At 59.0% G+C, this 115343-nt stretch carries 107 protein-coding genes, 1 tRNA gene and 1 riboswitch (2 of these 109 only partly in view); of the genes, 31 read left to right on the top strand and 77 right to left on the bottom strand.

Annotated features, from left to right (window positions below):
- From HMPREF3153_RS05895 to HMPREF3153_RS05885, 3 genes are all read left to right on the top strand, one after another.
- A protein-coding gene (locus HMPREF3153_RS05895; RefSeq protein ID WP_049063604.1) for a transcriptional regulator FtsR crosses the window boundary here: on the top strand, positions 1-328 show its 3' portion. 419 nt of this gene lie to the left of the window's left edge; the window shows 328 of its 747 coding nt (coding positions 420-747); its start codon lies off the left edge, out of view; it ends in the stop codon at positions 326-328.
- 96 nt (positions 329-424) lie between these two features.
- Positions 425-1063: a bifunctional nuclease family protein gene (locus tag HMPREF3153_RS05890; RefSeq protein WP_049145758.1), complete on the top strand. Its 639-nt coding sequence runs from the start codon at positions 425-427 to the stop codon at positions 1061-1063.
- A gap of 109 nt (positions 1064-1172) precedes the next feature.
- Positions 1173-1751 (top strand): MerR family transcriptional regulator, encoded by a 579-nt coding sequence (locus HMPREF3153_RS05885; protein WP_100619455.1) that lies wholly within the window; start codon positions 1173-1175, stop codon positions 1749-1751.
- Positions 1752-1888: 137 nt separating this feature from the next.
- Here the strand turns inward: HMPREF3153_RS05885 and HMPREF3153_RS05880 are convergent, their stop codons facing one another.
- The 4 genes from HMPREF3153_RS05880 to gndA form a co-directional block, all read right to left on the bottom strand.
- Positions 1889-2719, bottom strand: a complete 831-nt coding sequence (locus HMPREF3153_RS05880; protein ID WP_070420303.1) for a vWA domain-containing protein — start codon at positions 2717-2719, stop codon at positions 1889-1891.
- 65 nt (positions 2720-2784) lie between these two features.
- Entirely contained in the window at positions 2785-3648 is an 864-nt protein-coding gene (locus HMPREF3153_RS05875; RefSeq protein ID WP_070420302.1) for a 3-methyladenine DNA glycosylase, read from the bottom strand.
- Positions 3648-5039, bottom strand: coding sequence for a DEAD/DEAH box helicase (locus tag HMPREF3153_RS05870; protein ID WP_046646000.1), 1392 nt, complete (start codon positions 5037-5039; stop codon positions 3648-3650). Before HMPREF3153_RS05870 ends, HMPREF3153_RS05875 begins: the two co-directional genes overlap by 1 nt.
- 166 nt (positions 5040-5205) lie before the next feature.
- Positions 5206-6651, bottom strand: coding sequence for an NADP-dependent phosphogluconate dehydrogenase (gene gndA / locus HMPREF3153_RS05865; protein WP_005531471.1), 1446 nt, complete (start codon positions 6649-6651; stop codon positions 5206-5208).
- A 43-nt stretch (positions 6652-6694) separates the two neighbouring features.
- Here gndA and HMPREF3153_RS05860 point away from each other — a divergent pair, with 43 nt between their 5' ends.
- Positions 6695-7156 carry a PaaI family thioesterase gene (locus tag HMPREF3153_RS05860; protein WP_210385555.1) on the top strand — a complete coding sequence of 154 codons (462 nt, stop codon included), beginning with the start codon at positions 6695-6697 and terminating at the stop codon, positions 7154-7156.
- 51 nt (positions 7157-7207) lie between these two features.
- Here HMPREF3153_RS05860 and corA read toward each other — a convergent pair whose 3' ends face one another.
- Positions 7208-8281 (bottom strand): magnesium/cobalt transporter CorA, encoded by a 1074-nt coding sequence (gene corA / locus HMPREF3153_RS05855; RefSeq protein WP_070420300.1) that lies wholly within the window; start codon positions 8279-8281, stop codon positions 7208-7210.
- Between the two features lie 111 nt (positions 8282-8392).
- Between corA and HMPREF3153_RS05850 the strand changes: the two genes are divergently transcribed.
- A complete protein-coding gene (locus HMPREF3153_RS05850) occupies positions 8393-8992 on the top strand; it encodes a class I SAM-dependent DNA methyltransferase (protein ID WP_070420299.1) in 600 nt (199 codons plus the stop codon).
- An 82-nt stretch (positions 8993-9074) separates the two neighbouring features.
- Here the strand turns inward: HMPREF3153_RS05850 and thiD are convergent, their stop codons facing one another.
- Both thiD and HMPREF3153_RS05840 read right to left on the bottom strand, forming a co-directional pair.
- Positions 9075-9917, bottom strand: coding sequence for a bifunctional hydroxymethylpyrimidine kinase/phosphomethylpyrimidine kinase (thiD, locus tag HMPREF3153_RS05845; RefSeq protein WP_083280959.1), 843 nt, complete (start codon positions 9915-9917; stop codon positions 9075-9077).
- A riboswitch (TPP riboswitch) is annotated at positions 9905-10001 on the bottom strand. It overlaps the preceding gene by 13 nt.
- A 194-nt stretch (positions 10002-10195) precedes the next feature.
- A complete protein-coding gene (locus tag HMPREF3153_RS05840; RefSeq protein WP_005531479.1) occupies positions 10196-11536 on the bottom strand; it encodes an NAD(P)/FAD-dependent oxidoreductase in 1341 nt (446 codons plus the stop codon).
- Between the two features lie 191 nt (positions 11537-11727).
- Between HMPREF3153_RS05840 and HMPREF3153_RS05835 the strand changes: the two genes are divergently transcribed.
- Positions 11728-13041 carry a class I SAM-dependent methyltransferase gene (locus tag HMPREF3153_RS05835; protein ID WP_070420298.1) on the top strand — a complete coding sequence of 438 codons (1314 nt, stop codon included), beginning with the start codon at positions 11728-11730 and terminating at the stop codon, positions 13039-13041.
- A 66-nt stretch (positions 13042-13107) separates the two neighbouring features.
- On the opposite strand, the gene HMPREF3153_RS05830 is transcribed toward HMPREF3153_RS05835, so the two are convergent.
- The gene (locus HMPREF3153_RS05830; protein ID WP_070420297.1) at positions 13108-16029 is read right to left on the bottom strand and encodes an FAD-binding and (Fe-S)-binding domain-containing protein; all 2922 of its coding nucleotides are present in this window, start codon (positions 16027-16029) and stop codon (positions 13108-13110) included.
- Between the two features lie 366 nt (positions 16030-16395).
- Here HMPREF3153_RS05830 and HMPREF3153_RS05825 point away from each other — a divergent pair, with 366 nt between their 5' ends.
- Positions 16396-17424 carry a bile acid:sodium symporter family protein gene (locus HMPREF3153_RS05825; protein ID WP_210385554.1) on the top strand — a complete coding sequence of 343 codons (1029 nt, stop codon included), beginning with the start codon at positions 16396-16398 and terminating at the stop codon, positions 17422-17424.
- Between the two features lie 453 nt (positions 17425-17877).
- On the opposite strand, the gene HMPREF3153_RS12720 is transcribed toward HMPREF3153_RS05825, so the two are convergent.
- From HMPREF3153_RS12720 to HMPREF3153_RS12420, 3 genes are read right to left on the bottom strand one after another with little or no spacing between them, the layout of a single operon-like run.
- Positions 17878-18042, bottom strand: a complete 165-nt coding sequence (locus tag HMPREF3153_RS12720; protein WP_005531483.1) for a hypothetical protein — start codon at positions 18040-18042, stop codon at positions 17878-17880.
- 34 nt (positions 18043-18076) lie between these two features.
- Complete coding sequence (locus HMPREF3153_RS05820; protein WP_070420295.1) at positions 18077-18775, bottom strand: YceI family protein; 699 nt, start codon at positions 18773-18775, stop codon at positions 18077-18079.
- Between the two features lie 6 nt (positions 18776-18781).
- Positions 18782-19120, bottom strand: coding sequence for a hypothetical protein (locus HMPREF3153_RS12420; RefSeq protein ID WP_083280961.1), 339 nt, complete (start codon positions 19118-19120; stop codon positions 18782-18784).
- Positions 19121-19250: 130 nt separating this feature from the next.
- Here HMPREF3153_RS12420 and HMPREF3153_RS05815 point away from each other — a divergent pair, with 130 nt between their 5' ends.
- On the top strand, positions 19251-19625 hold the full coding sequence (locus HMPREF3153_RS05815) for an RNA polymerase-binding protein RbpA (RefSeq protein ID WP_046645993.1): 375 nt from the start codon (positions 19251-19253) through the stop codon (positions 19623-19625).
- 146 nt (positions 19626-19771) lie between these two features.
- Here the strand turns inward: HMPREF3153_RS05815 and HMPREF3153_RS05810 are convergent, their stop codons facing one another.
- Genes HMPREF3153_RS05810 through HMPREF3153_RS05800 form a run of 3 tightly spaced genes read right to left on the bottom strand, consistent with a single transcriptional unit; the run spans position 19772 to position 22875 of the window.
- Complete coding sequence (locus tag HMPREF3153_RS05810; protein WP_070420294.1) at positions 19772-20665, bottom strand: polyprenol monophosphomannose synthase; 894 nt, start codon at positions 20663-20665, stop codon at positions 19772-19774.
- A 3-nt stretch (positions 20666-20668) separates the two neighbouring features.
- Positions 20669-22255 (bottom strand): apolipoprotein N-acyltransferase, encoded by a 1587-nt coding sequence (gene lnt / locus HMPREF3153_RS05805; protein WP_070420293.1) that lies wholly within the window; start codon positions 22253-22255, stop codon positions 20669-20671.
- A complete protein-coding gene (locus tag HMPREF3153_RS05800; protein ID WP_070420292.1) occupies positions 22255-22875 on the bottom strand; it encodes an FxsA family protein in 621 nt (206 codons plus the stop codon). Before HMPREF3153_RS05800 ends, lnt begins: the two co-directional genes overlap by 1 nt.
- 109 nt (positions 22876-22984) lie before the next feature.
- On the opposite strand from HMPREF3153_RS05800, the gene HMPREF3153_RS05795 reads away from it, so the two are divergent.
- Positions 22985-23863: a hypothetical protein gene (locus tag HMPREF3153_RS05795; protein ID WP_070420291.1), complete on the top strand. Its 879-nt coding sequence runs from the start codon at positions 22985-22987 to the stop codon at positions 23861-23863.
- A gap of 14 nt (positions 23864-23877) precedes the next feature.
- On the opposite strand, the gene HMPREF3153_RS05790 is transcribed toward HMPREF3153_RS05795, so the two are convergent.
- The 13 genes from HMPREF3153_RS05790 to HMPREF3153_RS05730 all read right to left on the bottom strand — a co-directional run bounded on the left by HMPREF3153_RS05790 (position 23878) and on the right by HMPREF3153_RS05730 (position 39182).
- Positions 23878-24639, bottom strand: a complete 762-nt coding sequence (locus tag HMPREF3153_RS05790; RefSeq protein WP_070420290.1) for an SDR family oxidoreductase — start codon at positions 24637-24639, stop codon at positions 23878-23880.
- On the bottom strand, positions 24640-25803 hold the full coding sequence (locus tag HMPREF3153_RS05785) for a M24 family metallopeptidase (protein WP_070420289.1): 1164 nt from the start codon (positions 25801-25803) through the stop codon (positions 24640-24642).
- A 56-nt stretch (positions 25804-25859) separates the two neighbouring features.
- Positions 25860-28688: a DEAD/DEAH box helicase gene (locus HMPREF3153_RS05780; RefSeq protein WP_070420288.1), complete on the bottom strand. Its 2829-nt coding sequence runs from the start codon at positions 28686-28688 to the stop codon at positions 25860-25862.
- 21 nt (positions 28689-28709) lie between these two features.
- Positions 28710-29786, bottom strand: coding sequence for a twin-arginine translocase subunit TatC (tatC, locus tag HMPREF3153_RS05775; protein ID WP_371440901.1), 1077 nt, complete (start codon positions 29784-29786; stop codon positions 28710-28712).
- 87 nt (positions 29787-29873) lie between these two features.
- Entirely contained in the window at positions 29874-30137 is a 264-nt protein-coding gene (gene tatA, locus HMPREF3153_RS05770; protein WP_046645989.1) for a Sec-independent protein translocase subunit TatA, read from the bottom strand.
- A 59-nt stretch (positions 30138-30196) separates the two neighbouring features.
- On the bottom strand, positions 30197-31153 hold the full coding sequence (locus HMPREF3153_RS05765; protein ID WP_070420286.1) for a helix-turn-helix transcriptional regulator: 957 nt from the start codon (positions 31151-31153) through the stop codon (positions 30197-30199).
- Between the two features lie 2 nt (positions 31154-31155).
- Positions 31156-32136 carry a helix-turn-helix transcriptional regulator gene (locus HMPREF3153_RS05760; protein WP_070420285.1) on the bottom strand — a complete coding sequence of 327 codons (981 nt, stop codon included), beginning with the start codon at positions 32134-32136 and terminating at the stop codon, positions 31156-31158.
- Between the two features lie 110 nt (positions 32137-32246).
- On the bottom strand, positions 32247-33623 hold the full coding sequence (gene pafA / locus HMPREF3153_RS05755; RefSeq protein WP_070420315.1) for a Pup--protein ligase: 1377 nt from the start codon (positions 33621-33623) through the stop codon (positions 32247-32249).
- A 44-nt stretch (positions 33624-33667) separates the two neighbouring features.
- Entirely contained in the window at positions 33668-33859 is a 192-nt protein-coding gene (locus tag HMPREF3153_RS05750; RefSeq protein WP_046645986.1) for a ubiquitin-like protein Pup, read from the bottom strand.
- Between the two features lie 17 nt (positions 33860-33876).
- Complete coding sequence (gene dop, locus HMPREF3153_RS05745; protein ID WP_070420284.1) at positions 33877-35403, bottom strand: depupylase/deamidase Dop; 1527 nt, start codon at positions 35401-35403, stop codon at positions 33877-33879.
- Positions 35388-36947: a proteasome ATPase gene (gene arc, locus HMPREF3153_RS05740; RefSeq protein ID WP_046645984.1), complete on the bottom strand. Its 1560-nt coding sequence runs from the start codon at positions 36945-36947 to the stop codon at positions 35388-35390. Before arc ends, dop begins: the two co-directional genes overlap by 16 nt.
- 101 nt (positions 36948-37048) lie before the next feature.
- On the bottom strand, positions 37049-37885 hold the full coding sequence (locus HMPREF3153_RS05735) for a tRNA (adenine-N1)-methyltransferase (RefSeq protein ID WP_005531513.1): 837 nt from the start codon (positions 37883-37885) through the stop codon (positions 37049-37051).
- Between the two features lie 37 nt (positions 37886-37922).
- The gene (locus HMPREF3153_RS05730; RefSeq protein WP_070420283.1) at positions 37923-39182 is read right to left on the bottom strand and encodes a M18 family aminopeptidase; all 1260 of its coding nucleotides are present in this window, start codon (positions 39180-39182) and stop codon (positions 37923-37925) included.
- Positions 39183-39228: 46 nt separating this feature from the next.
- On the opposite strand from HMPREF3153_RS05730, the gene HMPREF3153_RS05725 reads away from it, so the two are divergent.
- Positions 39229-40056, top strand: a complete 828-nt coding sequence (locus tag HMPREF3153_RS05725; protein WP_070420282.1) for a RecB family exonuclease — start codon at positions 39229-39231, stop codon at positions 40054-40056.
- A gap of 87 nt (positions 40057-40143) precedes the next feature.
- On the opposite strand, the gene HMPREF3153_RS05720 is transcribed toward HMPREF3153_RS05725, so the two are convergent.
- From HMPREF3153_RS05720 to HMPREF3153_RS05680, 9 genes are all read right to left on the bottom strand, one after another.
- Positions 40144-41811: a formate--tetrahydrofolate ligase gene (locus HMPREF3153_RS05720; RefSeq protein ID WP_070420281.1), complete on the bottom strand. Its 1668-nt coding sequence runs from the start codon at positions 41809-41811 to the stop codon at positions 40144-40146.
- A 115-nt stretch (positions 41812-41926) separates the two neighbouring features.
- Complete coding sequence (locus HMPREF3153_RS05715) at positions 41927-43234, bottom strand: anaerobic C4-dicarboxylate transporter (RefSeq protein WP_070420280.1); 1308 nt, start codon at positions 43232-43234, stop codon at positions 41927-41929.
- A gap of 342 nt (positions 43235-43576) precedes the next feature.
- The gene (gene aspA, locus HMPREF3153_RS05710) at positions 43577-45106 is read right to left on the bottom strand and encodes an aspartate ammonia-lyase (RefSeq protein ID WP_070420279.1); all 1530 of its coding nucleotides are present in this window, start codon (positions 45104-45106) and stop codon (positions 43577-43579) included.
- 143 nt (positions 45107-45249) lie between these two features.
- Positions 45250-46095: an ATP phosphoribosyltransferase gene (gene hisG / locus HMPREF3153_RS05705; protein WP_070420278.1), complete on the bottom strand. Its 846-nt coding sequence runs from the start codon at positions 46093-46095 to the stop codon at positions 45250-45252.
- A gap of 99 nt (positions 46096-46194) precedes the next feature.
- Positions 46195-46458 carry a phosphoribosyl-ATP diphosphatase gene (locus tag HMPREF3153_RS05700; protein WP_070420277.1) on the bottom strand — a complete coding sequence of 88 codons (264 nt, stop codon included), beginning with the start codon at positions 46456-46458 and terminating at the stop codon, positions 46195-46197.
- A gap of 129 nt (positions 46459-46587) precedes the next feature.
- Positions 46588-47295 (bottom strand): HAD family hydrolase, encoded by a 708-nt coding sequence (locus HMPREF3153_RS05695; protein WP_070420276.1) that lies wholly within the window; start codon positions 47293-47295, stop codon positions 46588-46590.
- A gap of 16 nt (positions 47296-47311) precedes the next feature.
- Positions 47312-47695, bottom strand: a complete 384-nt coding sequence (locus HMPREF3153_RS05690; protein ID WP_046645976.1) for a hypothetical protein — start codon at positions 47693-47695, stop codon at positions 47312-47314.
- 24 nt (positions 47696-47719) lie between these two features.
- Positions 47720-48958, bottom strand: coding sequence for a cysteine--1-D-myo-inosityl 2-amino-2-deoxy-alpha-D-glucopyranoside ligase (mshC, locus tag HMPREF3153_RS05685; protein WP_070420275.1), 1239 nt, complete (start codon positions 48956-48958; stop codon positions 47720-47722).
- A 69-nt stretch (positions 48959-49027) separates the two neighbouring features.
- On the bottom strand, positions 49028-49852 hold the full coding sequence (locus HMPREF3153_RS05680) for an undecaprenyl-diphosphate phosphatase (protein WP_210385557.1): 825 nt from the start codon (positions 49850-49852) through the stop codon (positions 49028-49030).
- A gap of 94 nt (positions 49853-49946) precedes the next feature.
- Between HMPREF3153_RS05680 and HMPREF3153_RS05675 the strand changes: the two genes are divergently transcribed.
- Both HMPREF3153_RS05675 and HMPREF3153_RS05670 read left to right on the top strand, forming a co-directional pair.
- Entirely contained in the window at positions 49947-50987 is a 1041-nt protein-coding gene (locus tag HMPREF3153_RS05675) for a hypothetical protein (RefSeq protein WP_070420273.1), read from the top strand.
- A 9-nt stretch (positions 50988-50996) separates the two neighbouring features.
- Complete coding sequence (locus HMPREF3153_RS05670; RefSeq protein WP_070420272.1) at positions 50997-52109, top strand: quinone-dependent dihydroorotate dehydrogenase; 1113 nt, start codon at positions 50997-50999, stop codon at positions 52107-52109.
- A 65-nt stretch (positions 52110-52174) separates the two neighbouring features.
- On the opposite strand, the gene HMPREF3153_RS05665 is transcribed toward HMPREF3153_RS05670, so the two are convergent.
- A complete protein-coding gene (locus HMPREF3153_RS05665) occupies positions 52175-52636 on the bottom strand; it encodes a hypothetical protein (RefSeq protein ID WP_246817172.1) in 462 nt (153 codons plus the stop codon).
- An 11-nt stretch (positions 52637-52647) separates the two neighbouring features.
- Positions 52648-53187: a YbhB/YbcL family Raf kinase inhibitor-like protein gene (locus HMPREF3153_RS05660; RefSeq protein ID WP_005531543.1), complete on the bottom strand. Its 540-nt coding sequence runs from the start codon at positions 53185-53187 to the stop codon at positions 52648-52650.
- A gap of 226 nt (positions 53188-53413) precedes the next feature.
- On the opposite strand from HMPREF3153_RS05660, the gene HMPREF3153_RS05655 reads away from it, so the two are divergent.
- A tRNA-Leu gene (locus HMPREF3153_RS05655) sits at positions 53414-53499 on the top strand.
- 427 nt (positions 53500-53926) lie between these two features.
- Here the strand turns inward: HMPREF3153_RS05655 and HMPREF3153_RS05645 are convergent.
- Positions 53927-54601, bottom strand: coding sequence for a DedA family protein (locus tag HMPREF3153_RS05645; RefSeq protein ID WP_246817171.1), 675 nt, complete (start codon positions 54599-54601; stop codon positions 53927-53929).
- 184 nt (positions 54602-54785) lie between these two features.
- Between HMPREF3153_RS05645 and HMPREF3153_RS05640 the strand changes: the two genes are divergently transcribed.
- Together HMPREF3153_RS05640 and HMPREF3153_RS05635 are read left to right on the top strand one after the other, a co-directional pair.
- Positions 54786-55502 carry a TVP38/TMEM64 family protein gene (locus tag HMPREF3153_RS05640; protein ID WP_070420270.1) on the top strand — a complete coding sequence of 239 codons (717 nt, stop codon included), beginning with the start codon at positions 54786-54788 and terminating at the stop codon, positions 55500-55502.
- Positions 55503-55600: 98 nt separating this feature from the next.
- Positions 55601-56176: a hypothetical protein gene (locus HMPREF3153_RS05635; RefSeq protein ID WP_005531549.1), complete on the top strand. Its 576-nt coding sequence runs from the start codon at positions 55601-55603 to the stop codon at positions 56174-56176.
- Here the strand turns inward: HMPREF3153_RS05635 and HMPREF3153_RS05630 are convergent.
- On the bottom strand, positions 56173-57015 hold the full coding sequence (locus HMPREF3153_RS05630; protein WP_046645968.1) for a DUF3097 domain-containing protein: 843 nt from the start codon (positions 57013-57015) through the stop codon (positions 56173-56175). The two genes, HMPREF3153_RS05635 and HMPREF3153_RS05630, sit on opposite strands and share 4 nt — an antisense overlap.
- Positions 57016-57048: 33 nt before the next feature.
- Between HMPREF3153_RS05630 and HMPREF3153_RS05625 the strand changes: the two genes are divergently transcribed.
- On the top strand, positions 57049-57816 hold the full coding sequence (locus tag HMPREF3153_RS05625) for a hypothetical protein (protein WP_070420269.1): 768 nt from the start codon (positions 57049-57051) through the stop codon (positions 57814-57816).
- A 41-nt stretch (positions 57817-57857) separates the two neighbouring features.
- Here the strand turns inward: HMPREF3153_RS05625 and HMPREF3153_RS05620 are convergent, their stop codons facing one another.
- Entirely contained in the window at positions 57858-58949 is a 1092-nt protein-coding gene (locus HMPREF3153_RS05620; protein ID WP_070420268.1) for a ferrochelatase, read from the bottom strand.
- Positions 58950-58979: 30 nt separating this feature from the next.
- On the bottom strand, positions 58980-60869 hold the full coding sequence (locus HMPREF3153_RS05615) for a DIP1281 family NlpC/P60 protein (RefSeq protein WP_070420267.1): 1890 nt from the start codon (positions 60867-60869) through the stop codon (positions 58980-58982).
- 168 nt (positions 60870-61037) lie between these two features.
- On the opposite strand from HMPREF3153_RS05615, the gene HMPREF3153_RS12715 reads away from it, so the two are divergent.
- Complete coding sequence (locus tag HMPREF3153_RS12715) at positions 61038-61193, top strand: hypothetical protein (RefSeq protein ID WP_161799762.1); 156 nt, start codon at positions 61038-61040, stop codon at positions 61191-61193.
- Positions 61194-62472: 1279 nt separating this feature from the next.
- Here the strand turns inward: HMPREF3153_RS12715 and HMPREF3153_RS05610 are convergent.
- Complete coding sequence (locus tag HMPREF3153_RS05610) at positions 62473-62946, bottom strand: Rv1476 family membrane protein (RefSeq protein WP_070420266.1); 474 nt, start codon at positions 62944-62946, stop codon at positions 62473-62475.
- Positions 62947-63327: 381 nt separating this feature from the next.
- On the opposite strand from HMPREF3153_RS05610, the gene can reads away from it, so the two are divergent.
- Both can and HMPREF3153_RS05600 read left to right on the top strand, forming a co-directional pair.
- On the top strand, positions 63328-66144 hold the full coding sequence (gene can / locus HMPREF3153_RS05605; RefSeq protein ID WP_210385553.1) for an aconitate hydratase: 2817 nt from the start codon (positions 63328-63330) through the stop codon (positions 66142-66144).
- Between the two features lie 145 nt (positions 66145-66289).
- Positions 66290-66880 (top strand): TetR/AcrR family transcriptional regulator, encoded by a 591-nt coding sequence (locus tag HMPREF3153_RS05600; protein WP_049062392.1) that lies wholly within the window; start codon positions 66290-66292, stop codon positions 66878-66880.
- 2 nt (positions 66881-66882) lie between these two features.
- On the opposite strand, the gene HMPREF3153_RS05595 is transcribed toward HMPREF3153_RS05600, so the two are convergent.
- Positions 66883-67548 (bottom strand): NAD(P)H-binding protein, encoded by a 666-nt coding sequence (locus HMPREF3153_RS05595; protein ID WP_049158931.1) that lies wholly within the window; start codon positions 67546-67548, stop codon positions 66883-66885.
- 87 nt (positions 67549-67635) lie between these two features.
- Between HMPREF3153_RS05595 and HMPREF3153_RS05590 the strand changes: the two genes are divergently transcribed.
- Both HMPREF3153_RS05590 and HMPREF3153_RS05585 read left to right on the top strand, forming a co-directional pair.
- Positions 67636-67905 carry an ACT domain-containing protein gene (locus HMPREF3153_RS05590; protein ID WP_049158929.1) on the top strand — a complete coding sequence of 90 codons (270 nt, stop codon included), beginning with the start codon at positions 67636-67638 and terminating at the stop codon, positions 67903-67905.
- A gap of 2 nt (positions 67906-67907) precedes the next feature.
- On the top strand, positions 67908-69272 hold the full coding sequence (locus HMPREF3153_RS05585; protein ID WP_046645964.1) for a PFL family protein: 1365 nt from the start codon (positions 67908-67910) through the stop codon (positions 69270-69272).
- An 85-nt stretch (positions 69273-69357) separates the two neighbouring features.
- Here the strand turns inward: HMPREF3153_RS05585 and HMPREF3153_RS05580 are convergent, their stop codons facing one another.
- The 12 genes from HMPREF3153_RS05580 to HMPREF3153_RS05525 form a co-directional block, all read right to left on the bottom strand.
- On the bottom strand, positions 69358-70422 hold the full coding sequence (locus HMPREF3153_RS05580; protein ID WP_049158925.1) for an ATP-binding cassette domain-containing protein: 1065 nt from the start codon (positions 70420-70422) through the stop codon (positions 69358-69360).
- Entirely contained in the window at positions 70413-71096 is a 684-nt protein-coding gene (locus HMPREF3153_RS05575) for an energy-coupling factor transporter transmembrane component T family protein (protein ID WP_049158923.1), read from the bottom strand. The genes HMPREF3153_RS05580 and HMPREF3153_RS05575 overlap by 10 nt, the downstream gene beginning before the upstream one ends.
- Entirely contained in the window at positions 71096-71842 is a 747-nt protein-coding gene (locus HMPREF3153_RS05570) for a glycosyl transferase family 9 (protein WP_049158922.1), read from the bottom strand. The genes HMPREF3153_RS05575 and HMPREF3153_RS05570 overlap by 1 nt, the downstream gene beginning before the upstream one ends.
- Positions 71843-71933: 91 nt before the next feature.
- Positions 71934-72872, bottom strand: a complete 939-nt coding sequence (locus tag HMPREF3153_RS05565; RefSeq protein WP_070420264.1) for a nucleoside hydrolase — start codon at positions 72870-72872, stop codon at positions 71934-71936.
- 144 nt (positions 72873-73016) lie between these two features.
- The gene (locus HMPREF3153_RS05560) at positions 73017-74648 is read right to left on the bottom strand and encodes an ABC-F family ATP-binding cassette domain-containing protein (protein ID WP_049158920.1); all 1632 of its coding nucleotides are present in this window, start codon (positions 74646-74648) and stop codon (positions 73017-73019) included.
- Between the two features lie 122 nt (positions 74649-74770).
- Positions 74771-75178 carry a metal-sulfur cluster assembly factor gene (locus HMPREF3153_RS05555; RefSeq protein WP_049158917.1) on the bottom strand — a complete coding sequence of 136 codons (408 nt, stop codon included), beginning with the start codon at positions 75176-75178 and terminating at the stop codon, positions 74771-74773.
- Positions 75179-75628, bottom strand: a complete 450-nt coding sequence (sufU, locus tag HMPREF3153_RS05550; protein ID WP_005531585.1) for a Fe-S cluster assembly sulfur transfer protein SufU — start codon at positions 75626-75628, stop codon at positions 75179-75181.
- Positions 75629-76873, bottom strand: coding sequence for a cysteine desulfurase (locus HMPREF3153_RS05545; RefSeq protein ID WP_049158915.1), 1245 nt, complete (start codon positions 76871-76873; stop codon positions 75629-75631). It abuts the gene before it with no gap.
- A gap of 8 nt (positions 76874-76881) precedes the next feature.
- Positions 76882-77640 carry a Fe-S cluster assembly ATPase SufC gene (gene sufC / locus HMPREF3153_RS05540; RefSeq protein ID WP_046645957.1) on the bottom strand — a complete coding sequence of 253 codons (759 nt, stop codon included), beginning with the start codon at positions 77638-77640 and terminating at the stop codon, positions 76882-76884.
- A gap of 26 nt (positions 77641-77666) precedes the next feature.
- The gene (gene sufD / locus HMPREF3153_RS05535) at positions 77667-78848 is read right to left on the bottom strand and encodes a Fe-S cluster assembly protein SufD (RefSeq protein ID WP_070420263.1); all 1182 of its coding nucleotides are present in this window, start codon (positions 78846-78848) and stop codon (positions 77667-77669) included.
- Positions 78849-80294, bottom strand: coding sequence for a Fe-S cluster assembly protein SufB (gene sufB, locus HMPREF3153_RS05530; RefSeq protein WP_005531592.1), 1446 nt, complete (start codon positions 80292-80294; stop codon positions 78849-78851).
- A 16-nt stretch (positions 80295-80310) separates the two neighbouring features.
- Complete coding sequence (locus HMPREF3153_RS05525; RefSeq protein ID WP_046645955.1) at positions 80311-80994, bottom strand: helix-turn-helix transcriptional regulator; 684 nt, start codon at positions 80992-80994, stop codon at positions 80311-80313.
- Between the two features lie 146 nt (positions 80995-81140).
- Between HMPREF3153_RS05525 and mptB the strand changes: the two genes are divergently transcribed.
- From mptB to HMPREF3153_RS05500, 5 genes are all read left to right on the top strand, one after another.
- Entirely contained in the window at positions 81141-82853 is a 1713-nt protein-coding gene (mptB, locus tag HMPREF3153_RS05520; RefSeq protein WP_049158911.1) for a polyprenol phosphomannose-dependent alpha 1,6 mannosyltransferase MptB, read from the top strand.
- Positions 82854-82859: 6 nt separating this feature from the next.
- Positions 82860-83789: an ABC transporter ATP-binding protein gene (locus HMPREF3153_RS05515; protein ID WP_046645954.1), complete on the top strand. Its 930-nt coding sequence runs from the start codon at positions 82860-82862 to the stop codon at positions 83787-83789.
- A gap of 5 nt (positions 83790-83794) precedes the next feature.
- Positions 83795-84556 (top strand): ABC transporter permease, encoded by a 762-nt coding sequence (locus HMPREF3153_RS05510; protein ID WP_070420262.1) that lies wholly within the window; start codon positions 83795-83797, stop codon positions 84554-84556.
- Between the two features lie 78 nt (positions 84557-84634).
- A complete protein-coding gene (locus HMPREF3153_RS05505) occupies positions 84635-85642 on the top strand; it encodes a COX15/CtaA family protein (RefSeq protein WP_046645952.1) in 1008 nt (335 codons plus the stop codon).
- A 102-nt stretch (positions 85643-85744) separates the two neighbouring features.
- Entirely contained in the window at positions 85745-86716 is a 972-nt protein-coding gene (locus HMPREF3153_RS05500; RefSeq protein WP_046645951.1) for a quinone oxidoreductase family protein, read from the top strand.
- Between the two features lie 106 nt (positions 86717-86822).
- Here the strand turns inward: HMPREF3153_RS05500 and HMPREF3153_RS05495 are convergent, their stop codons facing one another.
- Entirely contained in the window at positions 86823-87767 is a 945-nt protein-coding gene (locus HMPREF3153_RS05495; RefSeq protein WP_070420261.1) for a heme o synthase, read from the bottom strand.
- Between the two features lie 287 nt (positions 87768-88054).
- On the opposite strand from HMPREF3153_RS05495, the gene tkt reads away from it, so the two are divergent.
- The 5 genes from tkt to pgl all read left to right on the top strand — a co-directional run bounded on the left by tkt (position 88055) and on the right by pgl (position 94590).
- Positions 88055-90124, top strand: a complete 2070-nt coding sequence (gene tkt, locus HMPREF3153_RS05490) for a transketolase (protein ID WP_210385556.1) — start codon at positions 88055-88057, stop codon at positions 90122-90124.
- A 7-nt stretch (positions 90125-90131) separates the two neighbouring features.
- Positions 90132-91214, top strand: coding sequence for a transaldolase (gene tal, locus HMPREF3153_RS05485; RefSeq protein WP_070420259.1), 1083 nt, complete (start codon positions 90132-90134; stop codon positions 91212-91214).
- Positions 91215-91311: 97 nt separating this feature from the next.
- Positions 91312-92844, top strand: a complete 1533-nt coding sequence (zwf, locus tag HMPREF3153_RS05480; protein WP_070420258.1) for a glucose-6-phosphate dehydrogenase — start codon at positions 91312-91314, stop codon at positions 92842-92844.
- 12 nt (positions 92845-92856) lie between these two features.
- Complete coding sequence (locus HMPREF3153_RS05475; protein ID WP_070420257.1) at positions 92857-93789, top strand: glucose-6-phosphate dehydrogenase assembly protein OpcA; 933 nt, start codon at positions 92857-92859, stop codon at positions 93787-93789.
- Positions 93790-93828: 39 nt separating this feature from the next.
- Positions 93829-94590, top strand: a complete 762-nt coding sequence (pgl, locus tag HMPREF3153_RS05470; RefSeq protein WP_070420256.1) for a 6-phosphogluconolactonase — start codon at positions 93829-93831, stop codon at positions 94588-94590.
- 190 nt (positions 94591-94780) lie between these two features.
- Here pgl and secG read toward each other — a convergent pair whose 3' ends face one another.
- From secG to coaBC, 20 genes are all read right to left on the bottom strand, one after another.
- Positions 94781-95017 carry a preprotein translocase subunit SecG gene (gene secG, locus HMPREF3153_RS05465; protein ID WP_005531608.1) on the bottom strand — a complete coding sequence of 79 codons (237 nt, stop codon included), beginning with the start codon at positions 95015-95017 and terminating at the stop codon, positions 94781-94783.
- A 96-nt stretch (positions 95018-95113) separates the two neighbouring features.
- Positions 95114-95893 carry a triose-phosphate isomerase gene (gene tpiA / locus HMPREF3153_RS05460; protein WP_046645945.1) on the bottom strand — a complete coding sequence of 260 codons (780 nt, stop codon included), beginning with the start codon at positions 95891-95893 and terminating at the stop codon, positions 95114-95116.
- A 38-nt stretch (positions 95894-95931) separates the two neighbouring features.
- The gene (gene pgk, locus HMPREF3153_RS05455; RefSeq protein WP_070420255.1) at positions 95932-97149 is read right to left on the bottom strand and encodes a phosphoglycerate kinase; all 1218 of its coding nucleotides are present in this window, start codon (positions 97147-97149) and stop codon (positions 95932-95934) included.
- Between the two features lie 124 nt (positions 97150-97273).
- Positions 97274-98281 carry a type I glyceraldehyde-3-phosphate dehydrogenase gene (gene gap, locus HMPREF3153_RS05450; protein WP_070420254.1) on the bottom strand — a complete coding sequence of 336 codons (1008 nt, stop codon included), beginning with the start codon at positions 98279-98281 and terminating at the stop codon, positions 97274-97276.
- Between the two features lie 450 nt (positions 98282-98731).
- Positions 98732-99739, bottom strand: a complete 1008-nt coding sequence (gene whiA / locus HMPREF3153_RS05445) for a DNA-binding protein WhiA (RefSeq protein ID WP_070420253.1) — start codon at positions 99737-99739, stop codon at positions 98732-98734.
- Positions 99740-99823: 84 nt separating this feature from the next.
- A complete protein-coding gene (yvcK, locus tag HMPREF3153_RS05440) occupies positions 99824-100789 on the bottom strand; it encodes a gluconeogenesis factor YvcK family protein (protein ID WP_070420252.1) in 966 nt (321 codons plus the stop codon).
- A gap of 42 nt (positions 100790-100831) precedes the next feature.
- Entirely contained in the window at positions 100832-101713 is an 882-nt protein-coding gene (rapZ, locus tag HMPREF3153_RS05435) for an RNase adapter RapZ (RefSeq protein ID WP_005531621.1), read from the bottom strand.
- A gap of 36 nt (positions 101714-101749) precedes the next feature.
- Positions 101750-103801, bottom strand: coding sequence for an excinuclease ABC subunit UvrC (gene uvrC / locus HMPREF3153_RS05430; protein ID WP_070420251.1), 2052 nt, complete (start codon positions 103799-103801; stop codon positions 101750-101752).
- 1 nt (position 103802) lies between these two features.
- Entirely contained in the window at positions 103803-104357 is a 555-nt protein-coding gene (locus tag HMPREF3153_RS05425; RefSeq protein WP_005531625.1) for a PH domain-containing protein, read from the bottom strand.
- 52 nt (positions 104358-104409) lie between these two features.
- Positions 104410-104889, bottom strand: coding sequence for a 6,7-dimethyl-8-ribityllumazine synthase (ribH, locus tag HMPREF3153_RS05420; RefSeq protein WP_070420250.1), 480 nt, complete (start codon positions 104887-104889; stop codon positions 104410-104412).
- A gap of 28 nt (positions 104890-104917) precedes the next feature.
- Positions 104918-106180, bottom strand: coding sequence for a bifunctional 3,4-dihydroxy-2-butanone-4-phosphate synthase/GTP cyclohydrolase II (locus HMPREF3153_RS05415; protein ID WP_046645941.1), 1263 nt, complete (start codon positions 106178-106180; stop codon positions 104918-104920).
- Between the two features lie 11 nt (positions 106181-106191).
- Complete coding sequence (locus HMPREF3153_RS05410; protein ID WP_049062367.1) at positions 106192-106806, bottom strand: riboflavin synthase; 615 nt, start codon at positions 106804-106806, stop codon at positions 106192-106194.
- Positions 106807-106843: 37 nt separating this feature from the next.
- Positions 106844-107878: a bifunctional diaminohydroxyphosphoribosylaminopyrimidine deaminase/5-amino-6-(5-phosphoribosylamino)uracil reductase RibD gene (ribD, locus tag HMPREF3153_RS05405; protein ID WP_070420249.1), complete on the bottom strand. Its 1035-nt coding sequence runs from the start codon at positions 107876-107878 to the stop codon at positions 106844-106846.
- 77 nt (positions 107879-107955) lie between these two features.
- Positions 107956-108621: a ribulose-phosphate 3-epimerase gene (rpe, locus tag HMPREF3153_RS05400; RefSeq protein ID WP_005531635.1), complete on the bottom strand. Its 666-nt coding sequence runs from the start codon at positions 108619-108621 to the stop codon at positions 107956-107958.
- A 64-nt stretch (positions 108622-108685) separates the two neighbouring features.
- Positions 108686-110206, bottom strand: coding sequence for an RsmB/NOP family class I SAM-dependent RNA methyltransferase (locus HMPREF3153_RS05395; RefSeq protein ID WP_049145856.1), 1521 nt, complete (start codon positions 110204-110206; stop codon positions 108686-108688).
- Positions 110203-111156: a methionyl-tRNA formyltransferase gene (gene fmt / locus HMPREF3153_RS05390; RefSeq protein WP_046645937.1), complete on the bottom strand. Its 954-nt coding sequence runs from the start codon at positions 111154-111156 to the stop codon at positions 110203-110205. The genes HMPREF3153_RS05395 and fmt overlap by 4 nt, the downstream gene beginning before the upstream one ends.
- Positions 111157-111214: 58 nt before the next feature.
- Complete coding sequence (def, locus tag HMPREF3153_RS05385; protein ID WP_070420248.1) at positions 111215-111724, bottom strand: peptide deformylase; 510 nt, start codon at positions 111722-111724, stop codon at positions 111215-111217.
- Positions 111725-111857: 133 nt separating this feature from the next.
- Entirely contained in the window at positions 111858-113894 is a 2037-nt protein-coding gene (locus HMPREF3153_RS05380; RefSeq protein ID WP_070420247.1) for a primosomal protein N', read from the bottom strand.
- Positions 113895-113905: 11 nt separating this feature from the next.
- On the bottom strand, positions 113906-115138 hold the full coding sequence (gene metK, locus HMPREF3153_RS05375; protein WP_070420246.1) for a methionine adenosyltransferase: 1233 nt from the start codon (positions 115136-115138) through the stop codon (positions 113906-113908).
- 120 nt (positions 115139-115258) lie between these two features.
- On the bottom strand, positions 115259-115343 hold the final stretch of the coding sequence (coaBC, locus tag HMPREF3153_RS05370) for a bifunctional phosphopantothenoylcysteine decarboxylase/phosphopantothenate--cysteine ligase CoaBC (RefSeq protein ID WP_070420312.1). Its footprint extends 1190 nt past the window's final position; only the last 85 of its 1275 coding nucleotides appear in the window; its start codon lies beyond the right edge, outside the window — the gene reads right to left on this strand; it ends in the stop codon at positions 115259-115261.

Here is a 115343-nt window from a genome sequence, read left to right as displayed (position 1 = left end):
CACTGAAGCAGAGGTGGCAAGCCTGGTCAAGGTTGGCCTCATCTCTCCGGATGCGTCTGGATTCTTTGACGCTGACGACGTAGCCGCGGTTTCTGCAGCTGTGGCGCTCAAGGCCTTCGGCTTTGAGGAGCGTCAGCTTAAGTCCTTGCGCAACAATGCCCGCCGGCAGGCTGACCTCATTGCACGGGTTGCCTCCCCAGTGGCCAACTCCAAGTCTGACACCGCTGCTCACCAGGCGGAGGAACTCTCCCAGCAGATGACCGCGTTGGTCGTCTCCCTGCATGCCACTTTGGTCAAGACTGACCTGCGCAACGAGTACAACTCTTAAACAGACTCGGGGACTCAAGACCTTCCGGCCCACGGAGCTCACTTCTTGCGCTGGGCCTGCCACCACGATCGGCCCAAATGTGGGAGAGTGGAGAGTATGGAAAAAACTAGTCTTGAGTTCCACGGCATCCATGTAATGGAGCCGGAAAATGAACTATGCGCGTTGCTGCGTTGGGTAGAAGGAAACAAGATCCTCCCCGTGTGGCTTTCCCCGCTTGAGGGGTCGCGCGTCATGCAGCGCCTCGACGGATATAGCGAGACTCGCCCTAACACGCATGATCTACTCCTGGAGTTCATCGAAATGGCCGGCGGCGTTGGCTCGATCGAGATAGTCAATTACTACGAAGGCACCTTCATGATTGACATCGTCGATGAAACCGGGGAAGTTCATGACGCTAAGCTCACCGATGCGCTTGTAGTCTCCGAACACTTTGGAGTTCCAATCACCGTCGATCAAGAGCTGCTCAATAAAGTGTCGGTGTTTGTGACGGCAGATGACATGGAAGCCTACTTCGGTTTTCACTTTGATCCCCCCGTTCCCCCCGCTGCGGAAGAAGCAGGGAAAACCCTCGGCTCAGACAGCTCTGCTTCAGGAAATCCCCAGGCAGATGCCGATTTTGAGGCGATGATGCGCTCTCTAGGTGTGTCTGAAGAGGACTTTCTTGAAGAAAACGATGGAAAAGAAACTAATGACACGCGTGTGACTAATGATGACAATGGGGATAAAGAAGTCTAAAGTTGCACTAGAGAGTTTGGTCATGCCTTGCCCTTGACGGGGTCAGGGTGGTGGCCTTTAATAAAGCTTTAGAGCTTCCAACAAACACCATTGGAGTAATTACGTGAGCATCAACGGCGAACGCGACGAGTACACCGCCACCTTCGGCACGGACGAAGGCTACGTTCAAGAGTCCCTTTTCGATGTGGGTCCTGACGAGGAACTGGGTTACCGTGTTCCAATCGCTTGCCAGGTTGCCGGCATTACTTACCGCCAGCTTGATTACTGGGCACGTACCAACCTGGTTAACCCTTCCATTCGTACCGCCCGCGGTTCCGGTTCGCAGCGTCTGTACTCCTTCAAGGACGTGCTTGTCTTGAAGATCGTTAAGCGTTTGCTTGACACTGGGATCTCGCTGCAGAACATTCGCGTGGCTGTTGATTCATTGCGCGACCGCGGTGTCAATGACCTTGCTGAGCTGACCCTCGTTTCCGACGGCACCACCGTCTACGAGTGCCGCTCCAACGATGAGGTCATCGACCTTCTGGCCGGCGGCCAGGGTGTATTCGGTATTGCTGTGCCTGGCATCCTCAAGGAGCTCTCCGGCACCATTTCCTCTTTCCCGGCCGAGCGCGTCGACGAGTTCGAAGAAGAAACTGTTGTAGGAATCGACGAGCTCGCTGCTCGCCGCAAGCGCAAGACCTCTTAGGAGTTCTTTGACCAAAGCTATAGGCCCCGACTCAAGCTCACGTGAGTCGGGGCCTGTTGTTGTTTTGTTTGTCTAGCAGAATCTAGCCGCACTATCTACTTTTCAATTGGTGCGCGGCACGCGGCTGGTGCAAAGCGCTACGCGCCAGCGGCTGCCTTGAGTGCCTTGGCTACTGCTGCCTCATCGCTTGGGTCTGCAACGGCGGTGAAGGAATCTGCGGCGTCGTCAAGCACTGTGTCTTTGTCGCCTTCGCCAACGTGGACGACGGACAAGGTTACGTCCTTGGATTTGGCTTCGTTGAGTACTTGTTTGAATGTGGAATCATCCATGTCCTGCGCGGTGCCCGTGGTGACGAGGAGGACCTTAGCGTTCTTGCCAGTACCAGCAGCCTGCTCAGAGGCATTCGTCAGCGCGGCAGTGACTGCACTACGGGTTTGGGGAACACCACCGGTACCGAACTGCTGAACCGCAAACGCCACTGGGCCGGCCTCGCCGAAGCCAATGTTTTGGCGGTATCCCACTGTGGCGGTCTCGGAAATAGGTGAGGAATAGTTCCACAGGCTCACTAGGCCATCTTTCTCACCGAGAGCAGTGGCTGTTTCCGCTAGGGCCTGCGTTACAGGGTTGAAGTAGGGAGCGAGTCCCTCTGAAGTATCAAGCAGGACAAGGGTGTTGTCCGCGAAGGCGGCCCCAGCTTCGTTATCCGGCGCAGCGCTCGTGGAGCTGGCGCTCGAATCCGCAGCCGTGGACGTGGAACTGGGTGCTTCCTTGCTCGTGGAAGCTGCGGCACTGGCTTCTGCCGTGGTTTCGGCGACTTCTGAGTCAGCTGCCGTCGTGGCTTTAGGGGAGTCCCCGCCCCGCAGAAGGAAGAACAAGCCCACCGCAATAGCGAGAATAAGTGCGGCCAGGAGGGCCAACACCCAACCCGCCATCGCGAACGTGTTTTTGCCATTGGAATGTCGTGCCATGAGTATTCCTTCCGCACTGGACGGCTCGTGCCGTTTCCATAGCCCCACCCGGGCTTATGCTCACTTTATCGGTTTGTCATTGTAGCCGCCGACGCCTCATCCACGAGGGTGACAAGCCGTTGACGCAGCGGTTTAGCCTTGGCTGCCAGCGCACGTTGGCGCCCAACGTATTCAGCTTTGCCCTCTGGGGTTTCAATAGGCACCACGCCGAAGCCCCAATCACGGCAGTCATACGGCGAAGCCTCCATATCAAGAGTGCGGGCTTCAATGGCTAACTCCAAGGTTTGAATGAATAGCTCACCGGGCACCAAGGGGCCTAACTTCCATGCCCACTTGTACAGGTCCATCGTCGCATGGACGCAACCGCTCTGATCGCTGTCCGGCTGTCCTTCGCGCGTCAATACAGTGAGGTTGAGCGGACGTGCTGGCTCAGTGAAGAAGCGAAAAGCATCGTAGTGGGTGCACCGGACTCGATGGTTTTCGACGACCTCATTGGTGCCCGCCGCGCCCAAGCGCAGCGGTAAGTCATGGCGCGGAGTGTCCGTTTTATAAACCATCGCCCATTCGTGCAACCCGAAGCAGTCAAACTGTGCAGGATTGGCCGCAGTCTTTGCCATCAGGTTACGGATATAGGTGATAGATTCCCCGCGTCTTTGCCAGAAAGAGTCCAGATCGAGGTGTACACCCTGACCCGTGCGGCGGTAGTCGCGCCACTCCTCGTGCGGAACCTGTCCCGGCTCGCCCAAGAGCGTAACCCCAAAGCCTGGGTGCCAACGTCGAAGATGAGAAGGCCGCACCGGGTAGTACTCGAAGAGGAAATCATAGACCGGGTGATAGCCACCGGGGTGGCGAAACTCGGCTAGGAGCTCCTCAGCACGTGCAACATGCGCATCGTAGCGGGGACGCCACTCGTTGGGCTGCAGCAGCATTAGCGCTGACCACCACCTCGGCGGCCCGAGCCCCCTGGCTTTCCATTGCGGGAACGGTTTCGACTGCCGCGGCCACCCGCGCCACCACGGCCACCACGGCCACCGTGTCTGCCGCGTCCAGGTTGTCCAGACTGGTCGCCAGCGTTCTGGCGCTTGGAACTACCGCCCCGCGAAGCCGGATTGTTCTGGTGCGGCGGCGGGAGGGGTTCACCAGAAGGCTTGCGTGCGCCGGTAATCTTGGCGAGCTCCGGAGCGCCAGCAGGATTAGGTCGATCACTTAGATCAAGCTCGAAGGCTTTGACTCCGGCCTTCTTGATGAGCTTGGCAACCTCATCGCGTTGCTGATCCATGACCAAAGTGACCACCGCGCCAGAGGCACCACCACGCGCGGTACGCCCGGCGCGGTGCAGGTAGGCCTTGTGCTCAGCAGGTGGGTCCACGTGCACGACCAGCGAGACGTCCGCAATATCGATGCCGCGGGCCGCAATGTCGGTGGCCACAAGCACGGGAACCGAGCCATCAGCGAAACCCTCAATGGCCTTCGTGCGCGCGCCCTGGCCTTTATCACCATGCAGCGGCAGGGCATTGATTCCTACGCGGCGCAGCTTCTTGGCTTGACGGTCTACACCGTGCTTGGTGCGCATGAACAAGATGGTCTTGCCTTCGCGTGCGGCGATGCGCACAACCACGTCGTTGCGGCTATCGCGGTCCCCAACGAAAACCAAGTGGTGGGTCATGGTGTCTACTGCTGCTTCAACCGGTGCGGTTGAGTGTGTAACAGGGGAGTGCATGAACTGCTTGACCAGCTTGTCCACATCGCCATCCAGCGTGGCAGAGAAGAGTAAACGCTGTCCCTTCTTGGGCGTGAGCGCCATGAGCTTGCGGACCTGCGGGAGGAAGCCCATGTCAGCCATGTGGTCAGCTTCGTCGAGCGCAGTAATCGCGACGTCGTCAAGCGAAAGCTTGCCCTGATTGATGAGGTCCTGTGCGCGTCCAGGGGTTGCCACCAACAGATCTACGGGGCGGGCGAGCGAGCGGATGTGGTGGTTGATGTTCACGCCGCCGACCACAGAAAGGACGCGCAAGCCTAAAGCATTCGCGGGCTCATCGAGGCGATCGTGGATCTGCGTCGCGAGCTCACGCGTCGGTGCAAGCACCAAAGCGCGCGGGCGAGCCGGCTTCGAGGCACCAGTGTGAGTCAATCGGGTGAGGATGGGAAGGCCAAAGGTGAAGGTCTTGCCAGAACCCGTCGGACCGCGGCCGAGGACGTCTTTGCCAGCGAGGGCGTCGGGGATTGCCGCCTGCTGGATAGGGAAAGGTTCCGTGATGCCCTGCTTGTTGAGGACACGTACGATTTCTTGAGGTAAGCCGAGGTCGGCGAAAGTAGTCATTGCCCTTTAGCTTAGTGGCCAAGCCTCATGATTCCGTAATCCCGAAAGCACACAAAGTCCGGATTGACCGGCGCGGAGGAACTAAGACTAAAACGAGTACAGCGCTAGGGCCTCAAGAAGAGGACCTTGCGCTGCGCAAGATTCGGTGGCGTCAAGCCAGCTGAATCTAAAGCTCGCTCAGGCTGCGATCGGCTGACCACTCGATGTGGAAGGTTCCTTCCTTATCCACGCGCTTGAAGGTGTGAGCGCCGAAGAAATCGCGCTGGCCCTGGATGAGGGCAGCGGGCAGGCGCTCAGCGCGCAGGCTGTCGTAGTAGGACAGGGAAGAGGCAAAGACCGGTACCGGTAGGCCTAGTTGGGTCGCGGTGACAACCACGCGGCGCCAAGGCGCGATGAGCTCGGAGAGCTCGCCCTTGAAGTAAGGATCGAGAATCAGGGCCGGCAGCTGCGGGTTGGTGTCATAAGCCTCGCGGATGCGGTCCAGGAACTTAGCGCGGATGATGCAACCGCCGCGCCAGATGGTGGCAAGGTCGCGTGGGTCAACGTCCCAGCCGAACTGCTCAGAGCCCGCCTTGATCTCATCGAAGCCCTGGGAGTAAGCAATGAGCTTGGAAGCATAGAGCGCCTGGCGCACGTCCTCGATGAACGCCTGCTTGTCGACGTCGGTCTCGATGACGCCGGCTGGAAGCTCACCCTCTTGGGCCGCTGCGCGCTGCTCGGTAGCCGAAGAAAGAGCGCGAGCGAAGACAGCTTCAGCGATGGCGGTAACCGGAACACCCAGCTCTAGGCCATTGATGGCGGTCCAGCGGCCGGTGCCCTTCTGGCCGGCGGCGTCAACGATGACGTCGACTAGCGGCTTGCCCGTTTCCGGATCGGTCTGTGCGAGAACCTCAGCGGTGATCTCGATGAGGTAGGAGTCGAGATCACCGGAGTTCCATTCCTTGAACACAGCAGCGATCTCGGCAGGCTCGAGGCCAGCGCCGTAACGCAGCAGCTGGTAGGCCTCGCCAATAACCTGCATGTCGGCGTACTCGATACCGTTGTGGACCATCTTGACGAAGTGGCCGGCGCCATCCGGGCCGATGTGGGTCACGCACGGGGTGCCGTCAACCTTGGCAGCGATCGATTCCAGGATGGGGCCGAGGGTCTTCCAGGACTCAGCAGGGCCACCGGGCATGATGGACGGGCCGTTGAGCGCGCCTTCCTCGCCACCGGAGATGCCGGCGCCAACGAAGTGCTTGCCCTTGGCAGCTACTTCCTTCTCACGACGGATGGTGTCGGTGTAGAGGGCGTTTCCGCCATCGATGATGATGTCGCCTTCATCCATGGCTGCAGCCAGCTGGTCGATTACTGCATCGGTAGCCTTACCTGCCTGAACCATGATGATGGCCTTGCGCGGGCGCGCAAGCGATGCGACGAAGTCCTCGACGGTCTCGGAAGGGATGAAGTTGCCCTCGGAGCCGTGTTCTTCGATGAGCTTGTGGGTCTTCTCCGGGCTGCGGTTGTAGACGGCTACGGTGTTGCCGTTGTGGGCGAAGTTGCGGGCCAAGTTAGAGCCCATAACAGCCAAGCCGACAACGCCAATGTGGGCGAGTTCAGTCTTTTCAGTCATGTGCTCTATCCTACGTCAGACTTTCCCGCTATTCTGTCATGGCATGAGCCAAGAAAACCCAGACAAGTTTGAACTCATGGCGAAGATGGTCGCCACCGTCCAAGAACGCCCGCTTTCCGCCGAGGAAATCGCGATTTTCAACGCCCACAACCACGGCCTTGGCGGGCTGCTCGGCCTGGACTTTACTTTTGTGTCGAAGGACGAAGTACGTGCCCAGCTTGAGGTCAAGCCTGAGCACCACCAGCCGTGGGGCGCGGCCAACGGCGGCCTTTATTGCTCCATCGCGGAATCCGTGGGCTCCATTGCATCCTTCGTTGCAGCGGCTGCACCGGTAGTTGGTATCAACAACAACACCGACTTCATCCGCTCAGTGTCTGACGGAATTTTGGAAGCCGTTGCAATACCAGTACAGCTGGGTCGGCGCACCCACATCTGGTGCGTTGAGATGCGCCAAGCCGGCAAACTCATTGCGCGCACGAACCTGCGCACAATGGTCAACCCATAGTGCTGCGGACCCTAGGGAGTGCTGTGTACTCTCTAGGGCTTTGTTTTCGCCCTAGAGCCAGTGGTTGCGGCGGAACCACCACCACATGACCGCGACCACGAGCACCATGAGGCCTAGCGCCATGAAGTAGCCGCCGGGCCAGTGCAGTTCCGGCATGACATCGAAGTTCATGCCGTAAATGCCGGCGACCAGGGTAGGAGCAGCCCACATGCCGACCACTGCAGAGATGGTGCGCATGTCGCTGTTTTGCTGCATGGTCACCTTGGCCACAGAGGCGTCGATAAGCGAGGTGAGGCGCTCGTCGAAGCCTGCCACCTGGTCCTTGACCACGAGCTCGTGGTCGTTGACGTCGCGCAGGTAAGAACGAATCTGCTTCGAGATCAAGTCCTTGTGGTCATTGATCATGGCTTTCAGCGCGACCGAAAGCGGGTCAATGGCGTGCTTCATCTCCAAGATCTCACGCTTGAACATGTAGATCCTGTCAATGTTGAACTTGGTCTGCGGCGTAAAGACCTCTTCCTCGATCTCATCGACCTCGATGGCGAGCAGGCGCACGATCTCGGAGTAGCGATCCACCATCATGTCAAGAATTTTCCATGCCATGGCTACTGGTCCGAGTTCGACCAAGTCCTGCTCGTCCTGGACCGTGTAGGCCAGGTTTGGCAGCTTGGCAGAGTGGCGGACCGTAATGATGAAGTTGCTCCCCAGAATCATCTGGATTTCACCTGTGGAGATGATCTGGCGCTTATCAGCAACCTCATCGTGGTCGCGGTAGTTGACCGAACGGGCGACCATAAACAGTTGATCGTCGTAGCGCTCGAGTTTGGGGCGCTGGTGTGCTTGGACGGCGTCTTCCACGATCAGTTCGTGGATACCAAACTCGGACGCAACCTTGGTCATCTGGGACTCATAAGGCTCATGCAGGCCTACCCACACGAATCCGCGTCCGTATTCCTCCACAGTCTGCAAAGCCGTGTGCGGGGTGAACTCGCCCGGAAGCGACTCGCCATCGACGAAGACCCGGCAATGTTCGATTGCTCGTTCTGCCGGAACAGAGAAAGTGCGGGAGGTACTGGGTGGATCGTTCTTCTTGCGTGGCCTAAAGGGCGACGGTACAGACGGCATCGTTTCAGCCTCCTTCACTTTATGAGCAGACGTGAGCCGAAATTGGTTTCGGCAGGCAATTTTTAACTAGCGGGTAAAGCCTACACTGCCACGGGGCATATACTAGTTTTCATGCCTACTTGGAAAGAAGTCACCGCTGCCAACCCTGCACACTCAGAGAACTTTGCCCGCAAGTGGAAAATGCTTGCTGCGCAGGGCAAGGATATCCACGGTGAGGCGCGTCTAGTGGACGCAATGGTGGAGCGAGGCTCCCTAATTTTGGATGCAGGCTGTGGCACAGGCCGGCTTGGTGGCGAGTTGGTCAATCGTGGCCACAAGGTCGTCGGTGTCGACGTCGATCCCATCCTCATTAGCCACGCGGAGCACGATTTCCCGGACGGCCAGTGGGTGGTAGGTGACCTCTCAGAGGACGAGATTCCGGAGGGTAACTTTGACTTGGCCGTGGCAGCAGGCAACGTTATGACCTTCCTCGCAGTAGATGGCCGTGAGGCCGCCCTGCGCAATATCTACAACTCGCTGCATTCTGACGGCCGATTTGTCGTCGGCTTTGGTGAAGGCCGCGGCTGGGCCTTTGATGACTTCCTGACCCTGGCCAAGGAGGTGGGCTTCCGCGTTGACTTCCTTTTCTCCTCGTGGGATATGAAGGTATTCAAGGAGAGCTCGACATTCTTGGTAGCGGTGCTGACCCGCCCAGGCGCAGACCTGCTTTAGCGTCCAGATACAGTCCTAGAGAATGACCGTCCTAAAGAATCTCGAGAAGGGTTCGAAAACAGTTAACAGTTCGCGAACTGTTCTAAAGCAGCCCGGCCTGTCGCCGCAGCTGGTGTCCGTGATCCACAGGTCCGTGCCCGTGTCCGACGCGCAGACCGTCGGCGTTTTCAATGGCTTCATGCAACCATGTGGTGGACCACTCAAGAGCGTCCGGCAGGGTTTCCCCCGCGCCAAGGCGTGCGGCTAGTGCCGACGAGAGCGAGCAGCCGGTGCCGTGCGTATTTTTCGTGTCTACCCGCGGGCTTGAAACCCGGCAGAGCACTCCTTCTGGCCCCACAGCGGCGTTGTCTGCGTGGCCTGCCTGCAAGTGACCGCCTTTGGCGATGACATAGGTGCCCGTTTCGCTGGCCCAGTCCTGGGCTATCGAAATCGCCTCTTCGAGACTGCTCGCGTGCGGCGTGGACGTTAGCACCGCAAGTTCTTTGAGGTTAGGCGTGATGACGGTGACCTGGCGGCAGAGTTCCCGTACTGCGGCTTCTGCCTTCTCGTCGAGGAGCCTATCCCCGCTAGTGGCCACCATGACAGGGTCCAAGACAATTGGGGTATTTGGGGCGAGTGCGTCCAAGAAGCGAGAAACACTGGCCACAATGTCCGCGGTGCCGAGCATGCCGATCTTCACTGCGTCAACCGTGACGTCGTCAAGCACTGCGTCAAACTGCTCCTGCAGGAACGAAAGAGGGGGAGTGTGCACCGCACGCACTCCCTGCGTATTTTGCGCCACCAAAGCCGTGACCACCGACATGCCATAGGCTCCTGCGGCCATAAAAGACTTTAGGTCGGCTTGGACGCCGGCACCGCCCGTGGGGTCCGTTCCGGCAATGGTCAAAACGCGTGGCAAAGTGCCACGTGGATCCGTGGATTCCACAACTATCCCTTCGCTAGTACTAACTGAGTGCAGGTTCTTAGGGTTTAATCTCAGCCGTTTTCAACGGCACCCCTTGTCGTAAGTTTTGAGGTTAACAAAAAGCACTATCTGGCGGAGATAAATTGTGGCAGATTCGGCAGAATCAGTAGCTTGAGAACAAAACAGAAACCGCCCCCGCGTGAGCAAGCTTAAAAGCTTGGCCAGGCGGGGGCGGGATGCAGGATGGCTGGGAGGCGGCGCTGAAGTGCGCGCCTGGCCCGTCATCGGCGTGACTTCATTTACTTATTCTTGTTGATGAAGTTGCGAGCGATGCGCTGCTGATCGGTGATCTCCAGGTTGCCGCGGTCGCGAGAAATCATGTTTTGGATCCAGTTGACAGCAACAGTGGTGCGGTTGCGGAAGCCAAGGACGTACATGATGTGCAAGCCCATCCAGGAAACCCATGCCGGGAAACCGTCGAACTCGGTCTTGCCCATCTTCACAACAGCGTTGAAGCGGGAGATGACGGCCATGGAGCCCTTGTCGAAGTACTCGAATGCCTCGTGCTCGTTGGCGGTGGACTCCTCGTCGACCTTTGCCTTGATGAGCTTGGCAACGTGTGCGCCACCCTGGATAGCAACCTGGGCCACGCCTGGCAGGCGGTTCAGGGAGATCATGTCGCCGACCATGTAGACGTTGTCGTGCTGGCCCACGGTCAGGTCGTCGTTGACGGAGACGCGGCCGGCACGGTCTGCTTCGACGCCAGCCTGGTCAGCAACCATCTTGCCCAGCGGGGAAGCGGACACACCAGCGGACCAAATCTTGGTTGCGCCCTCGAGAGTGACAACGTCCTCGTTCTTCATGTTCTTGTAGGTGACAGCGTCCTCGGTGACGTCGGTAACCATAGCGTTCAGACGTACGTCGACGCCGAGACGCTCGAGGGAGCGCTGAGCCTTGCGGCCAAGGCGCTTGCCGAACGGCGGCAGTACCTGTGGCGCACCATCCAAGAGGTAAATCTTGGCGCTGGTGGTGCCGTAGTTGGAGTACTGGTCGCGCAGCGTGCGGTTTGCAAGCTCGGCGATCTGGCCGGTCAGCTCCACACCGGTTGGGCCAGCACCAACGATGATGAAGGTAAGGAGGCGCTCGCGCTCGACAGGATCGTCAACAAACTCAGCCTTTTCGAAGGCAGACACGATGCGGGAGCGCAGCTCAAGTGCGTCATCCAGGGTCTTCATGCCCGGCGCGAACTCAGCGAAGTGGTCGTTGCCGAAGTAAGACTGGCCGGCACCAGCAGCTACGACGAGGGAGTCGTATGCGAAAGTACGGCTAAAACCGTCGAGCTCAGCGGTAACGGTCTGATCCTCGATGTTGATATCGGTTACTTCGCCGTTGACGAAGTGGGCATTATCCTGGCCGCGCAGCAGCTGACGGGTAGAAGGAGCAATCTCACCGGCGGAGATCATGCCGGTTGCTACCTGGTACAGCATCGGCTGGAACAGGTGGTGATTCTTCTTGTCAATCAGGGTGATCTCGACGTCAGCATTCTTTAGCTGCTGTACTGCGTTGAGACCGCCAAAGCCTGCGCCGATAACGACTACGTGGTGGCGGCCGCCGGCTGGGCGGTAAGGGGTTTCAGCCATGGTGGGGTGATACCTTCCTAAGAAAGCGAAAGTTTTTGTACCGAATCAGTCTAAACCCTAAATACCGTACATGCATACTTTATGTACCTTTAACTGGCTCTTCCTCGGCATGGCGAGGCATTTAGGTGGCTTTTTCAGATTAAAGTGAGTACAAAACCTTTAGTGCAGCTGGTCAAGGAGACCCCAAGAAAATGGCCAATTTTCCACACCTAGACACAATTGACGCTGCGCAATGGCCAAGCGTGGCGAATGTTCCATCAGTGAGCTTTGGGCAGTTTAAAGCCCGACGCGCAGAGGCGGAATTTGCCAAGACATGCGACCTGGCGGAGATCGACCTTGATCCGGAAACGGATTCAGAAGACGGTCCAGACATGGAGGTCCTACACGATGCGCTGTTTACTCGCATTGCGGCTACGGGATGGCTTGGTTTTGCGGAGTCTTATCTAGCAGGCGAGTGGACTACGGAAAACTCGGAGAAGCTGGTGAAGGTTTTACGCTGCCTGCTGCAGACTGGGTATCGGCCCAAGGCTAAGGACCTTGCACCGGAACTTTCTGCTCCGGGGGAGCTTCCTGTGGAGCTGGTCCGGTTATATGCAGGTGACGGGTATACACACAGCGGTGGCATTTTTGCCAGTGGGGTTCCCACGACGGTCCGCGAGGCGGTTCCTAGCTTTATCCAACAGGCGGGCAGGAAAGAGCCTAAAGAACACCTTGTTGACGTAACTAAAGTCAGTGAGCCAACGAGCGTGGATCGTAGTGATCTGCGGGACGGCCAGCGGCGCAGCGCACAGTGGCTCCTCGACGCCACGCATTCCGGTGCGGGTACGCATCTTTTGGTTTATCCCGCGACGGGGTTGAATGTGGCGGTGGAGGCTGTGAGTCGACGCGCAACGGTGGATGTGTTGACGGCCGATTCTGAGCAGCTTAACGAGTTCAACGAGATCTTGTTGCTCGAAGGCGCTGCGGATTCGGTACACGTGCAGCTTAGCGACGCCGTGATTCCTCACCCCAAGCAGTGGCGTGGGCGTTATGACGCGATTGTGAGCGTGGAGAAACTAGAGCTGCTCACTCCGGCTGAGCGCAAGCGCTTTGTGAGCGTCCTGGACCGTTCCTTGGTGCCAGGCGGGCGAGTTGCATTGGCCTCTACTTTTGCGACGGATGCGATGACGCCTGCTGGGCGGGCAGCACTGCAGGTGCTGCGGGCTTATATCTGGCCGGGTTTGGATTACCCGACCATCGAGGAAACACACAAGCTCTTTGACAAGCAGTCCAATCTTCGCATCGTGGCACAGACTCACGTGGGTAGCCATTACGCGGAGTCGCTGCGTGAGCAGCGTAGCTACTTTGACGGGCACCTGCGCGAAGCAGCAGCAGCGGGATTCGATCCGGTATTCCGCAGGCTGTGGACCTTCCAGTTCGCGTTGCGTGAAGCGCTCTTCGAGCTGGGCATGATCGACGCCGTACAAGTAACGGCGACCCATCGCAATCGCGGCGGCCGCCGTTAGGCTGCAATCGGCCACGCAGTAGCCCCAGGCAGGGTTAAGGGGCTAACTGGCTAAGAGGATAAGCGGTTAAGGAGTAACCACAGGGCGCGAGGCGCGCTCGAGCAAGACAGCGATGGAGTCGTAGCTCTTGCCGGAGATCATCTCCAGGCCCATCTCACAGGTGCGGTTATCGGAGACATAAGCATCGAAGTGCTCAGCCTCGAGGGAAGCGCGCTCCTCACGGGTAGCCGATTCCACCAGCTCTGGGTGGAGCATGATGCGGTCACCGGCGGAGCCACAGCACATAGCGCCTTCTGGAACCTTGGCGTGGCCACAGAGGTTGGCCAGCTGCACCAAGTCATCGCTGATGCCCATGTGCGCAGTGGAGCAGGTTGGGTGAACGGCGATGGTGCCCAAGTTCTGGACGATCGGTAGGTGAGGGGCAACCTCATCGCGTAGCCACTCGACGACGTCCATGATGCGCAGCTGGGACCATAATTCCTTGTCCGCTTCGGAGAGCACCTCTGGGACACTGTCGAGCAAGCCGTGGGTACAGCTGGCGGCATCCACGATGATGGGGAGCTTGCCGTGCTCAGACCAGTGCCACAGGTCGCGGACGATCTTGGTGGCCTGGTATTCGAAGCCCTCGGTGTAGCCCTTAGAAGACCAAGGAGTACCGCAGCAGTCGCCTGCTACATCATCCGGAATCCACACCGGTTGTCCGGAACGGCGGCCAAGTTCGACGACGGCGCGCGGCAGATCCACCGAATCCGGGGCGGCGCCAGCAGGGCGGCCAAAGATGCGGTTGATGCAAGCCGGGAAGTACAAGGCCTGTGCGCCTTCACGCGGTGTCTCCGGTAGACGGGACGCACCCTTAGGGAGTGGACCTGGCACGGCGGGCAGCAAGTCAGGGGAGATGACGTTGCGGGCCATGTTGGCGCCGAGCTCAAGTGGCTTGTGCGGAATCTTATTGGCGGAAATGACGCCAGCACGCGCGAGCTTCTCGACGAGCGCCCAACGCTGCGCGGTCGACAGGGCTACCTTCTCGGCCTTGGGGCCAGCTTCCTGCTTGCGCAGCTGCTTCATCACTGCGCCGGTGTCGATGCTGATGGGACACGGAATGGAACAGGTGCCGTCCGCCGCACACATGTCGACGGCATCGTACTGATATTCTTCTTGCAGCTGGCGCAGGACCGCAGAGCCTTCTGGTTGGCGGGCCATCTCGCGGCGCAAGACGATGCGCTGACGAGGGGTGACCGTGGCGTGGCGGGACGGGCAAACGGGTTCGCAGAAGCCGCACTCCACGCAAGGATTAATCATGTCCTCGACCTTGGGGAAGGACTTGAAATTCTTCAGGTGCACGGACTTGTCGCGGGTGAGCTTCACATTTGGCGCGAGGATGCCTTGCGGGTCAATCATGTTCTTGACTTCCCAGAAGAGCTCGAAGGCTTCGGAGCCCCACTCGTGCTCGAGGAATGGAGCCATGTTTACGCCGGTACCGTGCTCGGCCTTCATCGAACCTTGGTACTTGTCGATGACCAACTCAGCCAGCTCGTCCAGGAAGCTGGCATAAGATTCGCGTTCTTCGTCTAGATCGAAGCGCGGGGTAAGGAAGAAGTGCAGGTTGCCGAAGGCGGCGTGTCCCATCACCGACTCGGGGTAGCCATACTTGTGCTGCAGATCCAGCAAATCGGCGGCTGCGTTGCCTACCTCTGCGGGCGGGAAGCAGACGTCCTCGGTGATGTAGGTGGTGCCGTTCGGGCGGTCGGCTCCGAGCAGGCCGTACAAACCGTTGCGGAGCTCCCATGCGCCGCGCATGCCCTCTGGTGTGGTCTCGAATTCGAGTGGGCGTAAAAGCGGTGCGTCCTTGAGGACCTCCTTGAGGCGCTCCATCGCGGATTCGAGATCGGCGAGGTCGGTGCCGCCTACCTCGACGAGCAGTGCTGCTGCATCGTCATCAAGGTCGATCCAGGACTTTGGCGCGTGGGCGTAGTGTTCTGCCGAACGGCGCATCACCGGTGCGACGAGGAGTTCGCAGGCTTCAGCGCCTGCCTCCATGATTGGGTGCACGAAGTTGGCTGCATCGCGCAGGTTCGGTAACTCGACCCAGGTCGTGGCCTTGACCTTGGGAAGTTTTACCGTCTTGATGACGGACTCGACGATGGCGCCGAAAATGCCTTCGGAGCCGACGAGGAGGCGCTTTAGGATCTTGACCGGCTCGTCCTCGTCGAGGAAAGCGTCAATGCGTAGGCCGTTGGTATTGCGGATGGAGAACTTCTTGCGCAAGAACTCCACCATCTCGGTGTTCGCTCGCAGGCGGTCGCGGAAGGCGAGGAGGTTGGTGTGAAGTTCAGGCTCCTGTGCACGGAAGGCATCGTCGCCGCGAGCGGTATCGACAATGGTTCCGGAGGGCAAGACGAAGACGAGCTCATCGACGCAGTGGTAGCTATCGCGCTCCAGCGAACAGCGCATGCCGCCGGAGTTGTCGGCGAGGACGCCGCCGATGGTGCATACAGAGGTTGATCCTGGGTCCGGGCCGAGCATGAATCCGTGCCGGCCGAGGACTGCCTGGGCGTCGCCAAGCACAACGCCTGGGCGGGACCACAGCTTGCTGCCGCCATCCCTGACCTCCATGCCGGTGAAGTTGGTCTTTACATCAACCAAGATGTCATCTGACATTGCTTGGCCGTTGAGCGAGGTGCCCGCGGCGCGGAACGTCATGTGGCGGCCGTTCTCGCGGCAGTAGGTCATGAGCCTAGACAAGTCGCTGGCACTACGCGCTGACACTACGATTTGAGGAATAGATCGGTAGGGGCCGGCGTCGGAAGAGAATCGGACAAGGTCTGATAGGCGTCCGTGCACGTTTTCCGGACCGACGATGGCCTCCATGTCTTTGATGAGTGACATGGGGGAGCCGTTGGTGTACTTCGCCGGTACAGCATCTGCCTGGCTCGTTGATCCCTGTGGGCGAGAGATCTTTGTTGAATCGGGACTCAGAAGCTTTTGCATACATTCAACTTAGTCCCAGATATCTGTTGACCGATAGTAAGTGTGGCCTAACGTCACCTTCGTTTAACCACGGTTGGGGGCGGCAATTTTAAGCCCCTTCATTAGCGGTATCCCAACATGCGGAACTGATAGTTCATTTAACGGGATGTTGTGCTATGGTTTGGAAATCAATCAATTCATAGAAAGATATTCACCATGTCGGTGGGGATCGGGAAAGGGAAGTTGGCCTCAGGGGTATCTTTGCCTGGGGTAAGGTCCCTAACCTTTACCCCCACAGATTCCGCTCACAATGAAGGTGCCTGATGGCAAGCCGGGCATGCGAGTGGGGAAGAGGTGGGTAACTTCCAAGTAGTAAGGGCGAGTCACATGTCGAGTATGACTTCTCACCAGTATGAAGTAGCCGATCCGTCGGCGGCGCAGGAAGCGCAAAGCAGCTCTGAGAAGGTAGCGGTTTACGCATTTCCCATCGTGATTGTGCTGTGTGCAATTGCCGCCTTCATGAGTCCGTCGACCTTTGTCCCGGTTAGCTCTTATACGAGCCAGCTGCTTATGGTCATTATGTTCTCGATGGGCCTTACCCTGACGATCCCGGATCTTGCGCTCGTTGCCAAGCGTCCATTGCCCATCCTTATTGGCGTTGTATGCCAGTTTGTGGTTATGCCGACCAGTGCGGTGCTTGTTGCTAAGCTGCTGGGGCTTAACGACGCCGTTACCGTCGGCCTAATCCTGCTTGGTTCGGTTCCTGGTGGTACGGCATCCAATGTCATGGCGTACTTGGCAAAGGGTGACGTGGCGCTGTCTGTCGCCATGACGTCCGTTTCTACCTTGGTTTCCCCAATTATGACGCCACTGTTGATGCTGTGGCTGGCGGGGCAGAGCGCTGAGGTTGATGGAATGGGCATGATGTGGTCGCTGGTTCAGACGGTCTTAATCCCGGTTGCACTTGGCCTGTTGCTGCGCGTTGTGGCAAGCAAGGCGGTTGATTATGTCATCCCGGTGCTGCCGTGGGTGGCTATCGTCGGTATTGGTGCAGTGGTTACTGCGGTTGTGTCAAAGTCGCAGGATAAGCTGCTGACGGTTGGTCTTGTTGTATTCTTCGGTGTGGCCATTCAGAATGTCATCGGATTCCTCTTTGGTTACTACACGGCAAAGGTAACTCGTCAGCGCGAAGCAGCAGCGCGTACGACGGCTATCGAAGTTGCCACTCAGAACTCCGGTTTGGCCTCCGCGCTGGCGCTGCAGTTCTTTACGCCTGAGGCTGCATTGCCAGGCGTTGTGGCAGCCGTGTGGGCGAACATCACGGGCGCAGTATTCGCAGCACTCGTTCGCCGTAAGCCTTTGCCCGCTGAGGAGACCTCAGAGGAACTACTGAATGAGCCGGCGCACGTGAGCTAGTTGTGAGGTCAGGTGGGCACCTTATATAAGGGGCCCGGGGGATAACGACACAAATCCTAAATGACATAATGTACATTATCGGACAATTATTGAATAGTGGCGTTACGTCTATACGTCCCCGTGCATCTATATCGATTTTTCGGCACTCACGTATCAATTAGTTCTTGTGACGCGCATTTCCCCGGCTGGGTGCAGACGTCGCCGAGCGGCTTGGCTTTGTCCTGGGCTACTCGCGCGGCTCAACTCGTTGGATTTATATTGACCCGGTTGTTGGTCTGGCTTGTTGGTCCGACTGCTTGCCCCCGGTTTGGGTCCGGTTTTGGTCTGGCTCGGACGCGGTGGCTGAATTTGGGTTTTTCGGCTTTTGGGGTTGCTTCTCCCTAACTGAGTACACCACCGTTTAATGTCACTGTGACGTTAAACGGTGGTGTGAGTGGGAATTGCGGGTGTGCTCTAACGGCGGTTGTATGCAGTGATAAGTTGCCAGCCCGTAAGAATGCCGAGCAATACTGCGATGCCAAGGAGTAGCCACATTTTCTGGAAGCCGACAAATACTGCGAAGCTAATGAGCACCACGAGTCGGAACCAGATGACTGGGATTAGATGTTGAGAGTTCATGCCTGCGTATTGCTAGTTACTTCCGTATTGCTAGTTACTTCTGAAGCGTGACGCGAATGTTTACTTCGCCTTCTTTTTCAATCTTGGCCGCGATCATCTCTGGAGTCTCAATTCCGTAATCTAGACGGTTGACCGGAATGTTGCCGCCCATAACGATGGTCTCACCGTCGCGAACAACGTCGAATTCCTGGGTGACCTTCTTGGTCTTGCCCTTGATCGTTAGGTCGCCGGTCAGCTTAACCTTGGCCACCGAGCCGTCGTCTGGCACTGCAGAAATATCAGCAGGCTCAGTCAGAGTGAACGTGGCTTCAGGGAATTGGCGCGTGATAAACAGCTTGTCCTTCATGTTTTGGTCACGAACCTTTTTATCCGTGGTCAAGGTGGTCATGTCCACGGTGATCGTGCCTTCTTCGACCTTGCCGTCTTTAATGACAGCCTGGCCGGTCACGTCCTTGGTGGAGCCGGAGGTCGTGGTCTTCTCAGCAGGCAGAACCTCGTTGATGGTGAAACCAACCGAGGTGAAATTATGTGGCGTACCAGCAACAACGTTCCAGGTGCCATCGACATCGGTGCTAGCTGGCTTGGTGTGCGCTGCATCAACAGGCTTTGTCTGGACACCACGGCCCATGTAAATCGAATAGAACAACGGGCCAAGTGCAACCACCGTGGCGACGAGAATTAGCACCACGAAAATGGAAATGACCAGCTTGCGGTTACCTAGAAGCTTCTGCATTTTTCCTTATCTCAATTCCTCGAGCCGACGTGCCAAGGCGACGAGTTCAGTACACAGTTCCTGGAGCTCATCCCCGTCTGCACCTTCCTTCGCTGCCATCGCGACGTCCTCGGCTGAGCAGCGTAGTTCAAATAATCCATCCCGCAATTCATCAGCACGCTCCGGAGTCATGATCACAGCGTTCTTCGGAATTGATATACCCGAAACGTTATTACGCTGCTCATATGCGCGTTGCTTGCATGATGCGCTACAGAATTTGCGAGGGCGTCCGCGCCCTCCTTGTGGGATCTCCTTGCCGCACCATTGACACGATGCGACAGCACGGTCGCGGCTAGCTTGACGGATCACCTGTTACACCTTAGTCCATTTAACCCGGAGTGGGAACAAACGCACGCTGTACTTCGTTATACTGTTAGTTTCTTGGGTGATTTATATCAACCCTTCCGAGCACTCTTTATGAAAAGGATGATGTTGTATGGCAGATCGCGTACTCCGTGGTAGCCGTATGGGCGCCGTCAGCTACGAGACGGACCGTGACCACGACCTAGCACCACGCCAGATGGTCAAGTACCGCACCGAAGACGGTGACATCTACGAAGTTCCTTTCGCAGATGATGCGGAAATTCCTGAGGAGTGGATGTGTAAGAACGGTAAGCTGGGCACCCTTATGGAGGGCGAAGGCGTAGAGTCCAAGCCAGCCAAGCCGCCACGTACCCACTGGGACATGCTGCGTGAGCGCCGTTCCATCGAGGAACTCGACGAACTGCTTACCGAGCGCATCGATCAGCTGCGCTCCCGCCGCCGATCCGCTGCTCGTCTGCTTAAGGAGCAGCAGGAGAATCAGGGCTAGAACTCGGTTTCTGCAGCGCCGCACATGCAGCAGATAGCGCACAAAAGGGGCGCGCTACTTCCCCACTGCTGGGAATGTAGCGCGCCCCTTTCGTCTTAGTAGGCGGCTCATGGTGAGCCGCTCGGGGCCTACTCGGCTTGTGTTGCCTACTTGGACTTGCTGCCGAACTGGTGCTTCAGCAGGGACTGTACCTCGTCAGCGAAGTCGCCGGTCCAGGCAAAGCCTTCTTTGAGCTTGCCGGCTAGTCCCGGAAGCGAGCTGTGGCGGTAAGTGTAGGACGCGATGTTGCTGACCTCGCCAGCCAAGTCCTGGGCTTGCTCGGAACGGTGTGCAATGCCCCACTTGGTGACCTCGAAGAGGGAGTCCTTGACGAAGGAGCCGTCCAGTTTCGACTCACCGTACTCGCGCTCGGTGAAGGTGATTGGTACCTCGCGTACGTCCCAGCCATCCTTGACAGCACGGAAAGCCAAGTCAACCTGGAAGATGTAGCCAGCCTTCGACAGGTCGTCGAAGTCAATGGACTCCAGCAGCTCACGCGTAAATGCGCGGTAGCCTGCGGTCATGTCGGACAGGCCGGCGCCCAGCGCCACAGAGATGTACAAGTTGCCCAAGCGGGACAGGTACTCGCGGGAAGCAGGCCAGTTGATGGTCTCGCCGCCCGGTATGTAGCGGGAACCGATGACGAGGTCCGCGCCCTTGTCGATCTCAGCGAGGAGCAAGTGCAGCTGCTCAGGTGCGTGGGAACCGTCAGCGTCCATCTCACAGAGGACCTGGTAGTCGCGCTCCAAGCCCCACTTGAAGCCAGCAATGTAAGCACCTAGGAGGCCGCCCTTGCCCTCACGGTGGAGGACGTGCAGCTTGTCATCCTCAGCGGCCAGCTTGTCTGCAGCCTCACCAGTGCCGTCAGGCGAGTTATCGTCCACGATCAGAATGCTGACCTCTGGGGTTGCCTTGCGGACACGGCCGGTGATCAGCGGAAGGTTCTCAATCTCGTTGTAGGTCGGGATGATAACCAAGGTGGAAGCGTGGGTAGTGCTCACGTTTTAAAGCTCCTCGTTGTTTGCTGCCGGTGTAGCAGAGTTTTGTTTAGGCGCACGTTGCTTGCCACGGGCTCCTGGCTTTTCAAGATTGCCTGTCCTGCGTGCAGAACGGAGAGCAAGTAGTGCGCTGACTGTTCCAATGATAACCATGAGCCATTGCAGGAGCGAACCATACCTCACGGCAAAGGTCACTCCCTCGCGCAGCGGCAGCGTCTCAATGAGATACTTCGGTTCAAAGATTTCGCTGTGTTGGCTCACCCGGCCATCCGGATGGACAATGGCCGAGACTCCCGATGTTGCGGCGATAACCACGGCGCGGTCAGTCTCCAAGGCGCGCAGGCGGCTCATGGCTAGTTGCTGATAGGTCATGTCGGAGTAACCGAATGTGGCGTTGTTCGTTGGCGTCGAAAGAATCTGAGCACCGTTGTTCACCGAACTGCGGAATGCCTGGTCGAAAGCGACCTCGTAGCATGTGGCCACACCGACGAGAACGTCGTTCATCGTGACCACACCGGGGCCGTCGCCCGGCTTGAAATCGCTGGCTAGGTCGACCATGTCCGTGAACTTGCGGAAGAAATCCCGCATAGGCATCGTCTCGCCGAAGGGCTGCAAATACTTCTTGTAGTGGTGCTCTCCTACTTCCCCACCTGGCTCGAAGACCTGCATGGTGTTGCGGTAGCCCACCGCGTCCTTCGTTAGCGTGCCCACCAGAACGGGCGCGTCGATGGTGTCGACGGCGGCGTCGATAAGCATGCGTGCCTGCGCATCCTTAAAAGGATTGACGTCGGAGGAATTCTCCGGCCAGATCACCAGATCGATGGGGTCTTCCTTGTTTTCCTGGGCCGCATTGGCGGCTTCCTGTGTGACTCGGACGTGGTTTTCCAATACGGCTCTGCGCTGGGCGGCAAAATCCAGGCCCATCCGCGGGACGTTGCCCTGAATCGCGGCTACCTTGACTTCGCCCACAGTATGGTCCGGGCGGTTGATACCGAGCCCCGCCGCGAGCCCTGCCACCAAGGGAAGCACCACTGCCGCCGGCGCAGCCGCACGGAATTTTCCGCGGGCTTGTACCAAACCCACCAATCCGCACGCGCACATGACGGTGGCGAAAGTGATGAGCGCTGGCCCGCCCCACGGCGCCAGATTAGCCAACGGCCCTTCAATCTGTCCCCACGCAAGGCGGACCCAGGAAAAGCCGCCGAATGGAACGCTCGAGCGCAACATCTCGACCGCTACGTAAAAGAACGGGAACAAGAGGAAACCCGACCTCATGCGGGCAAGTGCAGCCCCGCCGATACCTAGCAAGATGGCATAGAGGGAGAGCCAGAATGCCAAAGCAATGTAGGGGAAATTACCCACCAACTCCCCGATCCACGGCAAGGTGAGCAGATAGAGAAAAAACGCGTGAAGGCTGGCGATTGCGGCTCCAGCTTTCAGGCTCACGTTTGAGCCTCTCCACGGCACCAAGGAGGCAAAGAGCAACGCGGTACCGAGGATCCCCATGGGCCACCAACCCAGTGGCTCAACAGCGCAAAAAGTAACGCCGCCTGAAACGCCGGCAAGCGCTAGGCGGCACAGAAACTGTTTCATTACTTCTTGGAGTCTCCCGCATCGTTTCCGGAGTCGTCGGACGAGCCCCTAGTGAAGTCATCGGGATCGAGGTTCTCGGTCCACTGACGGATCTCTTCCTCGTCGAGGACCTCCGGCTCTTGGCGGCTACCCTGGGCACCGCCTGGGTACCCCGTTGTTGAACCGTAGTCCGCAGCGTTTCCGAAGCTTCCATAGGAATCATGGTGCTGAGCCATGGGCGAAGCTTCAAAGATGCGGGTGCCCATGTGCTCAATCTTGCGCACCATAGAAGCCGCGAGAATCGTGCGCGCCAGAGAGCGTGTCGGCGCAAAGATGAGTAGCGCGCCGATGAGCGTTGAGACAAACCCCGGCATCGATAGCAACAGGCCGCCTGCCAGCGTCAGGCCCACGTTGCCGGCGGTCTTGCCAGCTTGGTTTCCGTCCATGTAGTAGATCCCGTCTTGCCCGCGCACAATCTGGCGGCTCATGATGCGGCGGATTTCAATACCTGCGATGGACATGCCGAAGAACATCGTCACGAACAAGGCCACGAGTGCCCACAGGATTCCAATCCACTTGGCCACGGCCCAAAAGGCGAGTGTCTCAAGCAAGGTATAGGCGATAAACAGAACGAATGGCATGGCCTCTACCCTACCCATCCGCGGCATACATGCCGTGGCCAACACCCGCTGACGTGTTTTCTACAACCGGAATCTAGGGGCGGTGAACGCAACGGTTAGACTCGCAGCCATGACTGATACCCCTGAAGCGCCCCACGTTATCACTGAAACGCCTCACGTAGGTTCGCCGCTGCTGCTTGACGACGCCGTCCATGGAACCGTCGCGCGTTTCCAACCGGTAGCCGGTGCGACGACGGCGGAAGACTGGATTGAAATCGCAGGACTGGCTCAGGATTTCGGCGATGGCAATGTCTACCTCGCCCAGAATGCAGCATTGGAGCTGCGCGGTGTTCACGACGTAACGCAGCTTGTTGCTCGCGTTAGCGCTCCTGCATTGAGCACGCTAAGCCAACCTGTCTTGGCTTCCCCTCTCTCGGCAGTCGCGCGTGAACTGGCCCGCGATATTGCGGCGGTTTGTGAGGGGCTGGAGGCAGCTTCCGAGCTTCTCCTAGGCGTCGATGACGGAAGTGGCGACATTGTTGCGGAGGGCGTCGACTATGGCGCGCTCTTACGCGGCACTGACAGTGCTCAGCTGATTACGCAGGGCGTGCTTTCCGACGCCGTGCTGGCCATTGAGGACCTCGTGCCCGCCTTGGTTAATGCGATTGAAGAAGCGGCGGCGAAGGCGCCGGAGGAAGCGTCTGCGGATACAGGCCGAACGGAAGAGCTGAGGCTGCCTGCAACGGAGACATCGGACAAGCCGGCCCAGCCCATCGGCTGGCTGGCTGAGCATACCCCTGAAGGGCGCGTTGACCTAGGAGCAGGACTGCACAAGGGAGTAATCCCAGCGAAGTTCGCGGACCTGATCGGACGCCTCGACGTCGATATCACGGTCACCCCGTGGCAGGGGCTCGTGTTCCATGACATCGCGGAGGGCGACGCCGAAGTGGTCCTGCGAGTGCTGGCACCACGCGGGTTTATCTTCGACGTGAATTCGCCTTTGCTGTAACAAGCAAGAACAAGCTAGCGCGGCATATGGCGCCACACGGGGCGCGGAACCACGCGCATGACCCATGCCAACGCCTGGAGGGGACGCGGAATCCAGAGGGTGCGGCTGCGCGGCGCGTCAGCAGTGCCCGCGCCCTTGCCAGACATGGCATCAACCACGGCGTCGGCAACCGCGTCTGGGGTCACCGAAAGCGGTGCTGGCTTCATTCCGGTGGTCATGGAACCGATGACAAAGCCCGGGCGCGCGGTAATGAGTGCGAGCGGGCTGCCGTGCAGGCGATCGGCAAGTCCTTGGCAGAAAGCATCGAGACCAGCCTTGGTGGAGCCATATACGTAGTTGGCGCGCCGGGCACGCCACCCAGCGATGGATGAGAAGGCGACGATGTGGCCGCGGGTCATCTCATCAGCAAGTACCGTCAGCATCGATACCTGGGCGCCATAGTCCACCAAGGCGATATCGAAAGCATGGGCTTCATCGCGCTCAGCACGGTCTTGGTCACCAAGGATGCCGAAAGCCACTACGGCGGTGGTGATTCCGTCGCTTTGCTCGCACAGCTCACGTGCCGCCCGAAATACGGCACGGTGCTGCTCGACGGCGGTGGCGTCGAAGTCGAGAGTATGGACTGCAGTTGCGCCCGCGGCACGAAGCTTCTTAATGTGCTCGTCCATGCCGTGGGTGCCGCGTGCTGCAAGGACAATCTCGTTTCCCGGAGCAAGACGCTGCGCAATCTCGCCACCGATGTCACTGCGCCCGCCGAGGATCAACACACCTGCCATCTAGCGGACCTCGCGGGGTGCCTGGTTGACGGATTCGTATCCATCCGCGGTGGTGTACACGATGTCCTCAAGACGCATGCCCCACTTGCCTGGCACGTAGATGCCCGGCTCGATGGAAAAGGCCATGCCCTCCTCAAGGACCAACTCGTTGCCAGCCATAATGAAGGGCTCCTCGTGGGTAGACAGGCCAATGCCGTGTCCGGTGCGATGCGTGAAGTACTCGCCGAAGCCGGCTTCCTCGATGACCTCACGAGTGGCGCGGTCGACTTCCTGTGCAGTCGCGCCGGGCTTGGCTGCTGCGCGGCCAGCTGCCTGGGCGCGCTCCAGTACTGCGTAAGCGTCCTGGAAGTCCTGAGGCGCTGCGCTCAGATCTCCGCCCACAACGTAAGTACGGGTGGTGTCGGAGTGATAACCCGAAGGCAGGGTGCCTCCGATATCAACGACCACTGGATCGCCTTCGCTCAGCACGCGGTCACCGTAGTCGTAGTGCGGGTTGGCACCGTTGGGGCCAGAACCGACGATGATGAAGTCGACCTCCACGTGCTGGCGGAGGATCAGCTCGCGCAGGTCCGCTGCGACGTCAGCCTCGGTGCGTCCTGCCCGGAGCAGACCAGGAACAGCAGCGTGGACGGCGTCGATAGCCGCGCCCGCCTTGGTCAGCTCCTCTAGCTCGGCGGAGTCCTTGCGGGTAAACAGCTCGGCCAAGGAGTAGGTGGCCAGCACGTACTGAGGCTGTGCACCAGACTGGGCGGACTCAGCAAGCAGGTCCTGGATTCGCAAGACGTGGTCAGCGGTCAACGATGCACCAAGCGCCACCGTGGGGGTACTGGAAGATGCCGTGGCACGCAGAGGCTCGCAGGCGAGCTCATAAGGGTTCTCGCCATCGCTCCAGCCGCGCAACTCCAAACCGAGCTGCGCCACAGGCGAGGAGTTGAGCGTTTCGATGTCCGTAGACGGGGCAACGATGAAAGGCTTGCCCGTGGGGCCAAGCACCAAAGCGGTCAGGCGCTCGTGGGAGGAGACCCAGGAACCGGTAAGATAAGCAAAGTCGGCGCCGGTACCCAAAATAAGCAGGTCAATCCCCTTTTCAGCGGATACCTCTTGAGCCCGCTGCAAGCGGTCGGCGTATACAGACACTGGAAAAGTACTGTTCGAATCAGACATGTGCATGAGCCTACCCGCGCACCCCGCGCCCTTTCATTTCAGGGGACGCGGTGTGCTTAAGCGCCGATGGCCACGACGCCGCGCTGAATTGCATCGATGGCGCGCCGGGCATTGCGGCGGATGTCTTCCTCGTAGCCGGTCTTGGCGATCTGCTGCAGCATGTCCACCACCTGGCGGCACCAGCGCACGAAGTCGCCGGGGGTAAGTTCCGCACCGGCTTCGTTCGCGGCAGCCATGCAGTATCCCAGCGGGGCTCCGGCGGCCCACTGATGGATGGCGAGTGCGAAGCCGGCTTCCGGTTCACGGGTGCGTGGGAGGTTATGGCGGGCCTCGTCGGCAATGAGCTCGGTGTAGATGCGATACGTAGCTTCCATGGCATCGGCCATGGCATCCGTGGCCGCTTCCGGCTCGCCACGGGTTTCCTTGCGGTTTTCAAAGAGGCACAGGGATGCCACACCGGCTAGCTCCGCTGGGTCTAGCTCATTCCAGATGCCACGCTTCAAGCACTGCGCTACGAGCAAGTCTGACTCGCTGTGGATCTGGGAAAGGCGCTCGCCTTCATCGGTGATGACTGGGCGGCGGTCTTCGCCAAAGCCTTGGAACTCGACGTAGTCCATTTCAGACAGCAAGTCGACGATACGTCCGAAGGTCTTGCCCAAGGTATCGGTAGCCCGCTCGACCTTCTTGCTGACCTTCTCGAGGTCCCTTTCGCGCCGCGCCAATTTTTGCGCGATACCCGCCAGTTGCTCGCGGTCGGTTGCTGGCCACGAGTGGGCCGGATGGTTGCGGATGGCGTCGCGTAGCTCGCCCACCTTCTTGTTGGTGCGGTTGCGCGGCGCCATGCGCATCTTCTTTGGGCGGTCGTAGCGGTTGTGCTTGAAGGAATCTTGTATGAACTTGGTGTTGCGACGCGGGTTTTTCTGCACCGGACGCGGGAGCTTCATGCGGCCCACGACGATTGGCGGATTGTTGATGCCGGAGACATCGATGCGGCCAGACCATCCAGTTTCGGTAGTCACCCATGGGCGTGGGTCCGCGGTTTGATTCGCGGGAGTGACCACGACGGCAAGAATGGGATGCTTCTTGCCGGCGATGGCGATGACGTCGCCCAACTGGAGACGGCTGAGCACCACGGCGACCTCTTGGTTGCGCTGCGCATTGTTGTTGGCGCGCACCGACTTCTCCTCGTCGGTGAGCTTGCGACGCAGGCGGATGTAGTCCATGAGAACCTCTGCTGGGTCTTCACCATCGCGTGATGGAGGTGCGAGTGCATCGATGGCGTCGTCAAGCTGATTGCGCAGCTCCCGCACGCGGTGCTCCGCCTTTTCGATCTCACGGGTCTCCTCGACGACCGAGCCATCAGCTTGGAACTGCGCGAAGGACTTCTCGAGCAGGCGTAGTGACTCCTCGAAGCCCAGCATGCCCAGCAGGTTGATAGCCATGTTGTAGCCGGGCGCAAACGTGGAAATCAGCGGGTAGGTACGCGTGGAGGCCAGACCTGCGACCGCATGCGGATCCATAGCTGGGGCCCACTGCACCACGGCATTGCCGATGGTGTCGATGCCGCGACGACCCGCGCGGCCGGTTAACTGTGTGTACTGGCCCGGGGTGAGATCGACGTGCGCCTCGCCGTTGAACTTCACCAGCTTTTCCAGGATGACCGTGCGAGCAGGCATGTTGATGCCCAAGGCAAGAGTCTCGGTGGCGAATACGGCGCGGACTAAGCCTTGCACGAAGAGGTCTTCGACGATGTGCCGGAATGCAGGAAGCATTCCCGCGTGGTGGGCCGCAAAGCCGCGGGACAATGCTTCGCGCCATCGCTTGAAGTCAAGGACCTGAAGATCTTCTTCTGGAATGCCCTCGACACCTGCGTCGATGATGGCCTTGATGCGCTCGGATTCTTCTTGCGTGGTGAGCACCATGCGGCTGCGCAGACACTGGTGGAGCGCGCCATCGCAACCCGCGCGGGAGAAGATGAACGTGATGGCAGGGAGCATGTCCATGCCCTGCAGAACCTGGAGAGTCTCAGGGCGGCCCAGCGGACGGTAGCGGTCCTGCGGGCGGGAGGCGCCGGAACGGCCGCGGCCACCCCGCCCACCGCGGGAGTTACGTGCATCGCGGTCAACGCCCTTGTGGCGGGCACGGGCGCGGAAGCCCTGGCCCGAATGGGCGTCGTTGCGCCCGTCGTCGCTATCGCCCGCCTCAAGACGACGGATGCGCCGTGCCAACTCGGCATTGACTTGGCCGCCGGACTCGGGCTCAAACAGTGGGTAGATCTTGCGGCCAATCATCATCCACTGGTCCAAAGGCACCGGGCGATGATCAGAGACAATAACCGTGGTGTCGCCGCGCACGGCGGAAAGCCACTCGCCGAACTCCTCCGAGTTGGACACTGTGGCGGACAGGCCGATGATGGAGACACTCTCGTCGAGATTCAGGATGACCTCTTCCCACACTGCGCCGCGAGAGGCATCGGCGAGGAAGTGGACTTCATCCATGACCACGTGGCTTAGGCGGTCCAACGCCCCGGACTCTGCGTAAATCATGTTGCGCAGAACCTCAGTGGTCATGACGAGGATTTCTGCCTGGGAGTTGATGGAGACATCGCCCGTGAGCAGGCCGACGGCGTCCGCGCCGTGTGCGGCGACAAGATCGTGGTACTTCTGGTTGCTCAGCGCCTTGATGGGCGTGGTGTAGAAGCAACGGGTTCCGCGGCTTAGCGCCAGGGACACAGCGAACTCGCCCACAATGGTCTTGCCCGCGCCGGTGGGCGCGCAGACGAGAACACCGTGTCCTTCTTCAACGGCTCGGCATCCCTCAACCTGGAAATCATCCAGCGGGTGGGACAGTCTATCGCGGAAGGTATCCAGGTGTGTGGAAGTCATAAGTCCACAGGTTACCCGCTGCTACAGGACGTCGTCGAAGAAGCCCGCGTTTAGCGGCGTACTTGGCGCCGAGTTAGGCGCTGCGGAAGGGGCGGTTGGCGGCGCGCCATGAGTGCGGGGTGCCAGGTGCGAGGAAGAAACAGGTTGTGCGGCTTCAACCGGCGTAGGCAGCCCGATACCCGTGGTGTCGTCATCCAACGCCGAAGCAGACTCGTCGTCCACATCCAGCCAATTCGGACGGTTGCGGTTGCGCCGTTTGTCATTGATGCGGCAGAACTGGAACGCGGATTCGATGAGGACCTCGAGCGCTACGCCCAAGACGATCATCGAGAAGACTTCCTGGCCCGGAGTAACCACCGCCGCGAAGATGAGGATGACCACAAAGATGATGCGGCGCTTGTTCCTGATCACTCGGTATTCCAAGATGCCGATGATGTTGAGCATGACTACCAGCAGCGGGATCTCAAAGCTCACGCCGAAGATGAGGAGCATCGCGAGAAGGTAGTAATAGTATCGCTCACCAGTCAGTGCGGCCGTTTGGAACTCCTCGCCCATGCTCATGAGGAACTCAAGGCCGACGGAGAGAATGTAGTAGGCCAGTACGGCGCCGCCAACGAAGAGAATGACGGCGGTGGTAACGAAGATGAAGGTGTACTTCTTCTCGTTCTTGTGCAGGCCAGGCACGATGAACGCCCAGATTTGGTACAGCCAAACCGGTGAGGCCAGCACAGTGCCAGCGAGTGCGCCCACTTTCAAGCGCAAAGTCAGCATTTCAAACGGGCTGGTCGCCAAGAGGCGGCACTCCCCGTCAGCGCTGAAGGAGGCGCGGCGCTCAGCAGGAAGTTCACAATATGGGCCACGCAGGATCTCGCCTAGCGGGCGCAGCCCAAAGGGAGCTTGTTCGTACCAGATGAATCCGATGACGGCGCCGATGGCGAGCACGACGAGTGAAATGACGATGCGCTTGCGCAACTCCTGAAGGTGCTCAACCAGCGTCATCTCGCCCGTGGGATTGGACTTACGTTTGCCGAACCTCTTGAGCAGGGGTCGCTTACGCGCTGGCCTTTGTTGGCCAGCAACACTTCCCTGTGCAGACATTGACATCGACCTTCCGTGAAAAGAAAAATCTGGAACAAATAAAGCGCCTCCGACACGGCTAATGCGTGTCAGAAGCGCTCACCACATCTATGAGTTTGGGTTGCCTTCAGAACGCGGCTGGGACTGGCGAGGCTGCATTTCCGGGCTGTTCCAGAACTCTTCGTCAGTCTGCTTCGCAGGCTTTGCGAGCTGGCCCTGCTGTTCATTCTCAGCCTTCATCTCGTTGACCTCAGACTTGAAAATGCGCATCGAACGGCCCATAGAGCGAGCCAGCTCAGGCAGCTTCTTGGCGCCGAAAAGCAGGACGACGACGAGGAGGATAATAAGTAATTCCCTAGGACCGATTGGCATGGGTGCCTCTTTCTGTTCGACAGGCTCATGTGGAGCTGGTCTATTGAGTTAACTTTCGGCTATTGAGTATAACGCTCAAGGGCCGTGATTCGCCGATCTGCAATTGCTTGAACAAGTGGTTCAGGGCCCACGACTCGCACTCTATCAGCTTGGCTGAGTGCGAAACGAATAAACCAGTCCTCGCCGCCAATTGGCATCGTTGCAGCTACACGACCATTTTTTAGGGTCTCACCTAAAGTCATATCGTGCTGCTCAGCAAGCCAAGTGAATTCTGGTTGAATCTCTAGTTGCGCAGTCTTGGCGTGTCGCATTTCGAAAGGCTGGTCAGGGTCAAAGTCGAGCTGACGAACGCGCGGATTAGCCTTTTCTTCCAGCACTTTTACTTGACGCATGCGGTCAAGGCGGAAGGTGCGGTGTGCGCCTACAGACTCGTCCCAGGCCACGAGGTAGGGCTCCGATTCGAAGATGAAAATACGCGCCGGATCGACGGTACGTTCCTTTTCTTGGTTGCTTGATGCGGACCAGTACTTGAAGCGCACGCGTTGGCGCTTGTCGACGGCGCCCGCAAGCGCGGCCTGCACCTCGGACTCAGTGGGGTCGATGTGCGCCAGCGAGTCGTAGATGGCTGCGGTCTTTTCGTCCATGATGTCGCGCAGCTTTGCAGCGGCGGACCGCACAGCGGCAGTGTCGATTAGACCCGGCATGGCTTCCAAGGACTCGAGGGTCAGCAGCAACGCGCCCGCCTCCGTAGGCGTGAGACGCAGTGCCTGGGTCAAGCCCTGATCGTTGTAGATCTGGATACCGTCGCGGTAATCAAAGGAAAGATCGATGAGGTCCTCTGTATTACGCCCAACGCCTGAACAAAAGAGGCGATCCACCGCGTCCTTGAGCTCCGCTGGTGTCATCCCCAGGTCCGTGGCGGCCTCCATTGGGCTTTGCCCTGGGTGGTTGCGGAAATAGGGAATCAGATTAAGTGAGCGCACCAGCGCCTGGAGCTTTTGGGAACCATCAGCCATGTCTACTTCTCCCCTTCCTGCGGGCGTTCTGCGGTAAGCAGCTCGATGATGGCGGCGCGAACCTCGGCGGGCTCGAGGACCTCAACGCCTGGTGCATAGCTAGCAGCAGTGCGAACAAGCCAGTCCTTTTCCACCCCATTCATGGCATAGAGCCCATCTTCCCGCTGTTTGCCAGCAGCAGCGAGCTCGAGCGCGCTGCCCTGCGGGATCGAAACGAGCGCGTCCACGGTCTCGCCGCGTTGGAGAGCCTCAACAACGAGGTCTTGCAGCGGGCCAGGCACAGTAAGGTGCGTGGCGTCCTGGCGCGACCTTTTGACGTTATCGATGCGCGTTGCACGGAACACGCGGGCCGCCTCACGGTCAACGTCCCAGCCAACCAAGTACACGCGGCTGTTGTGGTTGACTAGTCCCCACGGGTCCATCGTGCGCCGCACTGCCGGCGAGGAGGGCGTGGCGTAGTAATCAAAAGTAATGCGGAGATGCGCGCGCACCGCCGTGATGACTGCGGTGGTCAGCTCCGGGCTGATGCGGGTGATGTCGTTGACCGCAACGTAGACGGGTGCGCCGCTCAGGTCGCGGGATGCACCAGAGGCTGCGATCTTCGTCCACGCCGACAGCGTGAAGTCACTCAAGCCGCCTGGCTTGCCAATTCCGCCAGCCACGCCCAAGACCATGGCCTCCTCAGGAGTGAAGTCAACGGGCGGCAGCTGGTACTCGTCCTGGTTGAGGCGGTACATCGATCCATCCTCGCCACTGGAGTGGACCACTGGGACACCCGCGCGCTGCAGCGTGACGACGTCGCGCGAGAGCTGTTTTAAGAAGGCCTCATCGCTGCGATTCTGATAGCCCTCGACATTCTTGCGGATCCAAGCCGCGCTGCGGTCCGGGCTGCCGCCACCATGTGCCGCGCCTTGCAAGGCAAAGGAAAGGTTGGTCAGCCGCTCGACGGCCTCGTCGCGCTTTGCCGGATTCCCTTCAGCCATGCGGGCATGCTCCTTCACATCGGTTATATGCAAACAGGTTTATTTAAGAATACAGCGCGCATACCTGCACCGCGCCAACCATACGCACGGGATATAGGCAGGCACGGGAACTAGGCGTTGTGCTCCATGTAGTCTAACAACGCTTGCAGGCGGGGATCCTCTGAAACGAACGGGTCAGAAAACTCCTCCGTCATGGGCTCAGGGCGGTTGACCTTCAAGCGTGTCCAGTCCACAGTGACATTAGATCCCAGCCTGCGCGCCTCCGCCAGGAACTGCCCGCGCAACTTGGCGCGCGTGGTCTGCGGCGGGGTGTTGATGCACTTAGCAATTGCTTCGTCAGTGGTCCAACGCTCCACCATTCCGCGGCTTTCCAAGATGCTGAACAAACCGCGGCCCGGCCGGATGTCGTGATAGGTCAGGTCAATCTGTGCCAGCTTCGGGTGGCCCCACTCCCCGCCCAGGCGGTCGCGGTAACGGTCTAGCAGTCCGCGCTTAATAACCCAATCGATCTCGCGGTCAACGCCCGAGAAGTCCTGGGTCTCAATGGCATGCAATGTGCGCTCCCACAAGTCGACCACGCGCGCCATCTCAGCCGACGGGGTGCCTGCGTCTTCGCGCTCGTTAAGCCAGCGGCGGGCGGCGTCGCATAGCGCCTGCTGCACCTCCAACGCAGTGATTGTGGAACCATCAGCCAATGGCAGCGGCGTTCGCCCCGTCGTATCCCTGGCGATCTCGCGAATGTGGTGAATCGGATCAACAACCTCGAAGCGCGGAACGTCGAATCCGGCTTCGAGCATCTCCAGCATCAACAACGCAGAGCCGACCTTGAGCGCCAACGTCGGCTCGGACATGTTGGAATCGCCCACGATGACGTGCATGCGGCGAAAGCGCTTTGAGTCACCGTGCGGCTCGTCGCGGGTGTTGATGATGGGGCGCGAACGAGTGGTCGCGGAAGAAACGCCTTCCCACACCTGGTCGGCACGCTGCGAAAGCAGGAAGTGCGCTGGCTCCTCGCCTCGCGCGGGCTGAATCTTTCCCGCACCACAGATCAGCTGGCGGGTAATCATGAATGGAAGCAGGGCTACGCCCAAGTCCTTGAGCACCACGTGCCGGCTGATGAGGTAGTTCTCGTGGCAACCATAGGAATTGCCGGCCGAGTCAACGTTGTTCTTGAACAGGTACACCGCGCGGGGCTGTTGCTCCGCCGCGAGGGCTTCCTCAGCGCGGAGTGCTAAGTCATTGACCACGCGGTCGCCAGCGCGCTCATAGTTGATGAGCTGGGTGAGGCTATCGCACTCCGCGGTGGCCACCTCCGGGTGGGAACCCACATCGAGGTACAAGCGGGAGGCGTTGGGATGAAAGATATTCGAGGAGGAGTACTCGTCCACCACGGGACGGAAAAGGATGCGGGCGATCTCGTCCGGAGTCATTTTCCGTTGATCGCCGCTGGCACTCGAGGTGATTCCGTATTCGGTCTCAATTCCCATAATGCGGCGGGCATAGACCGGACCTATGGCGAGCTCCCCCACGATTACTCGCCGCCCTTTTGTACGTAGGCGCGCACGAATTCCTCGGCGTTGTTCTCTAGCAGTCCGTCGATCTCGTCAAGGAGATCGTCGGTGCCGGCGCTGTTGATGCTAACCTGGCCTGCGGCCAAGTCCTCAGGCGCGTCGCCGTCGTTTCCGCCGTTGCCAGCGTTGACCTGGGATTGGTTTCCACTCATAGCTCTACTTTCCTTTCTTAACCATGTTTAGAGTACTCGACGTTTACTCCCATGTGGCCGAGCTTGGCCAATAGCTCCTGGGAGTCTGCGGAGTCCGCAATGAGCTTCTCGACGTCGTTAGCGCCAAGCCCACGCGTATCGTCCAGCGCTACGGTTGCCGTGCCCGTCGGGGTGCGGAAAGACAGTGTCTGCCAGCTGGCCGCCAGCAGATCCTCGCTGTACTTCTGCGTGATGCTGCCGCGGAAGAAGGCGCGGGTGTCGCGAGGCGGATTATCCGCAGCGCGGGCGATGTCCTCATCGCTAACGAGCGTGCGCATGCGTCCCTTGCGCACGAGCGCGTGGTATAGCGACTTCGCTGGGTCGATGTCAGTGTACTGAAGATCGATGAGCGCGAGCTTCGGGTTCGCAGGATCCACGCCGCGGTCCATATAGCCCTTGATGAGCTGGTACTTGGCCACCCAGTCCAAGAGATGCGCTGCCGACATTGGGTCGGCAGACAGCAGGCCTGTCACCTCGTCCCAGGCTTCGAGCACGCGCTTGTCGACGTCCGTCACCGCAGCGACGCGCTCGCGGTAGACCGCGAGAATCTCGAGTGCTGTGAGTTCGCGGCCGTCTTTGAGCTGCAGCTTGTGGGTCAAGGTGAGGTCGTGGCTGACCTTAGATACCTCGGCCACGGCGTCGCGCAGCTGCAGATCGCTAAAGTCAACGCCGGCTTCGATGGCATCGAGGACCAAGGAGGTCATGCCCAGCTTCAAGAAGTTTGAGGTCTGCGACATGTTCGCGTCGCCGATGATGACGTGCAGGCGCCCGAAGTCCTCTGCCACGGCATGCGGCTCGTCACGAGTGTTGATGATGCCGCGGTTGAGCGTGGTCTCTAGCGAGATCTCCTGCTCGATGTAGTCGGCACGTTGGGAAATTTGGAAGCCGGCCTCCTCGCCGTCTTGTCCCCTGCCCACGCGTCCTGCACCAATGACTACCTGGCGGGCGACAAAGAAGGGAATGAGTCCCGCAGCGATGTCGCCAAAGTCGGTGCTGCGGCGATACTGGTAGTTCTCGTGGGAACCATAGGACGCGCCCTTGCCGTCCACGTTGTTCTTGTAGAACTTCAGCGGCGGGCACGGATCATGGTTGACGAGCACCGAAGTGCCCTGCTCCGTGAGCTCCGCGACGGACGCGGCGGCGCGGCGCAGGATGAGGTCACCGGCAGCGTCGTAAAGCATGGCGTCCCAAGCATTGGTGCACTCTGGCGAGGAATACTCGGGGTGCGCGTGATCGACGTAGAAGCGCGCGCCGTTAGCGGAGACCACGTTGGCAACACCAATGGCGTTGGGGTCCACGATGGGTACCGTCTGGTAGCGCTTGAGGTCGAAGCCCCGGGAATCTCGCAGCGGGTGCTCCTCGCGGAAATCCCAGCGCGAGCGGGCCCCTGTATGCAGCGCGGCATAAGCGACGACCGCGTGAGTCGAGGTGACAATAGGTGACATCTCCGGGTTAGTTGGCGTGGAGATGCCGTATTCAGTTTCAGTTCCTAAGACGCGTGCCATGAGGTGCTCCTAAAACCCATCAACTCAACGCGGGTGACCTCGGCGCCAGCCTCGGTTCCCGCGACAATTTTTGTCCACTCCTCCGGGCTTGCGGAGGTTGGGACGTACTCGGACTCCGCTTGCTCCGCGGCGATCGCTTGGCGCAAGTGATTCTCGGTGATGCCTTGGGCTGCGCGGGCATCCCCGGCCAGAGCCTCCTTGATGGCCAGCTTCTTCGCGCGGGCGATGATGTTTGCGATCATCGCGCCGGACACGAAGTCGCGGTAGTAGAGAATGCGCGGCTCATCGTTCAAGTAGTGCAAGCGCACGAATGGGCGCTCCGAGTACAGATCCTCTACCGCGGCGTCGATAAGAGCATCGACATCGCCCTGGTGCGGGACCTTTTCCCCCAAGTGGCGGGAGAAGATATCGCGTGCGCCCTGCTTGTTGGGGCGGTTCACACGAATCTTGATGTCGAGGCGGCCCGGGCGCATAATCGCGGGGTCAATGAGTTCCTCGCGGTTGGTGGCACCGATGACGATGACGTTGCCCAGCTTCTCGACGCCGTCGAGCTCCGTCAACAGCTGTGGGACCACGGTGGTCTCCATATCGGAGGACACGCCGGAGCCACGCGTGCGGAAGATGGACTCCATCTCGTCGAAAAAGACGATGACAGGACGCGCGGAGTCGAGAGCCGCCAGCTCGCGGGCGCGCTCGAAGATGAGGCGAATGCGGCGCTCGGTCTCGCCGACATACTTGTTGAGCAGCTCTGGGCCCTTGACGTTGAGGAAATAACTCGGGCCGGCGCTGCCCATCTTATTGGCAAGAGAATTGGCCACTGCCTTGGCGATCAGGGTCTTGCCACAGCCGGGAGGGCCGTATAGGAGCACGCCTTTGGGCGGCTCGAGGTCATACTGGCGGTAGAGATCCGGATGCAGGAAGGGCAGCTCCACGGAGTCGCGGATTTGGGAGATCTGCGCGTCGAGGCCACCGATGTCCTCGTAGGTGACGTCAGGAACTTCCTCCAGCGAGAGCTGCGCAACCTCGGTCTTTTCGATCTTCTCTAGTGCGACGCCGGACTTGGAGTCGATGAGGATGGTGTCGCCAGCGCGCAGGCCCTCGCGGAGACGGGTGGCGAGCAGAACGACCTGTTCCTCACCAGAGGAATTAGCCACGATGGCGCGAGAGTCATCGACTTTTTCCTGCACGGTGGCAAGGTTGCCGGTATCTGGATGCCCGCAGCCTTCGACGACCACGAAGCCGTCGCCAAGGCGCACCTGCTGGCCCACGCTGAGGCTGCCCGGCTCCAAGTTGGGCGAGATCTTCAGGCGCATGGGCCTGCCGTTGGTATAGACCTCGGCATCACGGCGGGAGTCGTGCTCGCGGCCTGAGTATCCGAGGAAGACGCCATAGGTCGAAGCAGGCTCGGAAAGGGCGTTGACTTCAGCGAGCATCTGCTGCAGCTTGTTGCGAGAGTCCTGCAACAAGGACGCGAGCTTGGTGTTGCGCTCGGCGAGTTGATCAATCTGCCGTTTAAGGTCGGCGGTGTGACTTGCGTCGTTCATAGCTACACACTAGCGCGTACGGCTCTCCGCAAGGTTAGGTACCCCTCATTCGTGAGGGGCACCCTGGTGTGCTGTGTGTGGCGTGCAGGGCTTGCGTGGCGTTACTTGCGAGCGCGGCGCTGCGGGCGCGGCGGGGTTACGCCGTCGGCAAGGCGGCGCGTCCAGATGAGGAATGCGGTGTGTGCGTTCATGCGGTGTTCTGGGCGGGTAGCCAAGCCCTCGACCTTCCACTCGCGCACGAGGGACTCCCAAGCCTTAGGCTCGGTAAAGCACTGCAGCTCGCGGATGCCCTCCATGACCTTCATCAGCTGTGGGACGGTGGCCACGTAGGTCATGAACACGCCGCCAGGAATCAGGATGTCGCGCACCTTTTCGAGGTGCTCCCATGGCTCGAGCATATCGAGGATGACGCGGTCAACTGGGCCGCCCAACTCGTCGACGGTGACATCGGCCAAGTCACCCAAGCGCGGCGACCACCACTCCGGCTGCTTACCGAAGTATTCCTTGACGTTGTCCACCGCGTACTCGAGATGATCGTCGCGAACCTCGTAGGAGAAGACGTGGCCCTCTGGGCCCACAGCACGCAGCAGAGTCATCGAAAGCGCGCCAGAACCCGCGCCTGCCTCCAGGACGCGGGCGCCCATGAAGATGTCGCCCTCCACCAGGATCTGAGCAGAGTCCTTGGGGTAAATGACGGCGGCGCCGCGCGGCATCGACAGCACGTGGTCCACCATGAGGTGGCGGAAGAGCAGGAAATCGCTGCCCAAAGTCGAGCGCACGACAGAGCCCTCGTCCATTCCGGCGATCTCGTCGTGGCGGATGATGCCCTTGTGCGAGTGGAATTCCCCGCCCTCTTCGAGCACCACGGTGTAGTGGCGGCGCTTAGCATCGGTCAGCTGGACGCGATCGCCATAGTGAAATGGTCCGGAGTAAGGCATCGTGGGGATTCCTATGCTTTCTGTGGAGTGGGTCTAGTTAACCTACCAAGTATGCCTCAATGGCCTCGCCCATCCATACTTGGTCGCGTTCGCCGACCATTTCGCGGGCCGAGTGCATCGAGAGCATGGGCACTCCGACGTCGACAGTGTCGATGCCAAGGCGCGTTGCGGTGATGGGGCCGATGGTGGAGCCACACGGGACGTCGTTGTTGCCCACGAAGCGTTGGAAAGGAACTCCTGCTCGCTCACACGCGCGTTCCCACAAGGAAACAGTGGTGGCGTCGGAGGCATAGCGCTGATTGCCGTTGATCTTGGTGACCGGCCCCTTGCCGATGATCGGATGGTGTGTCGGATCGTGCTTGCCTACATAGTTCGGGTGTACGGAGTGCGCGGCGTCGGCAGATACGCAGGAGGAGCGTGCGAACATCTGGTAGCGCTCCTCTTCGTTGGCGCCGAGTGCGCGGCCGGTACGGCCCAGCACGTCCGCCAGGATTGGGCCGGCAGCACCAAAGCGGGAGGAAGAGCCCACCTCCTCGTGGTCGAAGGCGGCCATAACGAGGACGTCGTTATGCGCAACCGCGCCCTTCTGTGCCGCGTTCTTCATGGCTACTAAGGAAGCATGGACCGAAGCCAGGTTGTCCATGCGGCCAGCTGCGATGAGTGGTTCACCGACGCCGAAGACGGCACCGCGCTGCGCGTCAGCGGTGATGAGATTAAAGGCCGAGATATCGTCTTTTTCCACACCGATCTTTTCCGCAACGACGCTCAAGACGGAGGCATCAGGAGTGCCAACGGAAAGCACTGGCTGCATGTTGTGCTGGCGGTCCGGCTTGAACTCGTCTTGACGGTAGAGGTGGATGGCCAAAGAAGGCAGACGCAGTATTGGGCCGGTGTTGACCAGGTGGTGCTCGCCATCCTTGGTGACTACCTGTCCCGCAACGGTGAGCTCGCGGTCGAACCACGTATGCAGGAGCGCGCCGCCGTAGATTTCCACCGCAACTTGCTGCCAGCCGGCGGAATCAAAGTCCGGGGTGGGTTTTAGGACCAAGCCTGGTGAGTCAGTGTGAGAGCCTACGATGCGGAAGGCCGAGTTCTTGTCCGCACCTTCGGGCACATACCAAGCCATTACTGCGCCACCGCGAATCATGACGTGTCCGCCAGGCGCCGCTGACCATTCGGCGGATTCATCTTGACGGACGAAGCCTTCCTCCTCTAATTGGCGCGCTACTTCGTGCGCTGCGTGATAGGAGGAAGGGCTTGCAGCAATAAAATCGAGGAACTCATCCGAAATACTCATACCCCCTACTTTGCCATGAATGCTTGGGCACTAGGCTAAAAGGACCATGGCTGATGCACTCACTCCCCGACCGCTGGCGCTTTCACCGTCACGGGCCTCTGACTATAAGCAATGCCCATTGCTCTACCGCTTCCGAGCAATTGACAAACTCCCCGAGCCGAAGACGCTGGCACAGGTGAAGGGAACGCTGGTTCACGCGGTTCTCGAAAACACCCACAAGCTTCCCCGTGAGCAGCGCGACTACCCCACTGCGGTGAAGGTGATTAAGCCGGAGTGGGAGAAAATGGTGGCGGCGGATTCGGAGCTTAAGGAGCTGGTGCCTGACGACGCCACTCTCGACTTCTTCGTCTCTGCCCGGGACCTGGTCAAGGGTTACTTCCAGATGGAAAATCCGCAGGGCTTCGACGCCCAAGAATGCGAGATGTACGTCGATACTGTCTTGCCCAACGGCGTACCGGTCCGCGGGTTTATCGACCGTGTTGATGTGGCGCCAACGGGCGAGGTGCGCGTTGTTGACTACAAGACGGGCAAGAAGCCGCTCCCCCGTTACAGCCAGGATGCCCAGTTCCAGATGCGTTTTTATGCGCTGGTCTATTGGCGCATCCTCGGGACCATTCCAGCCCAGCTGCGCCTGATGTACCTCAAGGTGCTGGACTCGATGTTCCTTGCACCAACTCGGGAGGAGCTGGAGTACTTCGAGCGCGACCTTGGCGATTTGTGGGCGAAAATCGAAGGTGACGGCAAAGAGGGCGTCTTCCGGCCAAAGACCTCGAAGCTGTGCGGCTGGTGCTCCTTCCAAAAGCTGTGCCCCGAGTTCGGCGGCACCCCTCCGGAGTACCCGGGCTGGCCCGGGTCCACGGCGGACGTTTCCTAGTTAACAGCTAGCAACTCATAAACAAAGGCTGCCGAGTACACATTGTTATCTTCGAGTACTCGGCAGCCTTTTTTTGATTTTCTGTCTTTAGAACAGACCAGAGATGGTTCCGTCGGTGTCAACGTCGATGTTGTTCGCGGCCGGCTTCTTAGGTAGACCCGGCATGGTCATGACGTCGCCGGTAAGGACGACGATGAATCCAGCGCCGGTGCGTGGCAGAAGCTCGCGCACATGCAGGGTGTGGTCTTCCGGTGCACCCAGCGCAGCCGGGTTGTCGGAGAAGGAATACTGCGTCTTAGAGATGACGACCGGGAATTCATTCCAGCCGTTGTCCTTGATGTACTGCAGGTCCTTCTTCGCCTTGGGGCCATACTCGATGTGGGTGGCACGGTAGATTTCCTTGGCGACGGTCTCGATGGACTTCTCGACGCCCTCTGCTGGGTCGTAGAGCTGGTGGGCTGCGCCGTCCTGCAGGTTGTCGATGAGCGTCTGAGCAAGTTCCTTTGCGCCTTCGCCGCCCTTGCCCCAGACGTCTGCCTCGGCGAGAGCAACACCGAAGTCCTCAGCCCACGTGCGCATGAACTCACGCTCGGCGTCGGTATCGGTGAAGAAGGAATTCAGAGCGACAACTGGGCGTAGGCCAAACTTCCGTAGGTTCTCTACGTGGCGCTCTAGGTTTACGATGCCCTTGCGCAGCGCATCCAGGTTTTCGGTGGTGAGGTCTTCACGAGCCTGGCCGCCGTTGTACTTCTGGGAGCGGATGGTTGCTACGACCACTGCACCGGCGACGTCGAGATCGCCAAAGCGAGCCTTGATGTCCATGAACTTCTCGCCACCAAGGTCTGCACCAAAGCCAGCTTCGGTGAGGACGATGTCGCCGAACTCCATAGCAGTCTGGGTAGCCAGCAAGGTGTTGCAGCCGTGGGCAATGTTGGCGAACGGGCCGCCGTGCACGAATGCTGGCGTGCCGCCCAGGGTCTGGACCAAGTTCGGGTTCAGGGCATCGCGCATAAGCGCGGTGAGTGCGCCTTCTGCGTTGAGCTCACGTGCGGTGACGGGCTTTTGATCGTAGGTGTAGCCGACGGTGATGTCACCGAGGCGCTTCTTCAAATCCTCGAGGTCCGTAGCCAAGCCCAGGATTGCCATGATTTCGGACGCTGCGGTGATGGTGAAACCAGTTTCTGCCGGGACTCCGTGGGCGGGTCCACCGAGTCCGGTGACGACGTTGCGCAGTGCACGGTCGTTGACGTCGAGGCAGCGCTGCCAGGTCACGCGTCGAGGATCGATGCGTAGTTGGTTGCCTTGATGGATGTGGTTATCGATGATTGCCGCAAGAGTGTTGGTGGCGGCGGCAATGGCGTGGAAGTCACCGGTGAAGTGCAGGTTGATGTCTTCCATTGGGACGATCTGAGAGTAACCGCCGCCAGCGGCACCACCCTTGATGCCCATGACTGGGCCTTGAGAAGGCTCCCGCAGAGCGACGATGGCCTTGTGGCCGAGGAGGGAGAGCGCATCGGTGAGGCCGATGAGCGTGGTGGACTTGCCTTCGCCGGCAGGAGTTGGCGAAACACCCGTTACCAAGACCAGCTTGCCCTTGGGCTTAGAGTGATCCAGCTTGGTGATGTCGACTTTGGCTTTGGTGTTGCCGTAAGGGATGAGAGCTTCTGCCGGGATGCCGGCGCGGTCTGCGATATCGGTGATGGGCTCGAGGTGGTGAGCCTGGGCGATTTCAACGTCTGTCAGGTGGGTAGTCATGGCTTTATGCTACCGAGAAAAAGCCGCTTGATCCGGCCAAATTCAAAGATTTGGGGGCCAAGCGGCTGGCTTTGAACCTACCTTTTGTGGTGGGTAATTCAGGTGCCTCAAGAAGCTAGGCGATAACTGCACCCAAAAGGTAGCTCAGCAGGACAGAGGCCACGATAGAAACCGTACCCGGGATGAGGAATGGGTGGTTGAAGACGGCCTTTCCGATGCGGGTAGAACCAGTATCGTCCATCTCGACCGCTGCAAGCAGAGTCGGGTAGGTCGGGAGAATGAACAGTGCGGAAACTGCAGGGAATGCTGCCAGTGCGGTAAGTGGGCTTGCGCCCAGAGCGAGAGCGGCTGGGAGCAGCGCCTTGGTGGTAGCTGCCTGGGAGTACAGGAGCGCTGCTGCGAAGAAGAGAACCACGGCGAGCATCCACGGAGCGGACTTGATGATGTCACCAGCCATTGCCTGGATGTCTTCGAGGTAGTGGTTGATGAGCGTGGTGCCGAGCCAAGCGACGCCCAGAACACACATCGAGGCAGACATGCCGGACTTGAACACTGGGGTGTTGAGAACGTCCGCGGCCGGAATCTTGGTGATCATCACGATGAGTGCAGCGGCGGTCAGCATGACCGTCATGATTGCCTCGTTACGTGGCAGGGTCGGGTCGGTGATGAGGCCAACCTGCTCAGAGGTCAGGGTTGCCCAGATCATGACGATGACGATGGCGGCGAGGAAGATACCGATGGAGGCCTTAGCGCCCTTCTGGACAGTATGGCCGGACTCCCCCTTCGGCTTCGATACGAGGCCTTGTGCCAGGCGCTCCTGGTAAACCGGATCGTCGTCGAGTTCCTTACCGGCGTGGTTGGCAAGCCAAGCAGCCGGGAAGATGCTCAGGAAGGTAGCTGGAATCAATACTGCGAGAAGCTGCAGGTAACCAATGCCTACTGGCTCGAGGAGCGAGGCCAACAGGACGACTGCTGCGGAAATCGGGGATGCACAAATTGCCATCTGTGAGGCAACGACTGCGATGGACAGCGGCCGGGAAGGACGAACCTTGCCTTCCTTTGCGACCTCGACGATAACCGGAAGAGTAGAGAACGCAGTGTGGCCGGTACCAGCCAGTACGGTCATCAACCAGGTAACGATTGGTGCGTAGTAGGTAATGCGGCGAGGGTTCTTACGCAGGAAGCGCTCTGCGACATAAACCAGGTAATCCATGCCGCCAGCGCGCTGCATCGCCGCGATGGCAGCGATAACGGTCATGATGATGCCGATGACATCGAATGGGATGTCATCGCGGGTAACGGGGATACCGGTAAGGCCAAGGGCCAGCACGCCGAGGCCGCCGGCCATACCGATACCGATTGAGCCGATGCGGGCGCCCAAGTAAATTGCCGCAAGGACAATGAGGATATGGACTATAACCATGAGAGTCTCCACAGGTTTGAAATGAATGGCTTCCTCAGCCCAAATTCATGAGGGAGCCATGCTCTGTCCCTCATATTGTCCCCCAAACAATGTGGCTTTTGTTAGCCAAATCGCCCGTTTGTGTTTGTTCCCACATATTTAATTCTCTATATTACGGTTGGTTAATTGAAATTCACCAAACCCCCTGGATATACAAAAGCCCGGTTCGAACGAAGCTTTCCGTCCTCGCGTCACCCTGCCCTTTTAAGGGGGTGCCACGAGTCGAAAACTAGTCCGAAACGGGCTTTTGAAACTCTTATCTCTTAAGGCCGCGCAGATTCCCACACGGCCTTAAAGTGGGAATTAATCCTCGTCGACGTAGAGCTGGCCGCGGAACTCTGGGTGCATAAGGTTCTCTACGGACAGGACCTTCGACAGGGTTGCCTCGTCCATGAGACCCTTCTCCAGGACCAGCTCCTTGACGCCCTTGCCAGTCTTCAGGGACTCCTTGGCGATTACGTCACCGTTGTGGTGGCCGATGAACGGGTTGAGGTAAGTGACGATACCGATGGAGTTCTCGACGTATGCGCGGCAGACATCTGCATTTGCGGTGATGCCAGTGACGCACTTCTCGCGGAGTGTATCAACGGCGTTGCCCATGATGCGGATGGACTGGAACAGTGCCTCTCCGATTACCGGCTCCATGACGTTGAGCTGGAGCTGGCCGGCTTCAGCGGCCATGGTGACGACGTGGTCGTTACCGAAGACCTTGAAGCAGACCTGGTTGACAACCTCTGGGATAACCGGGTTGACCTTACCCGGCATGATGGAGGAACCAGCCTGGCGAGGAGGCAGGTTGATTTCACCCAGACCAGCGCGTGGGCCAGAGGCCAGCAGGCGCAGGTCATTACAGATCTTGGCGAGCTTCATGGCGGTGCGCTTGATCACGGAGTGCAGAAGCACGTAAGCGCCACAGTCGGAGGTTGCCTCGATTAGGTCGCGAGCGGTCTTGATCTCGAGGCCGGTGACCTCGGACAGGGCGGCGGTGACCTGGTGGCGGTAGCCGGCTGGGGTGTTTACGCCGGTACCAATTGCGGTTGCGCCGAGGTTGATTTCCAGCAGACGCTTCTGAGCGTCACGCAGGACAGCTTGCTCTTCGGCCAGGTTGTGGGCGAAGGCCTTGAACTCGTCACCAAGGGTCATTGGGACTGCGTCCTGCAGCTGGGTACGGCCCATCTTCAGAATGTCCTGGAACTCGTTGCCCTTCTCGTGGAAGGATGCCTGCAGCGCGTCGATGCGCTCAATGAGGGCATCAAGCGAGAAATACAGGCCGAGGCGGAAACCGGTTGGGTATGCGTCATTGGTGGACTGCGACATGTTGACATCATCGTTCGGGTTGATGATGTCGTAAGCACCCTTTTCCTCGCCGAGGTACTCGAGAGCGAGGTTTGCCACAACCTCGTTGGTGTTCATGTTCAGTGAGGTGCCAGCGCCGCCCTGGAATACGTCCAGTGGGAACTGGTCCATGCAGCGGCCCTCATCCAGAATTTGGTCACAAGCCCAAATGATGGCTTCTGCCTTCTTCTTTGGCAGAACGTGCAGACGGCGGTTTGCCATCGCGGTAGCCTTCTTTACCATCACCATGCCGCGGATAAAGTCCGGGATGGTGTTGATGGTTACGTACGAGATCTGGAAGTTGTCGATTGCACGAAGGGTGTGGACACCGTAGTACGCATCATTCGGAATTTCCATGGAGCCGAGAAGGTCGGTCTCGGTACGAGTCTTCTTCGAAGACTTCGTTGCCTTAGCAGCATCCTTTGCTTCAGAGGCGGATGGCTTTACACCTTCCTCCTTGGCGTCAATCTCTACATCCTTCTTAGTGGTCTTAGCCATTTGGCGGGACTCCTTAGTAGGTTAATGCTCGCTATTTATTCACGAACATTTTGAACGATGAAAGGGTGAGTAAACTCAACGCCCATCGTAGCCAGCCCCGCCGTATGGGTGCCCGATCTATGGGATAAATCTAATAATTACCCCTAAAAGCGGGCGATACGGAGATCGGAAGCCAAAATGGCTTCGGCGCCCAGCGCAGATAGCTTGTCCATGATGTGGTTTGCCTCCTTGCGTGGGACCATTGCGCGGACCGCTACCCAGTTCTCGCGAGCTAGCGGAGATACGGTCGGGCCGGTGAGTCCTGGCGTAACTGCGGATGCGGCATCGAGATCATCCGTCGAAACGTTGTAGTCAATCATCAAGTAGTTACGTGCGTGCAAAATACCTTGGATGCGGCTGAGTACTACTTGCTCGGCAGGCGTGACTTCCTGTCCCTCGCGCTTAATCACCACTGCTTCAGAGGTGATAATTGGCTCGCCAAATGGCTCGAGCCCCTGCTGTCGCAAGGTGGTGCCTGTCGAGACAACGTCAGCGATCGCATCGGCGACGCCTAGGTGAATGGAGATCTCTACCGCGCCGTCGAGGCGAATGACCTCGGCCTCAATGCCGCGAGTCTTTAAGTCGTCACGAACCAAGTTCGGGTACGAGGTAGCAATGCGCTTTCCAGCGAGCTTCTCAACCGTCCAGTTTTCGCCTTGGCGGGAGGCATAGCGGAAGGTCGAAGTTCCAAAGCCCAAGTCGAGGACCTCGTTGAACTTAGCCTTGGAGTCTCGGGCAAGGTCGCGGCCAGTGATGCCAAGGTCTAATACACCTTGTGCGACGTAAATAGCGATGTCTTTGGGGCGGAGGAAGAAAAACTCAACGTCGTTCGCCTCGTCGACGATGTTAAGGGCTTTGTTATGGCCGCGGCCTTTGTAGCCTGCTTCGGCCAGAATCTCTACTGCTGCCTCTGACAGTGAACCCTTATTAGGGACGGCAATCTTGATCATGATGGAACCTTCGCAATAAGCCGCATCACTCTTGCTGCGTTAGCAATCAGAGAGCGGTGGGAGTCTTAAGTTAATGGGATGACGTTACGGGAAACGCGTTTACAGATACTTGTAAATGTTTTCTGGCTTCAGACCGCGCTTGAGCATCATGACCTGAGTCCAGTAGATGAGCTGAGACATTTCTTCAGCGAGTTCTTCGTCCGACTGATATTCGGAAGCAATCCAGACTTCGCCAGCTTCCTCGATGATCTTCTTGCCAAGATGATGGACGCCCTTGTCGAATGCTTCTACGGTGCCGGAACCCTCTTGGTGGGCGGCAACCTTCTCGGACAGTTCAGCAAAAAGCGACTCAAAATTCTTCACGGTTGCCTATTCTTCCACAGATACGCATACAATGTCGCGATTGGTGTTTAAAGAATCTCTTCTGGAGCTAGCACTACCCTATTTGTGAGGGCTTGACCTACCTGCATCAACGGCGTACTTATGTGGCGTCTAGCTTCGAATCTGCGCAAACCACGCATAAATGTCAGCGGCGCCCACGCCGTGCAAGTGGCGAGAATTATGCAGGGAGGATATTTCCACAACCTCTTCTGGGACCTCCACGCGATTGTCTTCCGGGAGACCAATGACCGTGCACCCCGCGCCAACTGCGGCGCGCATACCTGCGGCCGAATCCTCGAAGACCAAACAGTCACGCGGGTCCAAATCCAATCGACGGGCCGCTTCGACATACATGTCCGCGGCCGGTTTGCCTGTGGGTACTTCGTCGCCACAGATCGTGTCCACGAAGAAGTGCTCGCCCAACTCAGCGATAGCGGAGCCAGCCACATAGCGTTCCGTATTGGTGGTGACCATCATCGGAATCCCGTCGGCGTGGAGCTCGCGCAACAGCTCCGGCACACCAGGGAAGATTTTGAGATTGCCGTGGAAGAGGCCTTTTACATAGTCGAACATCGCCATGCGGTAACGCTCGACTTCATGTGGGGCAACCTCTACCCCAGCCAAGCCTGCGCAGATATCTAGCGTCGTCTCAAAAGTGGCACCGACTGTGGCCAAGCGCTCCTCGTGCGTCATTTCGTGGCCCAAAAGGCTCGACAGATAAAGCGTCGCCTCCGCCCACAATGGCTCGGAATTGGTCAGCGTTCCGTCCATGTCCCAAAAGATGGCAGCGGGACGGATAGCGTGGTTAGGAGGGTTCATAAAGAGTGAATGTGTCCTAGAAATCGAGCTCTGGAAGTTGAGAAAGGACATCGTCGTCAGCGCCCGTGGCGGCGGACGCGTTGTAGATCAGTTCAGTGAGCTCTTCCTTCTCCTCCGGCTCCAAGATAGCGTCAGCATTCTTGCGGTTGAAGGCGCCGAGTTCCTCGACGGAGCGGTTGATCACAGCCGTCAAAGTCGGGCCATCAGGATCGTCCGGCAATGCATCGAGGTCGTCGAAAAGCTTCTCCACAATGGTGCGCAGCTCCGGCAACGCTGCTGCATCGAAAGGCGCTTCCCAGAATTCCTTCTCGTCCTCTTTGAGGTAGCTGCCGGTGGCAAAAGACTCTAGGTTGCTGATGAACTCATCAATGTTGGGCTGAAAATCTACGCGAATGCTCATGCAGTGAATTCTGCCTTAAGTTCCCTAGGCCCGCACGCCAAGCAGCGAATCAAGTGCGGTGCGGATGAGCTCCCCAGCCTCGTCGTTGTTCGCGCCGCGATCTGCAGATGCCCACGCGTCAACGGCCGCAAGTACAGCTGGGGTGTCCAAGTCGTTGGCCAGTGCCCTGCGGATTGCGTCCACGAGCTCCTGCGCAACTTCGAGAGAACCCGGGTTCTGCAGCGCATCGCGCCATACTCCGAGGCGCTCATTTGCCTGTTCTAGGACCTCATCGGACCAGTCGCGTTCAGCACGGTAGTGGCCTGCGAAGACACCGAGACGGATCGCGGAAGGATCAACGCCTGCTTCCACCAACTTGTGAACGAAAACCAGGTTGCCCAGCGACTTCGACATCTTGACGCCGTCGAGGCCAATCATGCCGGTGTGGACATAAACCTGGGCCATGCGCTCTACCCCAAGGGCCGCTTCAGCATGGGCTGCGGAGAACTCATGGTGCGGGAACTTCAGGTCGCTACCGCCACCTTGGATATCAAAAGAAGCGCCTAGGCGGTTGGTCGCAATAGCAGAGCACTCGATGTGCCAACCAGGACGGCCCGGGCCAAAGGGAGAATCCCAGGCAGGCTCGCCTTCGCGGTGCGCGCGCCAAACCAATGCATCCAACGGGTTGCGCTTGCCGGGGCGATCGGGATCACCGCCGCGTGCGGCAAAGAATTCCGCCATCTCGGCTGCGGTGTAGTTGGACTCGTAGCCAAAGTTCTTAGTGGCGTCGATCGAGGCATAAACGTCGGGGAACTCAGGATCATCGACCACGTAAGCCGCGCCGGCGTCGATAAGCTTGCTCACCATCTCAGTGACTTCATCGATGGCTTCCATTGCGCCCACGTAATCCTGCGGCGGCAAAACGGAAAGAAGCTCCATGTCGGAGCGGAACAAATTGATCTGCGAGGTCCCCAGTTCACGCCAGTCCACTCCGTCGCGCTCAGCGCGCTCGAACAGTGGGTCATCAACGTCGGTGATGTTCTGGACGTAGTGCACCTGGTAGCCGTTATCCAGCAGCTGGCGGTAAGCCAAGTCGAACGTCAGGTAGGTCGCTGCGTGGCCCAAGTGCGTCGAATCGTAGGGGGTGATGCCACAGACGTACATGGTGGCAGTTTCGCCGCTGACCTCTACCTTGCGGATGGTTTCATCCGCAGAATCGTAAAGATGCAGTGCGTGAGGTTTCCCGGGAACAGTATCAACGCGGGGTGTGGGCCAAGAATGCATGCGGTCTATCGTAGCCCCGCACCCGCACCTAATGCACGTTCAGATGCATTAGGCATGAAGTAAATCCTCCTAAGGCTGCAGGACGCCGAGCGCCAGCAGAATCATCACCAGAATGCCCACTGGGATGCGGTACGCAGCGAACCACTCGAAGGAGTGGTTGCCCACGAACTTCAGTAACCAGGCAATGGAAGCATAGCCAATGGCGAAGGCGATGAGCGTGCCCACCAACAACTGCGCGCCAGTGGCGGACTGGCCGACGGAGGGGCCAAAGGCGTCGCCAAGCGAGAAAAGCCCCGAGGCCAGCACAGCAGGAATAGCGAGCAGGAAGCTAAAGCGCGTGGCGACCTCACGGTCCAAGCCCAAGAAAAGGCCGCCCGAAATGGTACCGCCGGAGCGCGAGACACCTGGGATGAGCGCAAGGCACTGGCATAGGCCCATGACCACGGCATCTTTCATCGTAAGCTCGTCGAAACCGCGCTCCTTCTTGCCCACCCGTTCGGCCGCGATGAACACGAAGGAGAAGATGATGAGCATGGCGGCGGTAATCCACAGGTTGCGGAGGTTATCGCGAATCAGGTCTTTACCAACAACGCCCAAGATGCCGATCGGAATGGAGCCGACGATGACCATCCACCCCATCCGATAGTCCTGGCCCCGCTGCTCCTTGTTGAAAAGTCCGCGGAACCAGCCGGTGATAATTTGCCAAATCATGCCGGCAAAGTAGACCAAGACGGCTGCTTCAGTACCCAGCTGAATGACTGCGGTAAAGGAAGCACCTGCATCCTCGCCCCAGAAGAGCTCTGAGATGATGCGAAGGTGCCCGGAGGAGCTCACGGGTAGAAACTCCGTGAGGCCTTGGACGATGGATAGGACAATGACCTGGATCCAGGACATTGCGTCTGTTGCTGCTGCGGTATTCACTCGGGAGAGCATACATACCGCGGCACACTTCGGGATTTACCCACGCTGGCTGCTACGATAAACAATCGTGAAAGCACAGGCCAAGACAAAGAAATTGATGCCTCTAGCGCTGGCCATTAGCACTCTCGCGTTGAGTGCATGTCAGCCGGAAACGGGAGTCGGAGGAGATCCTGACTCGGCTCTGAAGGCAAACGCTACCCCGGCGCCGAGTTCCTCGTCTGCCGGCAAACCCGCTGGCAAGCTCGCCCAAGTTGATGCGGATGTCGTTGACTTGGCCGCTCATGGCGATACCATTGCAGCGCGGACCAAGGCAGAACTTTTGGTTGGCTCCCAGAAGGACTTCCTAGGCGGTTCCCCGAAGAAGGTCGCCATCGATGAGAAGTGCGGCGACCTTAGCTCTTCCGAGCAAGGCTTTGTCCTCGCGTGCGGCGACAAGGTCTTGCTGATTGACCCCGCCAAGCCGGAAGCGCCTGAAGAGGTCGCCATGGAAGAAGAAACTCCGGTCACCGTGGCCACGCAGCTTTCCTCGGGCGAGCTCTTCGTCGGTTCCCACGAGTCCAACGCCGTGGGCATTTACGTCGATGGCAAGCGCGACCGCGAGATCAAGGTCGAGGAAGGCTCAGATCAGCTGTTGGCCGTTCCGAATCTCGACGGCACCGATAACGTGGTTCGAATTCTGCGCGCTGACTCCACGATTCAGTCCATCGACTGGGAGAAAGATCGTGCGGGCGGCCGTTTGCGTGCGGGTCAAGGCATCGGCCAGATTGCGGTTGGTGAGGGCGCGATTGTCCTCGGCTCCGACACCTCCGGCAAGCGCCTGGCGGTCTATACCGCGGACGACGTAATCCGCCTCCACCAGTACGGCAACGTCGACGGCACCCCTTGGGCCGTGGCCTGGGACCCTGCTCGCAAGCTGGCATGGGTGACCACCACCGATACCGGGAAGGCACATGCGTTCTCGATCGAATCCGGAGTGCCGATGGCTAAAGGTAGCGTAGACACTGTCGCTGATGCGCAAAACATCGCCGTGCTTGACGACGCCACCCTCGTCACCGCCTCAGCCACAGGTGACGGCATCCAATTCATTTCCGATCCTGACGTGAAGTAGGACCCCAAAATGCAACAAACACGTGTCCATAAGGCCCGCAAAGCGGCGTATCAGCTTGCCCTGAAGGGCATGTTCAAACTTTCGCCAGAGCGTATCCACCTCATCATGATCGGTGCCGTCAGCGGTCTGCAGAAAGCGCCCTTCTTGCACCGTGGTCTGCACAAGATTGTACCGGTAAATGATCCGGTCCTCTCGCAGGAAGTATTTGGAGTTACCTTCCCGCGCCCGCTGGGTTTGGCAGCTGGCTTCGATAAGAATGCAACCGCGGCGGATACCTGGAGCGGCGTGGGCTTCGGCTACGCGGAGCTAGGCACCGTGACTGCGAAGGCACAGCCTGGTAACCCATCCCCTCGCCTGTTCCGTTTGAAGGCAGACCGAGGCATTCTCAACCGCATGGGCTTTAACAACGAGGGTGCCGCTGCGGCGGCACGGCACCTACGTGCTCGAAAGACCTCTGACGTCATTGGTATCAACATAGGCAAGACCAAGGTGACTCCGGCTGAAGAAGCCGTAGCGGACTACCGCCAGTCTGCTTCCGTTCTTGGCGACTTGGCCGACTACCTCGTGGTCAACGTTTCTTCGCCGAACACCCCGGGCCTGCGTGACCTTCAAGCGGTCGAGTCCCTGCGTCCGATCATGGCTGCGGTTCAGGAATCCACCTCTTCCCCCGTTCTGGTCAAGATTGCCCCGGACCTTTCTGATGAGGACGTTGACGCCGTGGCAGACATGGCCGTTGAGCTTGGCTTGGCGGGCATCGTGGCAACCAACACCACCATCTCCCGTGAGGGGCTCAAGACCCCAGCCGATAAAGTTGCCGCGATGGGCGCTGGTGGCGTCTCCGGCCCTCCTGTGGCAGCTCGTTCCCTGGAAGTTCTAAATCGACTGCACGAGCGCGTCGGCGATAAATTGGTGCTTGTTTCTGTAGGCGGAATTGAGACCCCTGAACAGGCCTGGCAACGCATCGCAGCGGGTGCTTCCCTCCTACAGGGCTACACCGGACTCATCTACGGTGGCCCGGACTGGATCCGGGACATCCACCGTGGAATCGCGCAGCAGATTCATGCGCACGGCTTGCGCAACATCTCTGAGGCAGTCGGCTCTGGGCTGCCTTGGAAGAGCTAAGCCCCAAAAATAAAAGCGTCCCTGCCTCGATTCCTTTAGCTGAGGCAGGGACGCTATTCTTGCCGCTACTGCTGTGGTGGGACCTTGGTCATGGCGGTGCGCCTAATGATGAAGGCACACAGCAATGCGCCGACAAAGTAAGCGAATACGAGCGGCTGGCCAGTGACCATAAGCGGCTCGGTGGGCATGAAGCGGCCCGCCACGATGGCGATGAGCGCGATAACCAGGGCGATGAGCTGGGTGCGGCTGCCCTTCTGGTCTTTGCGAACCGTGCTGAATGCGCCGACCAAGATCGCAGCGAAAACAATGAACACCACGTTCCACGTCCACTCGAAGGGGACGCCGAATCCGTCGTTGACGATGGCGAGAACCCCCAGCAACACGAGCACGAAGGCCAGTGCTGAAAAGGCACCGCCAACACGCCATGCCAAAGGAATTGTCACGCCCTCGGCGTTATCCTTGGCAGGCTCGCCTGCGGGTCGATTGTTTCCGGCGGTTCCTTCGATGGGTGAATGCTTGTGGCTCATAGAAAGAAATACTAAGTGGTCTCGTACCAACCCCAGGTAATGGCACGGCCAATTGCGTGGAAGTTTAGGTTAAAGCCCAGCACAGTTGGGGTGGACTCTGGGTCGATGTCAAGTTTCTCGACGTCCACCGCATGAACCACGTAGAGGTAACGGTGCGGTGCATGTCCGGCCGGCGGGTTGGGGCCGTAGTAGGTCTTTTTGCCCGAGTCGCCGCGCAGGCTGACGACGCCCTCGATGCCAAGGTCTTCAGCCGAACCAGCGCCGGTAGGAAGCTCGGTGATGTGGGCCGGAATGTTAAATGCAGCCCAGTGCCAGAAGCCTGAGGCAGTTGGGGCATCAGGGTCGAAGCACGTAACGGCGTAGGACTTGGTGCCTTCTGGTGCTCCACTCCACGCAAGCTGCGGGGAGATATCCTCCGGTGCGCGGAATCGCGCTTCGATTTCTTCGCCCTGGGTGATATCGGTCGAGGTCAACGTGAAGGATGGCAGGTCCTTGAGCGGCGCATATGGATCTGGGCCAGGGAAACGGGAGTCATTTGTGTATGAAGTCATAATCCAGTTGTACCTGAGGTCACACCTTGCTGTCGATGGGGCGGGCATCACCCTCCGGAGACTATGGGAGACTCCGGCCAGTGTCATGCTTACATTGATGTGTTTTCATCTTTGATTAAGAGTCATAAGAAGTACATTTTTTACCCTTTGTCCAGCCGATTTGTTTATGTGCGGCGTTTCGCGCTACAGTATTCGAGTGCCCAGCCGAGAGGCTGAAAAACACCCAGCCCGGGTGGCGGAATGGCAGACGCGCTAGCTTGAGGTGCTAGTGTCCTATTAACGGACGTGGGGGTTCAAGTCCCCCCTCGGGCACAATTGTGAAGTCTCGCGACATCGTTCCTACGGTGTCGCGACACTTTTCGTTTTGCCACTTAGCCCCTGGTCGATCTGCGTAACTGACGAGGAAGCCGCGTCCAGGGCAGAACCGGTGGGCTTCGTTGTCAGTTGTGCACGTTTCAGCTTCTGCCGTCGGGCCTCGGCGCGATGTGCAGGGCCTTGCGTCGTGTTTGTGGCAGGTGCCGGCTCCGCGGCGTCCTGCTTTGCCCGCTGGATCTGCATAACTGCCAACGAGAGCCTCTGTGAACGCAAAACTGACGCTTTCGTTGTCAACTACGCACATCGCACCGCCACAGCGCATCACTGCACCGGGCGGCCGCCACAAAGAAAGCGCCCATCCCCAAGCTTGGGAACAGGCGCTGAATTTTGCTGGTGCTGGCGGCCCTCCGGCCTCAATGTTGCTTTATACGGTCCCAGGCTCCGCGGCATCAGGATTGAGCGCCGCTACCTTCGGCTCCTTGGTCGCCTTGAAACGGTCCAAGACGTACTTCACCACGATCGGGAGAACAGACAAGCTAATAATCAGCAGCATGATCTTCTCGATAGAATCTGCGATGCCCGGAATGTTGCCCAAGAACACACCGACCAGATTCATGGAGACCACCCAGGCAATTGCGCCAGAGACGTTCCAGCCCACGAAGTTCTTGTACGGCATTTCCGCAGTACCGGCAGCAACTGGGATAAAGGTGCGTACAATCGGCACAAAGCGGCCCAAGATCAAAGCTACTGGGCCGTGCTTCTCAAAGAACTCCTCCGCCGACTGCAAGTGCTCGGTCTTAAGAACCTTCGCGTCGTCCTTGAAGAGTCGACGGCCGAATCGGTGTCCCAGGTAGTAACCCACTTGGTCACCCAAAATGGCCGCAACAATTCCTACAGCAAGCAGTGTCCAAATATTGACATCGAGCTGCTCGCGCAGGATAGCTGCGGTAACCAGCAGTGAGTCGCCCGGTAGGAACGGGAATAGCACGCCGGACTCAATAAACACGACGATGCCAATGCCGGCAATAACCCAAGGGCCAAAGGCTTCCAAAAGGGTTTCGGCGTCCATATAGGACAAGAGATTGGAAATTGTGTCCACTCGATTCTCCAAAAAATAAGGCGCTGCAGGCCGCAGCGCGAGTAACCGCCTTCTAGTATCGTCTGCAGCTCGCCCATCTCCTAGCTCGACGTGCGATTTCACTGCAAATTGTCGTGATCAACACAGCCTAGCCACAGGTAACCCAATTCCACATCGCGAGTTCCGAGCGCTACTGTTTTAGCCTATGACCCAATTTCTAGGATGGCTGCGCACTTTCGGAGCCTTTCTCGCGGAACTGTCCAAGTCCGCGCTTTCAGCCATCCGCAGTTGGTCGATGACCCGGTGGGCGATGGTTCTCGGAGCGATCATCGCCATTGTGGTCGCAGCATTGCTTGTCGACGTCCCCGACATCGCCGACCTACGTTCCTGGGCGGAGAGCCTTGGGCCCTGGTTTGTCGTTGCCTTTGTTCTAGGTTATGTCATATTTACGCAGTTTCCGCTGCCCCGCACCATTTGGACCGTGGCGGCTGGCGTCTTGTTCGGGGCGTGGTTCGGCCTCGGCCTATCTCTCCTCGCCCTGACACTCTCGGCGATGATTTCGCTCCTGCTGGTTCGCTGGCTCCTCGGTGACTGGATCCGACCTCACCTCTCCCACCCTGCTGTCTTCAAGATCAATTCGCGGCTGGAAAGGCGCGGGTGGCTCGCCATCGCCAGCCTCAGAATGGTGGCCGGTGTCCCCTTCTCCATCCTCAACTATGTAGCCGCATTGACGCCCATCCCCGTCGGGCAATTTACGCTTGCGACACTGATCGGTTCGATTCCCACCACTGCCCTAGGTGTATTCTTCGGCGACGCCCTCACCGGCAAATCCGAACCGTGGCTTTTCGTTGCCATGGCCATTCTCGCGGTCCTGGGTATCGGCGGATTAGTCCTAGACTCCAAACTGCCGCAACGTCCTTAAATCCTCCGCCGGAGGCGCAGGGTCAAGTTTCCTATATAGATTTTGGCGACTATGCTGAAGTGCAAACAGTTACTCGTTGAACTATTTGAGGAGGCAGCATGCTCGCTGTACACGCACGTTACCGCGGCCGTTCGGTTCGCCGCGCTGAATTGGTTCAGCGCTCTGCTTCCGCGCTGTCAACATTGGACGGCGTCGGCGAGTTCCAGGTCCTCGGCGTTGAGGACATCTGTGCAGTTGCTTACTCAGCGTCTTCAGTATGTGACGTTGTCATGGCATTGCTTGCCGACGGCGACTGGGCCATCGGCATCGGAGTCTCTCCAGGTTTGACTGGCGACGAAGAAGCAGCGCGTGAGGTCGCCACCGGCGCACTTAAGGGATCGGCCCGCGCGGGACAGGTCTACGCCAAAGTAAGCAAGCGTGGTCGCGCTTCCGAAGCCGCCGACATTGCCGCAACCTTTGCGCTTCTCGGCTTTGTCCTCCACAAGCGCACCATGGAAGGCCGCGAGGCGACGTCGCTAGTTCGCGCGGGTCTCAACCAGAACGAAGCAGCTGAAGAGCTGGGAATCTCTAAGCAAGCGATGTCGCAGCGCCTGCAAGCTGCCGGTTGGGCTGCTGAGATGGCTGGCTGGCAACTTGCAGTACACGTCATCGAGCGCGCCAACACTCCTTCTTAGTAGCCCAGATCAGCCTTCGTGAGCTCTGGCGTGGTGACGAAGTCGACGAGTCTTTCCACCGCACCGATGAGAGTGGAGTCGAGGTCGCGGAAGGAATTCACAGCAGTGTAGACACGGCTCCAGCCCTCCTTCGGGTCGGACCAGCCCACACGCTGACAGATTCCAGTCTTCCAGTCTTCCCCGTAGGGAACCTCGGGCCATGCCCGCAGGCCTAGCCGCTCGGGCTTTACCGCAGCCCAAATGTCGATGAACGGGTGGCCAGTGACGAGCACGTGCTCTCCTACTGTCTGCGTTAGGCGAGTTTCTTTGGACCCCTCTACTAGGTGATCCGCCAGAACTCCGACCCTGCGACCAGGACCTGGCTGGAATTCGGCGAGTCGTTCCTCGAGGTTGTCGAGACCTTCGAGGTACTCGACAACAACGCCTTCTACTCGCAGGTCGTGACCCCAGACTTTCTCTACGATAGCTGCGTCGTGGATACCCTCGACCCAGATGCGCGAGGGCGCAGCAACCTTGGCCTCAACGTTACTAACGCGGCGCGAGCCGGAGTTGGACTTTTGCGGAGCCTGCTTTTCCACATAACGCGTCAGTGTGACAGGCTGGCCTTCGAGGAGAAAACCACCTTCGACCAAATTGAAGACACGCTCATTGCCTCGCCGATCCTCGAGGCGGACCACGGGGCCATAGACGGTCTTGTCGACTCCCATCACCGCGCCAACAAAGTCGTCGCCGCGGACTTCCACGACGAGCCCCGGCTCGGCTGGGACCTTGGGATACTCCTTCTTCTGTGTCCGTTTGTGACCTGCAAAAATGTCGCCGCCATATGGATCGATACTCATGGGGAGAAAGTCTATCCATTAAACTTTCTGGCCATGGATATGCGCGCCGAGGTTTGGTCTCCTTTACAAAATACTGCCGTCTGGTTGGGAACATGGCTGTGGGGATATGAGTCGACAGATGATCTTCTGGATGCGCTGCAAGAGCTCGGAGGGATGCAGGCGATGGAAAATGAGGAGCCCTTCATCGAGCTCCTTTCAACCTTGCGGACCGAAACTTCAGAACTCATCGCGGCACAACAGCGCGAGCCCGTCTTTAGACTCATCCTCTCGGGTCCTGGCGAGTCACCGGCATTGCCGGCGGGTTCGGAGTCGTGGAAGGCGGCGTCGGAAAGCGCTGAGGGCGCAATCGTGGTGCGCACCAATGATCCAAGCCGTCACTTAGTTCTCATCCCCCACTATGGCAACACCAGTACCAGCTGGAAGCTCTATGAGGAGACTCTTCCACTGCCCGCACCCTCGTGGTTAAGCCCCGGCGAGGCCGACGCATTGCTGAGCCAGGCGACCAACCAGGCCGCCACTCTCATCGAGGCCGGCGGTTATTCCACAGATGCGCTACATAATCCGCGTCTTGCCGTGGGGTCCCTCAGTGACTTCTACGACACTCCTGGCTTGCCGGAATCGGTGCCACCGCGCGCTGCGAAATTGTTTGCCCGTGCGGATCGCGTCGGCGCAATCATCGAAACGGTGACCGAGCGAATGGCTGACCACAGCCTCGACCATCATCTTTTGGCACTGTGGCGACATATTAGGCAAGCTCGCATGGCGGGTGTGTCCTATGCGTTAACTGACTTTGCCCGCTGAAACCGGAAGGCTTCAACGGGCAATGCTTCTAAGGGTGGATGCTACTTGGCAGCGGCTGCAGGCTTGCGAAGCGACCAAATGTCGCAGCAGCCTTCAGCGCAAGGTGCGCCGTTGACGGTGCAGCCCTGAACGGTGACATCGCCTAGGGACTCCCATGGCTTTTCTTGCTCCAGCTCCTCGATGAGATCGACAACCATCGACGAGAAGGCATCGGTGGGGCCCGCGGTGCGGGTGCGCTCCACGATTACTCCCATTTCGTCGGCAGCCTGCTGAAGCTCGGTGTCGAGGTCCCATACGACCTCCATGTGGTCGGAAATGAACCCGATTGGGCAGACGACCACTGCGTCGACGCCGTTCTTCTCATGGATTTCAGTGGTGTGATCGACAATGTCCGGCTCGAGCCAAGGGGTCTTCGGGCTGCCCGAACGAGACTGCCAAACTAGGTCATAATCGGTGATACCTGCGGCCTCGGCAACGAGACGCGAGGCCTCGGCGACCTGGCGGGAGTAGATGTTCTTGTCCCCTTCTCCACCACCGACATTGTCGTGCGCGGTGGGTACGGAGTGGGCAGTAAACAGCATGCGCGCTTGCTTACCCTCGGGGATCTTTGCATAGGCGTCCTTGACGGCCTGCGCCATTTCGCCGATGAACTTGGGGTGATCGAAGAATTGGCGGATCTTGGTGAACTCGATCTGCGGAAGGCCCTTCTCCTCGAGGTGTGCCCGCAGCTTGACGATGTCCTCGTCGTACTGGCGGCACGCGGAGTACCCGCCCCAAGCGGAGGTGGCGAGGACGGCTACGTTGCGGACGCCGTCTGCGGCCATCTGCTCAACCGCTTCTGTTCCAAAGGGATGCCAGTTACGGTTTCCGAAGTAGATCGGTAGATTATGTCCGCGTTTTTTGAGCTCCGTCTCGACATGATCGATGATCTCGCGATTGAGTTGATTCAGCGGACTTACTCCGCCGAAATGGAAATAGTGCTCGCCTACGACTTCTAGGCGCTCGCGTGGAATGCCCCGCCCGCGGGTGACATTCTCTAAAAACGGAACGACCTCCTCGTTTCCTTCCGGGCCACCGAAAGAAAGAACGAGGAGGGCGTCGAAGCTGCGGGCATGCTGTTGTGCGTCAGTCATACCCCAACTTTACCAACCAAAGGCTGGGGCTTAGAGGAGGCGCACGACATTAGGGGCCATGCCGGATTGGCGCACAGGAGAAATCTGAACGTTGGATCCAGACTGAGGGGCCTCAATCATGGTGCCGTCGCCAAGATAGATAGCTACGTGCTGGCTGCCGCCAGGTCCGTAGAAGATAAGGTCGCCGCGCTGCATTTGGCTAGCTGGGACCTGGGTACCCTTCTGGTACTGGTAACCGGTGTAGTGCGGAAGCGAAATGCCCGCGCCTGCGAAGGCGTAGAGCGTCAGGCCAGAACAGTCGAAGCCGACCTTGTTGTAATCGCCGTAAGAGTCGGCAACACCGCCGTCGCGGATGCCCTTGGTCGGGCCATTCGCGTCACCGCCGCCCCACGCATAAGGAACTCCGATCTGGGACTGGGCGCGAGCGATAACCGCTTCAATCTTTGAGTTACGGTCAGCATTGCCCAGAACATTCGTCGCTTCCTCAGTGACATCGTCAGTGGTTTTCAACCCACCCAGGACATCCGAGACCTCGCCAGTCAGGGAGTCGTCGTCGGTGTTCGTGTTGCCGGAGCCTTGCAGTGCGGCCAGCTGGGAAGAGCCCTGCGCGAAAGCGTCGAGCTCTTCCTGGGTTAAGCCAGTGTGGTTAGGCTGTGCGGCGCCAACAATGGCTGCCGCCGCACCAATAGCGGTGGCTGCAAGTTTCAGTGAGCCGGAATCCAAGGAAGAACCTTGCATGGAAATTCCGTCAGAAGAGAGCTTCTGCACGTTTGGATCAGAGGACAACTCTTGGGCCGCTTGAGCAGCCTTCCGAACGTCGCTCGCAGAAAGCTGGTTGCCGGACTTCTCAGCGTGGAACTCACGCTCTACCGTTTCCTCGGAAGTAAAACCGCTGTTGTCATCCGATGCCCCTGCACTTGGGTGCTCCTGGGATGCCGTCGTGGTGGCGGATTCGGTTGCAGACTGTGTGCCGGGCTGAGCAGCAGACTCGTTCGCCGACTCGGTGGCCGATTGTGCAGACTCCGGGGTCGCAGCCTGTGGGGTCGCGTCAGGAGTCTGGGGAGCAGTTTGAGAGTCGGTGGATTGCTTACCAGTGGTCTGGTTTGCAGCACCTTCGGTCAAGTTATTTAGCTTGACGTTATCTTCACCCTTGAAACCGGGTTGCTCGCTTAAATCCAGCCCTTTGGCTTGATTTAGTGCCTTTTGAACCTTGGCGTGCTGCTGCATGAGCGATTCACGCTGGGACGAGAATTCTTCGACCCGGGAGGCGCTGTCTTCCAGGGTCTGACGTGCAGCTGCCTCGGCCTCAGTAGCGTGCACTTCGCGTTGCTCGGCCAACTGCTGGGTTTTGCGAAGCTGCGACTCCTTGTTCGCCTTTTCCGTGCGCTCCCGCTCAAGCTGATCCAAGATTGCTTGCTGGTCCTTGGTTTGGGTCCGCAAGTAGGACTGACGCTCGAGCATGTCTCCGCGTGCGTCGTTGCCTGCTGCTGCAGACACTGCATCGGAGGTGTTGGCGCGGCGATAAGCGGTACGCGACAGTTCGTTGAGCTTGGCCTGGGCCCGTTCAACGTCGGACTGTGCGGTGTCGAGTTCGCCGCGTGCCGTGGTCGTGCCGCGGCGGGCTTGCTCGGCTTCGGTGCGCGCATCCTGGAGATCAACGAGCGCGCGGTTGACGTCCTCGCGACGAAGGCCGATCTCGGCCTCAATTTTGGCAACCTGCTCCTCGATGGAAGCGATGGCGCCGGCGAGGTCCGCAATTGATGGGTTATCAGAGGACAGCAAGGACTGGATGTCTACCGGTGCTGCTTCCTGAGCAACAGCGGGAGTCATGGTGGAAACGGTTGACAACGCCGCAGTAGTTGCGACGGTGGCTAGAAGCGTCTTCAGACGCCTAGAGCCAAACTTGAAGGTGGTGGCCACGAGAGGTATCTCCTAGACGCCCACGTAATCCTGGATTGTCGACTCGCATCTCACCTAGACATCCCCGTGCAGAACCTATGCAGCTGCCAGCTGCTACCCGTTGAGGGGCAGCAACTTGGTCGCAATTGGCATAGGTATGCCCGGGACTAATGGGTCTCGAGGACGAACATGTCGTGGTCTATGGACCCTGCTCCCCTGACTGATTCGCACAAAGTCAGGAAAATCGACGTCGTCAAGCGCAGCGCTCTCTACGCAACCGTCCAGGAGTACCTGGCGCCGGATATAAAAGTAGAGGGTACTGTCGAGCGCATCAGCCATAAGTGAAAGTGCGTGAAGGAAGACTCTGCGCCGCGGTGTCGCGCGATGAGCTTCAAGGCGCCTGTCCTATTGGATAGTCCTCCCATGAGGGGGTCTATAGCTATGGCAAACGCGGGACTGCATTACGCGTCATTCTCGCCGTCGAATCGTATGAACCGCTCTAAAATCCATGGCCTCCCGGACGCCGCGACACCGTGACACCTTGTGTCACTGAGAGGGCTGTCCGTCTTGCAGCCACGAACCTTGAACGGTCCGCACGAAGCGAACCCTAACGAGTGACTCGCTGTGGCTCAGTACTGCCGTCCCCTTAGCGAGAACCCGTCGATAGTCTCCATCGACCGATGCCCGAAAAGGCGGCGACAGGGAAAGAGCGCGACGCTAGTCCCCAATCGGAATGTGGGTGTTTTAATTTTGAAAAATTCGAACACTGTAATCGGCTACGTGGGATTGAACTTGTCGCTTCCGCTGTGTTCGAAAATCTGGCGACACGCCTGTATCGCTTTGTTCGAGTTGGCCTAAGCCAATGAATGCGATTGCCGAACAATCAAGAAGCTTCCATTGCGTCCTCCTGAACCAGGCGGCGATCCTCAATCCTTCTGCTTCCACTCGAGGCGTGCTTCCCCACATACCCGTGTGTCTACTCGATTGAGAGTCAAGGCTTGGCCCATGAACGTATGGAACAAGAATCAACCCGTGAGTCGATACTGGAACCATACGTCACCGACACACCCTGGCGCACACTTTGCTCAAAATTCACATGCGTCCCGCTGGGCCACAGGGCGTTACACCGGCGGTCAACCTGCAACGATTTTGTTACATTCCCATGACTGTGACTTTGGCCACATCTAAGGCTTGACTGGCCACTTGAAGCCCCTCCCGCACCCCTCCCCCACCTCACGTCAAGTCAGGGTGGTTGACTAAACCCCTTCCCCACTGCCCCCTTTGTGGGCGCTGGGGTCGCCCTGATGGCCGATTTCACAGACGCCTCCGGTGCCGTGAATCGCGGTTCGGAGTTCAAGTCGAACCCCTCTTGGTAGCAGGGCTATCGGGTTCCGGGCGTAGTTCGAGCCTTAAAAGTTGGGGATTTTTGGGGCCGTTTTCAAGTGTGTTTCCCGGACTGGTTTCGGCGTGTGGATTGCTCGTCGGGATGAGTATGGGAGGCGTCGGCCGAGTCTCGTGAGGGGTGCTCGTAGGGCTGTCTGAATCGGGTTAGTGTTATATTTTTTCGAACAAAACTAAGCCGTTTTAAACATCCTGCGGTGTCTCTTTCTGAGATGCCTCGCGGCTAATTTATTGCCGTCCGCGTAGCGCTCGCCGCGCGATAGGCGGACCATCCCGCGACGCCGGCGAGGGCTAAAGCGAGGGCTATGATCGCCATCCAGTGAACGGTGAAGTGATCGGTTCCGGAATAGAACTGCTCCAACACGGAGGTCTGATCGAGGCCCTTCGGTATGGCTCGCTCGGCGGCTTCGGTATTTGCCCGAGTTAGTGAATCGCTTACGGCCGAGATATGGGTCGGCGTCTGAACGATGACAGTATCGAGCCCAGTCGCCGACTGGAGATCTTGTGCAATGTCGCGTGCGTCAGCGGCGCTAGCCGAAAAACTGTCCACTACGGCGATACCGTGATCTGGATGGAGGGATTTAATGATCTCTTCCTGGATTTCTAGATCATTGGCGATGCGGGGATTGCTAAACGCTACGCCGTCCTGACTGAGTTGGTCGGAAAGGTTTGCTAGGTCGACGTCTTCTGGGATCATTGCGATTGCCCTCCCCTATGCCGAGCGTTTTCCTGAATTCTCCAGTGGGCCTGCCGTGAGCTACTCGGGTTTGCCGCCCACGATGGCTTGATTGCTATTACTGAAACTATCGCTCGGCGCCCAAATTTCGGTGGGTGACGCGCCGGTCCCCCTAAAATGATGAAACAGAACGCTCGTACTGTTATAGTTAACACAGTCGTCGGTTTGAACCATTAGACTGGTTTCTGAACCTTCGCGTTCTTCTCGCTTCTAGTGCCTGAAATTCAGCGCTTGTTTCGTTCCTTATATATAGATGTATAGGGTGCGGGCTAAAGCGCTCCAGTTCGGGTAGGGCTAGAAGCAAGGAACAATTTGTTCTATCAACAAGGAATGGAGCTCCCTGTGACTGAAAGCCTGAACTCCTTCGGCGCCAAGAAGACCCTTGATGTCAACGGTAAGTCCTACGACTACTTCGACATCAACGCGGTTCCAGGCCTGGAGAAGCTGCCGTACTCCCTTAAGGTGCTTGCTGAGAACCAGCTGCGCTACGAGGATGGCAAGAATGTAACCAAGGACCACATCAACGCACTCGCCAACTGGGATCCGTCCGCTGAGCCGGACACTGAGATTCAGTTCACCCCGGCCCGCGTCCTGATGCAGGACTTCACCGGCGTTCCGTGTGTGGTCGACCTCGCCACCATGCGTGAGGCAGTTTCCGCACTCGGCGGCAAGCCAGAGCAGGTTAACCCGCTCAACCCGGCTGAGATGGTTATTGACCACTCCGTCATCGTTGAGGCTTTCGGCTCCCCTGAGGCTCTCGAGAAGAACGTTGAAATCGAGTACGAGCGCAACCAGGAGCGTTACCAGTTCCTGCGTTGGGGTGCTGAGAACTTCTCCAACTTCCGCGTAGTTCCTCCAGGAACCGGTATTGTCCACCAGGTCAACATCGAGTACCTCTCCCGCGTTGTCTTCGATAACGAGGGCGTTGCCTACCCAGATACCTGTATCGGTACCGACTCCCACACCACCATGGAGAACGGCCTCGGCATCCTCGGTTGGGGCGTTGGCGGCATCGAGGCTGAGGCAGCAATGCTTGGCCAGCCGGTTTCCATGCTCATCCCGCGCGTTGTTGGCTTCAAGCTGACCGGCGAGATCCCGGTAGGCGTTACTGCAACCGACGTCGTTCTGACCATCACCGAGATGCTCCGCGAGCACGGCGTAGTTCAGAAGTTCGTCGAGTTCTATGGCAACGGTGTTAAGTCCATTCCTCTGGCAAACCGCGCCACCATCGGCAACATGTCCCCAGAGTTCGGTTCCACCGCTGCGATCTTCCCGATCGACGAAGAGACCATCAAGTACCTCGAGCTCACCGGTCGCCCAATCGAGCAGATCGAGCGCGTCGAGGCTTACGCAAAGGCTCAGGGCATGTGGCTCGAGCAGGATGCTCCAGAGGCAGAGTACTCCGAGTACCTCGAGCTCGACCTGTCCACCGTTGTTCCTTCCATCGCTGGTCCGAAGCGCCCACAGGATCGCATCCTGCTCTCCGAGGCTAAGGAGCAGTTCCGTAAGGATCTGCCTACCTACGCAACTGGCGACGTCGTCGTTGACGAGTCCTCCCTTGAGGCAAAGCGCATGACCGCTGAAGGTGACGCTGACGAGGCCCTCGTTGACGTCACCGGTGGCCTGAACAACTCCCGCGAGGGCCACGGCGAGTCCGCAGCTAAGGGCGGCTCCGGTCGTCAGTCCAACCCGGTTACCGTCACCTCCCCGAAGGGCGGCGAGTACACCCTGGACCACGGTATGGTTGCTATCGCTTCCATTACCTCTTGCACCAACACCTCTAACCCGTCCGTCATGGTCGGCGCTGGCCTCATCGCCCGCAAGGCCGCTGAAAAGGGCCTAACCTCCAAGCCATGGGTTAAGACCATTTGCGCACCAGGTTCCCAGGTTGTTGATGGCTACTTCCAGCGTGCAGACCTGTGGAAGGACCTTGAGGCTCTGGGCTTCTACCTCTCCGGCTTCGGTTGCACCTCCTGCATCGGTAACTCTGGCCCGCTGCCAGAGGAGATCTCTGCAGCTATCAACGAGCACGACCTTGCTGCTACCGCGGTTCTTTCCGGTAACCGTAACTTCGAGGGTCGTATCTCCCCGGACGTCAAGATGAACTACTTGGCTTCCCCAATCATGGTTATCGCTTACGCTATTGCTGGCACCATGGACTTCGACTTCGAGACCCAGGCTCTTGGCCAGGATCAGGACGGCAACGATGTCTTCCTCAAGGACATCTGGCCTTCCGCCGAGGAGATCGAGGACACCATCCAGAAGGCTATCTCCCGTGAGCTCTACGAGGCTGACTACGCTGACGTTTTCAAGGGCGACGACGCATGGCGCTCCCTCGATGTTCCGGAGGGCGAAACCTTCGAGTGGAACGAGGACTCCACCTACATCCGCAAGGCACCGTACTTCGACGGTATGCCAGCAGAGCCGAACCCAGTCGAGGACATTAAGGGCGCTCGCGTTCTTGCCAAGCTGGGCGACTCCGTCACCACCGACCACATCTCCCCTGCCTCTTCCATTAAGCCAGGCACCCCAGCTGCTCAGTACCTGGATGAGAACGGCGTTGAGCGTCAGGACTACAACTCCCTCGGTTCCCGTCGTGGTAACCACGAGGTCATGATGCGTGGTACCTTCGCCAACATTCGTCTGCAGAACCAGCTGGTTGACGTTGCAGGTGGCTACACCCGCGACTTCACCCAGGAAGGCGCTCCTCAGGCATTCATCTTCGATGCTTGCCAGAACTACAAGGCAGCTGGCATCCCGCTGGTTGTTATTGCAGGTAAGGAGTACGGCACCGGTTCTTCCCGTGACTGGGCCGCAAAGGGCACCAACCTGCTCGGCGTGAAGGCTGTCATCACCGAGTCCTTCGAGCGTATTCACCGCTCGAACCTCATCGGCATGGGCGTCATACCGCTGCAGTTCCCAGAGGGCGAGTCCCACGAGTCCCTCGGCCTGGACGGCACCGAGACCTTCGACATCGAAGGCATCGCAGCTCTCAACGAGGGCGGCATCCCGAAGACCGTTCACGTCACCGCAACCAAGGAGTCTGGCGAGACCGTCGAGTTCGACGCTAAGGTCCGCATCGACACCCCAGGTGAGGCTGACTACTACCGCCACGGCGGCATTCTGCAGTATGTTCTGCGCCAGATGGTCAAGTCCTAATCGGACTGCCTCTTGGAGGATGGCTTCCTGCTAGCAAGTAAATGGTAGAAGGCAGCCGCCTCCGCTTATGGGCCGCCGGCTTTCGCCGTGCGGCCCTCCTTTATCTTATTTTGATTATTCTTATTGCACTTTTGAGGAGACTTCCATGCCTATCGTGAGCGATTCTGAGCTCAACCGACGTCGTCACGAAATCTTGGTAGGTGCCCGAAAGTGTTTTGCCGAGCATGGCTATGAGGGCGCAACCGTGCGCCTTCTGGAAGAAGCTACGGGAAAGTCGCGTGGTGCGATTTTCCACCACTTCGGTGACAAAGAATCCCTATTTCTGGCACTGGCCCAGGAAGACGCCGCTCGCCAGGCTGAAGTCGTTGCAAACAACGGTCTGGTTGAGGTGATGAGCGAAATGCTTCGCCACCCAGAGCGCCATGATTGGCTGGCCACTCGCCTCGAGGTGACTTCCATGCTCCGCACCGATCCCTCCTTTGCCATGCGTTGGCGCGACCAGCAGGAAGTCTTGGATCGGGCGGTGCGTGCACGTTTGGAGAGCAACGCCGAGCAAGGGCGCATGCGTGACGACGTCTCCATTGACACGTTGGTGCTTTATTTGGAGACCTTCATGGATGGTTTCATCAACCGTCTTGCACTAGGTGATACCGCGAACCTAGAGGCGGTTCTGGCCTTGGTCGAGCAATCTATCCGCGGCAGCCGTCCGAGAAAGCAAGCTTCTACACCAAGCTGAACCTAGATGCTAGAGACCGGGTTGGTGCCGTTGTAGAACTCCAACGGGGTGTTCGGGAACTCATCGCGTCCCACGACCTCGGCCACAACCTGTGCCACGAGCTCGCGGCTGGTCTCCTTTTCCGTGGACGGCGACTCGAGAACCTCGATGCCTTCTGCGGGTTCATCACTCAAGGCGGAAGGGCCAAGGATGAGGTAGTCGAGCTGTGAGGCATTGAGGCGATTGTCCACTGCCTTCTTGGCCTCGACGTAGGCGTACCAGGATGTGTCGTCAGGGTTAGCAGTATTGTGGGTCGCGCCAACATAGGAGATCATCACGTACTTCGGGGTGGGCTTGCCAGCTGCCTTGAGCTGCTCGAGTGCGTCGATCGTGGCAAGCGCGCCATCGCGATCCACAGCAGTTGTGAGCTCTGCTCCCCCGCGGCCGCCGTTTCCGGCGCCCCAAACCACGACGTCGTAAAGCGTGAGCAAATCTGCCCACTCGTCAACGCTGAGCTCAGTGATGTCCTTGATGACTGGGGTGGCGCCGAGTTTCTCGATCTCTGGGGCTTGGTCTCGGTTGCGGATCAGTGAGTGAATCTCGTAACCCTTCTCAGAAATAAGAGGTGCGGAGAGCAGACCGATCTTGCCGTGTCCGCCGATGTACAAAACTTTCTTAACTGTGGTCATGACGCCCCACCCTACGCTAACTGTGAGCTTGGCCCCGTTTATTGGCCGTCAGACAATTAAGAGGTGAGAAGCACTAGAATCAACTCCATGATTGCCATCATGACTGTGACCGGCGCTGATAGCACCGGGATTATTGCTTCTGTAACTACTAACCTCGCTGAGCTCGGGGTGAATATTGTCGACGTTTCGCAGACACTCATGTCCGGTTTTTTCACCATGATTCTGCGCGTGGAATTTGATGAATCTGAGGCATCGATCCAACAGATTCAAGAGCGCATGAATAAGGTGGGCGAAGACATTAACCAGTCCATCCGCGTACAGTCTGAGGCGCTGTTTACAGCGATGAATGAGATCTAAATATGCTCAATCGTTTTAATACCGTAAGTATTCTCGACACGATCGAGATGATCGACAAGTACCGTCTCGACATCCGCACGGTGACCATGGGTATCTCCTTGCTGGGATGTACGCGTTCATCCATGGATGCGACTGCCCAGGCGGTATATGACCTGGTGACTGAACGCGCAAAGCACCTGGTTGAGGTGTGCGAGGGCATCGAGGCGGAGCTCGGCATTCCGATCGTTAATAAGCGCATCTCCGTCACGCCGGTATCGCTCATCGTCGCAGGCGTCGAAGGAAACCCCGTTGAGGTGGCCAAGGCACTCGATCGCGCCGCGGCTGAGACCGGCGTGAACTTCGTCGGTGGTTATTCTGCTCTCGTGGAAAAGGGCGCTACCACCGCGGAAAAGAAGCTCATTAATTCGATCCCTGAGGCCCTGTCCACCACGGAGCTCGTGTGCTCCTCCGTAAATATCGCGTCCTCACGCGCGGGCATCAACATGAATGCCGCCAAGCGCATGGGCGAGGTCATCAAAGAGGCTGCCGAACTGACCAAGTATCAGTCGGCGATCGCCTGTGCCAAGCTGGTGGTCTTTGCAAACTCCGTGGGCGACAACCCGTTCATGGCGGGTGCCTTCCACGGCATCGAGGAACCGGATTGCGTGGTTTCCGTGGGCGTTTCCGGCCCCGGCGTGGTTGACCGTGCGTTGGGCAACCTCGAGGGTGCCACCCTGGATCAGGTTGCCGAGGAGGTCAAGAAGGCCGCGTTTAAGATCACGCGTGCTGGCCAGCTCGTGGGCAACATGGCCTCCGAGCGCCTTGGCGTTCCCTTCGGCATCATTGACCTTTCCCTGGCACCAACCGCCGAGCTCGGCGATTCCGTGGCACACATCCTGGAGCACATGGGCCTTGACCAGGTCGGTACTCATGGCACGACAGCCGCATTGGCACTGCTTAACGACGCCGTGAAGAAGGGCGGCATGATGGCATGCTCGCGCGTCGGCGGCCTTTCGGGTTCCTTCATCCCCGTCTCTGAGGACAAGGGAATGATCGACGCAGTGCGTTCCGGTGCCATCTCCATGGACAAGCTGGAAGCCATGACCGCAATCTGCTCGGTCGGCTTCGACATGATTGCGCTTCCTGGCGATACCTCTGCGGCAACGATTGCCGGCATGATTGCTGATGAAGCCGCCATCGGTGTGATGAACCATAAGACCACCGCGGTCCGCGTTATTCCAGTACCGGGGGCCAAGATTGGCGACGAAGTCAACTTTGGTGGCCTGCTCGGATACGCTCCGGTCATCCCGGTCAACACCGTGGGCAACTCCACGTTTGTCAATCGCGGCGGCTTCATCCCCGCCCCGGTCCACGGCTTCCGTAATTAATGGCGCGTGAGTAATGGTGAAAGTTTCACCCTTCACCGTTGCCCGTGCTCCACGGATTCTCATCCATGAGGTTTCGGGCGCTGCGTCAGTTCGCTAAATTCATTTCGTCTACCGTTGCGTAGGTGGCGACCTCGGCCACAAACGCGGGATCGTGGCAGGTCAATACTATTGCCGTCGATGCGGAGAGCGCGTTGTGAATGAGCCGATGGACCATCACTCTGCCACGGGCGTCGAGAAGCGTGTCCGGCTCATCAAGAATGAGAATACTGCGGCGCAGTGCCACCGCGTGCGCGACCTGCGCGACCCGCAATTGCGAAGCCGAGACGTCCAGAGGGTGCTCCTCTAGAGGCAGGTCAGGTATGAGATCTGGCTCCTGCACCCACGCTCCAATGGTGGATTCGAGCACCTGGTCCATGGGTGATTGCAGCGCCATCGCGATGCTGGGATGGGCGGGTTCATTGCTGTCGAGGCCAGCGGCTGCGCGCAGCAACGTGGTCTTGCCTGAACCGTTTCCGCCACGCAGCCACAGCACTCCTCCGGGCCGCAGCTTCAAGTCCACCGGTCCGATCTCGAAAGAGCTGGATTCCGGAGCTTTGAGGTGCCACCAGCGCCTGGGTTTCGCACCGCGCGTAGCACGCACCTGGGAAATAGTGACGCTTTCCGAAGTCGGAGCCACGCGGGCAAGGTCAAAAATGCCGTCTGCGCTGGTGTCGTGTTCAACGAGGATGACCGCGGTTTCTTTCAGCGTTCCGAGATAGCTGGCGATGCGATCGCGTGAATCGGGATCGAGGCCTGCCCACGGCTCGACCACGATGAGCACGGGTGGCTCGGCTATTGCGACCTGCGCGAGCGCAAGCCGGCGTGTTTGACCACCAGACAGGCCGGAGGGTTTGCGCGTGCCGTCGAGGGCGACGTCGCAAAGCGCCTGCTCTACCCTGGATTTCATGTTCTGCGGATCCATCCCAAGGTGTTCCAACGCAAGCGCTAGTTCTTCCCTGACTGTCTCGCGCAGGAGAGATACGTGTGCTGCCGCATCGGCGCCGATTACCGTGTCAACGCCCAAAATCTCTGCGAGTTGATGCGCAACGTCGTCGGCATTTTCGCTAAATCCCACGCGGATGGTCTTGCTTGTTCCTGGGACTAGATCCATAGCAATACTCCAAGAATACTGATGATGGGCAGTGCCCACCGTACGATGCGCTGAGCCAGGCTGTCTGGAACGGGGGCCAAAACCGTGCGCCGGCCTGGTCTGTCGAATCCGATCGCAGCTAAGGCCTGGCCCCGTTGCGCACCCTGGGTGAGCAGGCGTGCGATCACCGGGATGATGACGCGGGAGGCAACGTTGCGTATGGAAACCTGCACGCCGCTGAGGCGGTTGGCGTCGCGTACCGCGGCGATGGCGCGCGCACCCTCGGGCAGGGATTGTAGGGAGGCACCCACCACGTAGGCAGCTTTGTGGCCGAGGCGGGAGGCTTGGAGCCACTTGGCGACGTCGCTGACCTTGACTATGGCGGCAGCCCCCACGATACAGCCCATCAAGGCGGCGAAACGTAGGGAAAGTTGGCCTGAAAGAAGCAGGCCATCACTGGTGAGCAATGGGAATATACGGTCAGTGCCGTAGGGCGCGTGAATGAGCACCATCGATGCCGCGGCGGGAAGGGCAAGCACCGTGGTGGTGGCGACCACCGCTATCGAGCGTGATGCGATGGTGCCAAGTATGAGCCACATGATGAGCACAGCCGCATTGAGTAGGGGTGAATTGACGGCCACGATGAGAAGCCAGGTGGAGGCTGCGGCGCTAAAAACAGTGGCTGGGTGAATCATTAACGCGGGCGCAGGCTTTCGAGGGTGCGCTTCGGCAGTGCCTTGATTGCTGTCCACACGATGAGGAATACGATGGCCTTATCGAGCGGATCGGAGATGAAGGACTGCAGGGTCACCGAAGCGATAAGCGAGTTACCGAGCTCGCGGAAGAGCGAGACCACGGCGCCTGTTCCCAGGCCAGCGGTGCCGCCGTAAACGAATGCCGCGACGGGCGCGGCCAGCATGCCGGAGATGATTCCGATGATGGCGCCGGAAAGGACGACGGACCACCACTTCTTGAAGGCACCCTTGTTGATCGCCCAACCCGCAAGAAAACCAGTCGCAGCCGATACAGCCGCAAATGGCAGGGCTGCCGGGTTGAGAAGACCCCACACCACGGAGGATAAAGTACCCGTGGCCAGGCCAGCGATAGGGCCGGCAATGGCGGCGACGAGGATGGTACCCACGGAGTCGATGTAGAGCGGTACACCAATGGAACCGATGATCTCGCCGACGACGATGTTGAGGACCAACGCGACAGGGATGATTGCGATGGTTCGGGCGGGAAGCGCTGGCAGCGCGCCTGCAAGCAGCAAGGCGGCACCGAGCAAGTAGCCGACCAAGGTGATGAGTGCTTCAGTGGAGCCCGCGACGGACTCCCAGGAAGTCGGACGAACCAAAACGAGATAGATCCAAGTGGCTACGACGATGAGCGCACCGGCGATTACCAGGCCTTTGCGGGCTGGCGTTAAAGAGATCTGTGACATGAAACTTTCACTTTGGGAAGTAGTAGATGTACAAAGCGTTGGCAAAATTCTGCCCTATGTCACCTCGGGCAGCCCATCAATAATAAGCGCACTAAACGCGACGAGCCAAAATCCCGGCCGCACGGGTGAGCTCTGCGTGCGCGCCTACGACATCTACGGCGGTCACCACGTGTGCGTTGGCCGGCGCGTCCCAATGTCCCCGTAGGTCCGCCACGGATGTTCCGCGCAGCAACTGCGACTCAGCCTCCACGTCCACGGTGGTGGTGTGCTTAAGGAAGTCCACCTTGCCAAGCGCGATCATGCAGGTGAGCAAGTCATGGATTTGAGCTTGGTAGCCCTCCCCTTGCTCTTGATGGAACTCGAAATAGAAGCGCAGCATCTCCGGCAGGTGACGGGCCACCAGATGCTCGCCAAGCTCCGCGATGAGTCGCTCCAAGCACGGCGGCGCGATGAGGAACTGCTCGGTCACTTCCAGTGAGCACAGCGTCGCTTGGCTGCCACTTTCGCGCAAGGAGGCAAAGACCTGCTTTGCGGCATGCGGGTCTACCCAGAAGTTCCACTCCGCTGTGGGCGTGGTGTTGCCGCGGTAGTTTACTGCGCCGCCCATCACCGTCATCTGGCTGAACTTGCTCACCCCGGCTAGCGCTGCATTGGTGAGCGGACCGGTGACGATGAGCTGCACGCCCTGTTCAACAGAGTTGTTCCACAGGTCCCGCCAGTTGTAATCGGAGTGCCAGTCTGGGGCAGTGACGTAGCCCAGGCCAGCTGGGCCATGGGTTTCCGGGGTCGTTACCAGTGGAACCTCCAAGGGAACTGGGTGGCCGGGTGCCACGGGAATCTCCCCTAGCCCGCATTCGCTGAGAATGAACGCCGCGTTGCGAGCAGTGGTGTCGACGTCGATGTTGCCGGCCGTCGTGGTGACACCAACGAGTTCAATCTCGCCAACGTGGTGAAGCGCCACGAGATAAATGAGGGCAAGGGCGTCATCAATTCCGGGATCACAATCAAGCAGGATGCGGGGTGTGGTCATCGGCTAAAGACTCCTAAAAGACGAGGTTATCGAGGAATTTCTGGGCGCGCTCCGTCTGCGGGTTGTCAAAGAACGCATTGGGCTCGCCGGTCTCTACGATACGTCCTGCGTCCATGAACACAATCTGGTCCGACACTGCAATGTTTAGGCGAGCTCAACAATCTCCATGTATTCGTCGTTCCATAGATCCTCATCGCCATCAGGCATGATGATGACGCGCTCGGGCTTCAGCGCCTTGACCGCACCGGGGTCGTGTGTAACCAACACGACGGCGCCGGTGTAGGTGGAAAGTGCGTCGAGCACCTGCTCACGAGACTGCGGGTCCAGGTTGTTGGTCGGCTCATCCAGCAGCAAGACGTTTGCGCGCGAGGACACCAGGGTTGCCAGCGAAAGGCGGGTCTTCTCACCACCGGATAAGGTACCGGCGGGTTGCTCCAGCTTGTCGCCGGAGAACATAAAGGCACCGAGGAGGCCGCGGAGATCCTGTTGGCCTGCGTCCGGGCAAGCTTCAATGGTGTTCTCCCACACGGTCTTGTTCGCGTCGATGTTGTCGTGCTCTTGCGCGAAGTAGCCGATACGCAGACCATGGCCGGAAACAATGCCGCCCTCACCGTCGGTGCGTTCTACTCCCGCAAGCAGCTTCAGCAACGTGGTCTTACCAGCGCCGTTGTAACCGAGAACAACCACGCGGGAGCCCTTGTCGATGGCGAGATCGACGCCGGCAAAGACTTCCAAGGAACCGTACATCTTGGTAAGACCCTTAGCGTTCAGCGGGGTCTTGCCGCACGGCGCGGGCTCAGGGAACTTAATGTGCGCGACCTTGTCGGCCACGCGAACTTCATCCAGTTGGTTCATCATGCGGTCCGCGCGGGCAAGCATCTGCTTGGCAGCGGCCGCCTTGGTGGCCTTCGCGCCGAGTTTGGCAGCCTGCTTCTGTAGGGCCGAAGCCTTCTTCTCCGCATTGGCGCGCTCACGTCGGCGGCGAGCTTCGTCGGTAGCGCGCGCATCCAGGTACTTCTTGAATCCCATGTTGTAAATGTCGGCCTCGGCGCGCACCGCATCAAGGAACCAGATCTTGTTGCACACAGCCTCAAGGAGGTCCACATCGTGAGAGATCATAATGAGGCCGCCCTCGTGCTTGGACAAGAAGCCGCGCAGCCACGTAATGGAGTCAGCATCCAAGTGGTTAGTCGGCTCATCCAACAGCAAGGTGGTCTGGGATTTGCCCGAGCCAGTCGACGCTGCGAAGAGGATCTGCGCAAGCTCCACGCGGCGGCGCTGACCGCCGGAGAGAGTCTTCAACTGCTGGTCAAGGATGCGCTGCGGCAATCCTAAGTTGTCGCAAATCTGCGCACACTCGGCGTCGGCTTCGTATCCGCCAAGAGCGTGGTACTCCTCCTCCAGGCGGGAATACTTGCGGATGGCTTTGTCGCGGAACTTCTCATCCGTGGCAGTCTCCATCAGCTCCTGCTGCTTTGCCATACGGCGCTTGATCTCGTCCAAACCGCGGGCGGAGAGCACGCGCTCACGAGCGGTGATCTCGATATTGCCTTCACGGGAGTCCTGTGGCAGGTAACCAATGGGGCCGGAACGCGTGACAGAGCCGCCAAAGGGCTCGGTCTCCCCTGCCAGGATGCGCATCGTGGTGGTCTTGCCTGCACCGTTGCGTCCGACCAGCCCGATGCGGTCACCCGGCTGCACTCGCAGGTGCTGGCCGGGAGCGTCGAGAAGCGTACGTGCGCCCACGCGCACCTCGAAATCATTGGTCACAATCACGAGGAATCAGTCTATCAACCGGCGCTAACAGGTCATAGCTGAGCCAAAACCAGAAAACAAGAAGAGTCCCGCGGCCATTCGGCAGCGGGACTTATCAGGATGTGGAAGTTTAAATTACTCGCTTAGACTGCAAAGCCCAAAGCCTGCAGCATCTCTCGGCCTTCCTCGGTAATCATATTCGGACCCCATGGCGGCATCCAGACCCAGTTGATCTGGACGGCGTCGGCAAGCTTGTTGCCCACCACTGCGTCTTCAACCTGCTCACCAATGACATCGGTAAGCGGGCAGGCCGGCGAGGTCAGCGTCATGTTGATCATCGCTGTCTCCTTGCCGTCGACGTCCTCGAGCCAGACGTCATAGACCAGGCCCAGATCAACCACGTTGATACCGAGCTCCGGGTCAATGACGTCACGCATGTACTCGGTGATGTCGAAGACCTTGGCAATCTGTGCCTCGGTTTGGGGCGGACGGTCGCCGCCGCCATCGAAGTTGGCGTTGGCGTCCTGGTATGGATTTACTGGGTCAGACATTTATTTCTCCAGTTCATTGAGCGCTTCCACGGATGCGGCCTGGAAGGCCTTCCATCCGAGGAGAGCGCATTTAACGCGGGCGGGGAACTTTGCGACGCCGCCGAAAGCAACACCGTCGCCGATGATTTCATCATCGCCTTCGACTTCGCCACGGGAGGTCACCATCCTCTCGAACTCTTCGAGCTTTTCTTTGGCCTCAGACAAAGATTTGCCAATGATTTCCTCAGCCATCACAGAAGTCGAGGCCTGCGAAATGGAGCAGCCCTCTGCCTCATAAGAGACATCCTCAACGGTCTTGCCATCTGCGGAAAGCTTTACGCGCAAGGTGATCTCGTCCCCGCAGGACGGATTGACGTGGTGGACCTCAGACTGGCCCTCGCGCAGGCCCGCGAACTTCGGGTTCTTATAGTGGTCCAGGATGACATCCTGGTACATGGAATCTAGATTCATTTACTCCACTCCAAAGAATTCGCGTGCAGCCTTGACGGCTTCGATGAGCTTGTCCACTTCTTCCTCAGTGTTGTAGAGGTAGAAGCTAGCGCGGGCAGTCGAGTTGATGTTGCCCGCACGATGCAGCGGCCACGCGCAGTGGTGGCCAGTACGGATGGAAACACCGTGCGAATCGAGCACCTGACCCAGGTCATGCGGGTGGATACCGTCAACCACGAAGGAGATGGCACCACCGCGTTGCTCGGTGGTGGTTGGACCAACGATGCGCAGACCAGGGATCTGCTGTAAGCCTTCCAGTGCGCGAGCAGTGAGCTTCTGCTCGTGGGCGTGGATGTTTGCCATGCCCACTTCGCTCAGGAACTTGACGGCTGCGCCAAGGCCCACGACCTGGCTGGTCATCTGCGTCCCCGCCTCAAAGCGAGTAGGCGGGGCTGCAAAGGTGCTTTTTTCCATTCGGACGACCTCGATCATGGAGCCGCCGGTCAGGAATGGCGGAAGCTTTTCCAACAGCTCTGCCTTTCCGTAGAGCACGCCGACACCATTCGGGCCGCACATCTTGTGTCCCGAGAAGGCAGCGAAGTCCACGTCGAGCGCGTGGAAGTCCACGGCCATGTGCGGAACTGACTGGCAGGCATCCAAGACGACGAGAGCGTTTACGGCACGAGCGCGGCGAACCAGTTCTTCGACGTCAGCGATTGCACCCGTGACATTGGACTGGTGCGTGAACGCGACGACCTTGACGCTCTCATCAAGCTCGAGGGAATCGAGGTCGATGCGGCCATCTTCGGTCATCGAGTACCACTTCAGCGTGGCGCCGGTGCGCTGGCACAGTTCCTGCCATGGGACGAGGTTCGCGTGGTGCTCGAGCTCGGTGACGACGACGGTGTCGCCCTCCCCTACATAGAGATCACCTGCACGCTCATCCGACAGCGTGTAGGCAACCTCATTGAGGGCCTCCGTTGCGTTCTTGGTGAACGCAATCTCGTCACGGTCGGCGCCAACGAAGGCAGCGATGGCCTGGCGAGCAGACTCGTAAGCATCGTCGGCCTCTTCGGCCAGCTGGTAGGAACCACGGTGGACTGGAGCATTCGTGCCAAGCACGAACTCCTCCTCCGCCTTCCAAACTGGCAGTGGCCTTTGGGAGGTAGCTCCCGAGTCGAGGTACACCAGCGGCTTATCGCCGCGCACGGTGCGCTCGAGAATCGGGAACTGCTTCCTAATGGCAGTTACATCGAAGTTAGACATTAGCCTTCTTACTTAACAAACTGATCGTAGCCGGACTCTTCGAGCTGGTCAGCGAGCTCTGCGCCGCCGGTCTTGATGACCTGGCCGTTGGCGAAGACGTGCACAAAGTCAGGCTTGACGTAGTTGAGAATGCGCTTGTAGTGGGTGATCATCAGGATGCCGCCGTGGGTTTCCTCCTGGAAGCGGTTGATGCCCTCAGAAACAACGCGCAGAGCGTCGACGTCGAGGCCGGAGTCGGTTTCATCCATGATGGCGAACTTAGGCTTCAACAGATCCAGCTGCATAACCTCGTGGCGCTTCTTCTCACCGCCGGAGAAGCCCTCGTTAACAGCTCGGTGTGCGAAGGACTTATCGATGGAGAGCTTCTCGCGAGCCTCGGTTAGTTCCTTGTTCCACTCGCGCAGCTTCGGAGCCTCGCCACGGACAGCGGTGACAGCGGAGCGCATGAACTGAGCCATCTTGACGCCCGGGACCTCGGTTGGGTACTGCATAGCCAAGAAGAGGCCAGCGCGGGCGCGCTCGTCAACTTCCATCTCGAGGATGTTTTCGCCGTCGAGCAGGATCTCGCCCTCGGTTACTTCGTACTTCGGATGGCCGGCGATGACGTAGGACAAGGTGGATTTACCGGAGCCGTTAGGGCCCATGACAGCGTGGGTCTCGCCGGAGTTGATGGTGAGGTTAACGCCCTTGAGGATTTCCTTAGGCTCGCCGTTCTCGTCGTTCGGGAGGACCTGCGCGTGGAGGTTCTTAATTTCCAGGGTGGACATTGAGTTATACCTGCTTTCGGGGATTGTTAAGCGTTGATTTTTTCGAGCTCGTCAATGACGCGGGTTTCCAGATCCTCGCGCAAGGACTCAACCGGAATACGGGAAATGACCTCAGAGAAGAAGCCGCGGATGATGAGTCGGCGTGCCTCGGCAGCCGGAATACCGCGGGACATGAGGTAGAAGACCTCAAGATCATCGAAGCGGCCTACGGTTGCGGCGTGGCCTGCCCCCACGATCTCACCGGTCTGGATCTCCAGGTTCGGGATCGCATCGGCGCGTGCGCCTTTAGTAAGGATGAGATTGTTGTTGGTCTCGTAGGTATCGGTGTTGTTTGCATCCTGGCGGATCAGAACGTCGCCGACCCAGCAGGTACGGGCTTCTTTGCGTCCAGACTCGACAGTGCCGTCAGCCTGGTTGGTGCCCTGCAGGGCACCCTTGTAGAACACACGGGAACGGCAGTTCGGCACGGAGTGGTCCACCAGCAGACGGTTCTCGAAGTACTGTCCAGCATCTGCGAAGTAGACGCCGAGCATCTCGGCGTCGCCGCCAGGAGCTGTGAAGGCAACGCGCGGAACGATGCGCACGATCTCGCCGCCGAAGATGGCGGTGTTGTGGCGCAGAACAGAATCTCGACCCATGGAGGCGACCTGGTGGCCCAGGTGTACCGCGTTGTCTTCCCAGTCAGCGTCGACAACAACGGTGACGTTGGCGCCGTCGCCGACGATGAACTCAACGTTGTCGGCGTGGGTACCGGTACCCACGTACTTGAGCACGACTGTTACCTCGGCGTGGCGGCCAACCTGAATGGAAGTAGCACCAAAGGAGGTGACTCCCTCGCCTGCACCGGTGATGGTGATCTCGACGGGGTCGTTGACCTGTGCATCCGCATCGATGGTCACGATCTGTGCCTCCGGCATGGATGTCCATGCCTGCGCGGCAACGCGATCGGCAGGAGCGCCAGCGGTGCCCAAGCGGGCGTCATCGGGAGCAACAGTCTCAGTCGACACGCCTGCTGGGGTGGTTACGGAAATCTTCTGTGCAACGGCCGGTGCGAACTCGCCGTTGTGCAGACCGCGCAGGTGGCGCAGCGCGATGAAGCGCCAGACCTCGTCGCGGCCGTGTGGAACCGGGAAGTCATCGACGTTAAACGAGGTGAACTGGTCACCCTTCGTGACGTCAGCCGGATTGAATTCGTTGGAGGCAACCACTTAGCCCACCGATCCTTCCATCTGTAGTTCAATAAGGCGGTTGAGCTCGAGGGCGTACTCCATCGGGAGCTCCTTCGCGATTGGCTCCACGAAGCCGCGCACGATCATCGCCATTGCCTCCTCTTCCGCAATGCCGCGGGACATGAGGTAGAACAGCTGCTCCTCAGAGACCTGGGAGACAGTTGCCTCGTGGCCGAGGGTCACGTGATCATTGCGGATGTCGTTATACGGGTAGGTATCCGAACGCGAGTTGTTGTCCACGAGCAGTGCGTCGCACTCGACGTTCGCGGTGGAGTTGGAGGCGTTCGCGTTAACCTGCACCAAGCCACGATAGGCAGCGCGGCCACCGTTGCGGGCAACGGACTTCGACACGATGTTGGAGGAAGTACGCGGTGCCATGTGAACCATCTTGGAACCGGTGTCCTGGACCTGACCCTCGCCAGCGAAAGCCAGGGAGAGGACCTCGCCTTTAGCGTGCTCACCAGTCAGCCAGCAGGACGGGTACTTCATGGTGACCTTGGAACCGATGTTGCCATCGACCCATTCCATGGTGCCGCCCTCTTCGACCTTGGCACGCTGGGTAACCAGGTTGTAGACGTTGGTGGACCAGTTCTGGATGGTGGTGTAACGGCAACGTCCGCCCTTCTTGACCACAATCTCGATAACGCCGGTGTGCAGGGAGTCCGAGTTGTAAATCGGAGCGGTGCAGCCCTCGATGTAGTGAACGTAAGCGTCTTCCTCAACGATGATGAGGGTGCGCTCGAACTGACCCATGTTCTCCGTGTTGATGCGGAAATAAGCCTGGAGCGGGATGTCCACGTGAACGCCCTTCGGGACGTAGACGAAGGAGCCGCCGGACCAGCAGGCGTTGTTCAGTGCGGAGAACTTGTTGTCGCCTGCCGGAATAACGGTGCCGAAGTACTCCTGGAGGATCTCCGGGTACTCCCTAACGGCAGTGTCAGTGTCGACGAAGATGACGCCCTGTGCTTCAAGATCTTCACGGATCTTGTGGTAGACCACCTCAGACTCGTACTGAGCCGCAACACCAGAGACCAGACGCTTTTTCTCTGCATCCGGAATGCCGAGCTTGTCGTAGGTTTCCTTAATGTCGGCGGGAAGGTCATCCCACGTCTGGGCTTGCTTCTCCGTGGAACGGACGAAGTACTTGATGTTGTCGAAGTCGATAGCGGAGAGATCCGGGCCCCACGTTGGAACCGGCTTCTTGTTAAAGATGCGCAGCGCCTTCAGCCGGGATTCCAGCATCCACTCCGGCTCGTTCTTCTTCTCAGAGATATCGCGGACAACGTCCTCGCTGAGTCCTCGGTGAGCTGCCTGACCCGCTTCGTCGGAATCGTGCCAGCCGTACTCGTAACCGCCGATGGAAGAGATGATCTCGTCATCACTCATCTTGGTCTCGAGGCCTGGCGCCGGTTGTGCCTGAGTCATAACCCGCTCCTTTCGTCTAAAGATTTGTTTTCCGGTCAGGGCTGACCGGAGTCAAGGGGATGTTTGTGGTGCAGATTCCGTGGCCATCCGCAATGGAGGCCAAGGGTTGCACGTGTTTACCTAATAGGGCAGAAAAGACTTCTTGCTCAGCCTCACACAACTCCGGATGTTCCGCGGCCACGTGGGCTACGGGGCAATGGTGCTGGCAAATCTGCACACCGTTGCCCGCACTATTTACCGTGGCAGCGTAACCATGTTCATCAAGAACCTCAGCGAGTTTCTTCGCCACTTCCTTTACAGACTCGTCATCCCGCACAAGTGGTTTAACGTCTGCCAGAAGTTTCTCGAAACGTGCTTTGGCAAAGCTACGCACTGCCTCGGCACCGCCGGTCGCGCGCAGGGCGTCCAGAGCATCCGAAGCAAGCGCGTCGTAAGCATGGCCAAATTGCGCACGCCCACGGTCGGTGAGGCGGAAATGCTTGGCAGGGCGGCCACGCCCAGCCGAATGGGGCCGACGATGGACAACCTCTGTTAGCTCTTCTTCCACCAGAATGTCTAAGTGCCGGCGAATTCCGGCGGCCGAAAGACCTAGGCGCTCGCCGAGGTACGACGCCGTCACCGGGCCGTCCTTGAGGAGGAGAAGCATGACCTGGCGGCGGGTATCGCCCTCGGTGGTTCGGGTCTCTTTATCTGTGACCATGTGCTGCACCTCCTTGTTAAAAACGAACGTCTATTTTTAGACAACACTAGTGTTCCCTAATTCATTCCTAATTTCCACCAGCGCTGGTCCCGGCGTGGCGTACCTTCACCCCCGTTTGAACAGAAGGCCCGCTAAAGTGTTTCTTTATGAAACAGCGTCTCACTGCCTTCCTAACGGGTGTCCGCGAGGACCTCCCGCGTTTTGGCAGTGCGGGTTCTCGTTCCGCGCAGCTGCACGCTGATTCAGATGATGCAACGAGGGGCTCGCTTTCCGACGCCCTATATGACCTGCTCCCCGACGATCCTGAGGTTCGCCCGCGCACCTCTATTAATCAACTACGCGCCTTTTTCGTCCTGCGTTGGATGGGAACACTTGGCGCAATCCTTATCGCGGTTGGCGGCCTGGGGGCGGGCGCTCTCCCCGTGGTGGGTAATCCTTATGACAACGTTCCATTCGGCTCTTTAATGTCTCGCATGCTGCAGTCGGCCTCAGCATTGGTCTTTTTGGGTGTCGGCCTCATGGTGACCGCGTGGGTACTCATCGCGCCTTTCGTGGGCACGCCACTACGCGGTGCCCGTGGCACAAAACCTCGACGCTTGCTAACCCAAAGCCAGCTCTGGCGAACGTGGGCGGGTTGGGTCATCCCACTCATTTTCACCGCTCCCCTGTTTACGCAGGATATTTATTCCTACCTTGCTAATGGCTCCATCGTGGCCCAGGGGCTCGATCCCTATTCAGCAGGCCCCGTTCAGTTATTGGGATCGGAGGACCCACTAGCTCGCTCGGTTCCATTCATCTGGGCCAACTCGCCCTCGCCCTATGGCCCTGTGGCACTGGGCCTCGCGGCCATAGTTAGCTTGCTCACGCATAACTCGATCATCCTCGGTGTTATTGCGCATCGTATTCTCTCGTTGGCGGGCATCATTGCAGCGGGATGGGCGACCTCGCAGCTGGCACGTCGCTGCCGAGTTTCTCCAGAATCAGCGCTTTGGCTGGGTATCTTGAACCCACTGACCACCTTGCACCTAGTGGGCGGTATTCATAACGAGTCGGTGATGTTGGGGTTGGCACTCGTGGGCTTGGAACTGGGCCTGCGCGGGGTCGATAAGTTGGGCGGAAGACCCGTGTGGTTCTATTTCTTGGTCTCGGGCCTGCTCATTTCTTGCGCGGGCATGGTCAAGGTGACGGGCTTTATCGGCTTGGGTTTTGTGGGCATGGCCCTGGCCCGAGTGTTGATGCTGCGGCGCGGCTATTCCCCCCTGGGTGCCATAGCTAGCGCAACCGCAGTCCAACTCGGCATCCTCATCCTGTCCATCGGCATCGTCACACTTGCATCCGGCATCGGACTGGGCTGGATCACGGGCCAAGGCGGTGCCGCAAGCATTCGTTCTTGGCTTTCCTCTAGTACCGCCGTGGGCGTGGGCGCCGGCTTCCTAGGGATGCTTTTGGGTTTGGGCGACCACACTGAGGCAATCCTCTCCTTTACCCGCGCGGTAGGCGTGCTCGTCGCCACCGGATTCATGTTCCGCATGCTCCTTGCAACGTATCGCGGAAGCATCCATCCGATTGGCGGTCTGGGAATCTCGACGCTTGTGTTAGTCGTTTTCTTCCCTGTGGTCCACCCGTGGTACATCCTCTGGGCGGTGTTGCCGCTTGCGGCTTGGGCTAACCGGCTCATCTTCCGCCTCACTGTGGTGATTTATTCGGCCGGGATGAGCTTCTTCGTTCTCCCGCGCGGCCTTGGCCTCCCGCCCGGCACGATCGCTGTCATCTATATTTCCGCAATTGCTGCATACGTCGTGGTCATGGGGCTGTGGACTCTCCTATTACGTCGCTCAAGAATTAGTGTCCTAAACTAGTCCTTCGTGAATACAACTTTCGATGGATCCCCAGCTCTCGAGCTGACGGACGTAGTCAAAACCTACGGGAACAAAAGAGCCGTAGACGGGCTCAGCTTCCATGTGAATCGTGGAGAAATGCTGTGTCTGCTGGGCCCCAATGGTGCGGGTAAGACCACGACTATCGAGATGTGCGAGGGCTTTAAGAAGCCGACGTCGGGAAGCATTCGTGTCCTTGGCCTCGACCCCAGCACAAGTCCCGATGCCGTACGGGAGCGCATCGGAATCATGCTGCAAGGTGGTGGCTCTTATTCCGGAATTCGCGTCCGCGAGATGCTACAGCTTAGCGCGAAGTACAGTGCCAACCCCCTCGACCCGGATTGGCTCATCGAGAAGCTAGGACTCAAGGGTGTCGAGAAGAACACCTACCGCCGTCTCTCCGGCGGTCAGCAGCAGCGACTTTCCTTGGCGCTAGCCATCATTGGCAGGCCGGAGCTGGTCTTCCTAGACGAACCCACCGCAGGTCTCGACGCGCAGTCGCGGCTAGCTGTGTGGGATCTCATTCGTGCGCTGCGTGCAGACGGCGTAACCACTATCCTAACTACCCACCTGATGGATGAAGCGGAGGCGCTTGCCGACAGAGTGGTCATCATTGATCACGGACACATGGTGGCTCAAGGCACCACCGCCGAGCTGATGGAATCCACGGGGTCTCCACTCATTAGCTTTGAGACCTCGACCGAAGTTGACCTCGCAGCGCTGCGTGCGGCAGATCTTCCTACGGATGCCACCCGCCCACTGCACTACCGCGTCGAGACTCCGGCCACCCCGGAGGTCATCGCCCGCCTAGCGCAAGAGTTGGCACGACAATCCGTGACCTTGCGCAGCCTCGACACCACACACCGCAATCTTGAGGACGTCTTCCTTGATATCACCGGCCGCGAGCTGAGGAGTTAAGAACCATGTCACGTTTTGAACCAGGAGCTTTCACTCCCAATCCGCAGCGCGCCAGCGTATGGGCTATGGCCCGGGCACAGGGAGTCATCGAGTCAAAGCTGATGATCCGCCACGGCGAGCAACAGCTGCTCAGCATCGTCATTCCGCTCGCCCTCCTCATCGGGGCGGCCCGCATGGAGAGCGTCACCGGCCAGGGGCTCAAGGAAGTTTTCCCCATGGTCTTGGCTGTGGCCTCCACCAGTTCGGGATTTACGGGTCAGGCTATTTCTCTTGCCTTTGACCGCCGCTACGGGGCGCTAAAGAGAACCGGCGCCTCCGGTGTACCCGCATGGACAATCATCGCGGGCAAGATTGCCGCGGTCTTTTCCATGGTGTTTCTACAGGTGGTAGTGCTGGGTGGTGTTGCTTTTCTGCTAGGGCTGCGTGTTGGCCTCTCGGGGATCGTGCTCGCCTTGTTTACCCTCGTACTGGGTGTGGCTTCCTTTACTGCACTAGGTTTGCTGCTCGGCGGAACCCTAAGCTCCGAGATGGTCCTCGCGGTGGCGAACCTCATTTGGTTCATTCTCATGGGCGTTGTCGGTTGGGCTATGTATTCCCAGGGCCTCGGCAATGATGGGCTTCTTACGCTCGTTCCTACGGTCGCTATGGCAAGTGCGCTAAACGATGCCTTCAACAACGTGTTTCCTTGGCAGGAACTGTTGGTCCTTATCGCATGGGCCGGGGCGGCGTCGTTTGCAGCGGTCCGTTGGTTCCGTTTCGAAGGCTAAATGTGACTTTTGTCTTTTTCCCGGTTTCCAGCGTGAAGGGTTTCGTTCCGAGCGCACCCGCGCGGTAGTCTTTTTAACGTGAATTCCGGTAATAAAGTAACGACGTTCTTTCGCGAGGCGACGCCCACGATTAAGCAGCAGCGCCTCATCGCACTGATTCTGCTCATCTGCCAGGGTGGCATCACGGTATCGGGCGCTATTGTCCGCGTTACTGGTTCGGGCCTTGGCTGTATCACCTGGCCGGAGTGCCACCCGGGTTCGCTGGTTCCGCTGTCCGGCGCGGCGCCGTGGATCCACCAGCTCATCGAGTTTGGTAACCGCCTGCTTACCTTCGTGGTTTCCGCCGCAGCCGTGGCCGCCATCGTCGCCATGCATATGGCTCGTCGCCGTACCGAGCTAAAGGTCTATGCCTGGCTCAACCTTGCCGGTATTATGGTCCAGGCCGTCATCGGCGCCATTTCCGTGTTCCTGAAGCTCAACTGGTGGGCCGTGGCGCTGCACTTCCTGCCGTCCATGATCTTGGTGTGGCTGGCTGCAATGCTCTACTCCCGCATCCTGGAGCCCGACGATGGAACTCCTACCCGTATGTTCCCGCAGGCAATCCGCGTCATGGCAGCGATGGCAACCATCGCCCTGGCAGTCGTCTTGACCACCGGCACCATGGTTACCGGCTCCGGAGTTCACTCCGGCGACGATGGCGTTGGCATGGAAGGCCGCCTTAACGTCGACACTGAATTCATGGCTGTCGTACACGCTATGTGCATGTACGCCTACTTGGTCTTGACGCTCATCGTCGTCTTCATGCTCTACCGCTTCCGCGCCTCCGAGCTGGCCAAGAAGGCGGGCTGGGTGCTCATCGCCTGCATCTTGGTCCAATGGGGCATCGGCGTAGCTCAGTTCTACATGCACATCCCACGCTGGACTGTTCCAATCCACATCGGCATGTCTTCGGTGGTTACCGCCTTTACCGCCCTGCTCTGGGCACATGGATTACGTCGTACTGGCGGTTCGGAGAACCTTGTGACCGGTTCCCCCGCTGCCGAAGAAAAGTACGCAGCGCGTCGAGCAGCGTTGGCGCAGCGTTGACAAAGTTAGGAAGCCGCTAGCATCTTTATTCCGCTCTTCGGGCCACCCCCTCGGAGGGCGGTTTTCCTGTATATACAGGCCTCGCTGGGATAGCCTTTGTATATGTACGCAATTCAGGTCAACCAGACTGGCGGCCCAGAAGTTCTCAAGTATGTCGAGATCCCGGCCCCCACTCCCACCGAGGATCAGGTGCTTGTCGACGTCATCGTTGCCGGCGTCAACTACATCGATACCTACTACCGTGAAGGAATCTACAACGCCGCCACACCATTCGTGCTTGGACTCGAAGGCACAGGCCGAGTCGTTCACGACCCAAAGGGAGAAATCGCCGAGGGAACCATGGTCGCTTGGGACCATGCTTTTGGTTCCTACGCTGAACAGGTCTGCGTATCCCGCGACCGCATTGTTGCCGTGCCTGATGACTTCCCACCAGAGGTTGCGGGGTCAATGCTCCTGCAGGGCATGACGGCTCATTACCTGGCTAATGGGGTCTACCAGCTCGGCGAGGGAGCCTCCTGCCTGATTACTGCCGGCGCTGGCGGCGTTGGCCTCATCTTGACTCAGATGGCCAAGGCGCTGGGGGCCACCGTCTACACGGTCGTCTCCACCGATGAAAAGGAACAGCTCTCCTACGAAGCGGGTGCGGACCAAGTATTCCGCTACGGTGAGGGTCTGGCGGAGCAAGTGCGCCGCTTCAACGGCGGCCGCGGCGTCGACGTCGTCTACGACGGCGTCGGCAAAGACACCTTCAACGAGTCCCTTGAGGTTGTCCGTCCACGCGGCACCGTGGCTCTGTTTGGCGCCGCATCCGGCCCAGTCCCGCCCATGGACCCACAGTTGCTCAACAAGCATGGCTCCATCTTCCTGACACGTCCTTCGCTGGGTGCCTGGACCGCTCAGGAGGGCGAATTCCAGATGCGCGCACAGGCAGTCGTCCAAGCCGTCACAGACGGCGCCGTCACCTTCAACGTGACCGCCTCTTATCCCCTCAAGGACGCTGCTCTGGCTCACCGGGACTTGCACGCCCGCAAGACCACCGGCTCGATTGTCCTGCGCGTGCGCGAGGACAACTAGCGCAGAAATTCTAAGGCGCCGTACTTAACGTACGGCGGTACTTAACGTACGGCGCCGTTCTGCTTTCCTAAACATCCCTAGATGGCTTTTAAAACTCCCCGAGAGCTTAGAACCAGGCGGTGGACCAACCCAGCATGCTGCCGATGGATTCCAAACCGAGCACGGCATCAATAGACAGGCCGATGAAGAGAACCGAAAGATAGTTGTTGGAGTAGATAAACAAGCGCATCGGCTTGACCTTCGCGCCGTTCTTCACGCCCTTATGCAGAGCTATAGCAATCCACAGGAAGACTGCACCTGAGACCACTGCGGCAACGAGGTAAATCCACGAGGCAGCCGGAATGATGAGGAAAGTCACGATGACGGTGCCAACGGTGTACCAGACGATCTGGCGGGTGACTTCCACCTCTGGTGCCACGACGGGCAGCATCGGCACGCCTGCCTTGCGGTAGTCCTCCTTATACTTCATGGCCAGCGCCCACGTGTGCGGCGGGGTCCAGAAGAAGATGATGAGGAACAGGACGATGGCCTGCCACCACTTGTCCGGCTCGCCGGCCGGGGCGTTGTCGCGGATGACCGCCCAGCCGACCATTGCCGGCATACAGCCTGCGAGGCCACCCCAGACGATGTTCTGGGAGTTTCGCATTTTCAAGAACTTCGTATAGACGAACACGTAGAAGAAGTTCGTCAGGATCACGAAGAAGGCCGCAAGCCACGAGTGCGCGAGTACGCCCAGCCAGAAAACGGAAAGAAACAGCATGATCCACGCGAAGATGGCTGCGTTACGGCGCGAAATCTTGGCGCGCACCAGCGGCCTTGCACGCGTGCGCTGCATCTTCTGGTCGATCTCATAGTCAACAACGTTGTTAAAGGTATGAGCAGCCGCCGCGCCCATCCAGCCGCCGAAGATGGTGGACAGAATCAGCCAGAAGTTATCCGTCACGGACTCGATTCCACGCTGTGCCTGGAGCATCGCCGGGATTGCGGCAACAAGGAGGAGCTCAATGATCCTCGGCTTCGTCAGCGCAAAATAGGCCTTGATCGTCTCCAAGGATTATTCCTCCAGTATCTGGCATGGGTGTATTTCAGCTGCCTGGGTAAGAGGCCGCAATGTAGTAGTCGGCTATTCGGCTTAAATAGTTCCCACGCGCGGCCGTGGCGTCTTAACCATGCCAGCCTACAGTTTCTCAGACAGTTTCAATAATCCGCCACGGGCAAATGAAAATCTCGTCACTGACAAATCAAAACCTCTAGACTTGAGGGGTCAATGAACATTCGAACCTAAAAGTGAGGCTTCCCACAGTGTCGCAAGAAAAGCTGTCCCCAGAACTGCAGGCCATGGTTGAACGCCGTTACCCGGCTGACTGGACCGACGTGGATACTCGCGCAGTAGATACTGTCCGTGTCCTGGCCGCGGACGCCGTCCAGAAGTGCGGTTCCGGCCACCCGGGTACCGCGATGTCGCTGGCGCCCCTCGCCTACACGCTCTACCAGCGCGTCATTAATCACGACCCTAACGATGTGAAGTGGGCTGGCCGTGACCGCTTTGTCCTCTCCGTTGGCCACTCCTCGCTGACCCAGTACATCCAGCTTTACCTCGGCGGCTTCGGTCTCGAGCTTGATGACCTCAAGTCCCTGCGTACCTGGGGCTCGCTGACCCCGGGCCACCCGGAGGTTAACCACACCGATGGTGTTGAAATCACCACCGGCCCGCTCGGCCAGGGCCTGGCCTCCGCAGTGGGCATGGCCATGGCTTCCCGCAAGGAGCGCGGCCTTTTCGACGCGTCCGCACCCGCAGGCGAGTCCCCTTTCGATCACCACGTCTACGTCATCGCGTCCGATGGTGACCTGCAAGAGGGCGTTACCGCAGAGGCCTCTTCCCTCGCGGGGACGCAGAAGCTCGGCAACCTGATCGTGTTCTGGGATGACAACCGCATCTCCATCGAGGACGATACGAACATCGCGTTCAACGAGGACGTCGTCAAGCGCTACGAGGCATATGGCTGGCACGTACAGACCGTGGAATCCGGCGAAGACGTCGTAGCCCTCGAAGCCGCTGCCAAGGCTGCGCGTGAGGAGACCGAGCGTCCTTCCTTCATCCGCGTCAAGACCGTCATCGGTTACCCGGCACCGAACAAGATGAACACCGGCGGCGTACACGGTGCCGCCTTGGGTGACGACGAGGTCGCCGCAACCAAGGAAGTCTTAGGCTTCGACCCAGCACAGACCTTCGAGGTCTCCGACGAGGTCATCAACCACACCCGCAAGCTGCGCGAGCGCGGTGCTCAGGCCCACGCCGAGTGGCAGGAAAAATTCGATGCTTGGGCTTCCGCTAATCCGGAGGCAAAGGCCCTCTTCGACCGCATGCAGGCCCGCGAACTGCCAGAGAACTTTGATGCTGAGCTTCCGACCTGGGATGCCGGCGAATCCGTAGCCACCCGTAAAGCTTCTGAAGCTACCATTCAGGCACTGGCTGCTGCTGTACCGGAGATGTGGGGCGGCTCCGCTGACCTTGCAGGCTCCAACAACACCGTTATCAAGGGTGCCGAGTCCTTCGGCCCAGAGTCCATCACCACTGGCGCTTGGAATGCCCAGCCATACGGCCGCAACCTCCACTTTGGTATCCGTGAGCACGCCATGTCCGCCATCATGAACGGCATCGCCCTACACGGAAACACCCGCGTGTACGGCGGTACCTTCCTCATCTTCTCTGAGTACCAGTACCCTGCCGTTCGCCTAGGCGCCTTGATGTCTACTGACACCTACTACGTGTGGACCCACGACTCCATTGGCTTGGGCGAGGACGGCCCGACCCACCAGCCGGTAGAAACGCTCGCCGCACTGCGCGCTATTCCGAACCTCTCCGTCATCCGTCCGGCAGACGCCAACGAGACCGCGCAGGCATGGGCCGCTGCATTCGAGTACAAAGCTGCTCCAAAGGGCCTGGCGCTGTCCCGCCAGAACCTGCCTGTTCTCGAGGGCACCAAGGAGAAGGCACGCGACGGCGTTCGCCGCGGCGCTTACGTTCTGGTCGAAGGTTCCAAGGAAACGCCAGACGTCATCCTCATGGCAACCGGTTCCGAGGTTAAGCTCGCGGTCGAGGCAGCCCAACAGCTCGAATCCGAGGGCACCGCAGCCCGCGTCGTTTCGGCTCCGTGCCTTGAGTGGTTCGACGAGCAGGACGACGCCTACCGCGAGTCCATTCTGCCTTCCGCTGTCCGCGCCCGCGTCTCCGTCGAGGCAGGCCTGGCAATGCCATGGCACAAGTACACCGGCACCTTCGGCCGCAATGTCTCCCTCGAGCACTTCGGCGCTTCTGCCCCAGCAGAGGAGCTCTTTGAGAAGTTCGGCTTCACTACCGCTGCGGTAGTCGACGCCGCCCACGAATCCATCACCGCAAGCAAGTAAGGAAAGCATGTCTCACATTGACGAACTAGCACAGCTCGGTACCTCCACGTGGCTCGACGACCTCTCCCGCGAGAGGCTGGAGTCCGGCAACTTGGCGGAGATCATCAAGACCAAGTCCATCGTGGGTGTTACCACCAACCCGGCAATCTTCGCGGCAGCGATGTCGAAGGGCACCGCGTACGATTCCGCGATTGCTGCGTTGAAGGAAGAGGGCGCCAAGGCTGACGACGCCGTCTACTCCCTGGCGATCGACGACGTCGCCAATGCATGCGATCTCTTCGCCGGCATCTACAAGGCATCTGAAGGCCGCGACGGCCGCGTGTCCATCGAGGTGGATCCGCGCATTTCTGCAGATACCCAGGCCACCATCCAGCAGGCTCGTGAGCTGTGGGCGCGCGTCAACCGCCCGAACCTGATGATCAAGATTCCGGCAACGGACGGCTCGCTGCCGGCTATCGCAGACGCGCTTGCCGACGGCATCTCGGTCAACGTCACCTTGAACTTCTCCGTGGAGCGCTACGCCCAGGTCATCGATGCGTTCAAAAAGGGCATCAAGCGCGCTGCTGAGGCAGGTCATGACGTATCCAAGATTCACTCGGTCGCGTCCTTCTTCGTTTCCCGTCTAGATACTGAGGTGGACAAGCGCCTCGAGACCATCGGCACGCCGGAAGCTCTCGCGGCTCGTGGCAAAGCCGGCGTCGCCAATGCGCAGCGTGCTTACGCCCTTTTCGAGGAAGAATTGCTCAACTCGGACGATCTTCCAGAGGGCGCAAACGTGCAGCGCCCACTGTGGGCATCTACCGGCGTAAAGAACCCGGAGTACCCAGCAACGCTGTACGTTTCCGAGCTTGCTGGCCCGCACACGGTCAACACCATGCCGGAGAAAACCATTGATGCGGTCCTTTCCGAAGGTAACCTGCACGGTGACACCCTCTCCGGCGCAAAGGCTGAAGCAGATGCGGTATTCGCTGAGCTCGAGGGTTTGGGCATCGACTTCCAGGACGTGTTCGCAGTGCTGGAGAAGGAAGGCGTCGACAAGTTCGTCGCGGCTTGGGATGAGCTGCTCGAATCCATGGCTGCTCGCCTTTAACTAAAGAATTCTTCGCCTTGCGCCCCGCTGACTAACCTCAGCGGGGCGCTTGTCGCTAGAATGTGTCGCTGGACAAAGATTTGGGAAAGGAACCCCTGTGACGGAATCGAGCGCCTGGGTAAATCCACTGCGCAACGAGAAGGATAAGCGCCTCCCGCGCATCGCCGGCCCTTCCGGCATGGTTATCTTCGGTGTAACCGGCGACCTCGCCTACAAAAAGCTGCTGCCAGCTATCTACGACCTTGCCAACCGCGGCCTCTTGCCCGCGGGCTTTACTTTGGTAGGCTACGGACGCCGCGACTGGGACAAGGACGCTTTTGCCGAGTATGTGCTGGGAGCCGTCACGGCTGGCGCCCGCACCAAGTTCAACGAACATGTTTGGCAGCACCTAGTCCAAGGTATTGAGTTCGTGCATGGCGCTTTTGACGACGCTGGCTTCGACGGCCTTTCTGCTCGCCTCGCGGAGCTCGATACCTCACGCGGTACCGGCGGCAACTGGGCTTATTACTTGTCTGTCCCACCAGAGTTCTTCTCGAGCATCTGCCACCAACTCGAGCGTGTGGGTATGGCGAACAGCGCTGACGACTCGTGGCGCCGCGTCATTATTGAAAAACCTTTCGGTCACAACCAGGAATCCGCGCGCAAGCTCAACGAAATCGTCAATGCAGTGTTCCCCGAGTCCTCGGTCTTCCGTATTGACCACTACTTGGGCAAGGAAACCGTACAAAACATCATGGCTCTGCGCTTTGCCAACCAGATTTTCGAGCCGATGTGGAACGCGCATTACATCGACCACGTGCAGATTACGATGGCTGAGGACATCGGCCTCGGTGGCCGCGCTGGCTACTACGACGGAATCGGCGCTGCCCGTGACGTCATCCAGAACCACCTGCTGCAGCTGCTCGCGCTCGTTGCAATGGAGGAACCATCCTCATTCGAGCCGGAAGCTCTGCAGGCCGAAAAGATCAAGGTGCTGCGTGCGACGCAGCCGGTGCACCCGCTGAACAAAACCACTGCCCGCGGACAGTACTCGGCCGGCTGGCAGGGCTCTGAGTACGTGCGCGGGCTTCGCGAAGAGGAGGGATTCGATCCTGCCTCCACAACCGAGACTTATGCTGCCTGCACCCTCGAGGTAAATTCGCGCCGCTGGGCAGGTGTTCCTTTCTACCTGCGCACCGGCAAGCGCCTGGGCCGTCGCGTCACGGAGATCGCTTTAGTCTTCAAGACCGCGCCGCACCAGCCTTTCCACAAGGGCCAAGCCGAGTCGCTGGGGCAGAACGCCGTGGTCATCCGTGTCCAGCCTGACGAGGGCGTTACCATGCGCTTCGGCTCGAAGGTGCCTGGTTCCACCATGGAGGTTCGCGATGTGAACATGGACTTTGCCTACGCGGAGGCCTTCACTGAAGAGTCCCCCGAAGCCTACGAGCGTCTCATCCTCGATGCCCTCCTCGACGAGTCCTCACTCTTCCCCACCAACGAAGAGGTTGAGCTGTCCTGGTCCATCCTCGATCCCATCATCCAGTACTGGTCCAAAGCTGGCCAACCTGAGGAATACCCCGCGGGAACGTGGGGCCCTGAGTCTGCCAATACGATGTTGCGCCGCCGGGGCCACTCCTGGCGCCGACCATAAGGAGAAGAAGCGTTGATTATTCCATTGCCTGACACCACGACGCGCAAGATCTCCAAGAAACTCGTTGAGGCCCAAGAACACTACACCTTGACCACCGGCCGCGTGCTGACCCTAATCGTTGCTGCCAACGAAGACGACGACATCGAGGCGATTCTTTCCTCCGTGCGCGACGCCTCCCATGAGCACCCGTCACGCGTGCTCGTGGTCATTGCTGGTTCCCACGAGGAAGAAACTCATCTCGATGCCGAGCTACGCGTCGGCGGCGAGGCTGGTGCTTCGGAGATCGTGGTCATGCACTTGAAGGGAGCTCTGTCTGCGCAGGCCGAATCCGTAGTCACTCCGCTGCTACTCCCGGATACCCCGATTGTGGCGTGGTGGCCCACGAAGTGCCCGGAGCACCCTGCCCGCAGCCCGATTGGCAAGCTCGCGCAGCGCCGTATTACCAACGTGGCCTATGGCGAGGGCGCAACGCACGAAGAACTGATGCAGCTCTCCCACGGGTACACCCCGGGTGATTCTGATATGTCCTGGGCCGCCATTACGCTGTGGCGCGGAATCGTGGCCTCGGCCCTAGACCGCCACCCTCATGAACCGGTCGAGTCAGTAGAAGTATGCGGGGCACAACTCAACCCAGCAGCGGACTTTGCTGCAGGCTGGCTTCTCGACGCCCTGAGCGTTCCAGTACACCGCAACGTCACGCAGTCGCCGGAAAAGGGTTCCTTCCCCATTCATTCTTTGCGCTTCAACCGCGTATCTTCCCACGTCACTGTGGAAGTGGTCGACGCAGAAACTGTACGCGTACAAGTTCCTGGCTCTCCAGATTCTTTGGTCTCTTTGGGCATCCGTTCACAGGCGGAGGTCATTTCTGAAGAGCTACGTCATCTCGATTCGGACAAGACATACGCGCATACGCTTCGAGCTTTGCCGCGCGTGGACTACAGTTAGCCCTACTACTATTTTTTGACCCTTAAGGATCTCACTGACATGGTCACTCTTCACCGCGTGAGCGATGTAGACGAACTCATATCCTCTGCCGCCCTTAAATTCATCGACGTCGTGACGGCGATTCAGGCCCCGGGCGGCGGCCTCCACAACGATGGCGTTGCCCGCGTGGTTCTCACTGGCGGCGGCGCTGGCATAGGAACACTCCGCGAACTGGCTCGCCTTGATGCGGCAGCACATGGCCAGAGTGAGGACTACCCTGCTCTGGCAATTGACTGGACTCGCGTCCACGTATTCTTCGGTGATGAGCGAAATGTCCCAGTTTCTGATCCTGATTCCAATGAGGGTCAAGCCCGTGCTGCTCTTCTCCACGCGGTGGGCATTCCTGAGCAACACATCCATGGTCTCGATTTAGGCGCCATCGCCATGGAGCATGCCGCTAAGGCATATGCCGGCGAGATTGCCGAATTCGCCCCAAACGGCTTCGACCTTCACTTGTTGGGCATGGGCGGCGAGGGGCACATCAACTCGATGTTCCCGCACTCCCCTGCGGTCCTCGAGGAGGAGGAACTCGTTGTGGCAGTTCACGACTCTCCGAAGCCCCCGGCAGAGCGGGTTACTTTGACCCTCCCTGCGGTTAACCGTTCCCAGCGGGTGTGGTTCCTAGTGTCCGGTGCTGAAAAGGCTGAGGCTGCGTCTCACATCGTTAAGGGCTCTCCTGCTGCGGAGTGGCCGGCTGCTGGTGCACACGGAACCCAGGAGACAATCCTCTTCCTGTCCGATGACGCAGCGGGTGAACTCTAACAACTCGTTGAGAGATCTGCGTATCTGCCAACGAAGCGCCTCCGCAAGCGCTTTGTGAGCCTTTCGTTGGCAGTTATGCACGTTTTAGGGTGGGATATACCGATAGCACGGAGCCCGACAGCTCCGAAGTTAGGCATAGAAAAAGCCCGCGTTGACCATCAACAGTCAACGCGGGCTTTTTCTTACGCGATTATACGCCGAATGCCTGGATCAAGTTCAGCGCAACGATGCACGCCAACCAGATAATCACCATGACAATGGTGTAGCGGTCCAAGTTCTTCTCCACGACCGTGGAGCCCGAAAGGTTGGACTGGACGCCTCCACCGAAAAGGCTGGACAGACCGCCACCCTTACCCTTGTGCAGGAGAACAAAGATAGACATGAGGATCGCGGCAATCACCAGGATGATTTCCAGGGCCAAGATCATAGGATCGTTCCTCTCAAACTTTATTAATTAACTCCGGACAACTTTACACCACGACGTGGGCCGGACGACATTCCGACCCACGCCTAGGTTCCAGAGTTAAACTGCAGTCGACGCGTTCGCAGCGAGCTTGGCGAATTCGTCACCAACGAGTGATGCTCCGCCGACCAGGCCGCCGTCAACGTCCGGCTTACCCACAATCTCGGCCACGGAATCAACCTTGACAGAGCCACCGTAGAGGATGCGGATGCCCTCTGCTACCTCATCGCCAGCAAGCTCGCGGACGAGGTCACGGATTGCCGCACATACTTCCTGTGCATCGTCAGCCGAAGCAACCTTGCCAGTACCGATAGCCCACACTGGTTCGTAGGCAACGACGGTCTTGGAAAGATCCTCAGCGCTCAGGCCAGCGAGGGAATTGCGGGTCTGATTGACCACGTAGTCAACGTGGGTGCCAGCTTCACGGACATCGAGCGGCTCGCCAACGCAGACGATCGGGCTGATGCCGTTCTTCAGCGCAGCAGCAGCCTTCTCTGCGACGAGCTCGTCGGTCTCACCGTGGTACTCGCGGCGCTCGGAGTGGCCAACGACAACCCAGGTGCAGCCGAGTGCGGAGAGCATCTTGCCGGAGACTTCGCCGGTGTAGGCGCCGGACTCGTGCTTGGAGATGTCCTGAGCACCGTAGGTCAGCTCGAGCTTGTCGCCCTCAGAGAGAGTCTGCAAGGTGCGCAGGTCGGTGAACGGAACCATGAAGGCAACGTCGACCTTCTCGTAGTAGTCCTTTGGAAGGGAGAAGTCGAACTTCTGGATGGAAGCGATTGCTTCCTTGTGGTCGAGGTTCATCTTCCAGTTGCCGGCGATAAGTGGCTTACGTGCCATAGTGGGAAATTCCTTTCTTAAAGAGTTTAGTGGCTCGATTAGGACTGTAGAACCGATACGCCCGGCAGCTCCTTGCCCTCAAGGAACTCGAGGGAAGCGCCACCACCGGTAGAGATGTGGGAGAAGCCGTCCTCATCAAGGCCAAGGAGTCGGACGGAAGCGGCGGAGTCGCCACCACCGACAACAGTGAAGGAGCCGTTGTTCTTAGTTGCATCGATAATGGACCGAGCGACGCCAGCGGTGCCCTTGGAGAATGCCTCCATCTCGAACACACCCATTGGGCCGTTCCAGAAGACGGTCTTGGAGGAAGCAATCACCTTGTCGAATTCCTTTACGGACTCTGGCCCGATGTCCAGGGACTGCCAGCCCTCTGGGATGCCGTCGAGTGCGACGACCTTGTTCTCTGCGTTTGCGTCGAACTCGGTTGCAGCGATCAGATCAACTGGCAGGACAATCTTGTCGCCGAAGCGCTCAAGGAGGTCCTTGCAGTTGTCGATCTGGTCTTCCTGCAGAAGGGAGTTCTGGACGTTGTAGCCCTTAGCTGCTAGCAGGGTGTAGCACATGCCGCCGCCGATGATGACCTTGTCTGCCTTGCCAGCAAGAGCCTCAATGACTCCGAGCTTGTCGGAGACCTTGGCGCCGCCGAGCACAACGACGTATGGGGACTCAGGCTTTTCAGCAACTGCAGCGAGAGTCTCTACCTCTTTCTGCACGAGCTTGCCGGCGTATGCGGGCAGGCGCTTGGCGACGTCGTACACAGAAGCCTGTGCACGGTGGACAACACCGAAACCGTCGGAGACGAATGCACCATTGTCAGCGGCAAGGGCAACGAGCTCGTCTGCGAAAGCACCGCGCTCTGCCTCGTCCTTAGAGGTCTCACGCGGGTCGAAGCGGACGTTTTCGATGAGCATTACGTCGCCATCGTTGAGGCCGTTGGCACGCTCGTGAGCGTCTTCACCGGTGACGTCGCCAGCAAGTGCGACGTACTGGCCGAGAGCCTCGGAAAGAGCCTCAGCCACAGGAGCCAGGGAGTACTTCGGGTTGACCTCACCCTTAGGGCGGCCAAGGTGTGCGGACAGGATAACCTTGGCGCCGCCCTCGATGAGTGCCTTGATGGTAGGCAGCGAAGCGGTGATGCGTCCGGAGTCGGTGATGTTACCCTCATCGTCCAGTGGGACGTTGAAGTCGGAGCGGACGAGTACGTGGCGGGACTCAACGCCTTCGGCGATGAGATCATCTAGGGTCTTGAAAGCCATAATTTTCTCCTTAATCGATTTTTAAAAAGAGTTCTATATAAGAATACCGGCCCACGCCTAGCCCAAGTGGGCAAAGTGTGGGCCGGTTAATCATCCAAGTGAGGTCTTTAGGACTCGCAGCGGATTAGAGCTTGGAAGCGACCAGGGAGGTGGTGCGTACGAGCTGGTTGGTGTAGCCCCACTCGTTGTCGTACCAGCCGAGAACCTTAACCAGGTTGCCGTTGGAAACCTTGGTTACGCCAGCATCGAAGATGCAGCCGTGCGGGTCGGTGATGATGTCGGTGGAGACGATTGGGTCCTCGGTGTAAGCCAGGGTCTCGCCGAACTCGCCGACAGCAGCTTCCTTGATTGCAGCGTTGACTTCTTCAACGGTGACGTCGCGGGAAGCGGTGAAGGTCAGGTCTGTTGCGGAACCCGTGATGGTCGGAACACGCATTGCGTAGCCGTCCAGCTTGCCCTCGAGTTCAGGCAGAACCAGAGCAACAGCCTTAGCTGCACCGGTGGAGGTAGGAACCATGTTCACAGCAGCGGCGCGTGCACGGCGTGGGTCCTTGTGAGGAGCGTCCTGGATGCGCTGGTCACCGGTGTAGGAGTGAACGGTGGTCATGAGGCCCTTCTCGATGCCGAACTTGTCGTTGAGAACCTTAGCCATCGGAGCTAGGCAGTTGGTGGTGCAAGATGCTGCGGAGATGACGTTGTGGTTTGCAGGGTCGTAAGAATCGGAGTTGACGCCGTAAACGAATGTTGCGTCCACGTTCTTAGCAGGTGCAGAGATGATGACCTTCTTTGCGCCAGCCTCGATGTGAGCCTTTGCAGCCTCACCGTCGGTGAAGAAGCCGGTGGACTCAACAACGATGTCAACGTTGTGGTCGGACCACTTTAGGTTCTTTGGATCGCGCTCTGCGGAGACTGCGATGCGGTGGCCGTTGACGGTGATAGACCCATCGTCGAAGGAGATTTCGCCATCGAAACGGCCCAGCACGGAGTCGTACTTCAGCAGGTTTGCGAGGGTGCCGTTATCGGTCAGGTCGTTGACTGCAACAACCTCGAGGTCGGTGTTGCCCTGAGCAACTGCGCGGAAGAAGTTGCGGCCGATGCGGCCAAAGCCATTGATGCCTACGCGGATGGTCACTGTTATTTCTCCTCTTAAAATCGAGTAAACGTTCGTGTGGGTCCGAGGCATCTCCTCTAGTTCTGCCTGGTGCGAAGAACCTCGGTGAGTTTTCCCAACACGGCCGATAGTACCGAGCAAACATAGTGCGTGCAGCGGCTGAGCGCGGGTGCAGAAAGTTGAATGCCGAAACCAGAAAAGAGGCGTACAATATTGCAACCAGTGTCTAAGCGCTTGGTAAATATGCGCAGGAATTCACCCGCTTTTGCCCGTATATGTTGTTTTATGTTGATAAAGGTGGGATATGTCACTCCCCCAGCTTAACGGCAGACGATCAGCAATAACGGCGAATTTTACGGCAAGAAAATTAGCTTCACTGCCCCGAATGTGACCGTTTTGCCCAATCAAAAACCGCCCCATCCGATCGGACAGGGCGGCAAGCAATACTGAATCGAACTAACCCAAATACATTTAGGACTGGTCGAAAAGATCCTCCGTCACTGAGTCATTGGTGTCGGGAATCTGCAATTCTTCCGCCCGTTTGTCAGCCATCGAAAGCAGGCGGCGAATGCGGCCGGCCACCGCGTCCTTGGTCATGGGCGGATCTGCGAGGCGACCTAGCTCCTCGAGGGAGGCTTCACGGTGCTGTACACGCAGACGTCCGGCATCGGCAAGATGTTCTGGCACGTCATCGCCCAAGATCTCCATCGCACGTTCTACTCGAGCCGCTGCGGTGACTGCGGCGCGCGCCGATCTACGAAGGTTTGCGTCGTCGAAATTGTCCAAGCGCTTCGAGGTATCGTGTGCCTCGCGCCTTACGCGCTTCTTCTCCCACGTCAAACGAGTTTCTTGCGCACCCATTCGGGTCAGCAAAGCGCCAATGGCGTCGCCGTCACGCACGACCACACGGTCTGCCCCCCGGGTTTCTTTCGTCTTAGCGGCGATACCAAGGCGTCGCGCGCACCCCACAAGGGCAAGCGCCGCCTCTTGGCAAGGGCACAATACTTCCAGAGTGGAAGAACGACCAGGCTCGGTCAACGCTCCCTGCGCCAAGAATGCGCCACGCCATGCGGCTTCGCTATCAGCAATCGAGCCGGAGATCACCTGCGGAGGCAATCCCACCACGGGATGGCCTGAGCGGGTAATAAGTCCGAGACGTCTAGTTAACTCTTTTGCCCCTGTAGCAATACGCAGCTGAACCCGCGATTTCTTCTGTGAAGTCGCGGGCCCTACGACGTGAGTGCCGACCTTGACCCCGAAGAGTTCTTCAAGTCCATCAACAAAGCGGTCAGCAATACGCTGATTATCAAGCTCAACCTCATAAGCCATCTGATCGCCGCTAATGGTTAACTCGCCGGCAAAGCGCAAAATGGCTGAAATCTCCGCAGCTCGTGCGGATTGGCGCGGAACCGAGACTTCAGTGAGTTCGTCCTTGACCTGATCGGTCAATGAAGCAGACAAAGTCTTTGCCCCTTTCATAAAAGCATTGGAGCGTGTGCCAAGAAGCACACGGCAGGATTTATAGTTTAGCGAGATAGGTTCAATGCCGACATTTCAGGCCTCTTAGCCCTTAACAAGCTCGCCCAGAGCAACCGACAGCTTCTCCGGGTCATGTTTGTTTGTACTTGCTCCATTTCCGTCTCTTTGGCTAAGGTCCGCGAAGGACGCTTTAGCACCCAAAACGCTCGCGGCGCGTTGCAGATAGACCCGCTCACTTTCGCTCGGGATTGCGCCTTCGTCCACCAAAACTCGGTCGATTCGTAGATTAGGCGCGTGTTGAGCCAAAACGTGTAAGTGCCTCTCCGCAGAAAAGCCATGCGTCTCCCCTGGCTCAGCCGACAAGTTGAGTACCACAACGCGCAGCGCATGGGAATTACGGACTGTATCGACAATTTCCGGGACCAACACATGCGGCAGAACCGAGCTAAACCAAGAGCCGGGGCCGATGGTGATGAGGTCGGCGTCGGCAAGCGCGGCGACAGCCTCGGGATTTGCTTCGGGGCACTCAGGAAGGATCCTTACTCTTCGAACTTGACCCGGAGTCGATGCCACCGCGACCTGCCCGCGGACGGCCCGCATAACTCGAGGATCGTCATCCAATCCGGCAACCTCAGCTTCGATATCGAGAGGCTGATTAACCACGGGAAGCACTCGGCCGTGGGACTCAGTGAGCACCGCTACCGCGTCCAGAGCGGCCTGATAATCGCCGAGAACGTCGGTAAGCCCGGCAATGAGCAGATTACCCACCGCATGACCGGCCATGGCCCCGTTACCGCCGAATCGATGCTGGAGAGTCTGCGCCCACATCTTGCCTGCTTCGGTATTGCCAGACAGGGCCGCCAACGCCATCCGGAGGTCTCCGGGCGGAATGATGTCGAGCTCACGGCGAAGACGGCCAGAAGAACCACCGTCATCTGCGACCGTGACGATTGCCGAGATTCGTTCAGCATTACTCATTCGCGCGGCTAGCAGGGTTTGGTAAAGGCCGTGACCGCCACCCAGGCATGCCATGTGTGAAAATCGAGTCATTGGTTCTAAAAGAGCTTTCCGGGTAATGAGATACGGGCGAGATTAATCCCGCGCAATGTCGCGGTGGAGGGTATTGACATCCAGATCTTCTCGCTGACGCAAGCGGCGAGCAATCTCCTCTGACACAGCGACGGAGCGGTGATGTCCACCTGTACACCCGACGCCCACGGTTATGAAGTTTTTGCCCTCGTGGCGGTAACCAGCGAGCATGGTCTCAAACATCTCCAAGAAATGCTCGATGAAGTTCTCTGCAGCAGGGTGGGCGAGGACGTAATCAGAGACAGGTTCATCGGTGCCTCGATATCCGCGTAGTTCCGGAACCCAATAAGGGTTGGGAAGGAATCGCACGTCGACGACCAAATCCGCGTCTCGTGGGGAGCCGTGTTTGAAGCCGAACGACTCAACGGTGACGTGCTGGGTGTCCTTGCTCATGTCACCAAATGCTGCTTCGATGGCACGACGCAGATCATGAATTGACAGGTTTGTGGTGTCGATGATGATGTCGGCGCGCTCGCGCACCTCAGCCACAACCTGGCGCTCTCTCTGGATGCCGGCCTTGAGCGTGTCATCGCCCTGCAGCGGATGCGTGCGACGAACAGAATCAAAACGGCGGATCAGCACGTCATCGCGCGCATCGAGAAACAGAACCGTGGGCTTCATGCCCAACTGCGTGACCTCATCAATGGTCTCCAGCAGTGAACCATGAAACATGCGGGAGCGCACATCGGTTACCGCAGCAACCTTCTTGACCTTCGTCTCTTCCAAGGAACACAGCTTTAGAAGATCCACAATGGCTTTTGGCGGGATGTTATGGGCCACGTAGTAGCCCTTGTCCTCGAGAACCTTAGCTGCCGAGGTGAGGCCGCCGCCGGACATTCCAGTAATGAAGACCGGCGGTGTTTCTAAGTGCGTCATAGCAACCATCTTAACGCGCCACAGCTGGAAGGTTCCTGAAGATTCCTAACTATGCAGGTGTTCAAAAACTACGCTGGCCAACTTGGGGCCAAAGCCCTTTACGGCGGCAATTTGCTCGACGCTAGCCTCTTTCAGCTTCTTCACCGAGCCAAAGTGCTTGACCAGGTCAGTCCTGCGCTGTGGACCCAACCCAGGCACACTGTCCAGCACGGAAGAACGCATGCGTTTGGAGCGCTGCTGGCGGTGATACGTAATGGCGAAGCGGTGAGCCTCGTCGCGGATCTGTTGCAGCAAGAACAACGCCTGGGAGTTTCGCGGCAAGATAACTGGCTCATCGTCACCGGGAACCCAGATCTCTTCCAAGCGCTTGGCCAAGCCGACGAGAGTGACGTCGGCAATGCCCAGCTCGTCAAAGACTTCCTGGGCAGCGGCTACCTGCGGCGCACCGCCATCAACGATGAAGAGCTGCGGCGGATACGCGAAGCGACGCCCAGCTTCAGCAGACTCTTCCGTCACTTTCTCGTCAGCGAAGGTCGACTCCTCCACCTCTTCGTCTGGGTTGGCCAGCTTGTCTTCATTGTGTCGCTTAAAGCGACGCCGCGTGACCTCAGCGATGGAGCCGACATCGTCCGAGCGGCCGTCGCCAGCTGCTTCCTTAATGCGATAACGGCGATAGTCCGACTTGCGCGGAAGCCCATCCTCAAAGACCACCAAAGAAGCGACAACGTCCGTGCCCTGAATGTGGGAAATATCCGTACACTCTATGCGCAAAGGCGCCTGGTCCATGCCCAAGGCCTCCTGGATGTCCTGCAGCGCGGCAGAGCGTGCTGTGATATCGCCAACGCGCTTGAGCTTGTGTTGACGAAGCTGCTCCTTGGCGTTCTTCTCCACGGTCTCCATCAGGGATCGCTTGTCACCGCGCTGGGGCACGCGCAGGTCCACGTGCGCACCACGCATCTGCTCCAACAAGGACTTGACCTCAGCTGCCTCGTCCGGCATAGTCTGGACCAGGATTTCTCGTGGGATCACGTTGCCGAGGTGTTCCTCGGTATGGGATTCCTGATCCACCCCTCGCCTATTGAGCGCAGCGTCTTCCTCCAATTCCTGCTTCTGCCTGTCAGCAGCATCGGAATAGAACTGAATGAGGAAGTTCTGCATGAGGGCCGGAAGTCCGGGATCAGGTTTGCCTTCCTCGAGTGGCTCGAGTGGGGCCTGATCACCAGAGCGCTCCACGACCCAACCGCGCTGGCCGCGGATTCGCCCATTGCGTACGTGGAAAATCTGTACCGCTGCTTCTAGCTCATCGGAGCTAAAAGCGATGAGGTCGGCGTCGGTGCCATCGCCGAACACCACGGCTTGTTGTTCCATGATCTTATTGATGGCGCCCAGGTCATCGCGCAATCGGGCGGCAAGCTCGAACTCAAGATTCTCCGCAGCTTCCTCCATGCGCTGAGTCAGCTCGCGGGTTACCTTGCTTGTGTTGCCGTTCATAAAGGAAACCAGCTCGTTGACCGTCTCACGGTGCTCGTCCTTTGATACGCGGCCGATACACGGCGCATCGCACTTGCCGATGTAACCCAACAGGCACGGCCGGCCGAGACGCTCGTGGCGGTTGTATACGCCCTTGGCACAGGTGCGCATAGGAAAGACGCGGGTCAGTAGGTCTAGGGTCTCGCGTACTGCCCAGGCGTGCGAATAAGGGCCGAAGTAACGCACGCCTTTGCGGCGCGGCCCGCGATAGAAGAACGCACGTGGAACCGCCTCTCCCACCGAGACCGCCAACATCGGGTACGTCTTGTCGTCGCGATACATGACGTTGAATCGTGGATCGAAACGCTTAATCCATGTGTATTCCAATTGGAGTGCTTCGACCTCGCTGGCCACCACGGTCCACTCCACCGAAGCCGCCGTGAGCACCATCTGCCTGGTGCGTGGATGCAGCTGCGTAATGTCCTGAAAGTAATTGGACAAGCGGGCCCGGAGATTCTTGGCCTTGCCGACGTAGATTACCCTTCGGTTTTCATTGCGAAACTTATAAACGCCCGGTTCCGTGGGTATCGTTCCGGGCGCCGGCCTGTATGTTGTGGGATCAGCCACGTTAGTCCTGCGGCATGTACTTGGCTTCAAGTTCGCGGAACTGGCGAACCTTAGTGATTACGTCTTGTTTGTCACCAGACTGCAGTGCCCAGACAGGAACGAACTCGAAATCGGGAAGCTCGATGCGGGCCATACGCTCCCCCTCTGGGAAGGACAGCCCATACACAACCTGCCATGGGTAGAAACGAGTGCCGACAATATTGCGGACCTCGACTCCGTCCTCGTTAGCCCGCAAGCGTGGGCGGGTCAGTGCAATCCACGACAAGATGGAAATCAATACGCCGACGCCGGGGAATGCAAACTTATCAATCGTGGTCACCGCCGCACCTGTAAAGGAGACGTCCAAGGTAACACCCATAAAGATGTGGATAGCCATGACGAGGACTACCCAACCAATCGCAATCTTGCGTAGGTATGGAGACTTGGTCTCATAAAGCCAAGGTTTGGTCGACGTCAGCGCAAAAGGGTCTGCGCTGGTGTAGGCCAGAATCTCGGCATCAGATAGGTGCTTGCGAGAAGTAGTCTCGCTCGCCTGAGATTCGTGTGCGTCCGTCATTTAGTCCTTCTTCTCACCTATTTAAGCGTCACTACAGGTTAGGCGCAGGCGTTTAGCCTGCCAGTCCGTCCAGTGTACGCAATTTCATGACGGTGTCTAAAGCCGCAACCATCGACTCAGCGCCCTTGTCTTCATCAGATGTATCAAAGCCTGCACGCTCGACGGCCTGGGAGTACTCGTTAACTGTCAACACGCCGTTCGCCACGGGCGTCGACTCGTCGAGTGCAATGCGCGTCAGGCCTTGGGTGACCGAGTCACAGACATAGTCGAAGTGCGGGGTTCCGCCCTTGACGACGCAGCCCAAAGCCACGACAGCGTCGTGAGAACGAGCCGCTGCTTGGACAACGACAGGCAGTTCCAGTGCGCCAACCACGCGCAGCTCGGTGACCTTGGCACCACATGCTTGAGCAGTTTCGATCGCGCGCTTATGCAGTTGATCGCAGATTTCGGCGTTCCACGTTGAAGTAACGATCGCGACGCGAACGCCCTCGGCCGAAACGAGCTGGATGTCTGGCAGGCCTTCTTTAGCCATCACGGTCCTTTCTAAGAAGTGCTAATTTTTAGCTGTGCTCGGAGTCCCACTGCGCAACCTGTGGCAGATCATGGCCCATACGGTCACGCTTGGTGCGCAGGTAGGTGATGTTGTCTTCATTGGCAGCAACAGCCAGATTAGTGTGCTGGGAGACGTCAACGCCAAAGCCAAAGAGACCGTCGCCCTTGTGCGGATTGTTGGTCATCAAGTTGACGGAAACAATGCCAAGGTCTCGCAAGATCTGGCCCGCAACCGAGTACTCGCGTGCGTCTTCGGGCAGTCCCTGCTCGAGGTTGGCGTCGACAGTGTCGAGGCCCTTGTCCTGCAGGTGATATGCCTTGAGCTTGTTGACCAAGCCGATTCCACGACCCTCTTGACCACGCAGGTAGACCACAACCCCCTGTCCGGCTTCCTGTACCGCCTGCAAAGAGGCGTTGAGCTGAGGACCGCAATCGCAGCGACGCGAACCAAAAACGTCGCCAGTAAGGCATTCGGAATGCACACGAACGAGCACATTCTCCGCGCCCTTAAGCGCCTCGACGTCGCCTGCGACTAAGGCGATATGCTCGCTCTTGTCGACGTCGTGGGTGTAGCCGATTGCAGTAAACACGCCGTGCTCAGTAGGCAGGCGGGTAGACACCGAACGCACGATCTGAGTCTCATGGTGGCGGCGCCATTCGATGAGCTGCTCGATCGAAATCATCGACAAACCATGGGTATCTGCGAAACGGCGCAGCTCCGGTGAACGCGCCATATCGGTCGGGTCTTCTTCCGATACGATCTCGCACAGCACGCCCGCCGGACGCAACCCGGCCAGTCGGGCAAGGTCGATGGAAGCCTCAGTGTGGCCGTCGCGCTCCAGCACGCCGCCGGGTCGAGCAGCCAGCGGAACTACGTGACCAGGGCGAGTGAAATCTCCGATCTCGGAGGTCGGGTCAGCCAGGCGCCGGATGGTCTCGGCGCGGGAACCAGCCGAGATACCCGTCGAGCCAGTCGCAGCATCTACCGTGACCGTGTAGGCAGTGTGGCGAACATCTTCGTTAACCGCGATCATCGGCGGAAGATTGAGGCGAGCACAATCTTCGGGCATAAGTGGCGCGCAAATATAGCCGGAGGTGTATCGAACCATAAACGCCACGAGCTCCGGAGTCGCAAGCTCGGCGGCGAAAATCAGATCTCCTTCATTCTCACGGTCTTCATTGTCTACCACCACCACGGCTTTGCCGGCGGCGATGTCAGCAATAGCTTGTTCAACGGTATCGAGTTTGACGGAAGATTCTGCAGCGGTCATAAAGACTTACTCTAGCCCTTGCCGTTGGCGCCGGAAGCGTTAGGCCCAAACATTTTTTCCACGTACTTGGCCAGCACATCTACTTCGAGGTTGACTGCGGCACCAACTTCCAGCTGCCCGAATATGGTATCGCGCAGCGTTGTCGGAATGAGAGAGACCTCGAACCAGTCTGCGCCGATGTTGCTTACCGTCAACGAGGTGCCGCTGACTGCGATAGAACCCTTCTCTACCACGTATCGCGCAAGTCCGGCGGGCAGCTCGAAACGCAACACCTCCCAGTTCTCAGACGGGGTGCGCGAGATGAGTTTCGCAGTGCCGTCGACATGGCCCTGCATGATGTGCCCGCCCAAGCGGGTGGTTGGAAGCAGAGCACGCTCCACGTTGACCTGGGACCCCACGCGCAGTTCGCCGAGCGCCGAACGATTTAGGGATTCCTGCATGACGTCGGCGATGAAGACGTCCGCGGTTCGCTCGGCCACGGTGAGGCACACGCCGTTGATTGCAATGGAGTCACCAAGGGCGGCGTCGTCAAGTATCTTAGGCGCGGCGATTCCTAAGCGGATCGCGTCTCCCTGCCGCTCCAAAGAAGCGACCGTGCCGATTTCTTCCACGAGTCCAGTAAACAAAATCTATCCTTTAACTTTTAATCTCGAAGGCTTGACTCTACTCGTCATCCACGTATGGCCTGCGCACGTACTCGATGAGCACATCGTCGCCCAGCACGGTGGTGCCCACGCGCTGAAAACGACGCGCATCCTGCAAGGTTTGGGCCACCGGATGGGCCAACACTCCCCGCCCCTCTCCGAGCAACAGCGGCGCAATGTAGGCCTGCACCGCATCCACGTATCCGGCATTGAGGAAGGCGCTGGCCAGCCCAGCCCCGCCCTCGACCAACACGTCGCGTGCGCCCGCCTCGTAAAGGGAGATCAGTGCGTCATCGATGTTGGCAAATTGGTCGTAGCCAAGTTCGCGCAAATGCGATGATGCCGCTCCCGCATCCTCTAAGCTCCTTTGGCCAATCACGACGCGGCGCGGCTGTTGCTCCCGCAGCGTGCCATCGGGGAAACGAGCGGTCAACGAGGGGTTGTCTGCCAGCGCGGTGCCGGTGCCGATGATGATGGCGTCACGCCGCGCGCGGTCGACGTGCACCCATTCACGCGCGTGCTCCCCGGTAATCCATTGGCTCGTACCATCGCTTGCGGCGGTAAAACCGTCGAGTGTTTGCGCAAACTTTAGGGTCACGTGCGGGCGGCCCAGGCGCAGCGAAGTCAACCACGGGATGAGAGCATCGGACACGGGCAACTCCGCAGGCGCTTCAATCTGTGCGACCTCAATGCCCGCGGCGCGCAGAGTCTGCGCCCCGCCAGCAGCCACGCCGTTCGGGTCAGGATGCAGGAAATATACCTGGGAAATATCCGCCGCGATAAGTGCTTCCGCGCAGGGGCCAGTGCGTCCAGTGTGGTTGCACGGCTCGAGTGTAACGACTGCTATGCCGCCGCGGGCGCTGCTGCCGGCCTCTTGTAGGGCCATGACCTCGGCATGCGGCCCGCCTACGGGCTGAGTGGCACCAGTGCCTACGAGGTTGCCCTCGGCGTCGAGAATGACTGCACCCACCGGCGGGTTGGGGCTCGTCGTGCCGCGCACGGATTGACCCGCCTCCATCGCACGGATGAGGGCGGCATCGAGGTCAAGCTTCATAAAGACTTTCTGATTGCAATTTCCGTTTGGTCAAGGACGGTCCCGCGAAAGGTTCGGGATGTGAAGCGGTTAGAAAACTATTGCGAGGCCAGCTGGCGCAGTTCCTCGACTGCTGCGGCCTTGTCTGCTTGCTTGTAGATGGCAGAACCGGCCACGAACGCGTGGCAGCCAGCTTCCGCGGATGCAGCGATGGTCTCGGCGGAGATGCCACCGTCGATTTCGATCAGGGTATCGAGGCCCTGCTCATCAATGGCAGCGCGCAATGTGCGTACCTTATCCAGCATCTCAGGCATAAACTTCTGGCCTCCGAAGCCAGGTTCAACCGACATTACCAGTGCCAAATCAAAGTGCTCTAGTTTGTCCAACCACGGCTCGATGGGAGTGTTGGGCTTGATGGAAAAGCCCGCCCGTACGCCCATGCCGCGGATTTGATCCGCCAGCGCGAGCGCCGCATGCTCGTCAGCGACGGCTTCCACGTGGAAGATGATGCAATCAGCGCCTGCCTCAGCGTAGGTTTCGACCCACTTTTCCGGTTCCTCAATCATGAGATGGACGTCCAAGACCTGGTCCGTGATGCCATCAACAGTCTTGGTGATGTCAGGGCCGAAGGACAGGTTGGGCACAAAGTGGCCATCCATGATGTCGACGTGGATCCAGTCAGCGTTGTGTACCGCACGTACCTCTTCCCCCAAACGGGAGAAGTCAGCGGCGAGAATCGAAGGGGAAATAATCGGTGCAGGCATGGTGTTCAGTCTAGACCTTCCCTTCGATTGCGCGCAGCCACTTCTTTAGCAGCTCGGCTAACGCTTAGTCACGACGAAGCGCGGCGAAGAACATCGCGTCGGTGCCGTGGCGATGCGGCCACATCTGGACCGACTTGTGGTGTCCAACGTCACCCATATCCGGAATGAGTTCGTGGGCATCGAGCTCCACGGCGCCCAGCTTGGCGACAGCGCGATCCACAACGTCGCGCGTTTCCCTCAGGTCCGGCGAACACGTCGAATAAACCACGACACCGCCGGGGCGCACGAGCTTGAGCGCGGACTCGAGCAGCTCAAATTGCAGCTCGTTGAGTTCGGCGATGTCGGACTCGGACTTGCGCCAACGAGCCTCCGGACGGCGACGAAGGGCGCCAAGGCCGGAACACGGGGCGTCGACAAGCACGCGATCGAAGCCAGCCAAAAGGCCGGGGTTACGGCCGTCAGCTACGTGCACACGAACAGGCAGATCCGCAACAGTCTTCTTGATGAGCTCAGCGCGGTGCGGCGAGACTTCCACCGCATCGACATGGGCCTGCTCAATGCGTGCCAGCGCACCCATGAGGGCCGCCTTGCCGCCTGGGCCCGCACACAGGTCGAGCCACCGCCCGGAATCAGTACCTGCAACGGGTGCTTCGACCACTGCGCGGGCAATGAGCTGCGAGCCTTCATCCTGGACCGCGGCAAAGCCCTGCTTCACAGGCTCCAGATCACCCGGATCACCAGATTCCATGTAGACGGCATAAGGCGAGTACTTGCCTTCTTCGTTGCCGGTCATAAGCGCCAGCTCCTCGGCGCTAATCTCGCCGGGACGCGCTACTAGGTGGACGATAGGACGCTGGGAGTCGCCTTCCAGCGCTGCTTCGAGTTCGCCCAAGCCGACGACACGGCTAAAAGACTGTGCGATCCACGCGGGATGCGCGTGCTTGAAGGCCAGTGCCGCGATCTCGCCCTGCGGGGCGAGCTTGTCGAGCCACTTCTCGGCTGGGGTGCGCGTGATGGTGCGCATGATGCCGTTGGCAAAGCCCTTAGCTTTCTCAAAGTCTGCGGCCTCAACCAAACGCACAGTGGTGTCTACGGCAGCATGCGGCTCCACGCGGGTAAAGAGCACCTGGTAGGCGCCCAGCCGCAAAGCATCCAAAACCTCAGGGGCAATTGCATCAAGCGCACGGGACGAGCACTCCCCGATGACTGCATCGAGCACTCCCTCGGTGCGCAGAGAACCATAGGTCAGCTCGGTTGCAAAGGCAGCGTCGCGGCCTTCAAGCTTGTGCACGCGCAAAGCCTTGGGCAAGGTCAGGTTCGCAAACGCATCATCGCTGTGAACGCGGCGCAGTACCTCAAAGGAGACCGCACGAGCGGTGTCTACGCCGCTTCGTCGCGCAGCCTTGACGAAGGAGTTCTTCTCCTGCGTGCCCCGCCTGCCTCGAGGGTGGTGTGAATTACGCGAATTATTCTTGCCTTTGCGCTGCAACGATCCGCGTTGTGCGTCACGCGCATACTGCTTACGCCCATCGGCCTTGCGCTCGGAATCGCCGCCTTTGGAGCGGGAACGGAAACCACCACTCATGAGAACCTCACCTCTTTGTTGCCGCCCAGGCCGCGCGCCCAGTCTGCAGCGTTCATCATCTTCTTGCCGGGAACTTGCAGACGCTCCAGCTTGACTGCCGCATCAGCTGTGCCGACGTACACGGACTTCTTCGTAATGTGCGCCTCACCTGGTGCGAGGGCAACGCCCTCAAGTGCCGGGTCAACGCCTATGAGGCTAACCGGGCCAAGCTTGACTCGCTCCTCCCCAAGCATGGTCCAGGCACCCGGGGCCGGGGTGTGTGCACGAATGTGGCGGTCGATGGCTTCCGCGGAATCCTGCCAATTGACGCGCGCATCCTCAACTGCGATCTTGTGCGCGTAGGAGGGCTCGCCCGATTGCTCGTGTGGGGTGATGGTGCCTGCCGCCAAGCCGTCCATCGTTTCCACCAAGAGATCACCACCGGCATAAGCCAGGCGGGTGAGAAGATCGTCTGCGGTATCAGTTGCCTGAATCTTCTCTTCGAGCGTGCCCAGGATGACGCCGGTGTCCAATCCCTTATCGATACGGAAGGTAGTAGCACCCGTGACTTCATCGCCGGCTGCGATTGCAGCTTGCACTGGGGCCGCCCCGCGCCACGCAGGTAGCAAGGAGAAGTGCAGGTTGACCCAGCCATAGCGCGGTAGGTCAAGAAGATCCGGCGTAATAAGGTTGCCGTAGGCCACAACGGGGATAGCCTCAGGAGAAAGATCGCGCAGACGTGCGCGCAGCGCCTCGCCGTCCTCGGTGCCGGGCTTGAGGGTGCTTGGGGTGAGCACTTCGATTCCATGTTCTTGAGCCAGCTTTTTCACCGGGCTGGGGTGCAGAGTACGGCCCCGGCCCCTGCGCGCATCGGGCCTGGTGATAACCGCGACAACTTCATGCTTGGAGGCAATGAGCTTTTCCAAAGCCACCACTGCGGGCTCCGGGGTACCGGCGAAGACAATTCGCATGCTGAACCTTTACTTCTTTCTTCTCTTGTTGCTCTAGTTTCTTAGGCTGCTCTAGCTACTAGGAGTTAAACCACTCTGAATTGCGGATAACCTGCATCGCTTCTTTGCGCCGCTCAGGGGTGAGCCTTTGCAGGAACAAGACGCCATCAAGGTGGTCAGTCTCATGCTGAATGCAACGCGCCATCAACCCGGAGGCCACCATCGAGATGGCATTGCCCCGTACATCGCGGCCGTGGACCACGACCGATTCATAGCGCTCGGTGTTTTCGGTGATGTCCGGAATCGATAGGCAGCCCTCGGGGCCGTCCTGCGTCTTGTCCCCCAACGAGGTCCACACCGGGTTGATGATGGCCCCACGCAAGCCGGTCTGAAAGTGGGAGCAGTCATAGACAAAAATGCGCTTGGTCAAACCAATCTGGTTTGCGGCAAGGCCTACTCCGCCGGCCGCGTCCATGGTCTCCAGCATGTCATTGGCCAAGGCCTCAAGCGATGAATCAAACTTTTCAATCTCGGTAGCACGAGACGTCAAGACTGGATCGCCGTACATGCGAATTGTTCTGATTGCCACTGCGGAACCACTACCTTTCAAACAATTACGTCGCACTCGACAATAGTGGACATGCCAGACACCGCGGCGGACTGGGTAGACCCAGCAGCACTAAACCGTCTCCACCACGCGCTCCACGTCCATAAGGTGGCGTTTAGCCGACGTGAATTGGGTCTACCTGAATGCGCAGTGGCAGCTCGTCCTTACGGGCGCTGCGCGCAGCGTTGGCGTTGCGCAGCGCCGTGCCCAGCTGTGAGCGCGGTCCCAACGGGGTGCGGATGAGTGCCCTTTGTGGCGGTCCAAAGCGCTGTTCATCATACTCACCGGGCAGGGTGACTCCGGGCGGAAGCGGGACCGGGCCCAGGATCTCAGCATGCTCAGGCAGCTCTGTAATCGAAAGAAAGTGATCCAGTGCGGCATCCGCTCCATCTACGGCTGCCATATGCACGGCCGGTGGGAAGCGCACTTCCCGACGCCCCGCCAACTCAGCGCGCGCTGCTGCCACCATGTCCCAATTCACTAAATATTGGACAACTGCTAACGCCTCATCCGCAGCGATAATCACTTCCCCACCTTTGGAGTGCGGGCTCACCAAGGTCGCTGCCGCAGCCCACTTGGCCAGGGCCTCTTCGGTTGCGCGCAGATCCTGACGATTGAGCAGCGTGGCAGCTTCTAGCAGCAGCGCCGCGCCATAATGACCGCCGTCCGCAACATGGGGTTCCGCACCGGGAGTCGCAATGACAAGTGCCGGCTCCCCTGGCACTTCATCGATGACCTTGTTACCGCCAGACATGACAATCCGCGTGCTTGGAAAGGCGCGACCCAGCTCTTCCGCCGTACGCTCCGAGCCCAATACGATGGCGCGCAGGCGCGGCGAGCCGCATTCCGTGCACCGGAACTTGGAGTCGATGCGCCCGCACCACGTACAGGTTGGCAGGGATGCTTGGCCCTCATGCCCACCGTGCGAATCACCCGGCAGGCCAAGTGGACCGTTGCAATGGCGGCACCTTGCCGGGGCACGGCAATTCCCGCATGCCAGGATGGGCGCGTAGCCCTTGCGCGGGACCTGCACGAGAACTGGTTCGCCGCGGTCGAGGGCACGACGCGCGGCTTGGTATGCAGGACCGCTTAGCGACGTCGTTCCGCCCTGCAGATCACGCGCCACCTGGAATCCAAAGGCTCCGACCGGCGTGATCGCAGGACGCCGCGCCGAAAGCGACGACTCACTCGGCACTAGGTCGTGCGCCCACCCCGACTCCACCAGTAGCTGCGTCTCCGCGGTGCGCGAATGCCCGGCCAAAATAAGGCTGCATCCCTCTAACGCAGAGCGCGTGGTGAGCACCTCGCGCGCATGTACGTAGGGCTTGAGATTATCCACGAGATTGTCGTCACCATCGTCCACGATGACGGCAAGGCGCAGATTCGCCACCGGAGCAAAAGCCGCAGACCGCGTGCCGATGACGATGCGTGCCTGGCCCACCAAGGCTGACAGATAGCGCCGGTACCTAGCCTGCGGACCAGTGGCGTTGCCGAGCACGGTTACCTGTTTAGCCGCGACTATCTCGCGCAGCGCACGCTCGAGCTTGTCGACGTCACGTTGATCCGGCACCACGATGAGCGAGCCGCCTCCGTCTACCGCGATTTTTGCAACCAAAGCAGCCAGCGCTGCCGCCCAATCATCGCCGGGTGCTACCTGCCAGGCAGCGCGCGCAATGCCGCCGCCTAGCACTGTATCCACGAAAGACTCGCCGAACTGATACGCGGACCAGCTGGACAGATCGGGTTCGCTGGCGTCTCCCAGCTCCTCCCACGGCGTCGACAAGTCTGATTCTTCCGCCTTGGCATGACGCGGAGGGATAGCGGAACGAATGATGTCGGAGCGAACTGCCCCGTACCGGGCGGCAAGCGATTCGACGAGTTGTGAGAGCTGCGCTGGATAGACTGCAAAGGGTGAGATCACACGGTCGAGATAGCGCAGCTCGCCCGCGAACTCCGAGTCGTTGCGACGCTCCAGAACGATGGCGTCGCTAAGCCGCCCATTGAAGCGGATACGTACGCGAACCCCAGGCTGTGCGGCCTCCGATTGTTCCTCGTCCACGCGGTAGTCGAACCCGCGATCTAAGTGAGCAACCCCTAAAAGAGGCAACACCCGCGCGACCGGTTTGTGGGCGGCGGGTGTTCTCTTCGGCATAGGCTCAGATTCTACAGGCCAGCTGCCTTTCGCAGTGCGGCGGCACGGGAGGTCGACTCCCATGGCAGGTCAACGTCGGTACGACCGAAGTGACCATAGGCCGCAGTCTGCCGGTAGATAGGACGCAACAGATCGAGATCACGGATGATGGCCGCCGGGCGAAGGTCGAAGACTTCGTTGACTGCCGCTTGAATAGCGGCGTCGCTGAGCCCCTCATGTGCGGTGCCGAACGTCTCGACGTACAGGCCCACCGGCTTCGCACGGCCGATGGCGTAGGCCACTTGAACCTCGGCCCGATCGGCGAGTCCTGCGGCGACGATATTCTTAGCCACCCAACGCATTGCGTAAGCTCCGGAACGGTCAACCTTACTCGGATCCTTGCCAGAGAAGGCACCGCCACCGTGGCGGGCCATGCCTCCATAGGTGTCAACGATGATCTTGCGGCCGGTAAGACCCGCATCGCCCATTGGGCCGCCGAGGATAAAGGAGCCGGAAGGGTTAACGAGCAAGGTGGTGTCTTCGCCGTAGTACTTTTCCAAGCCAGCATCCTGGATGACCCATTCGACGACGTGCTTGCGCAGCTGTTCCTCAAGCCACTTCTGGGTCACGTCTTGGTCGTGCTGGGTGGAAATGACGATGGTGTCTAAGTGCGAAGGAACGTTGTTGTCGTCATAGGCGAAAGTCACCTGGGTCTTGCCGTCTGGGCGGAGGTGATCAACGATCTTCTCCTTGCGCACCTCGCTGAGGCGGCGGGAAAGACGGTGCGCCAGAGCGATGGGCAGCGGCATGAACTCGGCGGTCTCGTTGGTGGCGTAGCCGAACATCAGGCCTTGGTCGCCGGCGCCTGCGGAGTCATTCTCCTCATCAAAGTCGTCACCGCGATCGCGGGCCTCGGTAGAGGTGTCGACGCCGGCACCGATTTCCTGGGACTGCTCGCCAATGGCGACGTTTACGCCACAGGTATGTCCGTCGAATCCGACGTCAGAAGAGGTAAAGCCGATGTCCGTGAGAGTCTTGCGCACCAATTGCGGGATCTCGACATAGCCGGTGGTGCGGACCTCACCTACTACGTGGACCTGGCCGGTGGTGACTAGGGTCTCGACGGCGACGCGAGCATGCGGGTCCTTCTCGAGCAGCGCGTCGAGGATGGTGTCGGAGATTGCGTCGCAAATTTTATCCGGGTGTCCCTCAGTCACAGACTCACTGGTGAACAAACGGGTAGCCGGTGCATGGTTAACAGTCACAAATATTCCTTAGTGCAGAAAGAAGTGCTTATTTAGCGTTCATTGCATGGTTCTGGCCCCAAGCTTTAACAACTAGCCAGCATAGACCAAGCGGTCTATTAATGCAATTAGGCCGGTCTACTAGCTGAGGATTTGATTCACAGCATCCAGGATCTGCGCTGCGACCACATGCTTTGAGCCATGGGCAACGACTTGCGGCTCGCTA

Origin of the sequence: Corynebacterium sp. HMSC06C06 (assembly GCF_001807295.1) — a bacterium.
In the GTDB taxonomy this organism is placed as follows: Bacteria; Actinomycetota; Actinomycetes; order Mycobacteriales; family Mycobacteriaceae; genus Corynebacterium; species Corynebacterium striatum.
This window is presented reverse-complemented; position numbering and strand designations above follow the sequence as displayed.

Excerpts from the sequence above, each read along its gene's own strand:
- HMPREF3153_RS05890 (WP_049145758.1), top strand. The coding sequence starts at position 425 with ATGGAAAAAACTAGTCTTGAGTTCCACGGCATCCATGTAATGGAGCCG.
- HMPREF3153_RS05880 (WP_070420303.1), bottom strand. The coding sequence starts at position 2,719 with ATGGCACGACATTCCAATGGCAAAAACACGTTCGCGATGGCGGGTTGG.
- HMPREF3153_RS05875 (WP_070420302.1), bottom strand. The coding sequence starts at position 3,648 with ATGCTGCTGCAGCCCAACGAGTGGCGTCCCCGCTACGATGCGCATGTT.
- HMPREF3153_RS05870 (WP_046646000.1), bottom strand. The coding sequence starts at position 5,039 with ATGACTACTTTCGCCGACCTCGGCTTACCTCAAGAAATCGTACGTGTC.
- gndA (WP_005531471.1), bottom strand. The coding sequence starts at position 6,651 with ATGACTGAAAAGACTGAACTCGCCCACATTGGCGTTGTCGGCTTGGCT.
- HMPREF3153_RS05860 (WP_210385555.1), top strand. The coding sequence starts at position 6,695 with ATGAGCCAAGAAAACCCAGACAAGTTTGAACTCATGGCGAAGATGGTC.
- corA (WP_070420300.1), bottom strand. The coding sequence starts at position 8,281 with ATGCCGTCTGTACCGTCGCCCTTTAGGCCACGCAAGAAGAACGATCCA.
- HMPREF3153_RS05850 (WP_070420299.1), top strand. The coding sequence starts at position 8,393 with ATGCCTACTTGGAAAGAAGTCACCGCTGCCAACCCTGCACACTCAGAG.
- HMPREF3153_RS05840 (WP_005531479.1), bottom strand. The coding sequence starts at position 11,536 with ATGGCTGAAACCCCTTACCGCCCAGCCGGCGGCCGCCACCACGTAGTC.
- HMPREF3153_RS05835 (WP_070420298.1), top strand. The coding sequence starts at position 11,728 with ATGGCCAATTTTCCACACCTAGACACAATTGACGCTGCGCAATGGCCA.
- HMPREF3153_RS05830 (WP_070420297.1), bottom strand. The coding sequence starts at position 16,029 with ATGCAAAAGCTTCTGAGTCCCGATTCAACAAAGATCTCTCGCCCACAG.
- HMPREF3153_RS05825 (WP_210385554.1), top strand. The coding sequence starts at position 16,396 with ATGTCGAGTATGACTTCTCACCAGTATGAAGTAGCCGATCCGTCGGCG.
- HMPREF3153_RS12720 (WP_005531483.1), bottom strand. The coding sequence starts at position 18,042 with ATGAACTCTCAACATCTAATCCCAGTCATCTGGTTCCGACTCGTGGTG.
- HMPREF3153_RS05820 (WP_070420295.1), bottom strand. The coding sequence starts at position 18,775 with ATGCAGAAGCTTCTAGGTAACCGCAAGCTGGTCATTTCCATTTTCGTG.
- HMPREF3153_RS05815 (WP_046645993.1), top strand. The coding sequence starts at position 19,251 with ATGGCAGATCGCGTACTCCGTGGTAGCCGTATGGGCGCCGTCAGCTAC.
- lnt (WP_070420293.1), bottom strand. The coding sequence starts at position 22,255 with ATGAAACAGTTTCTGTGCCGCCTAGCGCTTGCCGGCGTTTCAGGCGGC.
- HMPREF3153_RS05800 (WP_070420292.1), bottom strand. The coding sequence starts at position 22,875 with ATGCCATTCGTTCTGTTTATCGCCTATACCTTGCTTGAGACACTCGCC.
- HMPREF3153_RS05795 (WP_070420291.1), top strand. The coding sequence starts at position 22,985 with ATGACTGATACCCCTGAAGCGCCCCACGTTATCACTGAAACGCCTCAC.
- HMPREF3153_RS05790 (WP_070420290.1), bottom strand. The coding sequence starts at position 24,639 with ATGGCAGGTGTGTTGATCCTCGGCGGGCGCAGTGACATCGGTGGCGAG.
- HMPREF3153_RS05785 (WP_070420289.1), bottom strand. The coding sequence starts at position 25,803 with ATGTCTGATTCGAACAGTACTTTTCCAGTGTCTGTATACGCCGACCGC.
- HMPREF3153_RS05780 (WP_070420288.1), bottom strand. The coding sequence starts at position 28,688 with ATGACTTCCACACACCTGGATACCTTCCGCGATAGACTGTCCCACCCG.
- tatC (WP_371440901.1), bottom strand. The coding sequence starts at position 29,786 with ATGTCTGCACAGGGAAGTGTTGCTGGCCAACAAAGGCCAGCGCGTAAG.
- tatA (WP_046645989.1), bottom strand. The coding sequence starts at position 30,137 with ATGCCAATCGGTCCTAGGGAATTACTTATTATCCTCCTCGTCGTCGTC.
- HMPREF3153_RS05765 (WP_070420286.1), bottom strand. The coding sequence starts at position 31,153 with ATGGCTGATGGTTCCCAAAAGCTCCAGGCGCTGGTGCGCTCACTTAAT.
- HMPREF3153_RS05760 (WP_070420285.1), bottom strand. The coding sequence starts at position 32,136 with ATGGCTGAAGGGAATCCGGCAAAGCGCGACGAGGCCGTCGAGCGGCTG.
- pafA (WP_070420315.1), bottom strand. The coding sequence starts at position 33,623 with ATGGGAATTGAGACCGAATACGGAATCACCTCGAGTGCCAGCGGCGAT.
- HMPREF3153_RS05750 (WP_046645986.1), bottom strand. The coding sequence starts at position 33,859 with ATGAGTGGAAACCAATCCCAGGTCAACGCTGGCAACGGCGGAAACGAC.
- dop (WP_070420284.1), bottom strand. The coding sequence starts at position 35,403 with ATGGCACGCGTCTTAGGAACTGAAACTGAATACGGCATCTCCACGCCA.
- arc (WP_046645984.1), bottom strand. The coding sequence starts at position 36,947 with ATGAACGACGCAAGTCACACCGCCGACCTTAAACGGCAGATTGATCAA.
- HMPREF3153_RS05735 (WP_005531513.1), bottom strand. The coding sequence starts at position 37,885 with ATGCCTTACTCCGGACCATTTCACTATGGCGATCGCGTCCAGCTGACC.
- HMPREF3153_RS05730 (WP_070420283.1), bottom strand. The coding sequence starts at position 39,182 with ATGAGTATTTCGGATGAGTTCCTCGATTTTATTGCTGCAAGCCCTTCC.
- HMPREF3153_RS05725 (WP_070420282.1), top strand. The coding sequence starts at position 39,229 with ATGGCTGATGCACTCACTCCCCGACCGCTGGCGCTTTCACCGTCACGG.
- HMPREF3153_RS05720 (WP_070420281.1), bottom strand. The coding sequence starts at position 41,811 with ATGACTACCCACCTGACAGACGTTGAAATCGCCCAGGCTCACCACCTC.
- HMPREF3153_RS05715 (WP_070420280.1), bottom strand. The coding sequence starts at position 43,234 with ATGGTTATAGTCCATATCCTCATTGTCCTTGCGGCAATTTACTTGGGC.
- aspA (WP_070420279.1), bottom strand. The coding sequence starts at position 45,106 with ATGGCTAAGACCACTAAGAAGGATGTAGAGATTGACGCCAAGGAGGAA.
- hisG (WP_070420278.1), bottom strand. The coding sequence starts at position 46,095 with ATGATCAAGATTGCCGTCCCTAATAAGGGTTCACTGTCAGAGGCAGCA.
- HMPREF3153_RS05695 (WP_070420276.1), bottom strand. The coding sequence starts at position 47,295 with ATGAACCCTCCTAACCACGCTATCCGTCCCGCTGCCATCTTTTGGGAC.
- HMPREF3153_RS05690 (WP_046645976.1), bottom strand. The coding sequence starts at position 47,695 with ATGAGCATTCGCGTAGATTTTCAGCCCAACATTGATGAGTTCATCAGC.
- mshC (WP_070420275.1), bottom strand. The coding sequence starts at position 48,958 with ATGCATTCTTGGCCCACACCCCGCGTTGATACTGTTCCCGGGAAACCT.
- HMPREF3153_RS05680 (WP_210385557.1), bottom strand. The coding sequence starts at position 49,852 with ATGTCCTGGATCCAGGTCATTGTCCTATCCATCGTCCAAGGCCTCACG.
- HMPREF3153_RS05670 (WP_070420272.1), top strand. The coding sequence starts at position 50,997 with ATGCAACAAACACGTGTCCATAAGGCCCGCAAAGCGGCGTATCAGCTT.
- HMPREF3153_RS05665 (WP_246817172.1), bottom strand. The coding sequence starts at position 52,636 with ATGAGCCACAAGCATTCACCCATCGAAGGAACCGCCGGAAACAATCGA.
- HMPREF3153_RS05660 (WP_005531543.1), bottom strand. The coding sequence starts at position 53,187 with ATGACTTCATACACAAATGACTCCCGTTTCCCTGGCCCAGATCCATAT.
- HMPREF3153_RS05640 (WP_070420270.1), top strand. The coding sequence starts at position 54,786 with ATGACCCAATTTCTAGGATGGCTGCGCACTTTCGGAGCCTTTCTCGCG.
- HMPREF3153_RS05635 (WP_005531549.1), top strand. The coding sequence starts at position 55,601 with ATGCTCGCTGTACACGCACGTTACCGCGGCCGTTCGGTTCGCCGCGCT.
- HMPREF3153_RS05630 (WP_046645968.1), bottom strand. The coding sequence starts at position 57,015 with ATGAGTATCGATCCATATGGCGGCGACATTTTTGCAGGTCACAAACGG.
- HMPREF3153_RS05625 (WP_070420269.1), top strand. The coding sequence starts at position 57,049 with ATGGATATGCGCGCCGAGGTTTGGTCTCCTTTACAAAATACTGCCGTC.
- HMPREF3153_RS05620 (WP_070420268.1), bottom strand. The coding sequence starts at position 58,949 with ATGACTGACGCACAACAGCATGCCCGCAGCTTCGACGCCCTCCTCGTT.
- HMPREF3153_RS12715 (WP_161799762.1), top strand. The coding sequence starts at position 61,038 with ATGTCGTGGTCTATGGACCCTGCTCCCCTGACTGATTCGCACAAAGTC.
- HMPREF3153_RS05610 (WP_070420266.1), bottom strand. The coding sequence starts at position 62,946 with ATGATCCCAGAAGACGTCGACCTAGCAAACCTTTCCGACCAACTCAGT.
- HMPREF3153_RS05600 (WP_049062392.1), top strand. The coding sequence starts at position 66,290 with ATGCCTATCGTGAGCGATTCTGAGCTCAACCGACGTCGTCACGAAATC.
- HMPREF3153_RS05595 (WP_049158931.1), bottom strand. The coding sequence starts at position 67,548 with ATGACCACAGTTAAGAAAGTTTTGTACATCGGCGGACACGGCAAGATC.
- HMPREF3153_RS05590 (WP_049158929.1), top strand. The coding sequence starts at position 67,636 with ATGATTGCCATCATGACTGTGACCGGCGCTGATAGCACCGGGATTATT.
- HMPREF3153_RS05585 (WP_046645964.1), top strand. The coding sequence starts at position 67,908 with ATGCTCAATCGTTTTAATACCGTAAGTATTCTCGACACGATCGAGATG.
- HMPREF3153_RS05580 (WP_049158925.1), bottom strand. The coding sequence starts at position 70,422 with ATGGATCTAGTCCCAGGAACAAGCAAGACCATCCGCGTGGGATTTAGC.
- HMPREF3153_RS05575 (WP_049158923.1), bottom strand. The coding sequence starts at position 71,096 with ATGATTCACCCAGCCACTGTTTTTAGCGCCGCAGCCTCCACCTGGCTT.
- HMPREF3153_RS05570 (WP_049158922.1), bottom strand. The coding sequence starts at position 71,842 with ATGTCACAGATCTCTTTAACGCCAGCCCGCAAAGGCCTGGTAATCGCC.
- HMPREF3153_RS05565 (WP_070420264.1), bottom strand. The coding sequence starts at position 72,872 with ATGACCACACCCCGCATCCTGCTTGATTGTGATCCCGGAATTGATGAC.
- HMPREF3153_RS05555 (WP_049158917.1), bottom strand. The coding sequence starts at position 75,178 with ATGTCTGACCCAGTAAATCCATACCAGGACGCCAACGCCAACTTCGAT.
- sufU (WP_005531585.1), bottom strand. The coding sequence starts at position 75,628 with ATGAATCTAGATTCCATGTACCAGGATGTCATCCTGGACCACTATAAG.
- HMPREF3153_RS05545 (WP_049158915.1), bottom strand. The coding sequence starts at position 76,873 with ATGTCTAACTTCGATGTAACTGCCATTAGGAAGCAGTTCCCGATTCTC.
- sufC (WP_046645957.1), bottom strand. The coding sequence starts at position 77,640 with ATGTCCACCCTGGAAATTAAGAACCTCCACGCGCAGGTCCTCCCGAAC.
- sufB (WP_005531592.1), bottom strand. The coding sequence starts at position 80,294 with ATGACTCAGGCACAACCGGCGCCAGGCCTCGAGACCAAGATGAGTGAT.
- HMPREF3153_RS05525 (WP_046645955.1), bottom strand. The coding sequence starts at position 80,994 with ATGGTCACAGATAAAGAGACCCGAACCACCGAGGGCGATACCCGCCGC.
- mptB (WP_049158911.1), top strand. The coding sequence starts at position 81,141 with ATGAAACAGCGTCTCACTGCCTTCCTAACGGGTGTCCGCGAGGACCTC.
- HMPREF3153_RS05510 (WP_070420262.1), top strand. The coding sequence starts at position 83,795 with ATGTCACGTTTTGAACCAGGAGCTTTCACTCCCAATCCGCAGCGCGCC.
- HMPREF3153_RS05500 (WP_046645951.1), top strand. The coding sequence starts at position 85,745 with ATGTACGCAATTCAGGTCAACCAGACTGGCGGCCCAGAAGTTCTCAAG.
- tkt (WP_210385556.1), top strand. The coding sequence starts at position 88,055 with ATGGTTGAACGCCGTTACCCGGCTGACTGGACCGACGTGGATACTCGC.
- tal (WP_070420259.1), top strand. The coding sequence starts at position 90,132 with ATGTCTCACATTGACGAACTAGCACAGCTCGGTACCTCCACGTGGCTC.
- pgl (WP_070420256.1), top strand. The coding sequence starts at position 93,829 with ATGGTCACTCTTCACCGCGTGAGCGATGTAGACGAACTCATATCCTCT.
- secG (WP_005531608.1), bottom strand. The coding sequence starts at position 95,017 with ATGATCTTGGCCCTGGAAATCATCCTGGTGATTGCCGCGATCCTCATG.
- tpiA (WP_046645945.1), bottom strand. The coding sequence starts at position 95,893 with ATGGCACGTAAGCCACTTATCGCCGGCAACTGGAAGATGAACCTCGAC.
- pgk (WP_070420255.1), bottom strand. The coding sequence starts at position 97,149 with ATGGCTTTCAAGACCCTAGATGATCTCATCGCCGAAGGCGTTGAGTCC.
- whiA (WP_070420253.1), bottom strand. The coding sequence starts at position 99,739 with ATGAAAGGGGCAAAGACTTTGTCTGCTTCATTGACCGATCAGGTCAAG.
- yvcK (WP_070420252.1), bottom strand. The coding sequence starts at position 100,789 with ATGACTCGATTTTCACACATGGCATGCCTGGGTGGCGGTCACGGCCTT.
- rapZ (WP_005531621.1), bottom strand. The coding sequence starts at position 101,713 with ATGGTTGCTATGACGCACTTAGAAACACCGCCGGTCTTCATTACTGGA.
- HMPREF3153_RS05425 (WP_005531625.1), bottom strand. The coding sequence starts at position 104,357 with ATGACGGACGCACACGAATCTCAGGCGAGCGAGACTACTTCTCGCAAG.
- ribH (WP_070420250.1), bottom strand. The coding sequence starts at position 104,889 with ATGGCTAAAGAAGGCCTGCCAGACATCCAGCTCGTTTCGGCCGAGGGC.
- HMPREF3153_RS05415 (WP_046645941.1), bottom strand. The coding sequence starts at position 106,180 with ATGACCGCTGCAGAATCTTCCGTCAAACTCGATACCGTTGAACAAGCT.
- ribD (WP_070420249.1), bottom strand. The coding sequence starts at position 107,878 with ATGAAGCTTGACCTCGATGCCGCCCTCATCCGTGCGATGGAGGCGGGT.
- rpe (WP_005531635.1), bottom strand. The coding sequence starts at position 108,621 with ATGCCTGCACCGATTATTTCCCCTTCGATTCTCGCCGCTGACTTCTCC.
- HMPREF3153_RS05395 (WP_049145856.1), bottom strand. The coding sequence starts at position 110,206 with ATGAGTGGTGGTTTCCGTTCCCGCTCCAAAGGCGGCGATTCCGAGCGC.
- fmt (WP_046645937.1), bottom strand. The coding sequence starts at position 111,156 with ATGCGAATTGTCTTCGCCGGTACCCCGGAGCCCGCAGTGGTGGCTTTG.
- HMPREF3153_RS05380 (WP_070420247.1), bottom strand. The coding sequence starts at position 113,894 with ATGCCGAAGAGAACACCCGCCGCCCACAAACCGGTCGCGCGGGTGTTG.